We start from the raw sequence: 105,063 nt of genomic DNA, 5'->3' as shown, positions 1-105,063 counted from the left end.
GGGGGGGGGGGGGCGCCGCCGTATTGTCTAGACGTCAACTCCCTTGGCCCTCCGGAGGAGCCCTCATGACCACGCCGGTCGTCCACTCGCTGCGCGAGCAGATCCGCGAGCACATCGTGGAGGGGATCGTCAGCGGCCGCTGGAAGCCGGGTGAGCGGATCGTGGAGCGGCGGATCGCCACCGAGCTGGAGGTCAGCCAGACGCCGGTACGGGAGGCCCTGCGCGAGCTGGAGTCGCTGCGGCTGATCGAGTCGGCGCCCAACAAGGGCGTGCGGGTGCGCAACCTCTCGGCGGCGGACCTGGAGGAGAGCTACCCGGTCCGGGCCGGGCTCGAGGCCATCGCCGCGGAGCTGGCCTGCGAGCGGCTGGCCGAGGACTGCGCCGCCCTCGAGCCGCACGTCGCGGCGCTGTACCGGGCGGACCAGGACGCGGACGGGACCGCGCAGGTGCGGCACACCGTCGGGTTCCACCGGGAGCTGGTGCGGGCCGCGGGCAATTCGGTGTTGCTGCACACGTGGGAGGGGCTCGGGATCGAGGTCTTCACCGCGCTGTCGATCCGGTGGCTGGGGACCGTGCAGCAGTCCTACGCGGAGGAGCACGAGGAGCTTGTCGCGGCGTTCCGGCGGCGGGATCCGGAGATCGCGGCGCTGGTGAAGGCGCATGTTCTCGGGTGTGCGCCCCGCCCGTGATGCCGATGCCGTCTGCCATGTGCGGTGCGTCGCGCCGTGATCGCCGTATGTGGCTGGTCGCGCAGTTCCCCGCGCCCCTGGCGGGGCACGGAGTGCCCCTGCTCGTGGCACCTTGTGCCTACTTTCTCGATCTGAAGAGGTTTTGCCCTTCAACCCTTTGATCGATCATCGATCACGGAGTTATTGTCATTGTCGGGTCTCCACCGGGACCCTCGCCCTGTCCTGCCAAAGACCAAGGGCACCCCCACCCCCTTCGACTCAGGAAGGCGTGCGGCGACTATGACCGACCCCATGCGCATCCAGCCGAGCGAGCTCGACCAGCTCCCGGACCGCGACCCCGAGGAGACCGCCGAATGGCAGGCCTCCCTGGACGCCGTTACCAAGGCGGCCGGGCCGCACCGTGCCGCGCAGCTGATGCGCCGCACGCTGGAGCGCGGCGAGGCCGGCGGCCTGCCGCTGCCCAAGCTCCTGTCGACCGAGTACATCAACTCGATCCCCACCTCCGCCGAGCCGGACTTCCCCGGTGACATGGAGATGGAAGCCAAGATCACCGCGTACAACCGGTGGAACGCGGCGGCGATGGTGACGCGCGGCAGCAAACACGGCGTCGGCGGGCACATCGCCACCTTCGCCTCGGCCGCCTGGCTGTACGAGACCGGCTTCAACCACTTCTTCCGCGGGAAGGAGGGCGACGGCTCCGGCGACCAGCTGTACATCCAGGGCCACGCCTCTCCCGGCATCTACGCCCGCGCCTTCCTCGACGGCCGCCTCTCCGAGGCCCAGCTGGACAACTTCCGCCGCGAGGCCGGGGGCGACGGCCTGCCGTCGTACCCGCACCCGCGACGCCTGCCCTGGCTGTGGGAGTTCCCGACGGTCTCCATGGGCCTCGGCCCGCTGTCCGCCGTCTACCAGGCGCGGTTCAACCGCTACCTGACCGCGCGGAACATCAAGGACACCTCGAACTCCCACGTCTGGGCCTTCCTCGGCGACGGCGAGATGGACGAGCCCGAGTCGACCTCGGCGCTCACCCTCGCGGCCCGCGAGGGTCTCGACAACCTGACGTTCGTCATCAACTGCAACCTGCAGCGCCTGGACGGCCCGGTCCGCCCGAACTTCCGCGTCGTGCAGGAGCTCGAGGCCCAGTTCCGCGGCTCCGGCTGGAACGTCATCAAGTCGATGTGGGGCAACGCCTGGGACGAGCTGTTCCAGCTCGACACCACCGGCGCGCTTCTGGAGCGGCTCCGTGAGGTCCCGGACGCCCAGTTCCAGACGTACCAGACGCGCGACGTCGCCTACATCCGCGAGAACTTCTTCGGTACGAGCCCGGCGCTGACCGAGCTCGCGAAGGTCCTGTCCGACGACAAGATCTCCGAGTGCTTCCACACCTCCCGCGGCGGTCACGAGCCCCGCAAGGTGTACGCGGCGTACAAGGCGGCCGTCGAGCACAAGGGCGCCCCGACGGTCATCCTCACGCAGACCGTCAAGGGCTACACGCTCGGCAAGGGCTTCGAGTCCAAGAACGCCAACCACCAGATGAAGAAGCTGACCATCGACGAGTTCAAGGACATGCGTGACCGCCTTGACCTGCCGATCCCGGACAGCCGCTTCGAGGACGGTGTCGTTCCGTACGCGCGTCCCGCCGAGGACTCCCCCGAGCTGCGCTACCTCGCCGAGCGCCGTGCCGCCCTCGGCGGTCCGGCCCCGGCCCGCCGTACGCAGCCGCTCGCCCCGCTGCCCGCCCCCGCCGACAAGGCGTTCGCGTCGTTCGACAAGGGCTCCGGTACCCAGTCCGTCGCCTCGACGATGGCGCTCGTACGGCTCCTGAAGGACCTCGTACGGGACAAGACGTCCGGCAAGCGCTGGGTGCCGATCATCCCCGACGAGGCGCGCACCTTCGGCATGGAGTCGCTGTTCCCGTCGCTGGGTCTGTACTCGCCCAAGGGGCAGACGTACGACCCGGTCGACCGCGACCAGCTCATGTACTACAAGGAGTCCGAGTCGGGCCAGATCCTCAACGAGGGGATCAACGAGGCGGGCTCGCTCGCCGACTTCATCGCCGCTGCCACGTCCTACTCGACGCACGGCGAGCAGATGATCCCGCTGTACATCTTCTACTCGATGTTCGGCTGGCAGCGCACCGGCGACCAGTTCTGGCAGCTCGCCGACCAGATGGGCCGCGGCTTCGTCGTCGGCGCCACCGCCGGTCGTACGACGCTGACCGGTGAGGGTCTCCAGCACGCGGACGGTCACTCGCCGATGATCGCGGCGACCAACCCGGCGGCCCTGTCGTACGACCCGGCCTTCGCCTACGAGATCGCCACGATCATGAAGGAGGGCCTGCGCCGTATGTACGGCGAGGCCAAGCCGGGCGAGGACCAGGACGTCTTCTACTACCTGACCGTCTACAACGAGCCGATGCCGCAGCCGGCGAAGCCGTCCGTGGCCGGTCTGGACGAGGCCATCATCAAGGGCCTGTACCGCTTCAACACCGCTGAGACCGCCGGGCTCTCGCCGGTGGCGAATGCTCCGCGCATCAACCTCATCGGTTCCGGTACGGCCATCCACTGGACGCTCAAGGCGCAGCAGCTGCTCGCCGAGGAGTGGGGCGTGGCCGCCGACGTGTGGTCGGCCACCTCCTGGACCGAGCTGCGCCGCGACGCCCTGGAGGCCGACGAGGCGCTGCTGAAGGGCGAGGAGCGGATCCCGTACGTGCGTCGGGCGCTCGCCTCCGCGCAGGGCCCGGTCCTGGCCGTCTCCGACTACATGCGCCAGGTCCCGGACCAGATCGCGCAGTGGGTCGAGCAGGACTACACCTCGCTGGGCGCGGACGGCTTCGGCCTCTCCGACACCCGTGAGGACGCGCGCCGGCACTTCGGCGTCGACGCCGAGTCGATCGTCGTCGCGGCGCTCGCCCAGCTCGCCCGGCGCGGCGAGGTCAAGGCGACGGCCGTGAAGGAGGCGCGCGAGCGCTACGGCCTGTAAGCACCGCAGTAAGTACTGCGTGCCCCGTCCCGATTGCCGGGGCGGGGCACGCGTGCGTGAATGGACGCGTCGCCGGGTCGGAAGTGGCCCCAGGGGGGCGTCCGTGGGAGGCATCGCGTGCAGATCTCCAAGACCCCCTCCGCCCCCTGCTGGGCCGACCTGTCCACCACGGACACGGACGGGGCCCGGATTTTTTACGAGGCCCTGTTCGGCTGGCGTTCGCGGCTGGTGGAGGACCAGGCCACCGACGGGTACAGCATGTTCGCCCTGGACGCCGAGGACGGCCAGCTGGTCGCCGGCGTCGGCCCGGTGTCGGATCCGAGGCAGCCCTCGGCCTGGCTGCCGTACTTCCAGTCCAGCGGGGTCGAGGCGGTCACCGCGCGCGTGCGGGGCAATCGCGGCCGGGTCCTCGCGGGCCCGGTGCCGACCTTGGGGCAGGGCAGGCTGGCGGTCTGCCAGGACCCGTCGGGTGCGCAGTTCGGCCTGTGGGAGCCGCTGCGGCACGCCGGCTTCGAGGCGGTGAACGTGCCGAGCAGCTTCTGCTGGTTCGAGCTGCTCACCCGGGACGGTCCGGGCGCGGTGGACTTCTACCAGTCGGTGCTCGGCTGGGGCACGCGGCAGCGGCCCTTCGGGGACGGCGGGCAGGCCACGTACACCGAGTGGACGGTCGCCGACGAGGCGTTCGGCGGGGTCGTCGACATGTCGACCGGACAGTTCCGGCCCGAGGTGCCCTCGCACTGGAATCTCTACGTCGCCGTGGATGCCCCGGACGCGACCGCCGCGCGCTGCGAGGAGCTGGGCGGCCGGGTCCTGGTGGCGCCGACGACGATCCCCACCGGCCGGTTCGCGCTCCTCGCCGACCCGCAGGGCGCGGCGTTCGCGGTCATGCACTTCACCACGGCGGGCTGACTCCTGCGGCCGGCCTGTCGGTGGGACGGTCCATGATGGCGGCATGCGTGCTGCCCGCCTGATCAAGATGGTGCTGCTTCTCCAGTCCCGGCCGTCGATGACCGCGGCCGAGCTCGCACGCGAGCTGGAGGTGAGCGAGCGGACGGTGACGCGGGACGCGCAGGCGCTGTCGGAGGCGGGCGTTCCGGTCTACGCGGACCGGGGCAGGGCCGGCGGCTACCGGCTGATCGGCGGCTACCGGACGCGGCTGACCGGCCTCGCCCGCGGTGAGGCGGAGGCGCTGTTCCTGTCCGGGGTGCCGGGGGCGCTGCGCGAGATGGGCCTGGACGACGCGGCGTCGGCGGCCCGGCTGAAGGTGTCGGCCGCGCTGCTGCCGTCGTTGCGGGACGCGTCGCGGACGGCGGCGCAGCGGTTCCATCTGGACGCGCCGGGCTGGTTCCAGGAGCCGCGGACGCCCGAGCTGCTGCCCGTGATCGCGGAGGCGGTGTGGGACGACCGCGTGATCCGGGTCGCGTACCGGCGTCCGAGGGAGCGGGACGCCCTGGTGGAGCGGGAGCTGGAGCCGTACGGGCTCGTGCTCAAGGCGGGGGTCTGGTACCTGGCGGCGACCGTGCGCGGCGGGGAGGAGACGGTGGCGGACCAGCGGGTGTACCGCGTCGAGCGGTTCACGTCCGTGGCGGCCGGGGACGAGCGGTTCGTCCGGGACGAGCGGTTCGACCTGCCCGCGTTCTGGGACGAGCGGTCGGCGCAGTTCGCCCGGTCGATCCTGCGGGCCGAGGTGGTCGTACGGCTGACGGCCGAGGGCGTACGACAGCTGCCGTACGCCACGGACCGCGCGTCCGCGCGGGAGGCCGTGGAGTCTGCGGGGGCGGCGGACGCCGACGGCCGGGTGACGGTGACGCTGCCGGTGGAGTCGGAGGAGGTCGCGTACACCCAGCTCATGGCGCTCGGACCGGAAGCGGAGGTGGTGGCTCCGGCTCCGCTGCGGGAGCGGTTCGCGCTGGCGGCGCGGCGGATGCGCGGGTGGTACGGCTGAGCGCCCGGGCGCGGGAAGCCGGCCTTTCGCGGGGTGCCCAGGGCATGTGCTCGCGTAACGAAGTGGCGCACGTACGGCGCTCGGCGTGCGCCCCCTGGGCCCAGGGCCGATGCTTGTCCCGTGATGGACGAGACCGAGTTCTGGGAGATCGTGGACAGCACCCGCGAGGCCGCCGAGGGCGACCCCGAGGACCACGCCGAGCTGCTCGTCGACAGACTGCTGCGGTCCGACCCCGACTCGGTGCTCGACTTCGCCCGGCACTTCGAGTCCCGCTACAACCGCGCCTACCGCTGGGACCTGTGGGGCGCCGCGCATGTGCTCCTCGGCGGGGCGAGCGACGACGCGTTCGACTATTTCCGCTGCTGGCTGATCGGGCAGGGCCGGGAGGTCTTCGAGGGCGCGCTGCACGATCCCGACTCGCTGGCGGAGTCGGTCCGCGACTTCGACGAGGACGTGGACGGGGACGGCGAGGAGCTCGGGTTCGCGGCGGACGAGGCGTACGAGGAGCTGACCGGGGCGGTCGCGCCGGATCTGGGGATCCCGCCTCCTCCTGCGGAGCCTGAGGGGACGTTGATCGACTTCGACGATGCGGGGGCGCTGGCGCGGCTTTATCCGCGATTGACGGAGCGGTTCGGCTAGGTGGTCCGGGGCTCCGGTGGGGCGTCGGTCGGGTGCCGGTCCGGTGGGGGCTGGTCGCGCAGTTCCCCGCGCCCCTGCGAGGCGCACTTCGTGCGCCCTCTTGGGGCTGCGGCGAAGCCGCATGCTCCAGGGGCGCGGGGAACTGCGCGGCCCGCCCCCACCGGGCCCGCGGATCGCACTCACGCCGCGCTGATCGCCTGATCCACGCCAGGGAACGCGAACTCGAAGCCCGATTCCAGGAGACGGGTCGGTACCGCGCGGGTGGAGCCGAGTACGTCCCCCGCCATTTCTCCCAGCACGAGGCGGAGCGCGGGCGCCGGGGCGGGGAAGAGGGCCGGCCGGTGCAGGACGCGGGCCATCGCGGCGGTGACCTCGCGGTTCGTCGCGGGGTGCGGCGCCGTCAGGTTGACCGGGCCGGACAGGCTCTCGGTGTCCAGGCAGTGCCGCAGCGCCGCGACGTGGTCGTGCAGCGCGATGTACGACCAGTACTGGCGGCCGTCGCCCAGGCGCCCGCCGAGCCCCGCCTTGAAGAGCGGGAAGAGTTTCGCCCAGGCCCCGCCGGAGCGGGAGACGACCAGTCCGGTGCGGGCCAGGACCGTACGGATCCCGGCCTGGTGGGCGGGGGCGGTGGCGGCCTCCCACTCCACGCACAGGGACGGCAGGAACCCCTCGCCCGCGGGGGCCGACTCGTCGACGGCGCGGCTGCCCGTGGAGCCGTAGTAGCCGACCGCGCTGCCGTTGAGGAGGACGCGGGGCGGGGTGGGAAGGGCGGCGGCCGCCTCGGCGAGGGTGGTGGTGCCGAGGACGCGGCTGTCGTGGATCTCCCGCTTGTAGCTCTCCGTCCACCGGTGGTCGCCGACACCGGCGCCCGCGAGGTTGACGACGGCCTCGCAGCCGGTGAGCCGGTCCGCGTCGATCTGCCTCTTCTTCGGGTCCCAGCGGACCTCGTCCGCCGCGCGCGGGTCCCGGCGGACCAGCCGCAGCACCTCGTGTCCGTCGGCGGTCAGGGAACGGACGAGGGCCGAGCCGATGAGGCCGGAGGCGCCGGCCACCGCGATACGTGTCATGCCTCCATCCTGCCGGTCGTACAGTGGCGCGCATGTCGCTGCCGCAGCCCCTCATACGTTTCGCCGTACCGGACGACGACGAGGCTCTGGGCCGCCTCGACCGGGACACCTGGTCGTATCTGCACGCCGTCAAGCCGCGGGACCGGCCGCCCTACCCGGCGTTCTTCAGCGAGCGGTTCGGCCCGCGCGACCATCTCGTCGCCGAACTCGCCGGGCGTGTCGTGGGCTACGTCCGGCTCGTCCGCCCCACCCCGCTGCCCGCGAACGCGCACGTCCGGCAGATCCAGGGCCTCGCCGTCGCCGACGAGGCGCGCGGCCACGGCGTGGGCCGGACCCTGGTGCGGGCCGCGGTCGAGGAGGCCCGGCGGCTGGGCGCACGCCGGATCACGCTGCGGGTGCTCGGGCACAACACCCCGGCCCGCAAGCTGTACGAGGCCGAGGGTTTCGTCGTCGAGGGCGTGCTGCCCGAGGAGTTCCTGCTCGACGGGGAGTACGTGGACGACGTACTGATGGGGCAGGCGCTGCGCGACGGCGCCCGGCGGAGTGCGCAGGTCCGCGACTCGTAGCAGGGTTGAGCAGTGAGCCCGTCGCGAAGGGAGCCCGCCGGCATGACCTGGCCCATGGCGCGCCGCCGTGACGGGGAGGAGCGCGCGTGGCTGCGCGGGGCGCCGCCGCCGCGCTGGGTGCGCTGGCTGCCGGTCGTGCTGCTTATCGGGCTCGGCGCCCTCCAGGCCGGCACCGAGCAGCACCTTGAGCTGGGTTTTCTGCTCGCCGCCATCCCGCCGCTGGCCGCGCTGTCGTACGGGCCCGCGGCCACGGCGCTGCTGGGGGGCCTGGTCGTCGTGATCCTGGCGCTGCCCCCGACGGGGTTCGGGCATCCGGGCAACAGCGATGTGCTGACCGTGATGTTCGTGTCCGTGCTGAGTGTGCTGATCGCGTGGGTGCGCAGCCGCCGCGACGAGCAGCTGGTCACGGTGCGCACGGTCGCGGAGGCCGCCCAGTTCGCGGTGCTGCCGCCGCTGCCCGAGCGGGTGGGGACGGTGCGTTGCGCGGGGCTGTACCGGGCGGCGCAGCGCGGGGCGCTGGTCGGCGGCGACTTCTTCGACGTGCGGCGCGGGCCGCGCGGGGTGCGGGCGGTCGTCGGCGACGTGCAGGGGCACGGTCTGTCGGCGGTGGGCACGGTGGCGGGGCTGCTCGGCGCGTTCCGGGAGGCGGTGCTCGACCAGCCGGATCTGGAGGGCGTCGCCGCGCGGCTCGACCGCCGGCTCGTGGTGGACGCCGCGCAGGACGAGCATGCGGAGCTGTTCGCGACGGCGGTGCTGCTGGAGTTCCCCGACGACTCCCGCACCGTCCGGATCGTCAGCTGCGGCCACCCGTGTCCGCTGCTGCTGCGCGGCGGGCAGGTGACGGAGCTGCCCGTGCCGTCCGGGTCACCGCTGGGCCTCGGCATCGGCGGGCTCGCCGCGCCGAAGCGGCTGACGGTGGAACTCCGGGCCGGTGACCGGCTGCTCGCCCTGACCGACGGGGTGACGGAGGCGCGGGACGCGTCGGGCCGCTTCTATCCGCTGACGGCACGGCTACCGCACTACGCCGCCGAGGAACCCGCGGCGCTGACGGACGCGGTGTGGCGGGACGTGCTGCGGTTCGCGGGCACCGTACGGGACGATCTGACGCTGCTCGTCTTCGCTCCGGACACCCCGGGCGTGCCGGGCGGAGCGTGAAGTGTGAACGTAGGGCCATGAAATACCAGGGACTCCCGCGCCGCCCGGGGCGTCGCCGTACCGCGACCGCCGTCTCCGTACTGCTGCTTCCGTTGACGCTGTCCTCCTTGGCAGGCTGTTCCGACGACGGCAGCACGGCCGCGCCTCCGGTGGCCTCGCCGGCCGCCACCGCGAGCGGCGCGCGGTGCGTGACGGATCCGCCCGCCTCCGAGGAGGGCGCGGACGCGACACCGGCGGCGACAGGCGCGTACGCGCGGGAGAGCGGTGACAAGGCGGCGCCGCGGAAGAAGTCGTTCAGGGCGAAGAAGCGTGATGTGTCGGCGGTGCTCGTCTCCGGCTCCGGGCAGGTGTCGACCCGCGACTCGAAGATCAGCAAGCGGGGCTCCACGACGTCCGTGGACGCGTCGGGCAACCATGGTCTGAACGCGGCGGCGCTGGCCCGCGACGGCGGCCGCCTTGCGCTGTCCGGTGGCAAGCTCATCACCAAGGGGAAGGGCGCGACCGCCGTGTTCGCGTCGGGTAAGGACGCGCGGGCGACGCTCAGCGGGAACATCATCAAGACCACGGGCGGGTCCGCGCGTGGCGTGTCGGCCTCCTACGGCGGCGAGGTCGGCCTGACGTACGTGGAGGTCGACACGGCCGGCGCGCAGGCCGCCCCGGTCGCGGTCGGCCCGGGCGGCGGGAAGGTGACGGTGTCGGGCGGCACGATGACGTCGGCGGGGTGCGGTTCGCCGGGGGTGCAGACGGCCGGCGACGTGTCGGTCAAGGGGACGCTGTTCGACCTGGCCAACTCGGAGGCGTTCACCGTGGAGTCCGGCGGTTCGCTCAGCCTGAAGGACGTGCGGGCCACCGCGGCCGCGGGCGGCGTGGTGCTGCGGGGCGAGGACACGGCGTCGTTCTCCATGACGGGCGGGTCCGTCCAGGCGGCGGACGGTGACCTCTTCTCGGTCCGGCAGGCCGTGGCGGACATCGAGGTGCGCGGGGGCGCGGAGCTGAAGACGAAGGGCGGGGCGCTGCTGCGCGTCCGCGACAAGGGGATCGCGACGTTCACGGCGGACAACGAGAAGCTGAAGGGTGACGTGCTCGTCTCCAACGGCTCCGCCACGCTGGACCTGACCGGTTCGACCAGGCTGGACGGGGCGGTCGCGGGCGCGTCGCTGACGCTCGACGGGCGCGCGAAGTGGTCGGTGGCCAAGGACTCCTGGGTCAAGGGGCTGGAGCTGAACTCCGGGGCGAGCGTCGCCGACTCGATCGACGGGAACGGGTACTCGGTGACGTACGACCGGAGCTCCAGCCCGGGGCTCGGCGGGAGGACGTACCGGTTGAACGGCGGCGGGACGCTGCGGCCCGCCTAGGGTCAAGGCGCGTCGCGGGGTCTCAGGGGCGGTTCTGGAGGCGGGCGGCCCGGGCGCGGATCGCGGGGAGTTCGGCCATCAGGGCCTCGCCGGGGCAGTAGGTCTCGTAGCCGTCGCGGTGTCCGGAGATCGCGCGGAAGTCGGCGGATGTGCCCTTCTCGAACCGGCTCAGGCTGTTGGTGGACTTCAGCCGCACGGTGGAGCGCGGGTCGACTCCGGACAGGCCGAGCTTCCACGCGGCGAGCGCGGCGATCGAGTCGGCCATCGCCCGCGGCACCTGCACACCCTTGCCGAACGTGCCGATCGCGGCGATGCCGGCCGTCTTCCCGTTGAAGCCCTGGGTGTGCGCGCCGACGACCGCCCGCCCGACGCCGCCGGCCCGGCCCTCGAAGACGGTGCCGCAGCGGTCGACGAGGAAGTTGTAGCCGATGTCGTCCCACTCCTTGCTGCCGGCCTGGCCCGCGTAGATGTAGCGGATGATGCGGGGCGAGTCGGCGCAGTCGTAGCCGTTCGGCGAGTCGGTGTGGTGGATGAAGACGGCGACGACGCGGTCCGCGTACCGGACGGGGTCCCGTTCGTAGGTGTCCATGCCCGCCAGCCACTGCTCGCGGCGCACGATGCGCGGCTGTGCGGCGGTGTGCACCCTGGCGGCGGCCCGGGCCGCGGTGCCGGCGCCCGGGCCGGCGTCCGAGGGTGCGGAGCGGTCGATCAGGACGGCGGCAAGCACCAGGAGCCCGAGGACCAGGGCCCCGGGAACACAGCACCACACCCTCCGCATGACACGCACGCCTCCCACTCTCCGGCGCCCGTGAGCTGTGCGGTCGACCACATGTCTGCCAGTTGGCGGAACCAGTACGGGGCCCGCGGTCGTTTGTTACCGATATGGACCTGCAGATACATGTCCTCGACATCGCGCTGATCGTGCTGGCGCTCGCCTACGCCGTCTCCGGTTACCGGCGCGGGCTGCTCACGGGCTGTGTCTCGCTGGCCGGATTCGTCGGCGGTGCCGTCATCGGCGTATGGCTGCTGCCGTTCGTGATGGACTCCGTCACGCGGGGTACGTCGACGGCCACGGTGGCGGCCGTGCTCACGGTGCTGCTGCCCGCGGTGGCCGGGCAGGCGCTGGCCGGACGGCTCGCGGTGCGGGTGCGCGGCGGGATGGACCGGGCGCCGGGACCGCTGCGGGTGGCGGACGGGATCGGCGGCGCGGCCGCGGGCGCGGTGGCCGTGCTGGTCGTGGCGTGGGTGGCGGGCAGCGTCCTCGCGGCGTCGTCCTCGGTGGCCCTGAACCAGGCGATCCGGGGCTCGGCGGTGCTCGGCGCGGTCCACGACACGATGCCGTCGTCGACCCCGGCCTGGTTCTCGCGGGCCACCGGGGCGCTCACCTCGGCGGGCTTCCCGCAGGTCTTCGACCCGTTCGCGGACGAGCCGTCGGCCGAGGTCGCGAAGCCCTCCGGGGACAATGTGACGGCGGCGGCGACCCGGGCCGCGCAGCGCTCCACCGTCAAGGTGGAGGGCTCCTCGGGCACGCAGGGCCGCGAGGGCAGCGGTTTCGTGTACGCGGCCGAGCACGTCATGACCAACGCCCATGTGGTGGCGGGCATCGACGACCCCTCGGTGCGGGTCGGCGGGGTCGGCCGCGCGTACGCCGCGAAGGTCGTCCTGTTCGACCCGGACAAGGACGTGGCCGTGCTGTACGTGCCGGAGCTGCGGGCGCCGGTCCTCCCCCTCGACGACAGCGCCTCGCGCGGTGACGCGGCGGTCGTGGCGGGCTACCCGCAGAACGGCGGCCTCGACCTCCAGGCGGCCACGGTCGCCGACACCATCCGGGCGGGCGGCCAGGACATCTACGGCTCCGGGAACGTGACGCGCCAGATCTACTCGATCCGCTCCACGGTGCTGCCCGGCAACTCGGGCGGCCCGCTGCTGACGACGGGCGGGAAGGTGTACGGCGTGGTGTTCGCCCGCTCCACGTCGGACGCGGGGACGGGGTACGTCCTGACGGCGGCCGAGGTCTCCCCGGACGCGGAGCGAGCGGCTACGGCGACGACCCCGGTCGACACGGGGGCGCTCGTCTCGTCGTAGAGACCGGGCCGGGGGCGCTCGTCTCGTCGTAGAGACCGGGCCGGGGGCGCTCGTCTCGTCGTAGAGACCGGGCCGGGGGCGCTCGTCTCGTCGTAGGGACCGGGCCCGCGCCGCGAAAGGGGGCGCTCGCCTCGGCGCAGGGACCGCCTCCGCGCCGTGAAAAAGGGCGCTCGCCTCGGCGTAGGAACCGCGCCTGCGCCGCGTAAGGGGGCGCACTTCCGCGCGGTGTGTGCCCCTGTGCCGCCCCGACGCGCGACTGTTTCCGGCCTGACTCCGCCCTAATCTCGACCCGAACAGGGGCATTCCGCGGCCTTGTTGGGGGCATGACGCCTGCGGGAGGAGCCGCCGTCGGCCGCGTAACTCTGGGAGGGGCACGTGCTGGAGCCCGCGCACGCGGAAGCAGAGGTCGTCGTCGTGGGCGCCGGGGTCGCGGGACTCGCGGTGGCCGGGCACCTGACCGGGATGGGCGTTCGGGTCCTGGTCCTGGAGGCCGCGGGCGGGATCGGGGGCCGGATGTCCACCGAGAAGGTCGACGGGTTCCGGCTCGACCGGATCGGCCGGCTGCTGTCCACGTCCTACCCCGAACTGCGCCGGACGCCCGGTCTGGACGGACTGGTGCTGCGCCCGTTCTCCCCCGGCGTGCTGGTGCACAGCGAGGGCCGTCGGTACCGGGCGGGCGAACCGGCCGCTCCCCGGCGCGCGAGAGGCGCGTTCAGCGCTGCACGCGCCCTTGCGACCGCCCCTCGCTCCCCGCGCGGCACACGCCCCCCGCTCGGCGGCCCTCTGGACCACGCGCGGCTCGGCGCGGCCCTCGCGCGGCTCGCCGCCACCGGGCCCGCCCGCCTCCTCGCCCGCCCCGAACTGCCCGCCGGGCGCGCCCTGTCCGTCCGCGGCCTGCCCGCCCGGACCCTGCACGGCTTCGTACGCCCGCTGCTGTCGGCCCTGTTGTGCGATCCGGAGCTGACGACGTCCAGCCGCTGCGCCGATCTCGCGCTGCACGCGTACGCGGCGGGCCGTCTCGCCGTGCCGGAGGGCGGCGCGGACACGCCGCCCGAGCTGCTCGCGGCCGCGCTGCCGCCCGGCACCGTGCACACCGGCGTCCGGGTCACGGCCGTCTCGGCGAACTCCGTGACCACCGCCGAGCACGGCCGGCTGCCGTGCCGCGCCGTGGTCCTCGCGACCGGCGCGACCGCCGCCGCCGAGCTGCTGCCCGGCCTGCACGTGCCCCCCTTCCACCCGGTGACGGTCGTGCACCACGCCGCACCGGAGCCACCGCTCACCGAACCGGCGCTGCTGCTCGACGCCGACCGGCTCGGGCCCGTCGCGCACACCACCGTCATCAGCCAGGTCGACCCGTCGCGGGCCCCGGCCGGGCGGACGCTCGTCTCGTCGACCGTGCTCGGGGCGCCGCCCTCCGACCGCGAGCTGCGGGTCCATCTCGCGGCCCTCTACGGCACGGGGACGAGCGGCTGGGAGACCCTCGCCGTCCATCACGACCCGCACGCCGTGCCCGCGATGCCCGCACCGCACGACCCGTGCCGCCCTGTACGGCTCCTCGACGGCCTGTACGTCTGCGGGGACCACCGGGCCACCAGCACGGTCCAGGGCGCCCTGCACTCGGCCCGCCGGGCGGCCCGCGCGGCCCTGACGGACCTGGGCCTGCCCTCCCCCGCGACACCACCCCGGGCCCGGGGCATGACAGTGGGCGAGGCAGCTTGAGCCGCCCCGCCCACATGTGACACGCCGCAGCGCTGGGGGCACCCCGGGCCGCGGGTGCGGCGGCCCGGGTCCCGCGTCGCGCCGGGTTCAGCCCAGCGCCGCGACCTTCTCCCGGTACCCCCGGACGGGCCCCGCGTCGCGGTACGGCTCCAGGCGCCGCTCGAACTCCCGCACGTACTCGTGCGCCCGCACCGACCGCATGTCCGCCGCGGCGGCAGCCGCCTCCGCACCGAGCGCGCAGGCCGAGTCCAGCTCGCCGAGGCCGAGCCGCGCGGAGGCCAGCACGACCCGGCAGAACAGCCGGCTCCGCGCGAACCCCGGCGCCCGCAACCGCAACGACCGCTCCGCGTGCTGCGCCGCGGTCCGGTACAGCTGAAGGTCCCGGTGGCAGTGCCCGAACTCGTCCGCCAGCTGCGCCTCGTCGAAGAACCGCGCCCAGTGCGGCACGTCCTCCCCGGTCCGCGCCGCCTCGAGCGCCCGCTCGGCCCGCACCAGCGACGACGTACAGGCCCGGACCTCGCCCAGCACCCCGTGCCCGCGCGCCTCCACGGCGTGCAGCAGGGCCTGGAGCACCGCCGGCGCCGAGGACCCGACGCCCTGCTGCGCGACCCGCGCCAGCTGCACCGCCTCCCGGCCGTGACCGAGGTAGACGGCCTGCCGGCTCATGGTGATGAGGACGTACGCGCCGTACATCCGGTCCCCCGCGGCCTGCGAGAGCCGCAGCGCCTGCACGAAGTACCGCTGCGCGAGTCCGTGCGCCGCGATGTCGTACGAGGTCCAGCCCGCGAGCCGGGTGAGATCGGCGACGGCACCGAAGAGCCGCCGCCCGGTCTGTTCGCCGTACGTGCCGCGCAGCATGGGCTCGGCCTCGTGCTCCAGGTACCGCACCAGGGCCTGCCGTGCGTGCCCGCCGCCGTAGGCGTGGTCGAGCGCGCGGAACAGCTCGCTGACCGAGCGCAGCGCCGCGATGTCGCCGGGGGTCACCCGGTGTCCGGGCCCGCGCTCGGTCTGGGTGCGCTGGCGGGGCACGACGGGACGGCCCTGGAGCGGGATGCGCGGCAGGGCCTCGCCCCGGGCGACCCGGTCGTCGGCGCGGCCGATCAGCCAGTCCCGGCTGGGTACGACGAGCCCGGCCGGGGTGAACGCGATCTTGCGGAGTTCGGCGTGGCTGCCGGAGTCCTTGCGCCACAGGCCGCTGACGATGTCGACGGCCTCCTCGGGCGAGCCCGCGAACTCGAGGCCCGCGTACACGGGTGCGCACGCGTCGAGCCCGAGGTCCTGCGCGGACAGGCGCCGCCCGAGCCGTCTGGTGAACACCTCGGCGATCAGCGCGGGGGTCGTCCCGCGCGGCTGCTGCCCGCGCAGCCATCTGGTCACGGACGTCTTGTCGTATCGCAGGTCGAGACCGTGTTCGAGCCCGAGCTGGTCGACGCGGCGTGCGAGGCCCGCGTTGGAGAATCCCGCCTCCGCGATGAGCGCGGCGAGCTGGCGGTTCGGTGTGCGCTGCGGAGGTCGTTCCGTCATCAGTTGTGCGGTCTCCTGCCTTCCGGGCCGGGGTGCAGCCCTCATGGAACGGCGCGAATGTAGCGGCGATATCCACCCCCGCTGGGGCGTTCGAGGCGCCTTCATCCGATCGTGTGACGAATTGCGCGAGGAGTGGACGGAACGGGGCCGGGGCGGGGCGAGGACGGGGCGAGGACGGGGCGGTCCGGAGGCAGCCTCCGCTCAGACATACGATGCTTGTGCGCTACACCCAGAAGTACGGAAGTAAAGACGTACGGAAGTACAGACGTACCGAAGTACAGACGTACCGAAGTACAGACGTACCGAAGTGCACGCGTACCGAAGTGCACGCGTACCGAAGTGCAGGCGTACCGAAGTGCCTGGAAGGTCTGGAAGGTTCTGCCCCGTGCCCCATATCCTCATCGACTACTCCGACGGCCTCGCCGGCACGGTCGACGTCCCCGCCCTCGTGGCGGAACTCCACCCCCTCGTCGTCGAGCACGTGCGCTCGGTCGGCGTCGGCAAGACCTTCGCCCGCCCCAGCACCACATACGTGGACGGCGTCGCGGCCCCCTTCCTGCACGTGGAGGTCGGGCTGCTCCCCGGCCGTCCGCGGTCGCTGCGGGCCTCGCTCTCCGAGGACGTACTGGCCCTGCTGGACAAACACACCTCCGCGGCCCCCGGCATCACCTGCTCGGTCGAGGTCAGGGAGCTCGACGAGTCCTACCGCCTGTTCCCCACCCACTGAGCCCCGCGGCGGGCGCCGTACAGTTGTTCAGGGCGCGATATATGCACGGTGCAGCTGGTCAGCTGGTAAGGGAGGCGCTTGCCGTGAGTGAGTTCCGGTTCGTCCGCATGGGGTTCGGTGCGGACATGGTCGAGTACCAGGTCGCCTGGGACGAGCAGCGCAGTGTGCACGCCGCCCGTTTCGCCGACGAGGTGCCCGACACCTGTCTGCTCCTGGAGCACCCGGCGGTCTACACCGCGGGCCGGCGCACCGCGCCCGAGGAGCGCCCCCTCGACGGCACCCCCGTCATCGACGTGGACCGCGGCGGCAAGATCACCTGGCACGGCCCAGGACAACTGGTCGGTTACCCGATCCAGAAGCTGCCCCGCCCGGTGGACGTGGTCGCGCATCTGCGCCGCCTCGAAGACGCCATGATCGCGGTCTGCGCGGAGTTCGGCATCGAGACGTCGCGCGTGGAGGGCCGGGCCGGCGTCTGGGTCCTCGGCGACCCGGTGGAGCAGCGCCCCGAGCTCGGCGGGCTCACCCTCGACTTCGACCCGCGCGCGGCCGACCCGGAGTTCGACCCGCGGCTCGACGGGCCGCAGTACGCCCCTTCGAACGCGGGCCAGCGGCGCGAGGACCGCAAGATCTGCGCCATGGGCATCCGCGTCGCCAAGGGCGTCACGATGCACGGCTTCGCGCTGAACGTGAACCCGGACACCTCGAAATTCGACAAGATCATCCCCTGCGGCATCCGCGACGCGGGCGTCACCTCGCTCTCGTACGAACTGGGCCGCGAGGTCACCATCGAGGAGGTGCTGCCGGTCGCCGAGAAGCACCTAGCGGCCGTCCTCGGCAACGCCGACCTGCGCCCGCGCGTCGTCGAGAAAGCCCCGGCGTAGCGGCCCCCGGCCACGGGGGCGGGGAATGCACCCCGAAGGCCAGAGGTTGGCCATCCGTAAGGGCCATGAACATCACGGGCGTACCCTGATGTACGCCGAGGAATCGAAGCTTTAGGGAGCCGGTCGTGTCCGCAGTCGCACCCGACGGACGCAAGATGCTGCGCCTGGAGGTCCGTAACGCTCAGACCCCCATCGAGCGCAAGCCCGAGTGGATCAAGACCCGGGCGAAAATGGGCCCCGAATACACGAAGATGCAGAACCTCGTGAAGTCCGAGGGCCTGCACACGGTCTGCCAGGAAGCGGGCTGCCCCAACATCTACGAGTGCTGGGAGGACCGCGAGGCCACGTTCCTCATCGGCGGTGACCAGTGCACGAGGCGCTGCGACTTCTGCCAGATCGACACCGGCAAGCCCGAGGCCCTCGACCGCGACGAGCCCCGCCGCGTCGGCGAGTCCGTCGTCACCATGGACCTGAACTACGCCACGATCACCGGCGTCGCCCGCGACGACCTGGAGGACGGCGGCGCCTGGCTGTACGCGGAGACGGTCCGCCAGATCCACGCGCAGACCGCGGACCGCGCCGAGGGCCGCACCAAGGTCGAACTCCTGGCCCCCGACTTCAACGCGGTCCCCGAGCAGCTGGCCGAGGTCTTCTCGTCCCGCCCCGAGGTCTTCGCGCACAACGTCGAGACGGTGCCGCGCATCTTCAAGCGCATTCGCCCCGGCTTCCGCTACGACCGCTCGCTCAAGGTCATCACCGAGGCCCGCGAGTACGGCCTGGTGACCAAGTCCAACCTCATCCTGGGCATGGGCGAGGAGCGCGCCGAGGTCAGCGAGGCGCTGCGCCAGCTGCACGACGCGGGCTGCGAGCTCATCACCATCACGCAGTACCTGCGGCCGTCCGTGCGCCACCACCCGGTGGAGCGCTGGGTCAAGCCGCACGAGTTCGTGGAGCTGAAGGAGGAGGCCGAGCAGATCGGTTTCTCCGGCGTCATGTCGGGCCCGCTGGTTCGCTCCTCGTACCGTGCGGGGCGTCTGTTCCAGATGGCTGTCGAGAAGCGCGGCGCGTACGTCGCTTCGCAGGCGGTCTGACCCCGACAGGCCCCACCTCGCGTGTGAATTCACGCACAAGTGACTACCGCTCGGTATCGGCCGAGATGACGCGGTCCTGACCGTCCCCGCAGATGAGGGCGACCATCAGGGCCGCGTCAGCGTTTGATGAGCGACCGTCAAGGCTTCACTGGCGTTTGACCGTCCAGTCACGCCCTGGTAACACCAATCAGTGACGCTGTACTCACGCCTCGTACACCTTTCACCAAAGGTGTGTCCGACTTCGAGAGGGACCTCACCCATGCAGGCCGCGCCCGTACGCGCCACCGCGATCCCGACCTTCACCGACGCTCTGCGTGCCGTGGAGTCGCTGCTGATGAGCAGTGGCCAGCGCACCGCACGCCGCAACGCCTGGACCTCCGTCCTGGAGGACCGCCGTCGCGCCAAGGACCGGGTCGAGGCCCAGCGCGTCCTCGAAGCGGTCAGCTCCAGGGGCTGACCCACCGTGGGGCCGGTGCTGCTGTTCATCGGCGGCGCCGGGCCACGTAGACTTCAAACATGGCGAGGAAGGAACCTGCAGCGGACGCTGCAAACACGGGGCGGCTCAAGCAGATCGCTCTGACCTACAAGATGACCCGCAAGGCCGACTCGAAGATCGGTCTTGTACTCGCGGCTGTGGGAATCGTCACCTTCGGTGTCTTCCTCGCGATCGGCTTCTTGATCGGTCACCCCATCTATCTCGGAATTCTCGGCTTCCTGCTCGCCTTCCTCGCGATGGCGATCATCTTCGGGCGCCGTGCCGAGCGAGCGGCCTTCGGGCAGATGGAGGGCCAGCCCGGCGCGGCGGCCGCGGTACTCGACAACATCGGGCGCGGCTGGACGACGACCCCCGCGGTCGCGATGAACCGCAGCCAGGACGTGGTGCACCGCGCGGTCGGCAAGGCCGGCATCGTGCTGGTCGCCGAGGGCAACCCGAACCGGGTGAAGACCCTGCTGGCCGCCGAGAAGAGGAAGATGGCCCGCATCGTCGCGGACGTACCGGTCCACGACCTGCTCGTCGGCAACGGCGAGGGCCAGGTGCCGCTGAAGAAGCTCCGCACCACCATGCTGAAGCTGCCCCGCGTCCTGCCCGGCCCCCAGGTCACCGCGACCAACGACCGGCTGCGGGCGATGGGCGACCTGATGGCGAACATGCCGCTGCCGAAGGGGCCCATGCCGAAGGGGATGCGGATGCCCAAGGGTGGCGGCAAGACGCGCTGACGCTGCCGCTGTGCCTACGTGGTTGAAGGGCGCCCCGGGACTTTCTGTCCTGGGGCGCCCTTCGTCTTGCGATGCGCTGTTCGTCTTGCGATGCGCTGTTCGTCGGCGGCTGCGGGAGCGTCGTGGCTGGTCGCGCAGTTCCCCGCGCCCCCGGGGCATGCGGCTTCGCCGCAGCCCCATGTTTTCGGGGGCGCGGGGAACTGCGCGACCAGCCCCCACCGGGGCCGCACCCTCAAGACGACCGCACCAGGCGGACGCTCAGATGCGGACCTCGACCGACCTGGCCAACCGGTCATGCAGGCCGCGACCGTCCCGGTCCCAGATCAGCGCCGGGATGGCCACACACAGAAGCACCGTACGCACCACGGCCCGCCCGAACCCCAGCCGCCCGCCCGCCTCGGAGACGACCCGCAGGCCGAACAGCCGCTTTCCGGGCGTGCAGCCGATCGTGCCGACCGTCAGAACCCCGAGCGCCAGGAAGATGAGCAGCGCCCAGTTCCCCGTAGCCTGGTTGTAGCCGTGCGTCACCAGGCCGTATGCGATCAGCATGCACAACGCCCAGTCGACGACGAGGGCCCCGATGCGACGGCCGGGGCGGGCGACGGATCCTGGGCCGTTCTCCGGCAGACCGAGCTGCTCTCCGCGGTACCCGAAGTCCGCGCCCGACTGTTCCAGGGCCTCGCGGGGCCCGGACAGCCACGATCCCATTGCTTCCCTGTTGTCCACGCGTCCACGGTACTGCGCCGGACCCCTCGACCCGCCCGGCCCCCCTGGTCCGGTTAACTTCGGCGAAACAAATGGGTCATGCTTGAGAAACCACGTCTGCCTATGGTCAGGTCCAGCGTGTGCCACCGCACTGGCCTCACGACCGAGCTGCAAACCCCGCCCCTCCCCGGGTGGGAGTAGGAGGAGTTGGATGTTCCAGAACGCCGATGACGCCAAGAAGTTCATCGCGGACGAGGACGTCAAGTTCGTAGACGTCCGCTTCTGCGACCTGCCGGGTGTGATGCAGCACTTCACGGTGCCGGCTGCGGCGTTCGACCCGACCGAGGAGCTGGCCTTCGACGGTTCCTCGATCCGCGGCTTCCAGGCCATCCACGAGTCCGACATGGCGCTCCGCGCCGACCTGACCACCGCGCGCGTCGACCCCTTCCGCCGCGACAAGACGGTCAACATCAACTTCTTCATCCACGACCCGATCACGGGCGAGCAGTACTCCCGTGACCCGCGCAACGTGGCGAAGAAGGCCGAGGCCTACCTCGCCTCCACCGGCATCGCCGACACCGCGTACTTCGGCCCCGAGGCCGAGTTCTACGTCTTCGACTCGGTCCGCTTCGAGACCTCCGCGAACCGCTCGCTGTACGAGATCGACTCCGAGGCGGGCGCCTGGAACACCGGCGCCGTCGAGAACAACCGCGGTTACAAGGTCCGCTACAAGGGCGGCTACTTCCCGGCCCCGCCGGTCGACCACTTCGCCGACCTGCGCGCGGAGATCTCCCTGGAGCTGGACAAGAACGGCCTGCAGGTCGAGCGCCAGCACCACGAGGTCGGCACGGCCGGCCAGGCGGAGATCAACTACAAGTTCAACACGCTGCTCGCCGCGGCCGACGACCTGATGCTCTTCAAGTACATCGTGAAGAACGTCGCCTGGCGCAACAACAAGACCGCGACCTTCATGCCGAAGCCGATCTTCGGTGACAACGGTTCGGGCATGCACGTCCACCAGTCGCTGTGGGCCGGCGGCGACCCGCTGTTCTACGACGAGCAGGGCTACGCGGGCCTCTCGGACATGGCGCGCTACTACATCGGCGGCATCCTCAAGCACGCCCCGTCCCTCCTCGCCTTCACGAACCCGACGGTGAACTCGTACCACCGCCTGGTCCCCGGCTTCGAGGCCCCGGTCAACATGGTGTACTCGCAGCGCAACCGCTCCGCGGCCATGCGTATCCCGATCACGGGCTCGAACCCGAAGGCCAAGCGCGTCGAGTTCCGCGCGCCGGACCCGTCCTCGAACCCGTACCTCGCCTTCTCGGCGCTGCTCATGGCGGGCCTCGACGGCGTGAAGAACAAGATCGAGCCGGCCGAGCCGATCGACAAGGACCTCTACGAGCTGGCCCCCGAGGAGCACGCGAACGTCCAGCAGGTCCCGACCTCGCTCCCCGCGGTCCTCGACGCCCTCGAGGCGGACAACGAGTACCTCCAGGCCGGCGGCGTCTTCACGTCCGACCTGATCGAGACCTGGATCGACTACAAGCGCACGAACGAGATCGCCCCGATCCAGCTGCGTCCGCACCCGCACGAGTTCGAGCTGTACTTCGACATCTAAAAACCGCAGGCCAAAAGGCCGCCGGCCGTGCTCCCCGCGAGGGAGGCACGGCCGGCGGCCTTTTGGCGTGGTGGGGCCGGGCCCGGGGAGAGCCTACGGCTCGAGGGGGATGTCGCGGCCCTCGATGATGTCGCGGGCGACCTCCGCGACCTTGCGCTGGTGGGAGCGGGCGTAGCGGCGCAGGCGGGCGAAGGCCTCGTCGAGGGTGAGGCCGTGCAGGGCGGCGAGGATGCCCTTGGCCTGTTCGACGACGACCCGGGAGGTCAGGGCGTGCTCCAGTTGGCCCGCGAGGACCCTGCTCTCGGTCACCTCGCGCTGGAGCGAGAGCGTGTGCGCGGCGGCGTCGGCGAAGGAGCGGGCCAGGGACAGGGCCTTCTCGTCGAGGTTGCAGTCCGGCTGGCCGAACAGGACGAGGGCGCCGCCGGGGCCGTCCTTGGCGGGCAGGGGCAGCGCGGTGACGCGGCCGTGGCCGAGGGCCCTGACGCGGGCGGTCCACCGCGGCCAGCGGGCCCGGGTGGGCTGAGTGGTCACGTCCACGTCGATGAGGGCACAGCCGGTCGTACGGACGTCGTAGCCGGGGCCCTCCCGCCAGTCGACGGCGTCCGAAGCGAGGGCGCGCAGGGCGGCATCCGTGCCGTCGGTGTAGCCGGCCGAGCGGCCCGGTGCGTAATGCACGATCGCGCCGGGTGCGTCGAACAGCCGCCTGCCTCCCTCCACCAGAGTGGCGAGCAGGGTCTGCGTGTCGAGCGGATCCCGGGCAGCCGCCCCCGCCAAATGGGCGAAGACCGCCGCGAGTTCCTGCTCCTGCAGCGTCACGGTGGAAGACCTTTCAGCCGAGTTTCAGTTGTCCGTGGACGATATCCCGGGCCACGTCTCCGATGGGGCGTCCGTCGGAGAACGCCCGGGCTTTGACCAGTTCCAGTGCGTCGGCGACCTGACAGTGCAGATGGACGGCGACCATGCCCGCGGCCTGGTGGACCACGGCCCGGTAGTCGATACCACCGAAGAGGCCGGGTACCGCATCCTGGCCGACCAACACACTGCGGGTCAGCGCATCGGCAATCTGCTCGAACAGCGCCGTGGACGTGCGGTCGGAGCACGGGTCGAAGACCGCGAGAGCTCCTATGCAGTCACCGGACACCTGGAGCGGCACCGCGACCACCTGGCCGATGCCCAGCGCTCTGACGGCCGGCCCGTAGCCGGGCCAGCGGGTGGTCAGTGTGGTGCCCGACGCCTCGACCGGGAGGCCGCCGTGCACCGCGTCCCGCCCCGGACCCTCACCGAGTACGAACTCCAGGTCCTGGGCCGTGCACGAGGGCTGGTCGGACGAGGCGGTAGCGAGCTGGTTGCGCGCGGCGTCGACGAGGGTCATGGCGACACTGTTCGTGCCACAAGCCTCGGCGACGCCCGTCATGAACAGGGGACGCGGTCCGCCGTCCCGGACCCACTGGCCGGTCCGGCGTGCGTGCGCCTCCAGGAGCTTCGCGGCCACCTGGTGGCGGGACGCGGTGGAGCGGTGGATGTCAGCGAGGCGCAGGTAGAGGTCATCGGCGGCGCCTTTCGACATCGACTCGTAGCGGCGCGCGAGCCCCATTGCACGCTCGGCGCGCTCGTGCGCCCGCGCCGCGCGCTGCCAGACGAGCGCGGCCTGCGTCGACGAACCGGCCAAGGGTTCCATGTGTTGAGCCTACGCCCGCCGGGTCAGGCCGCACCGTCGCTTCGGGCTTCTTCCATCGAGAGGACGACACCGCCCCGGTGACCGTCGAACGGGCTGCACTGCACGGTGCAACCAAAGCTACGGCCCAGCCGGTTGACCGCGTCGATCTCCACGGGGGCGGCACGCTTGCCGGTCTTGGCGCACTCCACCACCACGGCGCGCAGCTGCTCGAGGGGCAGCCCGAACTCCAGGCCGAAGAAGGGCTCGTCGACGACCTCGTCCGGGCGCAGACCCCACAGGTCGACGGCGCCCCGGTTCCAGCTCTTCACGGTGAGGTCCTTGTCGAGGACGACGACGGCGGCCGCCACCGAGGTGAGGACGCCCTCCAGAAAGGCGCGGGCCTCGTCCAGCTCCTCACTGCGGATGCGCATCTCCTCGTTCATGGTCTCCAGTTCCTCGTTCCCGGACTGGAGCTCCTCGTTCGTCGTCTCCAGCTCCTCGTTCGTGGACTGGAGCTCCTCGTTCGTCGTCTCCAGCTCCTCGATGGAGGACTGCAGTTCCTCGTTCGTCGTCTCCAACTCCTCGTTCGTGGACTGGAGTTCCTCGTATGCCGTCTCCAGGTCCTCGCGTACGCGCTTGACCTCGGCCTTGAGCTGCGTGGTGACGGTGACGTCGGTGAACGTGATGTGGGTCGCTGTGGGCAGTCCGCCGTCGCCCGCCAGCGGCTGGACGATGATGTCGAAGACCTGGATGTCCTCGCCGACCCTGCGCTGTGCCCCGTTGACCCGCAGGGTGCGGCGCTCGTGGGTGGCCTGGTCGATCAGGGAGCGCAGTTCGACCGGACGGTAGGAGATCTCCAGGTCCTGGAAGGGGCGGCCGATGTCGTTGGCGGTCAGGCCGAACTGGAGTCGCGCGTGGTTGTTGATGAGGACGACGACGCCCTCGGGGTCCACGGCGAGGGCGGCGCCGGGCGCGGCGTCGAGAATCAGATCACGCAATTGCCGGCTGCGGGCCACGCTCTGCAGCTCCCTCCCGAACCCCGCGCGCAGCTTGGGCGGGGCCGGCTGGTAGGGCGCGCTCGCGTCGCCGGGGCGGCGGCGGAAGATGCGCTGGCGCATGCTGACGACGTCGAACCGGTCGGCGTCGTTCAACAGCATCTCGGCCTTGCCGAGGCAGAGGAACCCTCCCTGGCGCAGCGCGAAGTGGAACCGGTCGATGATCTGGGTCTGCGCCTCGACGTTGAAGTACATCAGCGCGTTGCGGCAGAGCAGCAGGTCGAGGCGGGAGATGGGGGCGTCGCGGGTGATGTCGTGACGGCCGAAGATGACGCGGCGGCGCAGGTCCGAACGGAAGGCGTACTGTGCGCCGTTCTGTTCGAAGTACTTGTCTCGCAGCTCGGCCGGGAGCGGCTCGAGGGATTTGGCCGCGTACAGGCCCGAGCGGGCGTCGCGCAGCGCTTCCTCGTCGACGTCGGTGCCGTAGATCTTGACGCGGGCCAGGGCCTCCTCGATGCCGAGGGCCTCCGCGAACATTATGGCCAGCGAGTACGCCTCCTCGCCGCTGGAGCAGCCCGCGCTCCACACCCGGATCTCGTCCTTGGAACCGAGCCGGTCGAGGAGTTCGGGGACCACCTCACGCTGGAGGTATGTCCAGGTGTCGGCGTCGCGGAAGAGGGAGGTGACGTTGATGAGGATGGTGTTGAAGAGGGCGTGGAACTCGTCGGCGTTCGTCTCGAGCTGGTCCCGGTAGTCGGCGTACGCGTTCGTCCCGACGTCGGCCATCCGCTTGCGGATGCGGCGCCCGAGTGACGAGCGTTTGTATCCGGTGAAGTCGAAGCCGCGGGCATCCCGGAGGAAACCGAGGAGGTCCTCCAGCTCCTCGTCCGTCTCCGTCTCGCGGGGCGCCTCGCTCATCGTCGTGTACCTACTGCCTCTTCATCTCGACCAGTCCGCGGACGACCGCGGGGATTTCCTCCAGAGGTAGCACGAAGTCCACTGCTCCCGTACCCATTGCCGCCTCCGGCATGCCTCTGAACTCCGCGCTGTGCGGATCCTGGGCGATCACGGTACCGCCCCGCGACTTCACGGCGTCGACGCCCATGGCGCCGTCGTTCCCGGTCCCGGTGAGGACGATGGCGACGGCGCGCGGCCCGTAGGCCCCGGCGACGGACTCGAAGAGCAGGTCGGCGGAGGGCCGCAGAAAATGGACGAGTTCGCTCCGGGAGAGGGTGAGCGTGCCGTCGACGCCGACGAGCAGATGCCGGTCGGGGGGCGCGACGTAGACGGTGCCGGGGCGGACCTCCTCGTCCTGTTCGGCCAGTTTGACGGTGAGCTCGGTGCGGCGGCCCAGGATCTCGGCGAGGACGGTGCGGTGGCGGGGGTCCAGGTGCTGGACGACGAGCACCGGTACCGGTAGCTCGGCGTCGAGTCCGCCCAGCAGGGTGACCAGACCGTGGATGCCGCCGGCGGACGCGGCGACGGCGATGACGGCGTAGGGCTCGGAGGCTGTTCCGGAGGGCGGTGGCGGCACTCCACCGAGCGTAGTCCTCCCGGGTCCGGCGCACAGGCGGGGAAAGCGCCGCCCTGGTGCGCCGCGCGTGGGGGTCACGCCTGGGGGGCTGCCGTCAGGACGCCCGCCGAGAGCGCGCGGCGCAGTGTCGCGTGGTCCCTGGCGGTCTGGTCGGCGTAGCGCAGTGCGAACGCGGCGGTCGCCCGGTCGAAGGTGTCCGCGCCGCCCAGGTACGCGGCGATGGCGATGCGGTCGCCGGAGCGCGCGTGGGCGCGGGCGAGCGTGGTGCCGCAGAGGCGGACGTAGGTGAGGAGTTCGTCGGGTGGCATGGCCGCGATGTCCGCCGAGCCCTTCATGTCGCGCAGTTGACGCCAGTAGAAGGCGCGGCCCTGGGGGCCCGTCATCCAGCCGAGGAAGATGTCGCCGGCGGCCTGGAGGAGGCGCTGTCCCGAGACGACGCGGTGGCCGGGGTGGAGGTGGGTGCCGTGGTACGGGATGTGCTCCTCGAGGACGGAGCGGCCGGCCTCCTTGATCTGGAGGAAGAGCGGGTCGTCGGCGTCCCGGCCGGTGAGCAGGAGGACGAAGCAGCGGGTGCCGACGCTGCCGACGCCGACGACCTTGCGGGCCGCGTCGACGAACCGGTAGCGGTCGAGCAGGCGGCGGCGCTCCTCGGCGAGCGTGGAGCGGTAGTCGCCGAACATCTTGCGCAGGGCGGCCGCGTCGGAGATGCCCGCGGGTTCCAGGAGGGGCGGGTCGTGGATGATGCGGCGGCGGCCGTCCGGGGTGGTCTCGGTGAGTTTGGCGAGGGCGTGCAGGCTGGTGCGGCGGGTGGCCTGGGCGAGGGTCTGTTCGGCGCGGCGTCGGTGGCGTGCGGAGCGGATCAGCGGCAGGAGTTCGTGGGCGTCGACGCGCTCGTACCAGGCGGCCAGTTCGCCGAGGCGGGCCAGGCGGCGCATGTTCGCGCGGTAGGCGCCGACGCAGGCGAGGGCCGCGAGGTGGGCCTGTTTGTCGGGGTGGCCGTTGTCGCGGGCGGCGACGGCGACGGAGGCCGCGAGGCGTTTGACGTCCCACTCGAAGGGTCCGGGGTACGTCTCGTCGAAGTCGTCGAGGTCGAAGAGGAGGGAGCGCTCGGGCGACGCGAACAGGCCGAAGTTCGACAGGTGGGCGTCGCCGCAGAGCTGGACGGTCAGGCCCGTGTGGGGTATCGCCGCGAGATCGCCCGCCATCACGGCGGCGGCGCCGCGCAGGAACGCGAACGGGCCGGCGGCCATCCGCCCGTACCGGACGGGGAGCAGATCGGGCAGGCGGTCGGCGCCCTGGCGTTCCAGGACCACGACCGGGTCGGGGCGGTCGGCGGCCGGAATCCAGGGGGCGTGCGAGGACCGGGGGGCGTACTTGCGGGCGCGTTTGCCCTGTGCGGCGCGTTCGGCGGGGCTGCTCACGGCGCAGGCCCCGGCGTTCAGTGGCGCAGCGCGCGGAGGATGTCGGCGCTGATGTCGCCGTCGAGGGAGCGGTGGCTGCGGGCGTCCGCCTTCTTGGACTTGCCGCCTTCCACGTCGTTCACGTTGAGGGCGACCGTGTCGAGCCGGTTGCCGCCGCTGTCCTTGAAGGCGACCAGGACGAGGTACGACTTCGCGTCCGAGGCCTTGTTCGTGACCGTGACCGGCACCGTGGCCCGGCCGTCGTCCTTGGTCACGTCGCCGAGGCGTACGTCGCCCTTGGCCTCGGTGCCCGCCTTGAACTCGTCGACCTTCTTCTGGGCCTCGGCCGTCGCGGACGCCAGCAGGCCGCCCGCCTTGGAGGCGGCGTCGGACGGGCTGGTGTCGTTGTCCGAGCAGCCCGCCGCGCCGACGGCCAGGGCCGTCGCGAGCAGGGCCGCAGCGGCGCCTCGTATACCTCGCACGTTCGCCATCCCGAACACCTCCGCTCGACCGCCATGCCGGTCGCTCCAGTCAACGGTGCGCCTGCGGGAGCCCGCATGCCAAGTACGGCAATCAGGTGACTTCTCCCACGGGGTCTCCGGCAGGATGTGCGGCATGAACACGCGGCACATCGGCAACGACGAGCGGCGCGTGCGTCTCGCGCTCGCGCACCGCCTCTCCCCCGCGGCGCGGGCGGCCGGTCCCGAGGAGGTCGCGCGTTCCCTCGTGGCGCTGCACGGCACGGATCCGGCGACGGTGTACCTGGCGGTCGGGGCGCGGCTCGCGGATCCGGCCGGGACGGTCGGGGGTCTGGAGCGCGCCCTGTACGAGGACCGGACGCTGGTGCGGATGCACGGGATGCGTCACACGGTGTTCGTGTTCCCCGCCGAGCTGGCCGCGACGGTGCACGCCTCGACCGGGCTCGCGGTCGCGGCGAAGGCACGGGCGGCGCTGCTCAAGGACATGGTGGTCGGCAGCGACGGGCGGCTGACCCCCGAGTGGCTCGCGGAGGTCGAGGAGTCGGCGCTGGCCGCGCTGGCCCGGCGCGGTGAGGCCACGGTCACCGAACTCGTCGTGGACGAACCCCGGTTGCGCGAGCAGTTCACGTACGGCAAGGGGAGGAGCTACGAGTCGCCGCACACGGTGTCGTCGCGACTGATGCGGGTGCTCGGTGTGGAGGGGCGCGTGGTGCGGGGGCGGCCGCTCGGCTCCTGGACCTCGACGCAGTTCCGCTGGGCGGTCGCGCCGCCGCATCCCGGACTCCCGCCCGCCGAGGCACAGTCCGAGCTGCTGCGTCGCTGGCTCGGGGTGTGCGGGCCCGCCACGGAGGGGGACCTGAAGTGGTGGACGGGGTGGAAGGTGACGGACGTACGCAAGGCGCTGGCCGCGGTGGGGGCGGTGCCCGTCTCCCTGGACGGGGGCGCCACGGGGTACGTCCTCGCGGATCAACTGGAGCCTCCGGCGACCGACTTGGAGCCGTGGGCCGCGCTGCTTCCCGGGCTCGATCCGACCGCGATGGGCTGGCAGGAGCGCGACTGGTACTGCCCGCCGGAGCTGCGGGCCGCGCTGTTCGACGGCAGCGGCAACATCGGGCCGACGGTGTGGTGGAACGGGCGGATCGTGGGCGGGTGGGGTCAGCGGGCCGATGGTGAGGTGGTGTGGCGGCTTCTCGATCCCTCGGGGGGTCGTGCCGTGCGGGAGGGGGTCCCGGCGGAGGCGGCCCGGTTGTCGTCGTGGCTGGGTTCCGTGCGGGTCGCTCCGCGGTTTCGTACGCCGCTGGAGAAGGAGCTGGCTTCATAGGGTTGCCCGGCGATGGGGCGGAGCCCTGGGGCTCCGCCCCGGACCCCGCTGCCTCTCGTCCGCAAAGCGAGGCTGGGGGGTCGGCCGGAGGGGCTGGATGTGGTGGACGGGCTCGTTCAGTCGCTCAGCGGCAGTAGCGCATCAGCGTTCGTACCATGTGGCACGTCGTGTCCGACGGCGGGTGGATTCCTATCAGTTCGGCCGTGGACCGGATCCTCTGATTGTGGGCCTGGTTCGGCAGGTAGACGCCCGAGTCGAGCAGGGCTATCGCGAGGCGCATGGCCTTGAGGCGGCGGTTGTGGGTGATGTACCAGTCACGAGGCCGTCCCGCGGGCAGCGGCCTCTTGGCGAGCGGCGCGTACGGCAGATCCAGCAAGGTCGGTGCGGCAGCCGGCACAGGCATCCTCCTGTCGCGAATCGAGAGCCCCCGTAGCCCTCGAACACTGCTTCTATTCTACTGCGGACCACTGACAAAAGCCGCTGGCCAGACAGCATTTGAGGGAGTCACGGGAAGCCTCTCGCGTACCGTTGGCACCATGGAGATCTGGATCAACCCGGCCTGCTCGAAGTGCCGCAGCGCGCTCACCCTGCTCGACGCGGAGGGCGCCGACTACACGGTGCGCCGCTACCTGGAGGACGTGCCGTCGCCCGACGAGATCCGCGCCGTTCTCGGCCGGCTCGGACTGGAGCCGTGGGACATCACCCGCACCCAGGAGGCGGCCGCCAAGGAGCTCGGCCTCGCGTCGTGGGCGCGCGACGCGGACAGCCGCGAGCAGTGGGTCGAGGCCCTGGCCGCGCACCCGAAGCTGATCCAGCGCCCGATCATCACGGCCGAGGACGGCACGGCCGTGGTGGGCCGCAGCGAGGAGGCCGTACGGGACGCCCTCGGCCGCGGCTGACGGCTGCGTCGCATACGAGTCACGGCTGCGACGCATACGAGTTCACGGGACGTCCGCGGCCCCGGGCGCCTCCGGTAACACGGGGTTCACAAACGGGCAACGGCCGGGAAATCGCCTGTTGACAAGCTGCCCGGCAGAAAGAGACCCGTGACTGAGGATGTGGCCCCCGTGACGTTCAAGGCTGAGTACATCTGGATCGACGGCACCGAGCCGACGGCCAAGCTCCGCTCGAAGACGAAGATAATCGCCGGTGCTTCCGCTCAGGCGGGGACACTGGACGCGCTGCCCATCTGGGGCTTCGACGGATCGTCGACGAACCAGGCCGAGGGCCACGCCTCGGACCGCGTCCTCAAGCCGGTCGCGGTCTACCCGGACCCGATCCGCGGCGGCGGCTCCTCCGGCGACGTGCTCGTCATGTGCGAGGTCCTGAACATCGACATGACGCCGCACGAGTCCAACACGCGGGCCGCGCTCGCCGAGGTCGAGGCCCGGTTCGGCGCGCAGGAGCCGATCTTCGGCATCGAGCAGGAGTACACGTTCTTCGAGGGCGACCGCCCGCTCGGCTTCCCGGTCGGCGGCTTCCCCGCCGCGCAGGGCGGCTACTACTGCGGTGTCGGCACGGACGAGATCCACGGCCGTGACGTCGTCGAGGCCCACCTGGACAACTGCCTCAAGGCCGGTCTCGGCATCTCCGGCATCAACGCCGAGGTCATGCCGGGCCAGTGGGAGTTCCAGGTCGGCCCGCTCGCCCCCCTTGAGGTCTCCGACCAGCTGTGGGTGGCCCGCTGGCTGCTCTACCGCACCGCCGAGGACTTCAAGGTCTCCGCGACCCTCGACCCGAAGCCGGTCAAGGGCGACTGGAACGGCGCGGGCGCGCACACCAACTTCTCGACGAAGGCCATGCGCGAGGGGTACGACGCGATCATCACCGCCGCCGAGTCGCTCGGCGAGGGCTCCAAGCCGATGGACCACGTCAAGCACTACGGCGCCGGCATCGACGACCGCCTGACCGGCCTGCACGAGACCGCCCCGTGGAACGAGTACTCGTACGGCGTCTCCGACCGCGGCGCCTCGGTCCGTATCCCGTGGCAGGTCGAGAAGGACGGCAAGGGCTACATAGAGGACCGCCGTCCGAACGCCAACGTCGACCCGTACGTCGTCACGCGCCTGCTCGTCGACACCTGCTGCTCCGCCCTGGAGAAGGCCGGCCAGGTCTGATTTCGGCCATGGAGCGCATCGGGGCGCCCGCATCTTCTGCGGGCGCCCTCTCCTTTGCGTACTACATCTGCTTCAATATGGGCATGGCCAGTATCCAGAACATCATCGCGCGGGGTCGTCGTCACGACCTCGAGCCGTTCTGGCCTTCCCGCCAGCATCACGACTTCGACCGGGTGTGTTGCCGCGCGACGCACGCGCAGGCCCTCTAAAGCCGGTACTCGAAGTCTCGAGATGCGGCCTTCGGTCCGCGCGCACGACGTACGTCCTTCCTCAGACGACTTCTCGCGCGAAAGAGTTGACCACTCATGGCTAACGCCCGCTCACTCTCCCCCCTCCCCGGCCCCCTGGCCCCCGCCCGCACCCGGCTGCGCGCCGTCGACCGGGACGAAGTGGCGCCCACCGCGCCCACCGCCCTCGTCCCCACCGTCGACGTGGCCGACTTCCTGCCGCCGGGCGCCACGCTGCTGCCCGCGCCGCCGCACACCCTGCCGACGCTGCCGGGCCGGCCGCCGATGATCGGCTACCTGGTGCTCGTGCCGGCCGACCAGCAGCCGGCGCCGCCCACCGCGTCCCTGCCCGCCGCTTCCCACCCTGCCGCTTCCCACCCCGTCGCGAACGCCGCGCCCGCCGGGTCCGGGGCCGACTCCGCGTCCGGTCCGTCCGACGCGCTCATCGGGATCGACGACGCGCAGCGCACCGCCAGCGTCCTCGGGCGTCAACTCGACCTCACCTACCTGGAGTTCGAGCTCCTCGCCCACCTCGTCGCGCATCCGCACCGGGTGCACACCCGCGACGCGCTCGTCACCACCGTGTGGGGGTACGGGCATGTCGGCGACGGCCGCACGGTCGACGTCCACATCGCCCGGCTGCGCCGCAAGCTGGGCGCCGAGCACCGTCAGGCGATCCAGACGGTGCGCCGCGTCGGCTACAAGTACGCGCCGCCGGTAACCGCCCGCTGATCCGCGGCCGGGGTGTACTCAGTGCCACCCCGGTACGGGGGCCGTTCCCACTGACCCGGGCGTCGCCACCGGCCACACTGTGAGGTGTCGGGCAGGTGGGACGGACGGAGTGGGGCATGGGTGCGAGAGCGCGGAGCGCCGTGGTGGCGGGGCTGCGGGGACTGTGGGTCGCCGTGGCCGGGATCGCCGGGTCGATCACCCTGTTCGTCCTGTCGGTCGTGTCGGTCGTGCTGATCGTGGCCGGGGTCGGCGTCATGACCACGCCGTGGGTGCTCGGGCTCGTGCGGCACTGGGCGAACTGGCGGCGGGCCGTCGCGGCCGAATGGTGCGGGGTGCGCATCCCGGCGACGTACCGGCCGTTCCCGGACGGGATCATCGGGCAGGCCGAGCGGTGCCGCCTGCTGCTGAGCGACCCGGCGACCTGGCGGGACCTGCGCTGGCTGCTCGTCGACATGACGGCCGGGTTCGTCACCGCCGTGCTGCCCGCGGCGCTGATCGTCTACCCGGTCGAGGGGTACGCGCTCGCGGCCGGGCTGTGGCGGGTCTTCACGGACGGCACGCACGTCGGCTGGTGGTACGGGTTCGTGCCGGTCAGCGGGCAGGGCACGGCCCTGCTGTCCGCGCTGCTCGCGACGGCGCTGCTCGCCGCCGGCCTGTATCTCACGCCCGTGCTGCTGCGCGGGCACTTCCTGCTGACCCGGTACGTGCTCGCGCCCGCCGCCGGTGAACTGGAGCAGCGCGTACGGGTGTTGACGACGACGCGGCGGGACGCCGTGGACACCTCGGCGGCCGAACTGCGGCGCATCGAGCGTGATCTGCACGACGGGGCGCAGGCCCGGCTCGTCGCGGTCGGCATGGACCTGGGCACGGTCGAGGCGCTGATCGAGAAGAACCCGGCGAAGGCGAAGGCGCTGCTCGCGCAGGCCCGGCAATCGTCGGCGGAGGCGCTGACCGAGCTGCGGGACCTGGTGCGCGGTATCCATCCGCCGGTGCTCGCCGAGCGCGGCCTCGGGGACGCGGTACGGGCGTTGGCGCTGCGCCTTCCGGTGCCGACGGAGGTGGAGGTGGAGCTGGCCGGGCGGGCCGAGGCGCCGGTCGAGTCGGCCGCGTACTTCGCCGTCAGCGAGGCCCTCGCCAACACCGTGAAGCACGCGGACGCCGACCGCATCTGGGTCGACATCACGCACACCGACGGGCATCTGCGGATCGCCGTCACCGACAACGGCAGGGGCGGCGCGGTGATCGAGCCCGGCGGCGGGCTGAGCGGTATCGAGCGCAGGCTCGCTACATTCGACGGTGTCCTCGCCGTCGGCTCCCCCGCCGGCGGTCCGACCATGGTGACCATGGAGATCCCTTGCGTGTTGTCCTAGCCGAAGACCTGTTCCTGCTGCGGGACGGGCTGGTGCGGATGCTCGAGGCGTACGACTTCGAGATCGCCGCCGCCGTCGAGAGCGGACCCGAACTCACCAAAGCGCTGGCGGAGTTGGATCCGGACGTCGCCGTGGTCGATGTGCGGCTGCCGCCCTCGCACACGGACGAGGGGCTCCAGTGCGCGCTCGCGGCGCGGCGGGAGCGGCCCGGACTTCCGGTCCTGGTGCTCTCGCAGCACGTGGAGCAGTTGTACGCGCGGGAGCTGCTCGCCGACGGGGCGGGCGCGGTCGGATATCTGCTGAAGGACCGGGTGTTCGACGCGGACCAGTTCATCGACGCGGTGCGGCGGGTGGCCGCGGGCGGAACCGCGATGGACCCGCAGGTGATCCAGCAGCTGCTGTCCCGGCGGGCCGCGGACGCGCCGCTCGGCGGACTCACCCCGCGCGAACTGGAAGTACTGGAACTGATGGCGCAGGGGCGGTCGAACGCGGCGATCGCGGGGCAATTGGTGGTCACCGAACGGGCCATCGCGAAACACACGTCGAATATCTTCGCCAAGCTGGGGCTTCCGGTTTCCGACGACGACAATCGTCGGGTGCTCGCGGTCATCGCCTATCTGGATCAGGGCCGCTGAGAGCCGGTCTCCTAGAATTCCGGGGAGTCGATTGAACACGGCCGACTCCCGTTGCGTACGTAGTCCCATGGGACGCACCTCACGGAAACGGCGCTCTACGCTGACGACGCGGATGACCATCGCGTCGGCCGCACTTCTCCTGGGCGGAGGTGGGCTGGTCGCGGTCAATGTGTACGCGTCGGCCCAAGAGGACCCGGGACAGGACGCGGGCGGCGGGACGCGGCAGCAAGCGCAACAGCAGGGGCAGCAGCGGCAAGTGGCCACCATCGACTGTCCGGACGTCGGCACCTCCCTGCCCGATGTGCCCGACGGGGCGCGCGGCCGGGTCGACGGTGAACTGGCCACGCTGGACAGCCAGATCACGGAGGCCTATCAGCGGCTCGCCTCGAACCGGACCGCCGCGGCGCAGGACCCGAACTTCGTACAGAACAGCATCCTGGGCCCGCTGAAGGACAAGCGCGGCGCCGTCCTGGACCGGATCGGGCAGGACATCCGGCGCTCCGGCGGCCGCCCGCCGCAAGGGCTCGACGGGATGGCGCCCTGCACCGGGCGGCCTTCGGAGCAGCCGCAGCAGCCGTCGCAGCCACCCTCGCAACAGCCGCCCGGGCAGCCGTCGCAGCAGCCGTCTCAGCAGCCCGGCGACGGGTCCGACGGCGGGGCGGGCGACGGCGCGGGCGGCGACACCGGCAACGGCAACGGCCCCGACGCGAGCGATTTCGTCGACATCAAGTCCGTCCAGCCCAATGTCGCGGTACCCCGCAACCAGCGCGCGGCCTCGCGCGGCACCTTCACGACGGCCTGCGGCCGCAACGAGAACGGCAAGTTCAACCCGGACAATGTCATCGTCGCGCCCGGAGTGAGCAATGGCGCTCACCATATGCACGATTACGTGGGAAATCAGGCGACGGACGCCTTCTCCAGCGACGACGATCTCGCGAACGGGCAGACGAGCTGCCGCAATCAAGGTGACAAGTCGACCTATTACTGGCCGGTCCTGCGGTTGCAGAACGGAAAGGACGAGGCGGACGTCGGCGCGGACGGCGGCGGAAAGGACCAGAACGTCGGAGAGATCCAGACGCCTTCCTCGGTGACCCTGAAATTCGACGGGAATCCGACGAGCAAGGTCGTGGCGATGCCGCGATTCCTGCGGATCATCACGGGCGACGCGAAGGCGTTCACCAATGGCGACGCGAACGCCAACGCCTCGTGGAGCTGCACCGGGTTCGAGAACCGGCAGCTGAAGGACAAGTACCCGATCTGCCCGCAGGGCTCGAAGGTCGTGCGCACCTTCCGCTTCCAGAGCTGCTGGGACGGCGCGAACGCGGACAGCGCCAACCACCGTACGCACGTAGCGTTCGAGGACCCGCGCACCGGCGCCTGCCCGGGCGGCTTCAAGGCGATCCCGCAGCTGGTGCAGCGCATCGTCTACGCCGTACCGCCCGGGCCCGGCTTCGCGGTCGACTCGTTCCCCGAGCAGCTGCACAAGGCCGGCACGGACCACGGTGACTTCATCAACGTCTTCGACGACAAGCTGATGCAGCGCGTCGCCAACTGCATCAACCGGGGCGACCGCTGCACCTGACCGCCCCCTCACGGCTGCTGCGCGGCCTGCTCAGTGGTGACCGGTGTGCCCTCCCGGGGCACCCTCCTCGCGACCCCCACCACCGCTACTCCCCGAGTGGTGCGAGGAGGACCGCTCCACGGTCCCGCCGAGCCGGCCGCGCAGCTGTGTCACGGTCCGGTCCGCGCCGACCACGATCCACTTGCGGCCGACGAGGTACGTGCCGCCGTAGTCGTCGGCCGCGTCCAGCCATTCGGCCTGGCCGCGGTCGGTGGTGAAGGTGGCGAGGACGTAACGCCCTTTCCCCTCGCCGCAGTTGGCCTGGCGCAGTTCGGCCGCGTCGGTCTGGATGTCCGGCCGGCAGCCCGCCGTGCGCGCCAGCTGCTCCAGCGATCCGACGGCCGTCCGGGGGGTCTTCGGGCCGTCGTCGTGCGCTGCGCACCCGGTCATGGCCAGGGCCACCAGGGCCCCTGCCACCAGCAGTTTCCTCATCCCGCACTCCTGTCCGTCCGTCTTCGGTACGTCGACACGTTCCCGCCAGCTCCGCACGCACCGTTGAGCACGGACGTGCGCCCCGGTTAGCGTGCGCGGCACCATCCGCGACACTGGGGGTCCACACGTATGTCCGCGCCAACGCGACGCACGGTTCTCGGCACGGCGGGCGCCATCGGGATCGGCACGGCCCTCGGGGTGGGCGTGCCGGCCGCTCAGGCGGCGCCGCAAGCACTTGATACGGCTCCGGCCCTCGCCGCGCTCAAAAGGCAACTGCCGCACCACGCGGACCAGTTCAGGCTCAGACTTCTCGCCCCGCAGGGCGGCGCGGACCGCTTCCGGGTTTCCGGCCAACGGGGCCGCATCGAGGTGTACGGGACGACCCCGGCGGTACTGCTCGCCGGGGTCCACTGGTATCTGAAGTACGTCTGCGGGGCGCACATCGCCTGGAACGGCAGCCAGCTGGACCTGCCCGCCACCCTCCCGGCGCCCGCCCGCCCCCTGGAGCGGTCCACGTCGCTGCCGCACCGGTTCGCGCTGAACGACACCAACGACGGCTACACGGCGCCGTTCGCCGGCTGGGCGTACTGGGAGCGCATGATCGACGTGCTCGCGCTGCACGGTTGCAACGAGGTACTCGTCATCGCGGGCATGGAGGCCGTGTACCACCGGCTCCTGAAGGACTTCGGGTACAGCGACGAGGAGGCGCGGGCCTGGCTCCCGGCCCCCTCGCACCAGCCGTGGTGGCTGCTGCAGAACCTCTACGGGTACGGCGGCCCGCTCTCCCCCGAGGTCGTCGCCGAACGGGCCGAGCTGGGCCGGAAGATCACCGACCGGCTGCGCGAGCTCGGGATGAAGCCCGTCATGCCGGGCTACTACGGCCATGTGCCCAAGGGCTTCGTGGAGCGCAACGGCGGCGACGCGCACGTGGTGCCGCAGGGCATCTGGCACGGCTTCGAGCGCCCCGACTGGCTCGATCCGCGCACGACGTCGTTCACCGAGGTCGCCGAGTCGTTCTACGGGCACCAGAAGGACCTCTTCGGCGACATCGACGCCTTCAAGATGGACCTGCTGCACGAGGGCGGCACGGCCGGTGACGTGCCGGTACCGGACGCGGCCCGCGGCGTGGAGGCAGCGCTCCAGAAGAACCGGCCGGGCGCCACCTGGGTCATCCTCGGCTGGGAGGCGAACCCGCTGCCCGCCCTCCTCGACGCCATCGACAAGAAGAAGATGCTGATCGTCGACGGGGTCTCCGACCGCTTCACCTCCGTCACCGACCGCGAGAAGGACTGGGGCGGCACCCCGTACGCGTTCGGCACGATCCCGAACTTCGGCGGCCGGACGACCATCGGGGCCCGCGCGCACATCTGGAACGAGAAGTTCTTCGCCTGGCGTGACAAGGCGAACAGCGCTCTCACCGGTACCGCGTTCATGCCGGAGGGCACCGACCGCGACCCGGCCGCCTTCGAGCTGTGGTCCGAACTCGCGTGGACCAAGTCGAAGTTGGACCGGGCCGACTGGTTCGCCGGGTACGCGGACTTCCGCTACGGCCGCCGCGACCGGGGCGCCCGCTCCGCCTGGCAGGCCCTGTACGAGACCGCGTACCAGCAGAGGGCCGTGGAGCGCTCCGACCCGCACGACTCGCTGTTCGCCGCGCGCCCGGACCTCGCGGCCGACCGCGCCGCCTACTACGCACCGCGCGCCCTCACCTACGACCCGGCCCGCTTCGACGCGGCGCTCACCGGTCTCCTGGGCGTCGCCGGGGACCTGCGGCGCAGCCAGGCCTACAAGTACGACCTCGTCGACGTCACCCGTCAGGCGCTCGCGCACCGCAGCCGCCAGCTCCTGCCCCAGCTCAAGGCCGCGTACGCCGACAAGGACCAGGCCCGGTTCAAGGACCTCGCCACGCTGTGGCTGAAGCTGATGCGCCTGTCGGACGACGTCACCGGCACGCAGCAGGCCTTCCTGCTCGGCCCGTGGATCCAGGACGCGCGGGCCATGGCGACGAACGACGCCGAGCGCGCCGAGTTCGAGCGCTGCGCCAAGGTCCTCATCACGGTGTGGGGCGACCGCGCCACCTCCGACCCGGGCAACCTGCACGAGTACGGCAACCGCGAATGGCACGGCCTGATGGCCGACTTCTACCTGCCGCGCTGGCAGAAGTGGCTCGACGAACTCCAGGACGCGCTCGCGGCGGGCCGGGAGCCCACGAAGGTCGACTGGTTCGCGTTCGAGGAGCCCTGGACACGGGAGCGCAAGGACTACCCGCTGCGGCCGTACGGGGACGCGTACCGGACGGCGTCCCGGGTGCGGGACGTGCTCGCGCGGGCCCCCTATCAGGGCGCCCTGACGGTCACGGCCGAGCCGCCCGCGTTCCCGCCGGGCGGGCACGCGCGCGTGGCAGCCACTTTCCACAACGTCAACGGCCTGCGGGCGACGGGCCGCGTCGACTTCACCCTGAAGGGCATCGACGCCACGCCCGAGCACGGCACGTCGCTGCCCAGGGTGGCTCCGGCCGGCGAGGGCACGGTCTCCTGGCGGGCGAGCGCGCCCCGCACCCCGCTCGACGAGCCGCTGCGCCCGCTGCCGTACACGATCGACGTGCGGTACGGGCCCCAGGGCGAGGACCGGGTCACCTACGAGCACAAGGGCACGCTCTTCGAGGCGGGTCCTCTGGACGCGGGCTGGAAGACGTACAGCAACAACGCGGCGGTCTTCGGGCAGTTGGAGGACCGGTTCGCCATCGACGGCGGCGGCTCCGATCTGTGGAAGGGGACGACGGAGTTCGGTACGGCGTACCGCGAGGGCGCTTTCGCGGACGGTTCGTCGGCCGTGCTGCGGGTGGACGCCCAGGCCGTGACGGGCGCGTGGGCGCGGGCGGGCATCATCGTCCGCAATTCCCTCGCCACACCCGGCTCGACGGGCTTCCTCAACCTGTCCGTGACGCCCTCGAACGGCGTCGTGCTCTCCTACGACACGAACGGCGACGGGACGCTCGACACGTACAAGCGGATCACCGGGATCAAGGCGCCGGTGCTGCTGCGGCTGACCCGGGCCGGCGGCTCGTACACCGGCGCCTGCTCCACGGACGGCGGGAGCACCTGGCGGACCGTCGCGACCGTGCCGGTGCCGGGGGCGGCGGCGACACAGGACGTGGGCCTGTTCATGACCGCGACGAACGGCGGGAACGGGGCGCGCGGCACGGTCGGGTTCAGCGGCTGGCAGCTCCGTTAAGACAGCAGGCCCGTAGGAGAGACTGGGCGGGACGCACCGGATCGAACAGAACAACGGGAGTCCCGCCCATGGCCGAACCCATCGCCGCCGCCACCGTCGCCAACCTCCGCGACCTGGGCGGCACCCCGCTGGCCGACGGCGGCCGGGTCCGCCCGGGGCTCGTCTTCCGCTCCGGGCAGCTGGACCGGCTCGACCCGACGGCGGACGACCGGTTCACGGCGCTCGGCATCCGCACGATCCTGGACCTGCGCACCGACCCCGAGCGCGCCGCGCACCCCGACCGGGCCCCGGACGGGGTGCGGCTGCTGACCGCCGACGCGCTCGCCGACAAGCTGGCCGAGTTCGGGGTCGCGCCCGCGGCGGCCCAGCTCAAGGAAGTGCTCGCCGATCCGGTGCGCGCGGAGCGGGAGCTGGGCGGCGGAAAGGCCGAGGCGCTCTTCGAGGAGACCTACCGGGCGCTGGTCTCCACCGCCTCGGCGCAGACCGCCTACCGCACGCTGCTCCTCGAACTGGCGGCGCCCGACGCGGGCCCCCTGCTGTTCCACTGCACCGCGGGCAAGGACCGCACCGGCTGGGGCGCCAGCGTGATCCTCGCACTGCTCGGCGCGGACGACGCCACGATCGAGGCCGAGTACCTGTCGGTGAACACGGCGGTGCGCGCGGCGTTCGCCCCGCTCATCGAGGGCTTCACCGCGCAGGGCGGCAACCCGGATGTGGCGCTCGCCGTGATCGGCGTGGTGCCCGGCTACCTGCATGCGGCGCAGGACGAGGTGGCCACCCGGTACGGCAGCGTCGAAAAGTACGTGCGGGAAGGGCTCGGGGTGCCGGACGAGGCGGTGGCCGTACTGCAAAAGCGGTTGACGTCCACCGGCTGACCTTCGAATGTGGCCCGATGAGCACCGAGAGCAGTGAGTGGGAAGAGCGGATCGCCGCCGCGTGGGCCACGATCGACGACTACGACGAAGCCTCGGCCGGCGAGTTCCGTGCGCTGATCGACGAGCTGGCGGCCGAGTTGCCGGCCGACAGCCCGGTGCGGCCGTTCGAACGGGGCTGCGCGTTCGACTCGACCGGCCACTCCGACAAGGCGGTGCCGCTCTACCAGGAGGCGCTGCGGCTCGGCCTCGGCGGATACCGCGGGCGCCGCGCGAAGATCCAGCTGTCCAGCTCCCTGCGGAACATCGGCCGCGCGGAAGAGGGCGTCGCGCTGCTGGAACCCGAACTGACGGCGCCGAGCGACGAGTTGGACGACGCCGTACGGAGCTGTCTGGCGCTGTGCCTGTCGTCCCTGGGCCGGGACCGGGAGGGCCTGTCGCTGGTGCTGGAGGCGCTGGCCCCGCATCTGCCGCGCTACCAGCGCTCGATGGCCAACTACGCGCGGGCGCTGGTGCAGCCCGGCTGAGCGGGGGCGCCGGGGCGTTGGTCCACTCGGGTGACCATCCCATGATTCGCTCGTTCTGCTGAACGTGCAGTCAAAGGTGCAACAACCCAGCCCCCCGCTCCCCGGCGGAGCCGACGTCATCGACGTGGAGCAGGCCGAGGCGGCCCTGGTCGAGCACTACCCCCGCCTCGTCCGCCTCGCCTACCTGGTGCTGCCGCCGGGCCTCGGCCGCAACCGCCGCGTGCTGACCGCCCACTCCGTGACCCAGCGGGCGCTCCCCCGCGGCCGCACCGCGACCGCGCCGCCGACCCTGCCCGCCCAGCGCGGCACCGCACCGCGCACCGGCGACCCGGGCTACGCCTACGTACGGCTGCGGGTCCTGCGCAGCGCCCTCGAAGCGGGGCTCCCGCTGCGCCGCATGGCCTGGCCGAAGCGGGCCCAGCTGCCCCCGCTGCTGCCCCAGGTGTGGGGCCTGCGGCTGTTCCCCAAGTCCGGCGGCGCCGAAGAACTCGCCCTGGACCAGCGGCTGTCCGCGCTCAGCGGCCCGGCCCGCGCCGCGTACGTCCTGCGTGGCCTGGAGCACCTCGACGGCAGCGCCGTGCGCACCGTCCTGACAGCGGCGGGCTGCTCGGAGGAGGAGGCGACCGCCGCGCTGACCCAGGCGGACGCCGTCGAGAGCCAGTACGCGCTTCTCGAATCCCCCGAGTTCGACCCCTGCTCCCTGCACGCACGCCCCACCGATCTGATGCGCCGCCGCCAGCACGCCAAGGCGGCCGTCGCGGCGCTCGCCGCACTGCTGGTGTGCGGCGCGCTGCTCGGTCTGCCCGGCCGGGGCTGGGGCCCGGACGGCGCGGCGGCGCCCCCGTATGCGCGCAACCCGGCCGGTCAAGCCGCCTTGGACCCGGCCAAGTTGACGCGGGTGGCGCCCGCCGCGTGGCAGACCTCGGCCCGCTCCGACTTCTCCGTGTGGCCCGCGCGCGGCTCCCTCACCGGCGACTCGGCCCTGCTGCGCCGCGCCCTCGCCGTATGGGCACGGCCCGGCGAGTCCGTCCAGGTCTCGGCGACCCCCGGCACCCCGGCCGGAGCCCCGCCCGGCCCCCCGCAGCTGCTCTACGCGGGCGAGATCGACCGGACCCGCATCGTGCTCCTCTACGACGGCCTGCGCATCGTCCGCTACGCCGAACCGGAGCAGGGCACGAGCGGCGCCGCCCTCGACTTCGCCCGCGTCGACGGGGCGAGCGCACCGCAGTCGGGCGCCGTCGTCATGGACCGCGCCGACGGCAACGTCCGCTATCTGACAGCCCCCTGGGTGACCGGCGCGGCCGTCCGCGATCTCCTGAGACCGTCCGCCGCGGCGCAGCGCCTGTCCCGTACGAAGGACGGCGTGACGGCCCCGTTCCCGAGCCCGGCGCTCGCCCCGGCCGGCCGGCCCTGCACGGCGTGGAACGCGCTCGCGCTCACCGACTCCGGCGGCACCCGCTACGCCACCGACCTCGGCGAACTCGTGCCCGCGCACCTCACCTCCGGCTCGCCGGACGCACCGCGCGAGACCGGGCCCGGCGACTGGGAGACCACCGCCTGCTCGCTCGCCGCGGCCCGCTCGCACGGAGTGCGCTCCGTCAACTCCTGGGAGTACGCGCGCCAGAAGCTGCCCGAGTCGAACGGGACGGCCGACTGGGTGTGCACCCGGGCCGAGACATGGCGGGGCGGCGGGCCGCGCACGCTGGTGCTGTTCCGGGCGCCTGGCGCTCGTGCCGCGGTGGTGGCGGCGAAATCCGAGGTGGCGGCGGCTTGTGGGGGGCGGGACCTGCGGGTGCTGGCGGGGGTCCGTTGGAAGTCGCGGGGTGGGAACTGGTACCTGGTTGCCGGGGGCAGCAAGGAGGTTGAGTCGGTCAGCGCGGCGGGGGCTGACGTGGCCGGGCATCTGCTGGCCGTGCGGGTGGCGCGGGGGGCTTCTGTTGAGTTGAGCGGGGTTGCCTCTGGCGGGATGGAGGTGTCGGCCCTGCGGTAGTCGGCCCCCGGGGCTCCGCCCCCGACCCCGCTGCCTCCCGTCCGCAAGGCGGGGCTGTATTTGGGGGGCTGACAGGCCGTCTACTCCTCAGTACATTGACGCCATGTCTAATACGCGCGTTCCGCTGAAGGCACGCCAGGTGTCCTTCGCCTGGGACCGGACGCCCCTGCACTGGCTGCCCGGTGATCCCTTTGCCACGCACACCATCAACGTGCTGCATCTGCTGCTGCCCGCGGGTGAGCGGTGGTTCGTGCACGTCTACAAGCAGGTGCTGCCCCTCATCGAGGACGAGCGGCTGCGGGCGGACGTCATCGGGTTCATCGGGCAGGAGGCCATGCACGCCCAGGCCCATGACGAGGTGCTGCCGCATCTGAAGGAGCTCGGGCTCGACCCGACGCCCTACACCGCCCAGGTCGACTGGTTCTTCGAGAAGCTGCTCGGCGACCGGACACTGCCGCCGGGCAAGGCGCGCCGGTGGTGGCTGATGGAGCGGGTCGCGCTGATCGCGGCGATCGAGCACTACACCGCGTTCCTCGGCAACTGGGTGCTGAACGCGGACGAGCTGGACCGGCGCGGCGCCGACCCGACCATGCTCGATCTGCTGCGCTGGCACGGGGCCGAGGAGGTCGAGCACCGGTCGGTGGCCTTCGAGCTGTTCGAGCACCTCGACGGCGGCTACCGGCGCCGGGTGCGCACCTGGGCCACCGCGTTCACCGCCCTCGTCTTCCTGTGGCAGCGCGGTGCGCGCTTCTTCATGGAGAACGATCCGACGCTGCTCGACGGCAAGGCCACCTTCAAGGAGTTCCACCGGGGCGGCAAACAGGGCGTGCTGCCGTCGACCGGGGCGATGGTGCGGTCCATACCCCGCTATCTGAGCCGCGGTTACCACCCCTCGCAGGAGGGCGACACGGCGCAGGCCGTCGCCTATCTCGCCGCCTCCCCCGCGGCCACCGCCGCCGAAGCCCGTACGGGAGCCGCCCGATGAGCCGGCCGGCCGGGCCGCGCGCTCTGCGCAATGTCGTTCTCGTCGCCGCTGCCGGGCTCGTCGCGCGCCGCGCCATGCGCCGCCGGGTGCGGGAGTCGCCGCTGTGGCCGCTGCCCGCCCTGGAGGAGCCGGTCTCGGGGCGTCCCAGGGCCCGCGCGCTGCGCCTGCTCATCACCCGGCACGAGGAGATAGCCGACGGCGTCGTCCGGCTCCGTCTCGAAGGAGCCCGGCTGCCCGCCTGGGAGCCCGGCGCCCACCTCGATCTCGTCCTGCCCTCCGGCCTCGTACGGCAGTACTCGCTGTGCGGTGATCCGCAGGACACCTCGTCGTACACCGTCGCCACCCGGCTGATCCCGGCGGACGAGGGCGGGCGCGGCGGCTCGCGCGAGGTGCACGAACAGCTGCGGGAGGGCACGGAGGTGGAGGTGCGCGGCCCGCGCAACCGGTTCCCGCTCGCCCCCGACGCGTCGGCCTATCTCTTCATCACCGGCGGCATCGGCATCACCCCGGTCCTGCCGATGCTGTACGAGGCCGAGGCGCGCGGCGCCGACTGGAAGCTGCTCTACGGAGGCCGTACGCGGGCCTCGATGCCGTTCCTGGAGGAGGTCGAGAAGCTCGGCGGAGGGTCCGGGCGGGTGAGCGTCGTCGCCCAGGACACGGACGGGCTGCCGGATCTCGCCGCCGCGCTCGGGGCCACCGCGCCGGGTACGGCCGTGTACTGCTGCGGGCCCGAGGGGCTGATGGCGGCGGTGCGGGAGACGCTGCCCGCGCACCGCACCCTGCACCTGGAGCGGTTCGCGCCGCGCAACTCGGCGGACGGGAAAGGCCCGTTCGAGATCGAGCTGCGGCGCAGCGGCAAAGTCGTGGACGTGCCGGCCGACAGCACGGTCCTGGCGGCGGTCCGCGCCGAACTCCCCAACGTGGCGTACTCCTGCGAGCAGGGCTTCTGCGGGACGTGCCAACAGCGGGTCCTGGAGGGCGAGATCGACCACCGTGACGAGCTGCTCACCGATGCCGAGCGCGACGGCTCGATGCTCATCTGTGTCTCACGGGCCCGCGGTGAGCGCCTGGTCCTGGACCTGTAGGGGCTGGCCAGAGGCCCGGATGTGCTCGGTAGAGTGTTCGGTATGACGACCGGGGTGCGGCGCAGAATGAGTGTCGAGGAGCGGCGGCAGCAGTTGATCGGGGTCGCCCTCGAACTGTTCAGCCACCGCTCCCCCGACGAGGTCTCCATCGACGAGATAGCCGCCGCGGCGGGCATCTCACGGCCGCTGGTCTACCACTACTTCCCGGGCAAACTCAGCCTGTACGAGGCCGCGTTGAAGCGGGCGGCCGAGGATCTGGCGGGGCGGTTCGAGGAGCCGCAGGAGGGGCCGCTCGGGGTGCGGCTGCTGCGGGTGATGAGCCGGTTCTTCGACTTCGTGGACGAGCACGGCCCGGGTTTCTCGGCGCTGATGCGCGGCGGCCCGGCGGTCTCCGCGGGCGGCGCCTGCTCGATGGAGACGGTGTCGGCGACGAACGCGCTGATCGACTCCGTCCGGCAGGCCGCGTACGTCCAGATCCTCGCGCATCTGGACGTGCTGGTGCCGTCGCCGCGTCTGGAGCTGGTGGTCCGCTCGTGGATCTCGCTGGCCGAGTCGACGGCGCTGATCTGGCTGGACGGGCGGCGCATCCCGCGCGAGGAGCTCCAGCTCCAGCTGGTCCACGACTTCGCGGCGCTCGCCGCGGTCAGCGCCGCCTACGACCCGGAGATGGCGGAGCTGCTGCGCCACATCCTCGCGGACGAGCCGGCCGACGGCCCGTTCGCGGACCTGATCCACCGGCTCGCCGCACTCGTGCCCTGAGCCGAGCGCCGGGGTGTCAGCCGCGCGCCGAGCGGTAGGCCGGCTCCAGGTCCCGTACCTCCACGGACAGATGCACGCCCTCCGCCGCCTTGATGTGGCCGGGCAGCAGCGCGAGGACCGCCTCCGTGAGGGCCGTCTTGGCCTCCTCGGTGCGTCCGGCGAGCAGGGCGATCTCGATGTGCACGAGGGCCGCCTCCTCGGCCCCGTCGCCGACGATCGTCTCCTCGGCGCGCCGGAACCGCGTCTTGCAGGCCGGGATCCGGGCGGCGACGAGGTCGACGCAGGCCTGGTGCACGGCGCCGGCGAGCCCGGTCCGGTCGAGGCGGCCGTCGAGGTCCGCTGAGTGGTCGACGGTGATCTGAGGCATGGCTGCTCCGTGGGTGAGGCCTGCGGTACTTGCTGTCAGCAGCCACCTTTACGGTGATCGGCATGAGCGCACAACTCTCGTTCCGCGGAGCGGACACCGACGACCTCGGCACCCTCGTCGCCCTGTACGACGGGGCGGCCCGCTGGATGGTGGAGCAGGGCATCGACCAGTGGCGGCCGGGCGAGAAGGACGAGGAGCACTTCCGGCTGCGGATGAAGGAGGGCGAGGTGTGGCTCGCCGAAACCGGCGGGCAGACCGCGGGCGGGTACGAGCTGTGGTGGACCGATGAACCGGCGTGGGGAGCGCAGCCGCCCGTCGCGGGCTATGTGCACCGGCTGATGGTGCGGCGCGGGGCGGCCGCCGGCACGGGAACGGCGCTGCTCGCGCACGCCGAGCGGCGGATCGCCGGGGCGGGCCGCACGCGCTGCCGCCTCGACTGCGTGTCGACCAACCCGCGGCTGCGCGCGTACTACGAGCGCCGCGGCTATACAGCCGTCGGCGAGCAGCCCTTCAAGTCCGGTACGGACGGCAGCAGTTACGCGGTGACGCTCATGGAGAAACCGTTGGGCTGAGCCGCAGGGCCAGCAGGGCGATGTCGTCGGCGCGGTCGGCGCCGAAGCAGGACAGGAGGGTGTCGCACAGGGCGTCGGGGGCGGCCGGGGCGGCGGTCGCCGCGGCGCCGAGCTGCGCCATCGAGACGGAGAGGTCCGTGCGCCGGGTCTCGATGAGACCGTCGGTGACCATGAGGAGCCGCTCGCCCGGCGCCAGCACCACTTCGGTGGGCTCGGGATGGGGCAGGCCGAGGCCGAGCAGCGGGCCCGCCGCGTCGATGTAGCGGGCCCGGCCCTCGTGCGGCACGCGCAGGGGCGGGATGTGGCCCGCGTTCGCGAGGGAGGTGCGGCCGGTCACCGGGTCGACGAGGGCCAGGCACAGGGTGGCCGAGCTCTCCGGGTGGTAGTGCTGGAACATCCGGTCGAGCCGGGTCACGAGCCGGCCGGGGTGCGGGTCCTCCAGGCTGTACGCGCGCAGGGCGTGCCGGATCTCGACCATGACGGTGGCCGCGTCGAGCGAGTGCCCGACGACGTCGCCGATGCCGACGAGGACCCCCGCGGCCGTCGGCAGCACCGCGTAGAAGTCGCCCCCTATCTCGGTCTGCCGGCTGGCCGGCACATAGCGGAAGGCGACCTCGACGCCGGGCAGCTCGGGCAGTTGGGCGGGCAGGAAGCTCCGCTGGAGCGTGAGGGCGACGTGCCGCTCCTGCTCGTACATGAGGAGGGGTTCGGCGGCGAGAGCGGTGGCGCGGGCGAGCTGTGCGACGAGCGGGCCGATCCGTCCGGCCGGGTCGGAGGCGACGGGGGTGGCCAGGCAGACGGGGAGGTGGCGGGCCCGGGTGCGGGCGAGGACCAGCTTCACGTCACCGGGCCCGAAGTACGCGGAGGGCCACATCGAGCCGGGCACGATCGTGCTGCGCACCCCGCCGGGGGCGCACACCACGCGCCGGGCGATCGCGGCCGCCTGCTCGCGCGCGACGGCGTCGGGCACCTCGGCACGCGCTCCGCGCCGGGACATACCGGCGTGCACCTCACCGTCGTCGCCGAGGACGAACACGGCGGCGCTCTGCCGGGTCAGCCTGGCCGTGGCGTCGGCCGCGGTGGTGGCCAGCTCGACGAGGCAGCGCGCGCCCTGCACGTCGACGACCGTCTCGGACAGCAGCGCGAGCCGGTCGAACTGGCCCTGCGCGTCCGTGAGTTCGCGGGCTCCGCGCAGCGCCGCCCGGACCACGGCCTGGATCTCCTCCGGTTCGGCGGGCACCGTCAGATAGGCCTCGCCGCCCGCGTCGAGCGCGCGGCAGCGGTCGCCGGAACCCGAGGGCCGGGCGGAGAAGTGGACGACGGGGATCCCGGCGAGCAGGGGCAGCGCCTTGACGCGGCGGCACAGCTCGAACCCGCTGAGGTCGGGCAGGCCGACGTCGACCAGCGCCACGTCGGGCAGCGAGCCGGCCCGCAGGCGTGCGTCGAGCTCGACCAGGGCTTCACCGGCGGAGGCGACGGGGACGACGACATGGCCGGCGCGGCTCAGGACCGCGCCCATGGCATAGCGGTTGGCTGCGGTGTCGTCGACCACCAGGACCGTACTGCCGTCGGCTGGCCTGGATTTCTGGACGGTGGCGTTCACGAGGCGGCCCCTCGGGGCTGAGCGGGGCGGGCCCCCTCGGCCCACCGCCCCAAGCTACCGCCGGGCGCGCCCCCCGGGGCCCCGGTCGCCGCAGCTTCACCGTTCCGGGTGGTGTCGTCGGCCGACACCGCGGGGACGCACGGCAGTTCCCGGTCTGTTCCCACTCGGTGTGCAATACGCCATGTGACCGGTAAGGTCCCGTCCCGTGACCGCACGTCTTGCCGACATAGCAGCTCAAGCGGGGGTCAGCGAAGCGACCGTCAGCCGCGTGCTCAACGGCAAGCCCGGGGTCGCCGCGGCCACCCGTCAGTCCGTGCTCGCCGCTCTCGACGTGCTCGGATACGAGCGGCCGGTGCGGCTGCGCCGCCACAGCGCGGGCCTGGTCGGCCTGATCACGCCCGAACTGGAGAACCCGATCTTCCCGGCGCTGGCCCAGGTCGTCGTGCAGGCGCTGACCCGGCAGGGCTACACGCCGATTCTGGCCACGCAGACGCCCGGTGGCTCGACCGAGGACGAGCTGACGGAGATGCTCGTCGACCGCGGCGTCAGCGGCATCATCTACGTCTCGGGGCTGCACGCCGACACGACGGCCGACACCCGCCGCTACGAGCGACTGCGCGGCCAGGGCGTCCCGTTCGTGCTCGTCGACGGTTTCTCGGCGGCGGTGGCGGCGCCCTTCATCTCGCCCGACGACCGGGCCGCGGCCCGGCTCGCGGTGACGCATCTGGTCTCGCTCGGCCACACCCGCATCGGTCTGGCGCTCGGGCCCCTGCGCTTCGTGCCCGTGCAGCGGAAGATCGAGGGTTTCGTCCGCACGATGAAGGAGCTCCTGGCCCTGTCCCCGGACGAGGTGGAGCGGGACTTCGTCCAGCACTCCCTCTACACGCTGGAGGGCGGTCAGGCCGCGGCGTCCGCGCTCCTGGACCGCGGCTGCACGGCGGTGATCTGCGCGAGCGACATGATGGCACTGGGTGCCATCCGCGCGGTGCGGGAGCGGGGCCTCGACGTGCCGACGGACGTCTCGGTGGTGGGGTTCGACGATTCGCCGCTCATCGCCTTCACCGATCCGCCGCTGACCACCATCCGCAAGCCCGTGCACGCGATGGGCCAGGCGGCCGTCCACACGCTGTTGGAGGAGGTCGGCGGCACGCCTGCGCCGCACAGTGAGTTCGTGTTCATGCCCGAGCTGGTGGTCCGGGGTTCAACCGCTTCGTCCCCTGGGGTACGCCCTCGTCCGTAGGACGGAGAGGATGCGGCGCGAACCCGCCCGAGGGATGATCGGACGAGGGCCGATATCTGGCAGACTCTGTGCCTATGGGTGAAACGACCGTGACGACACTGGAAGGCCGACAGGGGCCCACCACCTCACCCATCGCGGACGGCCGCGGCGGGCAGGGTGCGCGTGCCGCGCCGGGGTTCCTGCCCCGCCTTCGTACCCCCCGGCGCCCCCGGCTCTGGTTCGAGATCCTTCTGATCGCGGTGAGTTACTGGACCTACTCCCTGATCCGCAACGCGGTCCCGGAGCAGAGAACCCAGGCACTGCGCAACGCGGACTGGATCTGGAGCGTCGAGCAGCATCTCGGGATCGCCGTCGAGCAGAGCGTCAACACCGCCGTCAATTCGGTGACTTGGCTCATCGTCGGGATGAACTACTACTACGCGACACTGCACTTCGTCATCACACTCGGCGTGCTGGTGTGGTTGTTCCGCCGCCATCCGGGCCGCTACGCGGCCATCCGTATGGCTCTCTTCGCCACCACCGCCGTCGCGCTGGTCGGCTACTACTTCTATCCGCTGGCTCCGCCGCGCCTGATGACCGGCGGCCACTTCATCGACACGGTCGCCGTGCACGAGACCTGGGGCTCCATGGCCTCCGGCAACCTGAAGACGATGTCGAACCAGTACGCGGCGATGCCGTCGATGCACATCGGCTGGTCGCTCTGGTGCGGACTGACGATCTTCGCGCTCGCGTCGGTGCCGTGGGTGCGGGTGCTCGGCCTCCTGTACCCGGTGCTGACCCTCGTCGTCATCGTCTCGACCGCGAACCACTTCTGGCTGGACGCGGTGGGCGGCATGATCTGCCTCGCCTTCGGCTTCCTCGTGGCCCGGCTCTGGTTCGGGGCGCTGCCGTACGCGCTGCCGCGGTCCGTGGCACCGCCCTCGCCGACGCCCCGTGAAAGCGCCTACGCCCCGTAGAAGCGCTGTTCCATCACGGCCCGGGCCCGCCGCGTGGTCCGGCGGTAGTCGTCCAGCATGTCCCCGACGTGCCCCGGGTCGTACCCCAGGTACCGGCCCACGGCGCCGAGTTCGCGCCCGTCGGAGGGGAACGTGTCGCCGGCCCGGCCGCGTACCAGCATCACCGCGTTGCGCACCCGGGTCGCCAGGACCCAGGCCTCGTCGAGGATCCCCGCGTCCTGGGCCGGCAGCAGGCCCGCCGCGCAGGCCGCGGCCAGCGCCTCACGGGTACGGGTCGTGCGCAGCCCCGGTTCCTCCGCGCCGTGCTGGAGCTGAAGCAGCTGGACCGTCCACTCGACGTCGGAGAGGCCGCCGCGGCCCAGCTTCGTGTGCAGGGTGGCGTCGGCTCCGCGGGGCAGCCGCTCGGACTCCATCCGGGCCTTGAGTCGGCGGATCTCGCGCACGGAGTCGTCGCCGAGCCCGTCGGCCGGGTAGCGCAGCGGGTCGACGAGGTCGATGAAGGCGGCGCCGAGCTCGGCGTCGCCCGCGACGTGCTGGGCCCGCAGCAGCGCCTGCGACTCCCAGATCAGCGACCAGCGGCGGTAGTAGGCCTCGTAGGACTTGAGTGTGCGTACGAGCGGGCCGGTCTTGCCCTCGGGACGCAGGTCGGTGTCGACGAGGAGCGGCGGGTCGGCGCTGGGCAGCGCGAGCAGGCGACGCATCTCGGAGACAACCTTGTTCGCGGCCTTGGCCGCCTCCTGGTCGTCGGCGCCGTCCCGCGGCTCGTACACGAAGAGCACGTCGGCGTCGGAGCCGTAGCTCAGCTCGTGACCGCCGAAGCGGCCCATGGCGATCACCGCGAACCGGGCGGGCAGCAGATCGCCCCAGCCGTCCCGGACGACCGCGCGCAGCGTTCCGGCGAGCGTCGCCGCCGTCAGGTCGGAGACCGCCGCGCCGACGCGGTCGACGAGCGCGCCCTGGTCGGCGATGGCCGGGCTCTCCTCGGTGCCGTACGAGGCGATGATGTCGGCCGCCGTGGTGCGGAACAGTTCGCGGCGGCGTACTCCGCGGGCCGCGGCCACCGCCTGTTCGACGTCGTCGGCGCGGCCGACCGCGGCGAGCACCTCCTGCTCCAGCTGGGCGTGCGGGCGCGGGTCGAGGCCATTGGGGCCTCCCCTGCTCGAGGTTGTTCGAGAGCTTGGGGAAGGGTCGCCGAGCAGGGCGACGGCCTCGGGGGCGCGCAGCAGCAGGTCGGGGGCGAGCCGCCCTGCGGACAGGACGCGGGCCAGGTTCTCCGCGGCGGCGCCCTCGTCGCGCAGCAGCCGCAGGTACCAGGGGGTCTTGCCGAGGGCGTCCGAGACCTTGCGGAAGCCGAGGAGGCCCGCGTCCGGGTCGGCCGAGTCGGCGAACCAGCCGAGCAGCACGGGGAGCAGGGTCCGCTGGATGGCCGACTTGCGGGAGACGCCGGAGGCGAGCGCCTCCAGGTGGCGCAGGGCCGCGCTCGGGTCGGCGTACCCGAGGGCGATGAGCCGCTCCCGTGCCGCTTCGGTGCTCAACCGGGTTTCCCCCGGCGCGAGTTGGGCCACGGCGTCGAGGAGCGGGCGGTAGAACAGTTTCTCGTGGAGGCGGCGGACGACGGACGTGTGCCGTTTCCAGGCGCGGCCGAGGTCGGTGAGCGGTTCGGTGCGCATGCCCATCGAGCGGCCGATGCGGCGCAGATCGGCGTCGCTCTCGGGGACGAGGTGGGTGCGGCGCAACTTGTAGAGCTGGATGCGGTGTTCGAGCGTACGCAGGAAGCGGTACGCGTCGTCGAGCTGTACGGCGTCGACCCGGCCCACGTAGCCGCGGTCAGCGAGCGCGGCCAGGGCGTCAAGAGTCGTGCCGCTGCGCAGTGAGGCGTCGGCCCGTCCATGGACCAACTGTAGGAGCTGCACGGCGAATTCGACGTCGCGCAGGCCGCCGGGGCCGAGTTTCAGCTCGCGGTCGACCTCGCCCGCCGGGATGCCCGCGATGACGCGCTTGCGCATCTTCTGCACGTCGGGCACGAAGTTCTCGCGCTCGGCGGCCTGCCACACCATCGGGGACACGGCCTCCACGTAGGCCTCGCCCAGCTCGAGGTCGCCCGCGACGGGCCGGGCCTTGAGCAGCGCCTGGAACTCCCAGGTCTTGGCCCAGCGCTGGTAGTAGGCGAGATGCGAGGAGAGGGTGCGCACCAGGGGGCCGTTGCGCCCTTCCGGGCGGAGGTTGGCGTCGACCGGCCAGATGGTGCCCTCGACGGTGGTCTCCGAGCAGATCCGCATCATGTGGGAGGCGAGCCGGGTCGCGGCCTGGATCGCCTTGCCCTCGTCGGAGCCCTCCGTGTTCGCCGCGTTCTCCGGGGCCTCGGCGACGAAGATGACGTCGACGTCGGACACGTAGTTCAGCTCGTGGCCGCCGCACTTGCCCATCGCGACGACGGCGAGCCGGCACTGCGCGGCGTCGGCGGACGCCGCGGCCCCGGCGATGGCGAGGGCCGCGCGCAGGGTCGCGGTCGCGAGGTCGGCCAGTTCCGCGGCGGTCTGCGCGATGTCGGTGGTGCCGCACACGTCCCGCGCGGCGATGGAGAGCAGGCAGCGACGGTAGGCGACGCGCAGCGAGTCGGGGTCGTCGGCGTCGGCGAGACCGCTCTCGAACTCCTGCACGCCGGGGTGCAGATCGCTGTGCTCGTACGTGACGAGGGCCTGCCAGTCGGCGGGGTGGCGGGCGAGGTGGTCGGCGAGGGCCTCGGAGGCGCCGAGGACGCCGAGGAGCCGGTCGCGCAGCGGCTTGGCCGTGATGAGTGTGTCGAGGAGTTCGCGCCGGGCTGTGTCTCCTTCGGCCCCGTCCGCCCGCTCCTGCGCCTCGACCAGCCTCACCAGGCCGAGCAGCGCCAGATCGGGGTCGGCGGTGGCGCCGAGCGCGTCCAGGAGCAGCGGGTCGGAGCGCACCGAGGACAGGGCGGGGGCGTCGAGCAGCCGCTCGGCGCCGGACGGGTCGGTGAACCCGTGCCGGAGCAGCCGCGTGAAAGTACTGCTCCTGCGCCCTTGCGGCACCGACATCCCGTCCTCCAGTTCGATCACAGGCTGGTCATGAGCGTACTGCTGTCGGTGCGGCATCGACGGGTACCGCCCCGGTGCGCAGCGGTCCTCCTGGCGAGAGGATGCAGTACTCGTCCGGGCACGACGGCACGACTGGAAGGGCAGATCATGGAGTGGACTCTCGAAGTGGTGGCCGTCCCCGTCACCGACGTGGACCGCGCCAAGCGGTTCTACGCGGACAAGGTGGGCTTCAAGGTCGACGTGGACAGCGAGGTCGCCCCCGGCATCCGCGTCGTACAGCTGACGCCGCCCGGCTCGCGCTGCTCGATCGCGCTGACCGAAGGGCTGCCGGGCGCCCCCGGGCAGCCGCCGTTGAAGCCGGGCACGCTGACCGGCCTCCAGGTGTGCGTCACGGACATCGCGGCGGCGCACAAGGAGCTGGTGGCGCGGGGCGTCGAGGTGAGCGCGGTGCGGCACGCGAGCCATGAGGGCTGGACGGACGGCCCCGGCACCGAGGAGTGGAACTCGTTCATGTTCTTCAAGGACCCGGACGGCAACGGGTGGACGGTGCAGGAGGCGCCGGCGCCGCTGTCCGAACGGTGAGCGCTGGGCGCTGGGCGCTGGGCGCTGTACGGGTGTGTGCGGCCCGGGTCACGACCGGGTGGTGGGGCGCGTACGTGGGGTGGCGGGGCGTTACGTCCGTCGTCTGGCGTACGCGTACCGGCCGGTCATGGCGCCGACCTGCACACGGTTTCGGCGGGCGGTACGAGCCGGGCGGCGCCTCCTGACGGCCACCCGGTCCCCCGCCTACCTTTGGGCGATGGACATGACCCTGGAAGTGATCCCGCTGCCGGTCTCGGACATCGACCGGTCCAAGGACTTCTATCTCAACAAGGTCGGCTTCCGCTGCGACGTCGACCGCGAACTGATGCCGGGCTCCCGCATCGTCCAGCTGACCCCGCCGGGCTCGGGCTGCTCGATCATGCTCTCCGTCGGGGTCCCCCTCCAGACGGGAACCCCGGCGCCCGGCACATACCACGGGCTCCAGCTCGTCGTGAGCGACATCAAGGCCGCCCGCGACGAACTGACCGAGCGCGGACTCGATGTGTCCGAGCCCGTCCAGTTCGGCGCGGACGACGGCGGCACGTTCATGTACTTCACGGACCCGGACGGCAATGGCTGGGCGGTCCAGGAGTACCGGAAGCGGGCGACGGTGCCGCTGAGGGACGCGCTCTAGCGTTTCAGCGCTTCAGCGCTTCAGCGTGAAGGTGAAGCCGCTGGAGAGCTTGCCGGTGAGCCGGACGGCCGACACGAGGTTCCCTTCGGTGATCAGCCTCTCGACCCCGGCCCGCGAGAGGCCGAACCCCTCGGCGATCAGCCGCACGGGCCGCACGGGGATCGGCGCGCCGAAGCGGACCTCGACGTCGACCGCCTCGCGGTCCGGGTGGCGGTGACCCCCTCCCCCGGTGTCGAGCCGCCAGGCGCCGTCCCAGTCGAGACCGATGCGATTGCGCCGCCGCACGACCGGGTCCCCGAGCAACTCGGCGGCCAGGGCGGGGTCGTTGTCATGCAGCCGCTCCAACAGCCCGGCCCGCACGGAACGCACGTTCACCCTCTCCAGAACCGCGAGCTTGACGGTGGCCCCACAGTCCGTGCAGAGCACGAGGAGCCAGGCGTCGAGGAGTTTGTGATGGGCGTTGACACGAAACTTGCCGTCCGCCCGGAAGCGCTCGGCCCCACAGGTGTGACACCGGCGGAGAACGACAGGAAGGCAGGTGGGAGTGACCACCCAGTTTTCGAGCACAGAGGTACACCGTTTCCAGTGAGAAGTCCGCAGCAAAAAGCAGCGCGGCGCACCTGCACAAGCAGCGACGCGACGCGCGACCGATCAGCGCTCGGAAAATCTCAAACGGTGTACAACGGCACGTCCTTACCTGGGCGACTCGGTTCGGCAGGAGGGTAGGGGCGGGCGGCGGCCCAGCTCCACTGATTTTCGGGAGGCTGAGCCTTGGGCGGCCGCCGTCCGGCCGTCACCGGGGCCACCTGGACCCCACAAACACATATGGCAACTATGATAGTTGTTATACGCTTCAGGCCATGGAGACGAAGACGTACACAACCATCGACCTTCGCAAGGGGATGGGCGAGATCCTGGACCGGACCCGGATCGCAGGAGAGGCCGCCGCCATCACCCGTAAAGGGAAGACTGTCGCCTACTTGGTTCCGGCCGAGTGGTTCGAGCAGATGGCTTGTCAGCAGCAAGCGCACGAGGCCCGGCACGACGCGGCCTGACCCTTCACATCAAGGAGCCCGAACCATGCCCGCCCACGCGCTCCACTTCGAGGGGTACGAAGAGGAACCCCAGCGGTTGCCTCCGATGCCCGAACACACGCCTCAAGCACTTCGATTGGCCATCCAGGAGCACACTCCGCACCTTCTCCCGGATTTCGAGGCTCACTGGAAACGCGTCATCGGCGACGCCTTCAACATCACCCCGGTGCCGGCCTTCATGCGCCTCTGGTGGACGCAGTACGCCGTCGCGCGAGATCCCGCACTCGACTCGCACCTGCGCGACCTCGAAGCCCGCGCCGCCAAGTCCGAGGATGCAGAAGAATCCACCCGCCTTCTGGAGGAGTACAGCCGCCTCCGGCACGAAGCGGCAGAGAGGAAGCCCGGGGAGTGACGGACGAACCGCCCCGGCCGCCATGGCAGATGGACTGGACGAAGCAGGCGCAGCACGACTTCCAGAACATGCCCGCCGAAGGCAGCGACCTCATCATGAGCGCCCGCGCGGAACTGATCACCGCCGAGGACCCGTACTACCGCGGAATCGACGCCGACGCCTCGCTCCCGCACTGGATGACCGTCCGGCCGCTGAACTCCACCAGCCCCGGTGGCCCGCACATCGTGGACCTCGCGGGTGGACGCGGCTGGCTCATCCACACCTTCATGCGCCGCCACGCCGACCCCCAGATCGTCGTCACCGAGACCTTCTGGGCCTGATGCCCGCGCGACCGCAGCACCCATGCGGACGGAAAGCGCGGCCGGGGCGGAGAGCCTGCGGCTGAAGCCCAGCCCCGGGCGCACGCGGCGGGGCCGCCGGTCGCAGACCAGCGGCCCCAGAGGTCTGGCGCGGCACGAAGCCGCCCTGACCTGCGACTACAGCACCGGCAGGTTCTTCCGCAGCTCGAACGCCGTGACCTCGCTGCGGTACTCCTCCCACTCCTGCTTCTTGTTGCGGAGGAAGAAGTCGTAGACGTGTTCGCCGAGGGTTTCCGCTACCAGTTCTGAGCGTTCCATCAGGGCGATGGCTTCGCCGAGGTTCTGGGGGAGGGGCTCGATGCCCATGGCGCGGCGTTCGGCGTCGGAGAGGGCCCAGACGTCGTCGTCGGCGCCGGGCGGGAGCTCGTAGCCCTCTTCGATGCCCTTGAGGCCGGCGGCGAGGAGGACCGCGTAGGTGAGGTACGGGTTGGCGCCGGAGTCGATGGAGCGGACCTCGACGCGGGCCGAGCCGGTCTTGCCGGGCTTGTACATGGGGACGCGGATGAGGGCGGAGCGGTTGTTGTGGCCCCAGCAGATGTAGGAGGGGGCCTCGCCGCCGGCGCCGGCCGTGCGCTCCGAGCCGCCCCAGATGCGCTTGTAGGAGTTGACCCACTGGTTGGTGACCGCGGAGATCTCGGCCGCGTGCTTCAGCAGGCCCGCGATGAAGGAGCGGCCGACCTTGGAGAGCTGGTACTCGGCGCCCGACTCGTAGAACGCGTTCCGGTCGCCCTCGAAGAGGGAGAGGTGCGTGTGCATGCCCGAGCCGGGGTGCTCGGAGAACGGCTTCGGCATGAAGGTCGCGTTGACCCCCTGCTCGAGCGCGACCTGCTTCATGACCAGGCGGAACGTCATGATGTTGTCGGCCGTGGAGAGCGCGTCGGCGTAGCGCAGGTCGATCTCCTGCTGGCCGGGGGCGCCCTCGTGGTGGCTGAACTCGACCGAGATGCCCATCGATTCGAGCATCGTGATCGCCTGGCGGCGGAAGTCCATCCCGACGTTCTGCGGGGTGTGGTCGAAGTACCCGGAGTTGTCGGCCGGGGTGGGCCGCGAGCCGTCGAGCGGCTTGTCCTTGAGGAGGAAGAACTCGATCTCGGGGTGGGTGTAGAAGGTGAACCCGAGGTCGGAGGTCTTGGCGAGGGCGCGCTTGAGGACGTAGCGCGGGTCCGCGAAGGACGGGGAGCCGTCGGGCATCAGGATGTCGCAGAACATACGGGCGGTGCCGGGGGCCTCCGCGCGCCACGGCAGGACCTGGAACGTGCCCGGGTCCGGCTTGGCGATCATGTCCGACTCGTAGACCCGGGCGAAACCCTCGATGGCAGAGCCGTCGAAGCCGATTCCCTCGTCAAACGCCTGTTCCAGCTCGGCGGGGGCCACGGCCACCGACTTGAGGAAGCCCAGCACATCCGTGAACCACAGACGTACGAACCGGATGTCGCGCTCCTCCAGAGTCCGGAGCACGAATTCCTGCTGCTTGTCCATCTTCCGCTTCCACCCATCCTTGCTGGTCAGGCCGCCTGCTCCGGGGACGTCGAGGGGCCCGGTCACATCCCACCACACGCCCGTTTCGTACACGTTGCCGACCTTGATCATCCTTGATCGGCCGGTGTCGTGTTCATAGTGCCCGCTGCACCCCTCATGGCCATAGTGCCTGCCGTTCGCCGGACGGACGAAAGCACCTCCCGCGAAGCCCGTTCTCCCCACTACGATCAGCAGGCCCGCCCGTCTCATCCTTTTCCCAGAAGGACACTCCATGGGTTCCGCCAAGAAGAGCTCCGCCGCCTCCGCCAAGGACCGCAGGGACCGTATAGAGGAGATGCGCCGTGCCGAGCGCGCTCGCGCCCGTCGCGGCCGGATCGCCGTCATCTCGGTGAGCACGGTCGTCGTGGCCGCCCTGATAGGAGTGGGCGCCTGGGCGGTGACGAAGAGCAAGGACGACGCGGGCAAGGACGACGCGAAGGCGGCCGGTGCCTCGGGGCGCTTCTCGTACGACAAGGAGGGTGTCGGCACCTGGAGCGGGAAGCTCGGCCGCACCCATGTCACGAAGAAGGTCGCCTACCCGATGAACCCGCCGGTCGGCGGCGACCACAACCCGGTGTGGATGAACTGCAACGGCGACGTCTACGACAAGGCGATCCCGAACGAGAACGCGGTGCACGCCCTGGAGCACGGATCCGTCTGGGTGACGTACAACGACAAGGCCGCGGACGCCGACGTGAAGGCCCTCACCGCCAAGGTCAAGCAGACGCCGTACTCGCTGATGAGCCCGGTGCAGGACCAGAAGGACCCGGTCATGCTCAGCGCCTGGGGCCACCAGCGCACGGTCAAGAGCGCCTCGGACCCGGCGGTCGCGAAGTTCTTCGCCACGTACGTGCAGGGCAAGCAGACTCCCGAGCCGGGCGCCGCCTGTACGGGTGGCCTGTCCAAGTGAGGCGCACGACCGGATGGCTGGTCTCCGTGGCCGCGGCGGTGGTCGTGGTCACGGGAGCCGTCACGTACGCCGTCGCCGACGGGGACAGTGGTCCGGCCGATCTGAAGGTGCCGGCGGCCGAGTCCGCGGACGCCGGGTTCGCGCGGGACATGGCCGTGCACCATCAGCAGGCCGTCGAGATGTCGTACATCGTGCGCGACCGCACCAAGGACGTCGAGGTGCGCCGCCTCGCGTACGACATCGCGCAGACCCAGGCCAACCAGCGCGGGATGCTGCTCGGCTGGCTCGATCTGTGGGAGCTGCCGAAGGTGTCGGAGAAGCCGCCCATGGCGTGGATGGGGATGGCGAACGCGCCGGCCGGCGAGGACGGTGCGCTGATGCCCGGCATGGCGACCAATACGCAGCTCGCCGCGCTCGGCAAGGCCAGTGGCAAGCAGGCCGAGATCATGTATCTGCGGCTGATGATCGCCCACCACAAGGGCGGGGTGCACATGGCCGAGGGGTGCGTACGGCGGTGCGCGGTCGGGGCCGAGGTGCGGCTCGCCCGCGGGATGGTGGCCTCGCAGCAGTCCGAGATCGATCTGATGACGGACATGCTGAAGGAGCGCGGCGCGACCGTTTGAAGGAGCGCGGCGCGACCGTTTGAAGGAGCGCGGCGCGACCGTTTGAAGGAGCGCGGCGCGACCGTTTGAAGGAGCGCGGCGCGACCGTCTGATACCGGACAGGACAATCTCTGGGGCTACGGGGTCAAATGGGTTGATTGCGATCGGACTTGAGATGTCTTGACGTTGTCTTGATCGATCCATTCCCCCGGCGTGAACGGTTCCTGGCCAGAGTGAAGCCCTCTGTGTGTGCATTACACGTGTCGCGTGTGCACTGCACGTGCACCTACACCCAGGGGTTCCACGAGACCAGGGGGTTTCATGAGATCCATCCACGGCGCCCGCCGCACCCGGGCCGGCCTGAGCCTGGCGGCGGCGCTGCCGCTGCTTGCCGGCGCGATCGCCCTCGCCGCTCCGGCGGCCCAGGCCGACACCGGCCGAGCCGCCCTCACCGGCACCAAGCCGCTCTGGGCCACCGGCACGGCCGACAAGGGCGCCACGGCCGACGGCAACAAGGTCACCGCCCGCGTCTACCTCGCCGGCCGGGACGCCACCGGTCTCGCCGCCTACGCGAAGGCCGTCTCCGACCCGTCGTCCGCCTCGTACGGCAAGTATCTGAGCGCGAAGCAGGCGCAGGAGCGGTTCGGCGCCACGAAGGCGCAGATAGCCGAGGTCACGAAGTGGCTCGAGTCCTCGGGCCTGACCGTGGCCGGCACCACCGCGCACTACCTGTCCGTGTCGGGTGACGTGGCCGCCGCCGAGAAGGCGTTCGGCACGCAGCTGCACAACTACGCCAAGGGCAAGCACACCTACCGTGCCCCCTCCGGCGCCGCGTCCGTGCCCGCCTCGCTCGACGGCGCCGTGCTGACCGTCACCGGCCTGGACAGCGCCCCGCACAAGGCGGACCACCAGGACGAACTGCCGCCGCCGGACGCGGTGTTCCGCAACTCCGGGCCGTTCTCCTCGTACTTCGGCTCGAACGTCGCCAAGACGCTGCCGTCCGTCGGCGGCAAGAAGGTCCCGTACGCCGTCAAGGGGTACACCGGCAAGCAGCTGCGCTCCGCGTACGGCGCGGGCAAGGCCACCGGCAAGGGCGTGCGGGTCGCGATCACCGACGCGTACGCCTCGCCGACCATCGCGCAGGACGCGAAGAAGTACGCGGCGAAGAACGGGGACGCGGCGTACGCGAAAGGCCAGTTGAAGCAGGTCCTGCCCGCGGAGTACACCAGGACCGAGGAGTGCGGCGCGGCCGGCTGGTACGGCGAGGAGACCCTCGACGTCGAGGCCGTGCACGCGGTCGCCCCCAAGGCCGACATCACCTATGTCGGCGCGGCCTCCTGCTACGACGACGATCTGCTCGACTCGCTGAGCACCGTCGTCGACAAGCACCTCGCCGACATCGTCTCCAACTCCTGGGGCGACATCGAGGCCAACCAGACGCCGCAGCTCGCCGCCGCCTACGACCAGGTCTTCCAGCTCGGCGCGATCGAGGGCATCGGCTTCTACTTCTCCTCCGGCGACAACGGTGACGAGGTCGCCAACACCGGTACGAAGCAGGTCGACACGCCCGCGAACTCTGCGTGGGTCACCGCGGTCGGCGGTACGTCGCTGGCTGTCGGCAAGGGTGACAAGTACCAGTGGGAGACCGGCTGGGGCACCCTGAAGTCGAACCTGTCGGCCGACGGCAAGAGCTGGACCGACTACCCGGGGGCGTACACCTCCGGTGCGGGTGGCGGCACCAGCCGGACCGTCGCGCAGCCCTTCTACCAGAAGGGTGTCGTACCGGACTCGCTGGCGCGGGCCAATGGTGGCGTCAACCGCGTCGTGCCCGACATCTCCGCCATCGCCGACCCCAACACCGGGTTCCTGGTCGGCCAGACGCAGACCCTGCCGGACGGGTCGCTCGGCTACGACGAGTACCGCATCGGTGGTACGTCGCTGGCCGCGCCCGTGATCGCGGGTGTGCAGGCGCTTGCGCAGCAGGTGCGGGGTGGGCGGGCGCTCGGGTTCGCCAACCCGGCGATCTACGACCGGTACGTGTCCGGTGCGCGGGTCTATCACGATGTCACCGATCACCCGGTCAAGGGGGAGCTTGCCGTGGCCCGGGTGGACTTTGCCAACGGTGTTGATGCGGCCGAGGGGTTGCTCACGTCTGTGCGGAGTCTTGGGGATGACGCTTCGCTGGCCGCGGTTCGGGGTTATGACGATGTGACCGGGGTCGGGTCGCCGGCGCCGGGGTATGTCGCGTCGTACGGCCGTCGCTGATTCCCTCCGGGGGGGTTCGGTTCCAGGGGGGCGGGGCGCTTGTGCGGCTGGTTTGCGCAGTTCCCCGCGCCCCTGGAAGGCGGACCCGTCTGCCCGGCTCGGGTGTGACGGCGGGTGCGGCCCGGTGGGGCTTCTCGCGCCGTTCCCCGCGCCCCTTGGCGTCTGCCCAATCCCGTCGTCTTGTGGGGTGCGGTGCCGTCGTGGTTGCTCGCGCCGTTCCCCGCGCCCCTGAGATGCGCACTGCGGGTGTTCGCGGGCGACGACCGGGTGGCCGCCGCCGTGGTCAGGGCGCTCGGGGAGTACGGGCTGCGGGTCCCGGAGGACATCTCGGTGGTCGGTTACAACGACGACCCGGTGGCCGCGGACATGACGCCGGGTCTGACCACGGTCCACATCCCCGGTGAGGAGCTGGGCCGCACCGCGGTCCGCCTCGCCCTCGGCGGGACGGGCAGGACCGGGCAGCGGCGCCGGCTTCTGGGCACGCACATCGTCATCCGCGACAGCGTGCGCCGCCTCACGCCGTGACCTTCCGCAGTCCGGTCACCGCCGGGACGGCTCCCGCTCCCCCGGCATGTGGCCGGCGACCAGGCGCCCCGGGACGGAGGCCGTCGTGCCGCGGCCGCGGTCCACCACGTAGGCGAGCGCGGCCACGCCGAGGCCGAGGACGGCCAGGACCGCGCCGGTGACGGCCGGGGACGTGACGCCGAGGCCCGCGGCGAGGGCGAGGCCGCCGATCCAGGCGCCGCCGGCGTTGGCCAGGTTGAAGGCCGCCTGGTTCGCGGACGAGGCCAGGGACGGTGCGGCGGACGCCTTCTCCATCACCATCAGCTGGAGCGGCGAACCGGTCGTGAAGGCCGCCGTACCGAGGAGCAGCACGGCGAGTGCGGCGCTCCACTCCGCCCGCATGAGCAGCGGGAAGAGGGCCAGGACCGCGACGAGGGACGTCAGGCCGCCGAAGAGGGTGCCGCGCAGCGAGTGGTCGGCGAGGCGGCCGCCGACCAGGTTGCCGACCGTGGCGCCCACGCCGAACAGGGCGAGGAGCAGTGTCACGCTGCCTTCGGCGAAGCCGGCGGCGTCCGTGAGCATCGGTGTGATGTAGCTGTAGGCGGAGAAGAGCGCGCCGAACCCGGCGACGGTCGTACCGAGGGCGAGCCACACCGGGACCGAGCCGAGCGCCTTGAGTTCGCTGCGGACGCCGACCGCCGCGCCGTGTCCGTGGTCGGCGGGGACGAGCGCGGCCAGGGCCGCGATGGCGGCGAGGCCGATGGCGCTGACGGCGAGGAAGGTGGCGCGCCAGCCCAGTTGCTGTCCCATGGCGGTGGCGACGGGGACGCCGACGATGTTGGCGACGGTCAGGCCGAGGAACATCAGCGACACGGAGCGGGCCTTGCGCTCGGGTGCGACGAGCGACGTGGCGACGACGGCGCCGACGCCGAAGAAGGCGCCGTGCGGCAGGCCGCTGACGAAGCGCGCGAGCATCAGGGAGTGGTAGTCGGGGGCCACGGCCGACACCGCGTTGCCGACGACGAAGAGCACCATCAGGCCGATCAGGACCCGGCGGCGCGGCATCCGCGCGGTGACCGCGGCGAGCACGGGGGCGCCGATGACGACGCCGAGCGCGTAGGCGGAGACGAGGTGTCCCGCGGAGGGGATGGAGACGTGCAGGTCGTCGGCGACGTTGGGCAGGAGGCCCATCATCACGAACTCGGTCGTGCCGATGCCGAAGGCGCCCACAGCGAGGGCGAGCAGGGCGAGGGGCATGCAGGATCGTCCAAAGAAAGTGGGGACAGGGAGGCTGAGCCGAACTCATAAGTTTACGTACGGAACAAAGCCTCCCGCACGGAGTATTCCGCGAGGTAACAGCCCCGTGAAAGTCAGGGCCCGTCCTGGGGAACGGGCGTCAGACCGTGACGCGGGCCGCGATCGGCAGATGGTCGCTGCCGGTCTCGGGCAGCGTCCACGACGACTCCGGCTCGACGCCCTTGACCATGATCTGGTCGATCCGGGCCATCGGGAACGCGGCCGGCCAGCTGAACCCGAAGCCGCTGCCCGCCGCGCCCTGGGTGGAGCGCATCTGGGAGGTGACGGCGGTCAGGGCGCGGTCGTTCATGGTGCCGTTCAGGTCGCCGAGCAGGACGATCCTGCCGAGCGGCTCGTCGTCGATCGCCCTGCCCAGCGCGTTCGCGCTCTTGTCGCGCTGGCTGGCGGTGAACCCGGAGTCGAGCTTCACGCGCACCGACGGCATGTGCGCCACGTAGACGGCGACCTTGCCCTGGGGCGTCGCGACGGTGGAGCGCATCGCGCGCGTCCAGCCCAGCTCGATGTTGACGGGCCGGGTGTTCGTCAGCGGGTACTTGCTCCACAGCCCGACGGTGCCCTGCACCGAGTGGTACGGATAGGCCGCCTTGAGCGTCTTCTCGTACGTCGGCACGGCCCTGGCCGTCAGCTCCTCCAGGGCCACGACCTGGGCGCCGGAGGCGGCGACGTCCTTCGCGGTGCCTACCGGGTCGGGGTTGTCGGCGTTGACGTTGTGGGTGACGACGGTGAGGTCGCCGCCACTGCCCTGCTTGTCGGTGAGCAGCCCGCCGAAGACGCTGAACCAGACGATCACCGGGACGAGCAGCGCGACCAGGGCGGTCGCCGACTTCCGTACCAGGCCCAGGATCAGCAGCACCGGGACGAACACGGCCAGCCACGGCAGGAACGTCTCGGTCAGGGAGCCGAGGTTGCCGACGCTGTTGGGGATCTGCGCGTGCAGCAGCATGACGAGTGCGAGCAGCACCGCGAGAACCGCGAGGACGATGCCGCGGCGCCACACTCCGCGGTCGTTGCGGAGCCGGCGCCCCAGGCGTCGGAGCCGGGCACCCGGTCCGGTGTGCCCGGATCCGTCGCCGTCTCCCGTGCTGTGCGCCTGCGCCATACCGTCGTCGCCTCACTGCCGTGCCCGCCGTGCCTGCCCGAAAACCCTAGGCGATGTTCGGCGGCTTTCTGTCCCGTCACGCGCCCGCCCGGCGGGTCTGTGACGACCGTACGGCCACGATGACGAGCGGGGCCGCGTCCGAAGTTCCGAACAGGCCGCCCGAAAGGGCTTCCTGTGACGAAACGCTCACAATCAGTCCCCGCCGCCCGGCCGCAGTCCGGCGAGGGCGAGATCGACGATCCGCTCGGCGAGGTCGTCGGCGAGCGGCATGTCGGTGCGCAGGACGCTGCGCAGCAGCATGGGGCCGGTGACGAGGTCGGCGGCGAGTTCGACGTCGGTGCCGGGCGGCAGTTCCCCTTCGGCGACGCCGCGGCGCAGCACGTCGTGCATGACGCGCCGGCGCGGGTCGATGACGATCTCGTGGTACGCGTCCCAGAGTCTGGGCAGGGTCTTCATCTGTGCGAAGACGTTGTGCAGAAGTGCCGATCTGCGCATGGTCAGTCCGCGCCGCCGCAGGTGCTCCAGGAGGCAGACCAGGTCGTCGCGCAGGCAGGTGCCGGGCAGTTCGGGGTCCGGTACCTCGATGGAGCGCAGGACGTCGACGAACAGTTCCTCCTTGCCGCTCCAGCGCCGGTAGATGGTGGCCTTGCCGACGCCGGCGGTGCGGGCGATCCGTTCGATGGACAGCTCGGCGAGGGGGACGCCCTCCTCCAGGAGCTTGACGACGCCCTCGACGATGGCCTGCTCCACGGCCTCGCTGCGGGGGCGGCCCCGGGCGGGGGGCTCGCTGCCGGGCGGCGGTGCCGGCGTGTCCGGGGCGCCGTGCCGTGGCGCCTGCCGCTCGGCCCGTTCCGTGTCCACGCCCTCCGCCTTCCGCCACAGCCCCGGAACCTGGCGGTCCGCCGGGTCCCGGGGCGATTCTCTCAGCGCTTGTCGTGTGTCTCCGCCGGGGTCAGTGGCCGGCGGGGATCTTCTCGGGTTCGCCCTGCGGTTCGGCGGGCGCGGCCGGTGTCCTGCCGGGCAGGAACAGGGCCGTGACGACGGCGCTGATCACCGCGACGCCCGCGCCCCACAGGGCGGTGACGTGCATGGCGTGCAGGAACGAGTCGTTGGCCGCGTCGACCAGGCCCTGGGCCCGCGGCCCGATCTTCTCGGCGACGCCGAGCGTGGCCTCGATCGAGCCGCCGGCGGTGGAGCGCAGACCGGCGGGCAGCAGGGCGAGCTTGTCCGTGTGCTCTTCGAGTCCGCTGCGGTACGCGGTCGAGAGCACCGAGCCGAGGACGGCGATCCCGAGGGCGCCGCCGACCTGGCGGAACGTGTTGCTGAGCGCGGACGCCGAGCCGGCCTTCTCGCGCGGCAGCGCCTGCATGATCACGACGCTGGTCGGTGTCATGACGTGTGCCATGCCGGTGCCCATGAGGAAGAAGATGACTTCGAGGAGCCAGATCGGGGTGTCCGCGTCGAGCAGGGTGAAGGCGGCGAGCATGGCCGCGAGCAGGACGAGGCCGCCGGTGGTCGTGGCCCGTACGCCGATCCTGTCGACGACGAGCCGGGCGCGCGGCGCGAAGATCAGCTGGGCCACGGCGAGCGGCAGCATCAGGGCGCCGGTCTGCAGCGGCGAGTACCCGCGCACGCTCTGGGTGTAGAAGACCGAGAAGAACGTGACGCCCATCAGCGCGAAGAAGACCAGCGCGATGGCGGCGATCGCGGCCGAGAACACCTTGTTCTTGAAGTAGTCGATGTCGATCGACGGGTGGTCGCTGCGCTTCTCGTGGAGGACGAACCCGACGAGGACGACGAGCCCCGCGATGATCGTGGCGAGGACCTGGGGGCTGGTGAAGTCGCCCTCGTCGCCGCCCTTGATGATCCCGTAGACGAGCAGGACGAGGCCGACGACGGACAGGACGACGCCGACGAGGTCGATCCGGCCCGGCTTGGGGTCCTTCGAGTCGGGCACGAGCGCGATCATCAGCACGACGGCGAGGATCACGATCGGCACGTTGACGAGGAAGACCGAACCCCACCAGAAGTGGTCGAGGAGCAGGCCGCCGGTGATCGGGCCGATCGCGATGGCGAGGCCGACGCCGCCCGCCCAGATGCCGATGGCCTTGGGCTGCTCCTCGCGTTCGAAGACGTTCATGAGCACGGCGAGCGTGGCCGGCATGACGAAGGCGGCGCCGAGGCCCATCAGCGCGCGGAACGCGATGAGCTGGACCGGCGTCCCGGACTCGGCGGCGAGCGCCGAGCCGATGCCGAACACGAGGAGGCCCCCGATGAGGACCTTCTTGCGGCCGAGGCGGTCGCCGAGCAGTCCGGCGGTGAAGAGCAGGCCCGCGAAGACGAGCGTGTAGGAGTTGATGGCCCACTCGAGCTCGCTCTGGGTGGCGCCCAGGCCGGTGGGTGCGGGCGTCGAGATCGTTTTGATCGCGACGTTCAGGATGGAGTTGTCGAGGACGACGATCAGCAGGCTCAGCATGAGCACGCCGAGGAATCGCCCAACGACGGCGATGCACGGCCTCCGGTATCCGGGGAGCCGCGGGGACGGCAGGACTGGTCATACGGAGAACACTAGACTCATTTCGATACGGCACCGTCTCGTATTGAAACTCAAGGGCAAACCCTTGCCGAGGCTTTGCCCGGCAGGGGGCCTGGCGCGAAAGCGGCACGCGGTGCCACCATGGAGACGATCCGGGGACGCCGTCAGGGCGCCTCGAGACGATTTGAAGGAGCCGTTGCGATGACGCAACTTCAGGCTGCCCAGACTTCTGCCACCGACAGCAGCAACCCCAAGGCGCTGTACGGAGGCAAGGGCACTCGCCGCATCACCGTCCGCGACATCACCCTCGCCAAGGAGCGGGGCGAGAAGTGGCCGATGCTGACCGCGTACGACGCGATGACGGCCTCGGTCTTCGACGAGGCCGGCATCCCCGTCATGCTCGTCGGCGACTCGGCGGGCAACTGTCATCTCGGATACGACACCACGGTCCCGGTCACCCTGGACCAGCTCACCATGCTCTCGGCCGCGGTCGTCCGCGGCACGAGCCGCGCGCTGATCGTCGGCGACCTGCCCTTCGGCTCCTACCAGGAGGGCCCGGTCCAGGCGCTGCGCTCGGCGATGCGGCTGGTGAAGGAGGCGGGCGTCGGCGCGGTCAAGCTGGAGGGCGGCGAGCGCTCGCACGAGCAGATCAAGCTGCTCGTCGACGCCGGCATCCCGGTCATGGCCCACATCGGCCTGACCCCGCAGTCCGTCAACACGATGGGCTACCGGGTGCAGGGGCGCGGCGAGGAGGCGGCGCAGCAGCTGCTGCGCGACGCGAAGGCGGTGCAGGACGCGGGCGCGTTCGCCGTCGTCCTCGAACTGGTACCGGCGGAGCTGGCCGCGGAGGTCACGCGCGTCCTGCACATCCCGACGGTCGGCATCGGCGCGGGCCCCGAGACGGACGCGCAGGTCCTGGTCTGGACGGACGCGCTCGGACTGACCGGCGGCAAGATGCCGCGCTTCGTCAAGCAGTACGCCGACCTGCGCTCCGTCATGTCCGACGCGGCGAAGGCGTTTGCGGAGGACGTGACCGGCGGAACGTTCCCTCAGGAGGAGCACTCCGTGCACTGACCCACCCGTGAGCCATAGCGGCACCAACGCGGCCCGTCGATCTTCCCCCGTCGACGGGCCGCGGCCTTTTCCCGCGGCCGCTTCCGGGACCGCCCCCGCGGCCGCCGATCCAATCTGTCGCCGATATATCGGCGTACGCTCGATTCTGTCGGTCGGCTGTCGGTGGGATGTCGGTGGCGACTGGCACCTTGAGGGGCATGACGCGAATCGACAAGAAACCCGGCAACAGCGCGGCCGGCCGCCCGGTGGCCGTGTCCGTGCGGGGACTGGTCAAGCACTACGGCTCGACCAAGGCCCTCGACGGCGTGGACCTCGACGTCCACGAAGGCACCGTGATGGGTGTCCTCGGCCCGAACGGGGCCGGCAAGACGACCCTCGTCCGCTGCCTGTCCACCCTCATCACCCCCGACTCCGGCACGGCCGTCGTGGCCGGCTACGACGCGGTGAAGCAGCCCCGGCAGCTGCGCCGCGTGATAGGGCTCACCGGCCAGTACGCCTCGGTCGACGAGAAGCTCTCCGGCCGCGAGAACCTGCACATGATCGGGCGGCTGCTCGACCTGTCCAGGAAGGACGCCCGCTCCCGCGCCGACGCGCTCCTCGAGCGGTTCTCGCTCACCGACGCCGCGACCCGGCCCGCGAAGACGTACTCCGGCGGTATGCGCCGCCGCCTCGACCTCGCGGCGTCGATGATCGGCCGCCCGCACGTCCTCTACCTGGACGAGCCGACGACCGGCCTCGACCCCCGGACCCGTAACGAGGTGTGGGACGAGGTCCAGCGGATGGTGCGGGACGGCGTGACCGTGCTGCTCACCACCCAGTACATGGAGGAGGCCGAGCGGCTGGCCTCCGAGCTCACCGTCATCGACCGCGGCCAGGTCATCGCGGGCGGCGGCATCGAGGAGCTGAAGGCCAAGGTCGGCGGGCGCACCCTGCGCATCCGTCCGGCCGACCCACTGGAGCTGCGCCCGCTCGCGGCCGCCCTCGACGACATGGGCCTGACCGGCCTCGCCAGCTCCACCGTCGACCCTTCGACCGACACCGTGCTTGTGCCGATCCTCAGCGACGAGCAGCTCACCGCCGTCGTCGGCGCGGTCACCGCGCGCGGCATCACGATCGGCTCGATCGCCACCGAACTGCCCAGCCTGGACGAGGTGTTCCTCTCCATCACCGGCGAGAAGGCGTCCGCCCCGCAGGACGCCCGCCCCGAACTCGAGGAGGTCGCCGTATGAGCACCACCCTCTCCCCCGCGGCCGTCCCCACCATCACGGTCGACGCCGATCCCCGGATCGGGCTCCGCGGCCACGTGCGCCACACCGGCGCCCTCGTCCGCCGCAATCTGCTGTGGATCAAGCAGGACCCGGAGTCGATGTTCGACGCCGTGCTGATGCCGGTCGTCTTCACGCTGCTGTTCGTGTACGTCTTCGGCGGCTCGATCGGCCAGTCGCTCGGCGGCGGTCAGGACGCCTACGTCCAGTACGTGATCCCCGGCATGGTCGCGATGATGAGCATGAACATCGCGCAGGGCGTCGGCACCGGCTTCAACGAGGACTTCCACAAGGGGATCATGGACCGCTTCCGGTCCCTGCCCATCGGACGGGCCTCGGTCCTGATCGCCAAGATCTCGGTGGAGCTGCTGCGCCTGCTGACCGCCACCACGGTCCTGATGATCGTCGCGGTCCTCGTCGGGTTCGACATCGACAACTGGGCCGGTCTGTTCGGAGCGGTCGGTCTGGCCGCGCTGTTCGGCTCCGGCATCATGTGGATCTTCCTGGTCCTCGGTGTGACCATGAAGAACGCCCAGTCCGTGCAGGCCATGGGCTTCCTGGTGATGATGCCGCTGCAGTTCGGCTCGTCGATCTTCGCGCCGACCCAGTCGATGCCGGGCTGGCTGCAGAACTTCACCGAGTACAACCCGATGTCCGGCCTCGCGGACGCGGCCCGCGGCCTGATGGTCGGCGGTCCCGTCGCCCACGGCTTGTGGGTCACGCTCGCCTGGACGGCCGGCCTGACGGTCGTCATGGCGCCGATCGCCATCCGCAAGTTCACGAAGAAGAGCTGAGAGCCTGCTCTCGAACGCCCGTCGTTCGCGTCACAGCAGGGCGGCGGCCTCCACCACGGAGAGGCTGCCGCCCTCGGCGTGTGCCCGGGCGTACGCGCCGTCGTCGAGCAGCGCCCGCACCGCGGCCACGGCGTCCTGGCGCCACTCGCGCTCCATCCGCGAGGCGTGGTGCCCGGCGGGCAGCGAGGCGTCGGACGCGCCGATCAGCCGTGCGGCGAGCTCCGCGTCCCCGGGGCCGTCGCGCAGGGCGAGCGCGCGGGCCGCGGTGAGCAGGTGCAGCGCCGAGAGGTTCGGCGCGATCACGGCGGCCAGCGGGTCGCCCGCGAGTTCCACGGCCTCCGCCGCGCCCTCCAGTGCCTTGTCGGCATGGCCGTCGATGGCGTCGAGCATGGCCTCCATGCCGGTGCTCATCCCGTGGAAGAAGACGATGTCCGCGACCTTGAACTCGCCTCGCAGTGCCTCCAGTTGCTCACGCGCCTCGGCGGTGCGGCCGGTGCCCGCCAGGCGGCCGACGAGCATCATCCGGGCGGCGGGCCGCGCCTCGTTCGTGTGCCGGCGGCTGGTGTCGAGGGTCTCGCGCAGCATCTGTTCGCCGCGCTCGCCGTCGCCCTGCTCGATGACGACCTGGCCGAGCCGGACCTGGAGGATCGTGGCCTGCGCGTGCGCGCCCATGCTCTCCGCGAGGCCCCGGGCGCGCGTGTAGTCCGCGGCGGCCTCCGTGTACCGGCCGAGCTTCTCGTGGGTCTCGCCGCGCGCGGACAGTGCCTCGGCGACGCCCCACTGGTCGCCGAGCCGGGTGAACAGGGCGATCGCCTCGTCGGCGTCCGCGAGTCCGGCGGCGGCCGTGTCGCTCCGGTTGGCCAGGATGTTGGCGCGCAACTGGAGGACGAGCGCGAGTTCCCACTCGTAGCCGAGTTCGCGGCAGGTGCGGACGGTCGTGTCGGCCAGGTCCCGCATCCGGTCCAGCTGGCCGGTCATCAGGACCGCGAAGTACCAGATGTTGCCCGGCGTGCGGCAGGCCTGCGGCAGGTCGGCACGGTAGGTCTCGCGGATGACACGCAGCCTGGCCTGCCCCTCCTCGGACTGCCAGGTGTCCATCTCCATGTCCATGTAGCCGAGGCGGCACAGGTGGACCTGGCGGCGGGCCTCTTCGAGCAGCTCGCCGGTGAGCGGCGGCGGGACGTCGGTGCAGCGCTGCCGCACCGGCGGGGCCAGTTGCGCAGGCCCTGCGAACGGGTCGGGGCCGAGCGCCGCCGCCTCCCCCGCCCACAGGCGGGCCTCGCTGCGCAGGTCCCGCATCTGCCAGAACCAGGCCATGGACAGGACGAGGCTGAGCGCCTCCTGTTCGTCGCGGGCCGCGACGGCGCGCCGCAGGGCCGAGCGCAGGTTCTCGTAGTCCCGCTCGATACGGGCGACGGCCGCGCGCTGGCCATGGCCGCGCAGCAGAGGGTCGGTGGTGCGCACGAGTTCACGGAAGTACGTGAGGTGGGCGCGCTCGGCGCCGGCGCGGTCACCGGCCTCGTCGAGCCGCCGGCCGGCGTACTCCGCGACGGTCTCCAGGAGCCGGTAGCGCATCGCCCCGTCGTCGCCGTCGGGCGCGGCGACGACGAGCGACTTGTCGACGAGGGAGGCCAGCGCCTCCAGGGTGTCCGGGCCGCACACCGCCTCCGCGGCGGGCAGGTCGCAGCCGCCGCTGAAGACGGAGAGCCGGGCGAGGACGGCGCGCTCGGGCTCGTCCAGCAAATCCCAGGACCAGTCGACGACGGCGCGCAGCGTCTGCTGGCGGGGCAGCGCGGTCCGGGCGCCGGAGGTCAGCAGCCGGAACCGGTCGTCGAGCCGGTCGGCGATCTGGCGGGGGGTGAGTATCCGCAGCCGGGCGGCGGCCAGCTCGATGGCGAGCGGCAGCCCGTCGAGGCGCCGGCAGATCTCCTCGGCCGCGGCCGTGACCTCGGCGGACTGCCCGACGGTGAACCCGGGCCGCACGGCGGCGCCCCGCTCACCGAACAGCCGCAGCGCGTACGGCTCGGGCAGCGGCTCTACGGGGTACAGCAACTCCCCCGGTACGCCCAGGGGTTCGCGGCTCGTGGCGAGGACGGTGACGCCGGGGCAGCGGGCCAGCAGGTGCTCGGCGAGGGCGGCGGCGGCGCCGATGACGTGCTCACAGTTGTCGAGGATGAGCAGCATCCGGCGGTCCGCGCAGTGCTCAACAAGGCGGACGAGCGGGTCGTCGCCGTGCCGCTCGCTCGCCGCGCGCAGCTCCTCGGCGCCGGCGCCGCGCAGCACCGTCTCGCGGGCCCCGAGCGCGCTGACGACGGCTTCCGGCACGGCGTCCGGATCGCCGACCGGGGCGAGCTCGGCCAGCCAGACACCGTCCGGCGCGGCGCCCGTCAGCCCCTCGGCCGCCTCCTGCGACAGCCGGGTCTTGCCCGCCCCGCCGGGTCCGAGCAGCGTCACCAGGCGTACGCGGGTGAGGTCGGCCCGGATGGCGTCGATGTCGCCGCTGCGGCCCACGAAGGAGGTCAGGCGGGCGCGGAGGTTGCCCGGGGGCGGGGTGCCGGGGCGCGCGGCGGCGGGGGCCTCGACCGTCGACGGCGCGCCGGGGTCCAGCAACTCCTCGTACAGGGCGCGCAGTTCGGGGCCCGGGTCCGCGCCGAGGCGGTCCGCGAGTCCGCGCCGTACCTCCTCGTACGCGGCCAGCGCCTCGGCCGCCCGGCCCGCGTCGCGCAGCGCCCGCAGCCGCAGCGCCTGGAGCGGTTCGTCCAGCGGGTGGGCGTCGCACAGGGAGGTCAGCTCGGGCAGCGTCTCCTCGGCCCGGCCGAGCGCGAGCCGGGCGGCGAGCAGGGTGCGGCGCGCGTCGAGGCGGCGGGCGTCCCAGCGGGCGGCGTCGGCGGTGCGGTCGGGCAGGTCGGCCAGGGCGGGCCCGCGCCACAGGCCGAGGGCCTCCTCGAGCACCTCGGCGGCCTTGGCCGGGTTGCCGTCGGCGAAGGCGCGGGCGCCGTCGGCGGTGAGCCGCTCGAAGCGGTACAGGTCGACGGCGTCGGGGCCCGCCACGAGCCGGTAGCCGCCCTCTTCGGAGGCGATCGTGCCGGGGCCGAGGGCCCGGCGCAACCGCCCGACCAGGGCCTGCAGCGCGCCCGGCGCGTCGGCGGGCGGCTCGACGCCCCACACCTCGTCGACGAGAACGGCGGCGGGCACGGTCCGCCCGGGCCGCAGGGCGACCACCGTGAGCAGGGCACGCAGCCGCGCCCCGCCGACCGGGACGGGGGTGCCGTCGTCGTGGAGTGCCTGGGTGGTGCCGAGGATGCGGTAGCGCACGGGGACATTGTCCCCGTTGGCGGGGGGAGGTGGGGCACGGGGCGGGCGCCCCCGGAGCATGTGCGGGTTCCGTCGGGGCTGGGCGTCCCTCGCCGCGCTCCCGAGGAGAGTGGGCACGTGCGGGTTCGTCGTGGCTGGTCGCGCCCCGCGGCGGAGCCGCACATCGATACAGCCTCGCGCCCCTGTGGGGCGCACTTCGTGCGGCCCCGGAGCGGAACTCCCCTCGTACCCCGGGACGTTCTTCGCCCAGGGCGGGTACGTTCAGTGACACCACCGCATCGGACCAGCGACCCCGGGAGCTCCACCCCATGACCATCGCCACATCGCGTCGCGGCGACAGCAGGATCAGCGCCGTCTTCCTCGGCATCGTCGCCGTCGCCGCCGTGTCCGGCTGGGCGGTCTGGACGGACTTCGCCGCGGCGCCGGGCGTCGCCGTGTTCCTGTTCGTGACGGCGGCGTGGATCGTCTCGCTGTGCCTGCACGAGTACGCGCACGCGCGCACGGCCCTGCACAGCGGCGACATCTCGATCGGCGCGAAGGGCTATCTGACCCTGAACCCGCTGAAGTACACCCACGCCCTGCTTAGCATCGTGCTGCCGGTCCTCTTCGTGATCATGGGCGGGATCGGTCTGCCCGGTGGCGCGGTCTTCATCGAGCGGGGCCGCATCAGGGGCCGCTGGAGGCACAGCCTGATCTCGGCGGCGGGCCCGCTGACGAACGTGCTGTTCGCGATCGTCTGCACGGCCCCGTTCTGGCTGCACGCGCTGGACGGAGTGCCGGACACGTTCCGCTACGCGCTCGGGTTCCTGGCGCTGCTCCAGGTCACGGCGGCGATCCTGAACTTCCTGCCGATCCCGGGGCTGGACGGGTACGGGGTGCTCGAGCCCTGGCTGTCGTACAAGATCAAGCGGCAGGTGGAGCCGTTCGCACCGTTCGGCCTGATCGCGGTCTTCGCCATCCTGTGGATCCCCGAGGTCAACCAGTACTTCTTCGACGCCGTCGACGCGCTCCTGCGCGCGCTCGGCGTGACCGACTGGGACACGTACTGGGGGCGCCAGTTCTACCAGTTCTGGAAGGGCACCCCGGAGATCCCGACCTTCACACAGTCGTAGTCGAACCCGACTCCGACTCCGAGCGCTGCGCCTTCTCCATCTTGGCCTTGCGGACGTAGAACCACGTCATGTTGGACGTGATGCCCGCGATGAGGACCCACACGATCCCGAGGAAGCTGCCCTCGACGAAGGACACCACCGCCGCAGCGACGGCGAGGACGCAGACGACGAAGGCGAAGAGTGCGATGCGGGGCATGGGGTCGGCTCCAATACGGCACGGCTCGGTATTCGCCGACCAGTGTCCCCCATGCCCCGCTGACGCATGAAGGCGCCCTGAACGTACGGAAAAGATAAGGATTCGGCGTTATACGTCCGTGACGCGCAGGCCCGCGTGCGCCTTGTAGCGGCGGTTGGTGGAGATGAGGTTGGCGACCAGGGACTCGACCTGGTGGGCGTTGCGCAGGCGGCCCGCGAAGACACCCCGCATGCCGGGGATGCGGGCGGCCAGCGCCTGGACGAGGTCGGTGTCGGCGCGGGCCTCGCCGAGCACCATCACGTCCGTGTCGATCTCCGCGATCTCCGGGTCGGCGAGCAGCACGGCCGACAGGTGGTGGAAGGCGGCGGTGACGCGGGAGTCCGGCAGCAGGGCGGCGGCCTGCTCCGCGGCGCTGCCCTCCTCGGGCTTGAGGGCGTACGCGCCCTTCCTGTCGAAGCCGAGCGGGTTGACGCAGTCGACGACGACCTTGCCGGCGAGCTCCTCGCGCAGCGCCTCCAGGGTCGCGCCGTGGCCCTCCCACGGCACGGCGACGATCACGATGTCGCTGCGCCGCGCGCACTCCGCGTTGTCGGCGCCCTCGATGCCCTCGCCGAGCTCCTCGGCGGCGGCCGTCGCGCGCTCGGCGGCCCGGGAGCCGATGATCACCTTCTGGCCCGCGCGGGCGAACCGGTAGGCGAGGCCCTTGCCCTGGGGCCCGGTGCCGCCGAGTACGCCGACGACGAGCCCGGACACGTCGGGCAGGTCCCAGGGGTCCTTGGCCGGAGCCTTCGGGGCGTTCTCCGCACCGCTCTGCCCGCTGTTCTGCCCGCTGTTCTGTGCACTGTCACTGGAAGTCATGGGCCGACCTTACTCAGCGGTCCGTACTCAGCGGTCCGTCCCGGTGAGCGCGGCCACGGGGATGCGCCGGAAGGTGATCGTCTCGTACGCGGAGAAGTCGCCGGTCTCATACAGCAGGCCGACGGTGGTGTCGTCGACGCGGACGAGGTCGCTGTATGCGGCGGGCAGCCCGTCGATGGTGCGGGCGGGCTGCCAGGTGACGCCGCCGTCGAGGCTGCGGCGCACGGTCAGCAGGGCGCGGAAGCCCGGATCGGCGGGCCCGGCGAACAGCAGCACGTCCGGGTCGCCGAGGTGCAGGAGGCTGCCCTCGACCACCGGGCCGACGAGCCCCGCCTGCGGCCGGAAGGGTTTCACCAGCCGCTCGCCGCCGTCGAGGGAGTACGCGTCGGCGCGGGTGCCGGGGGCGGGCGAGTCGTTGCGGGTGTTGAAGTAGAGCCTGCCGTCCGGGAGTTGGGCGGCGGTGGTCTCGTTGACGTTGATGAGGCCGTCGGTGTTGTCGTCGACGTAGCCGAGGCGCCAGGTCGCGCCGTCGTCGTCGCTGAGCAGGCAGTGGCCCCCGTTGTACTTGCCCTCGGTCCCGGTGTCGGAGCCGGAGGGCGGCAGCGAGTGGTTGGCGGGGACGACCACGCGGCCCTCCCGGGTGAGGACGGCGTGCCCGGGGGTGGTCGCGTACCAGCGCCAGTCCGTTCTCTTCACCTGTCCGGTGATCTCCCGGCCGCGCGTCCAGGTGCGGCCCGTGTCGTCGCTGTACGTGATCCAGACGCGGCGTCCGTCGGCGGCGGTGACCCGGCCGCGGCGGATGGCGTCCTCGGTGGCGGCGGCCGCGTTGCGCACGTGGACGAGCAGGACGCGGCCTGAGGCGAGCACGACGGGGGCCGGATTGCCCGCCAGGTCACGGCCGTTGGCGACGACGACCTGGAGCGGGCCCCATGCGCGGCCGCCGTCCGTGGAGCGGCGCAGCACGAGGTCGATGTCGCCGTGGTCCGCGGCGGAGGCCCGTCGGCCCTCGCAGAAGGCGAGGAGGGTGCCGTCGTGCGCGGCCACGACGGCCGGGATACGGAAGCTCGCGTATCCGTCCTGTCCGGCGCGGAACGGCGCGGAAGTTTCCGGCCCGGGACTTGCTGTCCCGGGACTCTCCGGTACCGGACTCTCTGCGGGCTGTGCTCCTGTGGCGGGCATGACCGTCATGCTCCCCGCCGAAGATAACTTCGGGTGAACTCCGGCTGTCCTGCGCCTCTCGCGCGCGACGCCACCCGTACGGGCAGTCCTGGAGCGAACGCCCCGTACGCAGAGCCGGGTTGAGGCACCATGCCACCCCATGGACGCCGTACGAGTAGCCCTGCTGCGTGAGGTCCTCGCCGGGACCGAGTGGCCCGCCGCCACCCGCCGTTTCGCCGGGGGGCTGCGCTCCTCGGTGGCGGCGCACGGCGGCGGCCTGCTGCTGGTGGGGTCCGCGGCGTACGAGCCGTGGCATCTGGCGGCGCATCTGGTGGACGAGGCGGCCTGGTCGGGCACGCCCGAGCTGACGCCGACCCTCGTGCGGCACGCGGCGCGGCCCGAGGACCCGGCCCATCTGGCTGTCGGGCTCGGCCGGCTGGCGGCGGCCAGGCGCGGTGAGACGCTGCTGGTGGTGGCGCCGGACGCGGTGGGCGCGCCGCTCCTGGAGCGGGTGCACGACGCCCGGCGGGCCGGCGCGACGGTCCTCGCGCTCGACGCCGAACCCGCGGGGAACGGGGATCTGCACGCCATGGCGCACGACGCGCTGACCGTCCCGGGCTCCACCGACCTCGACCTCGACACGGTGCAGCACCTGGTCAGCGCGGCGGCCGGGGAGAACGGCGGGCACACCGCGCGCGGCCGGCGCGGTTTCCGTGACCGGCTCTCCCGGCTCGCGGACCATCTGACGGCGCCGCCACCGGCCCGCTGGTGACGGCGCCCGCGCCCGGGGCGGCCTATTTCCCGTCGTCCTCCCCGCGCGTCGTCGCGTCGTGCCACTTCGGGTCGTTCTCCCACTGGAGGTTCTTCTCCCGGGCGGTGGCCATCGCGCGCTCCGCCTCCCCTCGGGTCGGGTACGGCCCGAACCGGTCCTTGGCGGGGCAGTCGGGCCCCTCCTCGACCCTCTGGTGCTCCAGGCAGTAGAACCACTCGCCCGGCTTTCCGACGGTCCGCTTCTTGAACAGGGCCACGCCGACTCCTCTCCTCAGGACACTCAGGGCCATGGTCCCCCACGGCCGCTCGTTACACTCGCTGGCATGTCTGGCCAGTCGACGCAGTCGTCACCCACCGTTCTCGTACCGGGGGAGCAGTCCCCCATCCGTTCCGTACCCGGGAACATCCGGCGCCCCGAGTACGTCGGCAAGCCCGCGCCGACGCCGTACCAGGGTCCGGAGGTCCAGACCCCCGAGACGGTCGAGGCGATGCGCGTCGCGGGCCGGATCGCCGCCCGGGCGATGGCCGAGGCCGCGAAGGCGATCGCGCCGGGCGTCACCACGGACGAGCTGGACCGGATCGCGCACGAGTACATGTGCGATCACGGTGCCTACCCCTCGACGCTCGGATATCGCGGATTCCCCAAATCGCTGTGCACAAGCGTCAACGAGGTCATCTGCCACGGCATCCCCGACTCCACGGTGCTGCGCGACGGCGACATCATCAACCTCGACGTGACCGCGTACATCGGCGGTGTACACGGTGACAACAACGCCACGTACCTGGTGGGCGATGTCGACGACGAGTCGCGGCTGCTCGTCGAGCGCACCCGTGAGTCCCTGACCCGCGCCATCAAGGCCGTGAAGCCGGGCCGCCAGATCAACATCATCGGCCGGGTCATCGAGTCGTACGCCAAGCGCTTCGGCTACGGCGTCGTGCGCGACTTCACCGGGCACGGCATCAACTCGTCGTTCCACTCGGGCCTCATCGTCCCGCACTACGACAGCCCGCACGCGACGACCGTGATCCAGCCAGGCATGACGTTCACGATCGAGCCGATGCTGACGCTCGGCACGTACGACTACGACATGTGGGACGACGGCTGGACGGTCGTCACCAAGGACCGCAAGCGCACGGCCCAGTTCGAGCACACGCTGGTGGTCACGGAGACGGGCACGGAGATTCTGACGCTGCCATAGCCGTAGCTGTAGTCGTAGCCATAGCCGTCCTCGGTCTCGTCTGTCGCAGGAGCCCGCCCCCTTGTCCGGGGCGGGCTCCTCGCTTTCGTCGTCCTGCCGTTCGGTGGCGTGAAATCGGGTACGTTTTTACCGACAGGATGTCGGGAAGGCTGCTATGTTAGGTAAGCCTAACCTACCTAGAACCCGTCGGCGGAGGCCTCATGGACACCCCGTTCTCCACTCTGATCCGCACCGCGTCGCACGAGCAGCACACGGAGGCGGAGACCTCGACGTTCATGAGCGACCTGCTCGGTGGCGGCCTCGGCGTGGACGCGTACGCGCGCTACACGGAGCAGCTCTGGTTCGTCTACGCGGCACTCGAGGACGGCATAGACCGGCTGGCGGACGACCCGGTGGCGGGTCCCTTCATCCAGCGGGAGCTGCTGCGACTGCCCGAACTGGAGCGCGACCTCACACATCTGCTGGGCCCGGACTGGCGCGCGAAGGCTTCCGCGCTGCCGGCGACCGAGGCGTATGCGGCCCGGGTCGCCGAATGCGCGAGGACCTGGTCGGCCGGATATGTGGCCCATCACTACACGCGCTATCTGGGCGATCTCTCGGGCGGCCAGATCATCCGTGACAAGGCGGAGCGGATGTGGGGGTTCGCGCGCAAGGGGGACGGGGTGCGGTTCTATGTGTTCGAGGAGGTCGGGAATCCGGCGGCGTTCAAGCGGGGGTATCGCGAGTTGCTCGACGCGATTGCTGTGGACGAGTTGGAGAAGCAGCGGGTCGTTGCCGAATGCAAGGCCGCTTTCGCTTTGAATACCGGGGTTTTTCGTGCTCTGGGTGAGGAGTTCTCGGCGGCCGCGTAGGGGGCACCGACACGGGGCTCCGCCCCGGAACCCCGCTCCTCAATCGCCGGAGGGGCTTGAGTTGGCCGGAGTTGCGCTTCACGCGGCCTAGAAGTGGGCGCGTACTCTGCCGCCCACCTCGATGTAGCCGTTCGGCTGGGGGGCCGTGAGGATTTGGGAGCCCCTGCCCTGGCGGATGTTCAGGGCGCGGTCCAGGTGGGCCGTCAGGAGGAGCGCCGAGGCTCCCGTCGCCTCGTCCTCCGTGATCCCGTCGCCGCGGCCGGGGAATCCGCGGGTCCTGACGCGGCCCGCGGCCTCGTCCTCCCAGGCCCAGGCGTAGATCCACTCCCCCGGCGGCGGCACCGGCAGCGCGTCCACCTCGGCCACCGAGCCGAACTGCCGCATCGTGCGCGGCGTCGACCACTCGGGGCGCGCCTCGACCCAGCTGAACTCCCCGTCCATCCGGGCCGCCACGACACCGGCGGGCACGACCAGTTCGGGTACGTCCAGCAGCCAGGCGGTGCCGACGCAGGGGTGGCCGGCGAAGGGCAGCCGCACGGACGGTGTGTAGATGTCGATGACGCCGCGCTCCGGGTCGTCGACGAAGACGGTCTCGCTGAAGCCCAACTTGCCCGCGAACGCCTGGCGTTCCTCCCGGCCGGGCAGGAGGGCGCCGTCGCGCACGACTCCGAGCGCGTTGCCGTGGCCGCCGTCGGGGCCGCAGAAGACGTTCAGTACGTCGTAATCCAAGTGCTCCACCGGGAAAGTGAAGCATGCGCCGGGCGTCGTTTGACCGGCCTTTGACCATTCCCTGGGTCGCCCGAGGGTCGCTTGTATCCGGGCCGCGACCAGGGCGTTTTTGTGAGAGGTGAATCACGGGACGAGCGGGTAACACTTAGGCAAGCCTCATATAAGTTAGGGCCGCCTTAGCAGCAGCTGTGCACTTCCTTTGGAGCCCGCATGCGAGCCGTCCGTCTCTCCGTCGCCACCGCCGTCGCCACGGTGGCGGCCCTGACCGCCGTCACGGGCTGCACCGAGAAGAGTGACGCCAAGGGCGGTTCCGGTGCCATCGGGGTGACCGCCACCGACGACGGCTGCAAGGTGTCGAAGACCGAGTTCCCCTCCGGGCACGTCGAGTTGGCCGTCGAGAACAAGGGCTCGCGCGTCACCGAGGTCGAGATCCTCTTTCCCGACGACCGCATCGTCTCCGAGCGCGAGAACATCGGCCCCGGCACCAGGCACACCCTGACCGCCGAGGTGAAGAGCGGCGCCTACCGCATCGCCTGCATCCCCGGCATGAAGGGCAAGGGGCACCGCCAGGACGTGACGGCGACCGGCGGCAAGGCCGTCAAGCGCGACCCGCGCCTGGACGCCGCCGTCGCCGCGTACCGCCAGTACGCCCAGGAGCAGGCCGACGAGACGCTGCCCAAGGTGAAGACCTTCACGGACGCGGTCCGCGCGGGCGACCTGGAGGGCGCCAAGAAGGCGTACGCCCCCTCCCGTATCGGCTGGGAGCGGACCGAGCCGGTCGCCGAGTCGTTCGGCACCATCGACCCGAAGGTCGACGTGCGCGAGGACGGGCTCGAGGAGGGCCAGGACCCGAAGACGGACTGGACCGGCTGGCACCGCCTGGAGAAGGCGCTGTGGCAGGACAAGAAGATCGGCTCGCGGGAGAAGGAGCTGGCCACTCTGCTCGACAAGGACCTGAAGGACTGGCAGCGGCGCGTCGGCAAGGCCGAGATCACCCCGACCTCGATGGCCAACGGCGCCAAGGAACTGCTCGACGAGGTCGCCACCGGCAAGGTCACCGGCGAGGAGGAGCGCTACTCGCACACCGACCTCGTCGACTTCAAGGCCAACGTCGAGGGCGCCGAGAAGGCGTACGACCTGCTCGAGCCGGTCGCCGCGGAGAACGACGCGGCGCTGACCAAGGACCTCGACAAGCAGTTCGCCGCGCTCGACAAGCTCCTCGACACCTACCGCAAGGACAAGAACTCGTACGTCTTCACCTCCTACGACAAGGTCGGCAAGGCGGACCAGAAGGAGCTGTCCGACGCGGTCAACGCGCTCGCGGAGCCGCTGTCGAAGCTGGCCGCCGCGGTCGTCAAGTAGGCATCACGTGAGCAGCGAACAGCACAGCGAACAGCACAGCGTAGAGAACAGCGGAGAGAGCACGGAGGGATCCGCCATGACGGACAACTCCCCCGCCCCGTCCCGGCGTTCACTGCTCGCCGTCGGCGGCGCCGGCCTTGCGCTCGGCGCGGCGGCCGCGGGCGGTGCCGTCGCGCTGGCCCGCTCCGACGGCGACGACATGCGGCCTGCCGCCGCCGAGTCGGGCACGGCGGTGCCGTTCCACGGCGCGCATCAGGCCGGTATCGCCACCGCGGTGCAGGACCGGCTGCACTTCGCCGCGTTCGACGTGAAGACGGACGACCGCGAGGAGTTCGTCCAGCTCCTCAAGGACTGGACGAAGGCCGCCGCCCTGATGACGCAGGGGCGCACGGTCGGCGAGGGCGCGTACGGCGGACTCGCCGAGGCGCCGCCGGACGACACCGGTGAGGCGCTCGGCCTCAAGCCGTCCCGGCTCACGCTGACGATCGGCTTCGGGCCCTCGCTCTTCGCTACGTACGGGAAGGCGTTCGGGATCGCCGGGCGGCGGCCCGAGGCCTTGGTGGAGCTGCCGAAGTTCCCCGGCGACAACCTGGACAGGACCCGCAGCGGCGGCGATCTGTGCGTGCAGGCCTGCGCGGACGATCCGCAGGTCGCCGTGCACGCGATCCGCAACCTGGCCAGGATCGGCTTCGGCAAGGTCGCCATCCGCTGGTCGCAGCTGGGTTTCGGCAAGACGTCGTCGACGACGCCGGACGCGCAGACGCCCCGTAACCTCATGGGCTTCAAGGACGGCACGCGCAACATCGCGGGCACGGAGACGAAGCGGCTCGACGAGCACGTGTGGGCCGGCGGCGACGACTGGATGGCGGGCGGCTCGTATCTCGTCGCCCGGCGCATCCGCATGAACATCGAGACGTGGGACCGTACGTCGCTCCAGGAGCAGGAGGACCTGTTCGGGCGCGACAAGGGCGAGGGCGCACCGGTCGGCAAGGCGAAGGAGCGCGACGAGCCGTTCCTGAAAGCGATGAAGCCCGACGCGCATGTGCGGCTCGCGCACCCCGACTCCAACCACGGCGCGACGATCCTGCGCCGCGGCTACTCGTTCACCGACGGCACGGACGGCCTGGGCCGCCTGGACGCCGGGCTGTTCTTCCTCGCCTACCAGAAGGACGTCCGTACGGGGTTCATCCCGGTGCAGCGGAGCCTTGCGGCGAAGGACGCGCTCAACGAGTACATCCAGCACGTGGGTTCGGCGGTGTTCGCCGTCCCGCCGGGCGTGCGGGACGGCAAGGACTGGTGGGGCCGCGGCCTCTTCGAGAACGCCGCAGATGCCGAGAACGCCGAGAACGGGGCCTGAGGAATGTTCGCGAACTATCTGATCGGGCTGCGGGAGGGGCTGGAAGCCAGCCTCATCGTCTGCATCCTCATCGCGTACCTGGTGAAAACGGACCGCAGGGACGCGCTGCGGCCGGTGTGGCTGGGTGTCGGCGCGGCCGTGGTCCTGGCGCTCGGGTTCGGCGCGGCCCTGGAGTTCGGCTCGCAGGAGATGACGTTCAAGGCGCAGGAGGCGCTCGGCGGTTCCCTGTCGATCGTCGCCGTGGGCCTGGTGACGTGGATGGTGTTCTGGATGCGGCGCACCGCCCGGCACCTCAAGGCCGAGCTGCACGGGAAGCTGGACACGGCGCTGCGCACGGGCACGGTCGCCCTCGTCGTCACCGCGTTCCTCGCCGTCGGCCGGGAGGGTCTGGAGACGTCGCTGTTCGTGTGGACGGCGGTGCACGCCACCGGCAACGGCACGGTCGAACCGGTGGCCGGCGCACTCCTCGGCCTGGCCACGGCGGTGCTGCTCGGCTGGCTGTTCTACCGGGGTGCCCTGCGGATCAACCTGGCGAAGTTCTTCACGTGGACCGGCGCCATGCTGGTCGTCGTGGCCGCGGGCGTCCTCGCGTACGGCTTCCACGACCTCCAGGAAGCCGATTTCGTCGGCGGTCTGAACACCCTCGCCTTCGACATCAGCTCCACGATCGCCCCCGACGGCTGGCTGGGCACGCTCCTGAAGGGCGTCCTCAACTTCCAGCCGGATCCGACGGTCCTCCAAGTCGTCGTCTGGCTCGTGTACTTGGTGCCGACGCTGGCCCTGTTCTTCGCACCCCCGGGACTGTTCTCCCGCAGGGGCGAGGCACTGGGCGCTTCTTCTTCCCGGTAGGGTTCGGCCCCGGGAAGGGGAAGGTGAGAACAACGTCATGAGCGACTTCAGGATCGGGCTCGGCAGGCCCGCCGCGGCAGCGGCAGCGGCGGTCGTGCTGTCCCTCACGGCGAGCGGCTGCGTGACCGTGCACGGCGAGCTCGAGGTCATGCCCACGACCACGAAGACGCAGGCCGCACGCGCCCTGGACACTTTCGTCACCGCCTACAACAAGGCGGACAAGACGTACGACCGGGCCGCCGACGCGAAGTACGTCTCCGGGGCGCTCGCCGCGATCGACGCGGCGAAGCTGAAGGCGGGCCGCGCGGTGAGCCCCGAGGGCAACACGAACCACAAGCCGCTGAAACTCAGCGACACGAACATCACCGTCCCGAAGAAGGCCGGCTGGCCGCGCTGGTTCGTCACGGACAGCGCCAACAGCCGCATCCCGAGCTCCCGCTGGGTCATGGTCTTCACCCGTGACGCCGTCGAGGAACCGTGGGCGGTCTCGTATCTGACCGTGTTCCGCGGCGACACCCTTCCCGAGTTCAAGAAGGACGCGGACGGCTGGGGCGAGGCCGTCGCCGCCGACGCCGGGGGGCTGGCGGTGCGGCCGGGCGACCTGGGCGAGAAGTACGCCACGTATCTGAAGGACGGCGGGGACGGGTTCGCGGACGGGGCGTACACCTCCGAGTGGCGGGCGTCGCGCAAGAAGAACGAGTCGCGGCCGGGTCTGACCACGCAGTTCATCGACGAACCGCTCAAGGATGGCGACTACGCGCCCATCGCGCTGCGTACCGAGGACGGTGGGGCGCTCGTCTTCTTCGCCACGCGGCGCTTCGAGAAGCAGACGGCGTTCTCGGGGAGTGATCTGCCGGCGATCAGTCCGAGTGTGAAGGCGTTGATGTCGGGGGACGCGAAGCAGTCGGCCACGTACGGGTTTGTGTCCAACCAGGCGGCGGTGATCCCGGGCGGTGGCTCCGCTGGGGGTGCGGTTCAGGTGTTGAACCGGGTTGAGGGGATCACTACCGCTGAAGGGTCGTGAGCCTTACCGATTCGGGGCTCTGCCCCGGACCCCGCTCCTCAATCGCCGGAGGGGCTGAGGGGTGCCGGAAGGGTTGAGGGTTACCGGAAGGGTTGAGGGGTGCCGGAAGGGTTGAGGGTTACCGGAGGGGCTACCACTATTTACGGCCACGCCGTCGTGTAGTCCGGTTCCGCTCCTGCGTGGCGGGCGCAGGCGTCGGTGAGCGCCTCCAGCAGTGTGAGGGGGTCCGGGAGCGGGTGCTCGGGGCCGCGTAGCCAGTCCACCGAGCGGTCGGCGGGGAGGCGGGCCGGGGGGACCAGGACGTACGAGCCGCGGCAGTGCCAGCGCATACCGGGGTGCTCGTCCATGGTCTCGGGATGGCAGTCCAGCTCGCAGGGCCACCACTCGTCCTCGTCCTCGGGCGTACCGCGGGTCGCCGTGAAGAAGAGCATGCGGTCGCCGCCGGACTCGGCGACGGGGCCGACGTCGACGCCGGTCGACAGCAGGCGCTCCAGCGCTTCGCGGCCCGCCTCCAGCGGTACGTCCAGGACGTCGTGGACCATGCCGGTCGCGGTGATGAAGTTGGCCTGGGGCTGGTGGCGCGCCCAGCGCTCGATCTGTCCGCGGTCCGTCGTGGACTGGGTCTGCCAGGCGAAGGAGACGGGGTGCCGGCCGGGGGTCGGACAGCCGATGCGGTTGCACGAACACCGGTAGTCGGCGGGGTGGGCGGCGGGGGCGAGCGGCAGTCCGGCGGCGGCAGCGGCGAGCAGCAGGGACTCACGGTCCTCGTCGGTGCGGGTCTCCTTCGGGGCCCTGGCCGACTTCAGCCACTGGGCGAACCTGCCCAGCCCCGAACGTGCGCTGTCACCGTGCTCCGCGCCCATCTATCCCCTTACCACACCATCGCTGTCGGGCCGGGTGCCGGACGAGCCCCGGACCCCCATGGTCCCACCATCCTGCTCCCGGAGGGGCCACAGGGTGTCATTGCCTGATTTGCACCTAATTGCGGGCCTACCGTGTTGGCCATGGTCACCCTTGCCGCCAGGACCGTGCCGGTCGTCGGCCTCGCCGGCGCCCTCTCCCTGACCATCCTCGCCTTCGCGCCACCACTGCCGGGCGGGCGCCCGCTCTCCGTGGACTCCCTGCCGCCCATCGTGTACACCGCGCACCGCGGCGGCGCCCTGGAGGTGCCGGAGAACAGCATGTCGGGACTGACGGCGGCCTTCGCGCGAGGCACCGCGCAGATCCTCGACTTCGATACGCGGATGCTGCGCGACGGCACTCTCGTGGTCATGCACGACGCGACCCTGGACCGGACGACGTACTCGCGCGGTCCGGTCGGCGCGCTGGACCGGGTGCACTGGCTGGGCGTGCGGCTGCGGCCGGTGCCGTCACTGCCCGGCCTCTGGCTGCCGGAGCGGCCGCCGACGGTCGCGGAGGTCCTTGACCGGTTCGGCGGCCGGACCGTGCTGATGCTGGAGGCCAAGGATCCCCCGAGTCTCGACGGGCTCGCGCGGCTGATCCGTGCCCGCGGCCTGACCCGCTCGGTGCTGGTCAACTCCAACAGCCCGGCCGTCGCCGCGCGCGCCCACCGGCTCGGCCTGGTCACCCAACTGTGGCGCTCCGCACGGCAGATGAGGACCGACCGGCCCGAGCTCTGGGCCGGTCACGTCGACGTGCTGGACATGGACCACGCGGCGCGCGACACGGATCTTCTGCGGGCGGTCCGCTCGGGTGTGCCGCGTGTGTGGGCGCACACCGTGAACACGCCGTACGACCGGGAGCGGGTGCTGCGGCTCGGCTGCGACGGGGTCATCACCAACGCGCCGGGGCTGCTCGCGACTACGCCTGCGGCTTCTTCGGGCGGGCGCTGATCCCGTAGAGGGCGTACTCGACGAGCTTGTCGGCGTACGCGTGGTCGAGCGGGCCGGTGAACTGCAGCCAGCGCTGGGCGAGCGGCGAGACGAAGAGGTCGCGGGCGATCTCGGGGTCGACGTCGGCGCGGATCTCCCCCGTGTCCTTGGCGGCGGAGAGGCGGGCGGCGTACAGGTCGAGCCCGGGCATGAGGAGCCGGGCGATGAACTCCTCGGCGAACTCGCGGTTGGCGACGCCCTCGGCGGCGAGCGCGCGGGCCGGGGCCTCGAAGCGGGGGTCCTTGAGCTCGTCGATCGTGGCGCGCAGCACCAGTTTGAGGTCGGCCTCGAGGTCGCCGCTGTCGGGGAGTCCGCCCCCGTCGACGGGCACTCCGGCGTACTTCTCGGCGGCCGCGTGCGCGTTCTGCTCGTTGAGGTCGATGAAGGCCTCCATCAGCACCTGCGCCTTCGATCCCCACCAGCGGTAGATCGTCTGCTTGCCGACGCCGGCGCGGGCGGCGATGCCCTCGATGGTCGTCCGGGCGTAGCCGATCTCGCCGACCAGGGCGAGGGCGGCGTCGTAGATCGCGCGGCGCGAGCGCTCGCTGCGACGGGCGGAGTCGGGGGCCGTCTTCTTCGGGGCGCGGCTGGGCGTGGTCGACATGGTTCGAATGTAGCAGCGAACGAGGCGAGACGTGCCGTCTCGTAAAGGGTTGACAAGACGGTGCGTCTCGTTGAGAGTGGTGGCTGTCGGCACGGCGAGACGGTGCGTCTCGCCTGGTGAGTAGGATCCGGACAAAGGAGTACGTCATGACCCGAGGTGGAGCAGGCGGCATGCTGGGCGTCGGCGGTACCCGTCGCACCCTCTCCCGCAAGGCGCTGCGAGGCGGCGGCCGGAGCGGTCGGGTGGGCGGCGGAGGCACCGATCCCGTGGCGCAGAAGCGGGAGTTGCTGCGCAAGTTGCAGGAGAGGCGCGGCAGTACCGACGCGTCGTGATCCGGCTCCGTGAACCACCCGTTCGGTTCACAGCCGCGAGGGCTCCTCCGACCGCACCATGGGCGCAACAGACCCTGCGGTTGTGAGGAGCCCTCATTGCGTAATCCGCACTCCGTCGAGCGCCGCGCCACACCCCGGCGCTATCTCATGTGCCCACCGGCGCACTTCAAGGTGACCTACTCGATCAATCCGTGGATGGACCCGGCGAAACCCGTCGACGTCCCGCTCGCCGTCGCGCAGTGGGAGGACCTGCGCGACCGGTACCGCGCACTCGGCCACACCGTGGAGGTGCTCGACCCGCGGCCCGGACTGCCCGACATGGTCTTCGCGGCCAACGGGGCGACCGTGGTCGACGGGCGGGTGCTCGGGGCGCGCTTCGCCTACCCGGAGCGGGAGTTGGAGGCCGCCGCCCATCTGGACTGGTTCCGTGCGCACGGCTACCCCGACGTGCATGAGCCCGTGCACGTCAACGAGGGCGAGGGGGACTTCGCCGTCACCGCCTCCTACGTGCTCGCGGGGCGCGGGTTCCGGGCGTCGCCGCTGTCCCACGGGGAAGCCCAGGAGGTCTTCGGGCGACCCGTCATCGGGCTGGATCTGGTGAACCCGCGCTTCTACCACCTGGACACGGCGCTCGCCGTCCTGGACGACAACGCGGACGACGTCATGTACTACCCCGCGGCGTTCTCGGCCGGCAGCCAGGACGTGCTGCGGCGGCTGTTCCCCGACGCGCTGATCGCCGACGAGGCAGACGCGGTCGCCTTCGGCCTGAACTCGGTGTCGGACGGGCGGCACGTGGTGCTGCCGCAGGGGGCCGTCGGGTTGTTCGGGCCGCTCCGGGAGCGGGGGTTCGTGCCGGTGGCGATAGATCTGTCGGAGCTGCTGAAGGGGGGCGGGAGTGTGAAGTGCTGCACGCTTGAGCTCCGCTGAGGCGGATCGTTTCATCGCCGCCGGATGCGAGGTGCGTCGACCAGCTGCGGTACGTCGTGGCTGGTCGCGCAGTTCCCCCCTGCCCCTGTCGATGCGCACTTCGTGCGCGATCTCCATCGCCATGTGGGGCGTGGGGAACCGCGCGACCGGCCCCCACCGGCCCGCGGACGAGAAACCTCAGACCGGCGGAGGCCAGGCGTCACCCCAGTCCGCGTCCCGGGCCCCCCGGTACGCGGCCCCGTGCTTCTTCGTCACCGTCGTTCTCGTCAGGGCGCCCTCCGGTTCGCACAGGTCCAGGAGTACCTGGCCCTTGCGGATCTGGGGGCGCCGGACGATCCGGGACGGGGCCGGGGTCACAAGGAAGCGGGTCGCGGCGACGTAGGAGAACTTCTCGTCCTCGTACGCCAGCGAACCGCCCTTGACCTGGCGGTGCAGGGAGGAGCGGCTGACCCGGGCCGAGAAGTGGCACCAGTCCTCGCCGGGGACGATCGGGCAGCGGCCGCTGTGCGGACAGGGCGCCGCTACGTGGAAGCCCGCGGCGATCAGCCGGTCGCGGGCCTCGATGATCCGGGTGTAGCCGTCGGGGGTGCCGGGTTCGATGACGACGACGGCGCCGGTGGCGGCCTGTGCCGCCGCGTCGACGACGGCCGCGCGGTCGGCGTCCGTCAGCTCCTTGAGGACGTACGAGATCGTCACCAGGTCGGTGGCGTCGAGCGGCGGGTTGGCGCCGATGCGCGCGCGTTCCCAGCGGACCGAATCCTTCAGCCCGGTGTCCGCCGCGGCCAGTTCGCGGCCGAGCGCCAGCGCCGGTTCCGACCAGTCGAGGACCGTCGTCGGGCGCCGCGCCGGCCACACCGCGCGGGCCGCCCAGACCGCCGCGCCGGTGCCGCCGCCGATGTCCAGGTGCCCGGCCGGCGTCCAGTCGGCGGGCGCCGCGGCGGCGAGGGCGTCCAGCGAGGAGGCGACGGCCTCGAACGTGGCGGGCATCCGGTACGCCGCGTACGCCGCGACGTCCGCCCGGTCGCGCAGGATCGGCGCGTCGGTCGGGGTGGTGCCCCGGTAGTTCGCGATGAGCCGGTCCACGGCGCGGGCCGCCTGCGTGGGCGGCAGCCCGGCGAGCAGCCCGGCGAGGGCCGAGCGGAGGGTGTCGGCGGGCTCGGCGGAGTACGCGGCGGAAGAGGGGTCGGTCGGGGCGTTCACGCCGACGATTTTAGGGTGTGGCGGGCTATGGGCCCGGCGGGCCGGTCACCGCGCGGGCCAGGTGGGTCGCCGCGGCTGCCCGGGGGCCGTTGTCGGCGGGGCGGCGGCGCGGGTGGACGGTGTTGGCGAGGAGTACCAGGAACGTGTCCGTCGCCGGGTCCAGGACGAGGGACGTACCCGTGAACCCGGTGTGCCCGGCCGCCCCGGTGCCCGCCAGCTCGCCCATGAACCACGGCTGGTCGATCCGGAAGCCGAGCCCGGGGTCCGTCAGCATCAGGTCGACGAAGTCGGGGCCGAGGATGCGGGCGGTGCCGTACGAGCCGCCGTTGAGCAGGGTGCGGCAGAGCACCGCCAGGTCGTACGCGGTCGAGAAGAGGCCCGCGTGGCCCGCGACGCCGCCGAGCGCCCAGGCGTTCTCGTCGTGCACCTCGCCCCGCAGCATGCCGCGGTCGGCCTTTGCCCAGGGGCGGCCCTGGTCCTCGGTGGCGGCGGCGCCGGGCCGCGGCCCGTACGAGGTGGCGGTCATGCCGAGGGGGCGGGTGATGCCGTCGCGGACGAGCGCGTCCAGCGGCCGGCCGGTGAGCCGTTCCAGGAGGTGCTGGAGCAGCAGCATGTTCAGGTCGGAGTAGCGGTACTCCCCCGGCTTCGACGAGGGTGCCTCGGCGCGCAGCAGTGCGAGCCGGGTGGCCGCGTCCGGGGCGTCGTACAGCGGGAGTTCGGGGCGCAGGCCCGAGGTGTGGGTGAGGAGTCCGCGGACGGTGATGTCGTGCCGGGACGCGGCCGTGAACTCGGGGAGGTACGCGCCGACCCGCGCGTCGATGCCGAGCGTGCCGCGCTCGATCTGCTGCACCGTGGCGATCGTGGTGAACAGTTTGGTCAGCGAGGCGAGGTCGAAGGGCGTGTCCAGGGTCATGGGGACGCGGGCGGCGGACGGGAGTTCGACGCCCCGGTCGTTCACCTCGTCGTACGCCGCGTACCGCACCGCCCAGCCGCAGGCGGTCTCGGCGGCGATCACCGGGCCGCGCCCGGCGAGCAGCACGGCGCCCGCGCACCAGGGGCGCGGGCCGTCCGGGAGCGTGCGCACGTCGCGGACGAGGCGGGCGATCCGCTCGGGGTCGAGGCCGGCCCGCTCGGGGGTGCCGTGCCGCAGTCGTGGGGAGCTCAGCGCTCCGTCACCTCCCTCGTCGCCCGGGCCGCGTGCTGCCAGGGGCGGCACAGTGCCATGAAGGCGACGGCCGCCGCCAGGCCGCAGACGAGCTGCACCAGGGCCATCGGCACGGCCGTGTGCTCGCCCGCGATGCCGACGAGCGGCGAGGCGACCGCCCCGATCAGGAAGGACGAGGTGCCGAGCAGCGCGGACGCGGAGCCGGCGGCGTGCGGGGTGCGCAGCAGCGCGAGCGCGTTCGTGTTGGGGGTCGCGAGGCCCATCGACGCCATGAGCACGAAAAGTCCCGCGGCGACGGGCACGATGCCGAGGTCCTCCGGGTCGCCGAACACGCCCGTGGCGACGAGGAGCAGGAACGCGGCGGACAGCACGATCAGGGCGAGGCCGATCATGAGGACCTTGTCGAGGCTGACGCGGCCGACGAGCACCTTGCCGTTGAGCTGGCCGACGGCGATCAGCCCGATCGAGTTGAGCCCGAAGAGCAGGCTGAAGGTCTGGGGCGAGGCCCCGTAGATCTCCTGGATCACGAACGGCGAGGCGCTGATGTAGGCGAACAGCGCGGCGAACGCGAAGCCGCCCGCGATCATGTAGCCGGTGAAGACGCGGTCGGCGAGCAGGGACCGCATGGTGCGCAGCGCGTCGACGGTGCCGCCGGAGTGGCGCCGCTCGGGCGGCAGCGTCTCGGGCAGGAACTTGCCGACGATGGCGGTGAGCGCGATGCCGATGAAGGTGAGGACGACGAAGACGCCGCGCCAGTCCGTGACGCGCAGGATCTGGCCGCCGATGAGGGGCGCGACGATCGGGGCGACGCCGGATATCAGCATCAGGGTGGAGAAGAAGCGGGCCATCGCGACGCCGTCGTAGAGGTCGCGCACGACAGCGCGGGCGATCACGATCCCCGCGGCGCCCGCCAGTCCCTGGAGCAGGCGGAACGCGACGAGCAGCGCGGCGTTCGGCGCGAAGGCGCAGATCGCGGTGGCGACGACGTACACGACCAGGCCGATCATGAGCGGCCTGCGCCGCCCCCACTTGTCGCTCATCGGGCCGACGACGAGCTGGCCGAGCGCCATGCCGGTCAGGCACGCGGTGAGGGTGAGCTGCGCGGTGGCGGCCGAGGTGTGCAGGGCGCCGGTGACCTCGGGCAGGGCCGGGAGGTACATGTCCATGGACAGCGGCGGGACCGCGGTCAGCCCGCCGAGGACGAGGGTGACGAGGAGGCCGGTGCGAACGGCCGCTGTGCGTACGGGAGTTGGGCTGTCCTGCCGGGTGATCCGCGGCTGCTCCCCGGCGTCCTTGGTGCTCCCCGTACTTCCGCTCTCCGCCATCCCGTTGCCCCTCGTTCCCTTTCGTCTCTCCCGGCCGTACGTGCGATTACCTATGCTCTCAGCTCGGCGGAGTGACCGGGACCAACTACTGAGGTGGGCAGGGATGGCAGCGGAACGCGTGCGGTGGGGGATTCTCGCGACGGGAGGGATCGCGGCGTCGTTCACGGCGGATCTGCTGGATCTGCCCGACGCCGAGGTGGTGGCGGTGGCCTCGCGGACCGAGGCGTCGGCGAAGACCTTCGCCGAGCGGTTCGGGATCGAGCGGGCCTACGGCGACTGGGCCTCGCTCGCCGAGGACGACTCCATCGACGTGGTGTACGTGGCCACCCCGCACTCGGCGCACCGGGAGGCGGCCGGGCTCTGCCTGGAGGCGGGGCGTGCGGTGCTGGTCGAGAAGGCGTTCACGCTGAACTCGCGCGAGGCCGAGGAGCTGGTGACGCTGGCGCGTTCGCGCGGCCTCTTCCTGATGGAGGCCATGTGGATGTACTGCAATCCGCTGATCCGCCGCCTGAAGGCGCTGGTCGACGAGGGCGCGATCGGCGAGATCCGGACCGTGCAGGCCGATTTCGGCCTCGCCGGCCCGTTCCCGCCCGCGCACCGGCTACGGGACCCGGCCCAGGGGGGCGGTGCGACCCTGGACCTCGGGGTGTATCCGGTGTCGTTCGCTCATCTGCTGCTCGGGGAGCCGTCCGAGGTGACGGCCCGCGCCGCGCTCTCCCCGGAGGGCGTGGACCTGCAGACCGGGATGCTCCTTTCGTACGCGAGCGGGGCCCAGGCGCTGCTGCACTGTGCGATCAATTCCGGTACGGGGGTGACGGCCTCCGTGACGGGGTCTGCGGGCCGGATCGATGTGCCCGGCGGGTTCTTCTATCCGGAGCGGTTCGTGGTGCACCGGGACGGGCGTGACCCCGAGGAGTTCGTGGCGGCGCCGGAGGACGGCCCGCGGGATTCGCTCCGGCACGAGGCGGTCGAGGTCATGCGGAGGCTGCGGGCGGGCGATACGGAGTCTCCGTTGGTGCCGCTGGATTCTTCGCTCGGGGTCATGCGGACGCTGGACGCTGTGCGCTCGGCGGTGGGGGTGCGGTACCCCGGGGAGTGACGGTTCCCGTGTGCGGGGTCGCTGTCGCGTTCCCGTGTGCGGGGTCGCTGTCGCGTTGCCGGGTGCGGGTGCGTCGTGGCTGGTCGCGCAGTTCCCCGCGCCCCTGAGGCATGCGGCTTCGCCGCAGCCCCAGGAGAGCGGTGTTTCGCGCGGCCCCTTGAGATGGCGCACGTAGTGCGCATCTCAGGGGCGCGGGGAACTGCGCGACCAGCCCCCACCGGCCCGCACCCGGCGTCATACCCGATCAGGCCGGATCAGGCCGGCCGCAGGCCCTGGTTACCGACCTCCGTGACGAACGACGCCGCCGTACTGAGCGGAGCGCCCGTCGCAGAGACGAACGGCACCGTCTTGAAGTCGGCCCGTGCCTCGGACTCCCCGAGACCCACGGTGACGTAACCCCGCCGCCCGTTGAAGAACTTCATGTGCGGGTTGGCCTTGGTGTACGTCTCCCACGTGGCCGGCTTCTCCGCCCCGTCCTTGCCGGAGGCGATGGACGTGGCGACGATCTCGGTGCCGAGGGTGCGCGACGCCGGGTCGGCGAAGTTCTCCTTGATGTCGAAGGCGTACCCGACGTGCACGTCACCGGTGAGGACCATGAGGTTCTCGACGCGGGCGGCCCTGGCCCCGGCGAGCACGCGCTTGCGCGAGGCGCGGTAGCCGTCCCAGGAGTCCATGGACAGCTTCGCGTTCGCGGTCAGGTCCAGCTTCCGCTCGGAGAAGGTGACCTGTTGCGGCACGACGTTCCACAGGGCGCGCGAGCGACGCCAGCCGTCGATGAGCCAGCGCTCCTGCGTGGCACCGGTGATGGTGCGCGCCGGGTCGTCCGACTCGGGGCCGGGCGCGTGGGCGGTGTCGCCGTAGGCCTGGTTGGAGCGGTACTGGCGGGTGTCGAGGATGTCGAACTGGGCGAGTCGGCCCCAGACCAGACGCCGGTAGAGCTGGGCGTCGGGCCCGGTCGGCAGCTGGGGGCGGCGCAGCGGCTGGTTCTCCCAGTACGCGCGGTACGCGGAGGCGCGGCGCAGCAGGAACTCGGCCGGCGGGTCGTCGTTCTCGGAGATGTCGTCGGCGTAGTTGTTCTCGGTCTCGTGGTCGTCCCAGGTGACGACGAAGGGGTGCGCGGCGTGCGCGGCCCGCAGGTCGGGGTCGGACTTGTAGAGGGCGTAGCGCAGCCGGTAGTCCTCCAGGGTCACGGTCTCCCGGTTGAAGACGTCGGGCAGTACGCGGTCGGTGTACTTGCGGTTGCCGCCGACGGAGTTGACCGCGTACTCGTAGAGGTAGTCACCGAGGTGGAAGACGACGTCGACATCGTCCTCGGCCAGGTGCTTGTACGCGGTGAAGTAGCCGTCGTGGTACGCCTGGCAGGAGACGGCGGCCAGCGTCAGCTCCGAGGGGCGGCCGGCGGCGGCGGGCGCGGTGCGCGTGCGGCCGGTCTCGCTGATCCAGCTGCCCACGCGGAAGCGGTAGTAGTAGATGCGGCCCGGGGCGAGGCGTCCGACCTCGACGTGGACCGAGTGGTTGAACTCGGGGTGCGCGGTCTCGGTGCCGCGTCTGGCGATGCGCCGGAAGCGCTCGTCGTGGGCGAGCTCCCACTGCACGGCGACGCGCTGTGCGGGCAGTCCGCCGCCGGCCTCGAAGGGTTTCGGGGCGAGTCGCGTCCACAGCAGCACGGACTCGGGCAGCGGGTCGCCGGAGGCGACGCCCAGGGTGAACGGGTCGCTGGCGACCTTGGCGGTGTCCAGCTCGGCGGCGGCCGCGGTGCCCGCGGCGGGCAGGTTCACACTGAAGGCTAGCGCCGTTGCGGCGCCCGCGACAGTGAGGAAGCGGCGTCGGCCCAAGTGCTGGGCGGCTACGCGAAGTTCGGGCTTGTGCTGCGGTACGTGTGACATGGAGCCCCTCCCCTGACTGCTGATGTCGTCTGCTGTCAGGGGAATTCGACTGGGCCGGAAAGGCGCTCGACTGTCGCGTACACAACAGCCACATGGCGGATCGGTGATCTCCGGGTGGCGGCACCGCCCGTACGCTGCGGCCCCATGGACGATCAGCGCACCTCAGAGACGAGAACCGCCGTGGTCACCGGCGCCGGCTCCGGCATCGGCCGGGCCGTCGCCCTGGAACTGCTGCGGGCCGGCTGGCGCGTGGCCCTCGCCGGCCGCCGCACCGAGACCCTGGAGGAGACGGCGGCGCTCGCTCCGGGCGCGGGCTCCCTCGCCGTTCGCACCGATGTGTCGCGCCCGGAGGACGTGGCGGCGCTCTTCACCGCCGTGCGTGACGGGTTCGGCCGCCTCGATCTGCTCTTCAACAACGCGGGGACGTTCGGGCCCGGCGGCGTGCCCGTCGAGGAGCTGGCGTACGACGCGTGGCGGCATGTCGTCGACACCAACCTCAACGGGGCGTTCCTGTGTGCGCAGGCGGCGTTCCGGCAGATGAAGGAGCAGGACCCCCAAGGCGGCCGGATCATCAACAACGGGTCGATCTCCGCACACACGCCGCGCCCGCGCTCGATCGCGTACACGGCGACCAAGCACGCCCTGACGGGCCTCACCAAGTCCCTCTCCCTGGAGGGCCGCCCGTACCGGATCGCCTGCGGGCAGATCGACATCGGCAACGCGGCGACCGACATGACCGAGCGCATGCAGTCCGGAATCCTCCAGGCCAACGGGGAGCTGGCGGCGGAGCCGGTGATGGATGTGGCCGACGTGGCCCGCACGGTGCGGCACATGGCAGAGCTGCCGCTGGAGGCCAATGTGCAGTTCGCGACGGTGCTGGCCACGAACATGCCGTTCATCGGCCGGGGTTGAGCCTCCGCACCCCTTCGCCACCCCACTTGCTTGAGATGTAAATCTCCACAAGCGGAATAGCACCTACCGCCTCATTACCGGACACCGCACCCCGTATGCTCAGCTCCTCTCCACGAGAACTTCACATTTGGAGTGCATCTTGCGCATACGTTCCGCGGCTCCGGCCGCCCTCGCCGCGGCCGCCCTGGCGGGTTCGCTGCTCGCCGCGTCCCCGGCCTCCGCCGCCGCGCACCAGGGCGGACTGCACCTCGGTTACATCCAGTACGACAGCCCGGGCTCGGACCGCGGCAGCAACGGCTCGCTGAACGCGGAGTGGGTGAACATCCACAACAACTCCCGCTCCGCGATCCAGCTCAAGGGCTACAAGCTGAAGGACAAGACCGGCTACACGTACACCTTCGGCAGCTACAAGATCGGCGCGGGCAAGACCGTCAAGGTCCGCACCGGCAAGGGCACGAACGCGGCGGGCGTCCGGTACTGGGGACGCAGCTGGTACGTCTGGAACAACACGGGCGACAAGGCCCGGCTGATCAAGCCGAACGGCACGCAGCTCGACTCCTGCTCCTGGAGCCGGGTCGGCTCCGGCGGGGTCAGCTGCCACTGACCGTCTGCCACTGACCGCCTGCCACTGACCGCCTGCCTCTGAACCATCGCGAGGGGGGGAAGACGGAGAGGGCGCCTGCACAGCGGGGACAGGCGCCCTCTCCTGCGGGCGGGGCGGATTCGCCCTGCGGGCGGCGCAAAATCCGCCCTGTGGACTGGGCCGACTTGCTTTGATGTCTCCATGACAGACGACGTGCTGCGCTACACCGCCTTCGCCACCACCCCCGCCGGAGGCAACCCCGCCGGGATCGTCCTCGACGCCTCCGCCCTCGGCGACGGGGACATGCTCAAGATCGCCGCCGACCTCGGCTACAGCGAATCGGCGTTCGTGACCCCCGGGCCCGCCGGAAGCGGCGAACGGGCGTACACCGTGCGTTACTTCAGTCCCAAGGCCGAGGTCTCCTTCTGCGGCCACGCCACCGTGGCCACCGCTGTCGCCCTCGCGGAGCGCGACGGCACCGGCGACTACCTGTTCCACACCCCGGCCGGCGAGGTCCCGGTCACCGTGGACCGGGCCGGGGGCACCCTGCGCGCGACCCTCACCAGCGTCGAGCCGCACGTCGAGGACGTGAGCGGTGACGATCTCGCCGAGGCGCTGGCCGCGCTCGACTGGCCGGCCGCCGACCTCGACGCCGCCCTGCCGCCCCGGATCGCCTACGCGGGCGCCCGCCACCTCGTCCTGGCGGCGGCCACCCGGCAGCGGCTCGCCGACCTCGACTACGACTTCGAGCGGCTCGAGACGCTGATGCACCGTCTCGACCTGACGACGGTACAACTGGCTTGGCGAGAGGCCGAGTTCACGTTCCACGTGCGCGACCCGTTCCCCGTGGGCGGCGTCGTCGAGGACCCCGCCACCGGAGCGGCCGCCGCGGCGTTCGGGGCGTACCTGCGGGAGCTGGGCCTGGTGCCGCGGGCCGCCGGTGTCACCCTCTTCCAGGGCGCCGACATGGGCCGCCCCGGCGAGCTGACGGTGACACTGACGGAGGGCGACCCGCGGGTGCGGGTGAGCGGGACGGCCGTCCCTGTCCCGTAGTCCCGCCGAGTGAGCGGGACAACCGTCCCTGTCCCGTAGTTCCCGTAGTTCCCGTAGCTTCCGTAGCCCTTCAGGACCGGCGCGGGATGTGCACGGGCTGCGCGCCCACACCCGGGCGGGCGGGGCGCGTGTTGAAGCGCACACGAGGTCAACCCCGGTGCCGACCCGGGGTTGTTGCGGGTCAGGCCTGGCCGGTCTCGAAGCGGGTGACCTTGCCGTCGGCCACGTCGAACGTCCACCGGGTGCGCATCTCGCCCCAGGTGTCGTTGCGGTAGCTGGCGACGAGCGCCCGGCCCTCCGCCGTCTCCTTCTCGATCTCCATGTGGCCGTGCGAGTCGAAGATCTCGCGGGCCGTCCAGTCGGCCAGGTCCCGGTCGGAACCGTCGTCGGCCATGGTCGCGCCGGGCGCGAGCGCGGCCCGGAAGGCTTCTTCGTCGTGGGCGTTGAGCGCCGAGACGAAAGCGCGGACGGCCGGGTCGCTGAGCTTTGCGGTCTGCATGGGCATGCGCCCAGGCTTGCACCGCGGCCGGGACCCCGCCACCCGAATGGGCCCGCGCGCGAGGTGCGCGGGCCACGGCTGCCGGACGGTGGTGACATGACCTGCACACGTTCACGTATCTCCCGCGTCTCCCGCTCCTGCCGTTCCGCCCGCGCCACCTGTCACTCCCGTCGCGACCTGGGCCTTCTCGCGTTGCGCCTGGGCACCGGCGGGGTGCTCGCCGCGCACGGCGCCCAGAAGCTGCTCGGCTGGTTCGGCGGCGGCGGTGTGTCCGGTACGGCCGCCGCCATGGACGCCATGGGGTACGCCCCCGCCAAGGCGAGCGCCCTCGCGGCCGGGCTCGGCGAGGCGGGCGGCGGGGCGCTCCTCGCGCTCGGCCTCGCCACTCCGCTGGGCGGCGCGGCCGCGGCCGGCACCATGGCGGGTGCGGCGGCCGTGCACGCCCCGAACGGCTTCTTCGCGATGGAGGGCGGCTACGAGTACCCGGCGTTCCTCGGCTTCGTCGCGGCGGGCCTCGCGGTGACCGGCGCGGGCCGCTACTCCCTCGACCACGCGCTGGGCCATGCGCTCGACCGGCACTGGATGGTGCCGGCCGCGCTCGTGGGGGCCGCGGCGGCGACGCTGGCGGTGGTCGGCTCACGCACCAAGCGGGTACGGGAGGCGGAGACCGCCGAGTGAACCGGGGCGCCTAGGCTCGTCCCTCGTGACGACGAACAACGACGAAACGGCCGACGGCGCGACGGTCGGCGGCGAGACGGCTGGCGGCGCAACGGTCGGCGGCGAGACGCACGATGGTGCAGCGCACAGCGACGAGCTGTGGGCGACCATCGACCGGCTGCGCGCCTGGCTCGACGAGAACAACCAGCGCCCTCCCCAAGAGGCCCTTCTTCTGCGGATGTTGAAGCTCTCGGAGGAGGTGGGCGAGGCGGCCCAGGCGGTCATCGGCGCGATCGGCCAGAACCCGCGCAAGGGCGTCAGCCACACCTGGCAGGACGTCGAGTCGGAGCTGTGCGACGTGGCGGTCACGGCTCTGGTCGCGCTCAGCACGCTGTCATCGGACGCCCGCGGAACGTTCTCCGCACATGTGGCGAAGGTGTCGCAGCGCTCGCTCGGAGGCTGAACGGATTCCTGGACGCACCACGGCTAGGCTCGCGGTGATTCAGCGTTCACCATTCACCACGCGCAGGGGGTCACGATGGGCGAATTCGACGGCGGTGTCGTCACGGCGGTCAGCAGCAACGGCACCTACTCCTTCACCAAGCCGAACCGGGACAGCGTCACGCTGCTCGCGGGGCTCGGCGTCGAAGGGGACGTGCACGCGGGCGTCACCGTCAAACACCGCTCGCGCGTCGCCCAGGACCCGACGCAACCCAATCTGCGTCAAGTGCACCTGATGCAGGAGGAGTTGTTCGCCGAGGTCGCCGAGGACGGCCATCACGTGCTGCCCGGCCAGCTCGGCGAGAACGTCACCACCCGCGGCATCGACCTGCTCGCGCTGCCCACCGGCACGCTCCTGCGCCTCGGCGACGGCGGCGCGACCGTCGAGATCACCGGGCTGCGCAACCCGTGTCAGCAGATCAACCACTTCCAGGACGGCCTCCTCAAGCACGTCGTGGGCCGCTCCCCGGCGACCGGCGCGATCATCCGCAAGGCGGGGATCATGAGCGTCGTACGGGAGGGCGGGACCGTCCGCCCCGGCGACCTCATCCGCGTAGAGCTGCCCGCCGAGCCGCACCGGCCGCTGGAGAAGGTCTGATGCCGCCGCACGAGAAGCCCGTCGTCGTCCCGCACGACCCGGACTGGGCCGCGAACGGAGCCGCGCTCTGTTCTCGACTGGGCTCCGTCCTGGGCCCGTCGGCGCTGTACGTCGACCACATCGGGTCGACGTCCGTACCGGGTATGGCCGCCAAGGACGTCTACGACGTGCAGGTGAGCGTCGCCGATCTGGACGCCGCCGCTGCGGCGTTCGACGCGCCACTGGCCGCGCTCGGGTTCGTCCGGGCGCCGTATCTGCGTGATCACGTGCCCGCCGGGCGGGAGGGCGACGAGGATCCCGCCGACTGGGCGAAGCGCTACTGGTCGCGGCGCACGGCGGACGCCGCGCCGGTCAACCTGCATGTGCGCAGGGCCGGTTCACCGAACGAGCGCCTCGCGCTGCTGTTCCGGGACTGGCTGCGCGCGACGCCGGACGCGGTCCCCGCCTACGCCCGCTTCAAGTACGTACTCGCGGACGCCGTCGCGGACACCGGTACGTACGCGGAGGTGAAGGACCCCGTCGTCGATCTCGTCGGCGTCGTCGCCGAGCGGTGGGCCGCGGAGACGGGCTGGCGGCCCCACGGCTGACGCGCTTCGAGAACCGCGCAGGTGAACGACTACCATCGCCGCCATGACAGACAGGCGCCGAACCACCGAACTCCCCCGCTTGGGCGTGGCCATCGTCACCATGGGCAACCGGCCCAAGGACGTGGACGCGCTCCTGGAGTCGGTGGCCAAGCAGGACGCGCCGCCGGCCCGCGTCGTCATGATCGGCAACGGCACGCCGCTGCCCGAGTTCACCGGCCTGCCCTTCGAGGTCACCACCGTCGAACTGGACGACAACCTCGGCTGTCCCGGCGGCCGGAACGTGGCGCTGGCCAGGCTCCGCGAGTTCGGTGACGTGGACGTGGCGGTCGAGTTGGACGACGACGGGCTCCTCGTCGACGCCGATGTCTTCTCCACGATCCAGAGCCTGTACGCATCCGATCCCCGCCTGGGCATCGTCGGGTTCCGCATCGCCGACGAACTCGGCGAGACACAGCGCCGGCACGTGCCGCGGCTGCGGGCCAAGGACCCGATGCGGCGCGGCCTCGTGACCGCGTTCCTCGGCGGCGGCCACGCCTTCTCCATGGACATGCTGGCCGAGACCGGCGACTGGCCCGCCGACTTCTTCTTCACGCACGAGGAGACGGACCTCGCCTGGCGCGCGCTCGACGCCGGCTGGAAGGTCCTCTACGAGCCGTCGCTGCTGCTCCAGCACCCGAAGACGTCCCCGGCGCGGCACGCGGTCTACTACCGGATGACCGCCCGCAACCGCGTCTGGCTGGCCCGCCGCCGCCTCCCGCTCCCGCTGGTCCCGCTGTACCTCGGCGTCTGGACGCTGCTGACCCTGCTGCGTACGCGCTCGGTGGGCGGTCTGCGCGCCTGGGCGGGCGGCTTCGTGGAGGGCGTGCGCGCGCCCGCCGGTGAACGGCGCCCCATGCGCTGGCGGACCGTGTGGCGCATGACGCGGCTGGGCCGCCCGCCACTGATCTGAGGTGACGGACGACCGATAGCGCGGGGCTCAGCTCTCCAGCCCGGCGCGCGCGGGATTCAGCTCTCCGGCGCCGGGCGCGCGGGGCCCGAGGCTCCTGCCCGGCGCGCGCAGGGCTCACCTCTCCGGCCCCGCGCGCGGGGCTCAGCTCTCCTGCGTCGGGCGCGAGGGACCCAGAGCTCCTGCCCGGCGCGCGCAGGGCTCACCTCTCCGGCCCGGCGCGCGCAGGGCTCAGCTCTCCTGCGTCGGGCGCGAGGGGCCCAGAGCTCCTGCCCGGCGCGCGCCGGGCTCAGCTCTCCTGCGAGCGCCGCCTGCGGGTGGCGTACACCGTGCCCGCGCCCGCGGCGACGACCAGCGCGGCGGCCGCGGCGAGCGGGCCCGCGGGCACATCGGCGCCGGTCGCGGCGAGGGAGCCGCCGGTGGTCGAGCCGGTGCCGCCGTTGGTCGACCCGGTCGTGCCCGCACCTCCCGTGGTGCCGCCCGAAGTACCGCCGGACGTACCGCCGTCGGAGCCGCTGCCCGAAGGGAGCGTGGCGTCCTCGTCGAGGGAGACGGCCACCTCGACGGGGTCGAGCGCGGCACCGGCCTGGTAGAACCCGCCGAACGCCTTGGCGCCGTCGGCGGTGAGGGTGGCCGCGGCGCCGTCGAGCTCGACGACGTCGTCCTTGGCGGTCAGATCACCGGAGCCGACCTTGAGGGTGGCGACGGTCAGGTCCGCGTACGTCGTGACCTTGCCGCTCTCCTGGTCCTTGCTGGAGACGTCGGCGACGAGCTTGCCGCTGCCGCCCTTCGCCGTCACGTGCAGATCGCTGAACTGCAGGTCGAGCACGTACGTCCCGGCCTCCTCGTGGCCGAGGAAGCGGAGCTTGCCCGCGAACTTCGCGTCGAGGGACTTCGCGGCGGCGTCGTAGCTGCCGCTCGCGTCGCCGAACCGGTACACTGAGCCGTTCTTCGCGGCGCCGCCGGTCAGTTCGACCTTGCCCTTCGCGATCGGGCCCGTGATGTACGTACGGAAGGACTCCTTGACGCCCCAGTCCAGGTTGCCGTCGGCGATCGCGCCGGAGGCGGCGTTCCCGAACGGAGCCACGCCGGGCTTCGGGGACGTCGAGGCGGTCGCGGTCGGCCTGCCGGTGGGGGTCGCGGTCGGCTTGGACGTGACGGGCGGCGTGGTGGGCGGCGTCGTTGAGGGGTCCGGGTTCGGGGACGAGGTGGCCGCGGTCACGGTGAGCGTCGCCGCGTCGAGGGCGGTGCCCGCCTCGTACATGCCGTTGAACGCCTCGGCGCCATCGGCGGTCAGCGTCGCGGGGATGTCCTTGAAGGTCATCGCGCCGCCCGCGCCCTGGCCCGGCTTCACGGCGGACAGGTCGAGGGCTGCGAACTCGATGTCGTTCTGCACCTCGCCGTTGAGCGAGACATCGGCGTCGATGTGCCCGCTCGTGCCCGAGGTCACGACCTGCACGTCGCTGATCTTGATGTCGAACATGTGGGCCGTGGAGACGAACCGGACGGCGCCCTTGAACGCGGTGTCCGTGCCATGGGTCGTCGTGTCGTACGTGCCCGCGCCGTCGGAGAAGGTGAACACCCCGTTCTCGGCGGCCTGCGTCGCCCCGTCCGTCGCCTCGATCTTCCCGGCGGCGATGCCGGTGACGTACTTACGGAACGAGTCCTTCACGCCCCAGTCGAGCGTGCCGTTCTTCAGCTCGACGGCGGGGGCCTTCTCCGCGGCGAACGCGGGCAACGCGAGGGCCCCGGCGCCGAGCGCGACGGCGGTGGCGGCGGCGAGGGCCATGGGGTGTCGGATGAGGGACATGGGAACTCCTACAACTTGGCTGGGGGAGGCGCCCCTTCAGGGGCGCGGGGCTGTATCGATGTGCGGCTCCGCCGCGTGGGCGCGAGCAACCACGACGGAGCGGCGCCCGGCAACGAAACGTGTGAGGGCAGACGCCTAGCCGTCGGCGGAACTCCGCTTGCGCATGCGAACAACGGCCAATCCGGCCCCGGCCACAAGAAGCACACCCCCACCGGCGATCGCGGCAACCGCGCCTCCGCTCAGCCCCGAACTCCCGCCCTGGGCAGCAGGCTTGGCGGCAGCGGCACGGGGGCTCGGGTCGGCCGGGCCCGTGGACCCGGCGCTGCCAAGATCCGGCAAGGCCGGCAGCGCCACATCCCCCTCGACCGCGACGGCCAGCGAAACCGGATCCATCGCGACCCCGGCCCGATACATCCCGCCGAACGCCTCCGCGCCGGAGGCGGTCAGCACGGCCGGCGCCTCGTCGACCCGCACGAGCCCGTCCTTCGCCGCGAGGGACCGCACGGCGAAGGTGACGAGCGCGGTGTCCTTGGTGGTCTTCTTCCCGCTGGTCACGTCGGCGCGCAGCGTGCCCTTGCCGTCGGCGACGGTGACGGTCGGGCGCGCGAGCGTCAGGTCGAGCCCGTGCTCGCCGGTGAAGTGCACGGACCCGGTGAACTCGCCGTCCAGGGTCTGCTTCTTCTTGTCGTACGAGCCCTCGCCGTCGGGGAAGCGGAACAGCGCGCCGCCGTCCTGCGCCCCGTCGCCGAGCTTCCATTCGCCCTGGGCGATATCGCCGGTGACGTACTCGCGGAAGGTGCGCCGCACACCCCAGTCGACCGCACCGTCCTGAAGCTTCCCGGAGGAGCCCTTCTCGTCCTCGTCCTTCTTGTCCTTGCCCTTCTCGTCCTTCGCCTCGGCCTTCTTCGTGGCGGACGCGGACGGTTGCGCGGCGGCCTTCTTCGGCGCGACGTCCACCGACAGGCTCAGGGGGTCGAGCGCGGTCCCGGCGGTGTAGTACCCGGCGAAGGACGTGGCGCCCTGGGCGGTGAGCGTGGCGGGAACGTTGTTGAGGGTGACGGCGTTC

General features: G+C 71.7%; 101 protein-coding genes and 1 pseudogene (1 of these 102 running past the window's edge). 66 read left to right on the top strand and 36 right to left on the bottom strand.

Annotation, left to right across the window (positions count from 1 at the left end; all coding sequences use genetic code 11):
• Positions 1-65 precede the first annotated feature (65 nt).
• The 5 genes from ABD366_RS18220 to ABD366_RS18200 all read left to right on the top strand — a co-directional run bounded on the left by ABD366_RS18220 (position 66) and on the right by ABD366_RS18200 (position 6,255).
• Positions 66-689, top strand: a complete 624-nt coding sequence (locus ABD366_RS18220; protein WP_324768558.1) for a GntR family transcriptional regulator — start codon at positions 66-68, stop codon at positions 687-689.
• Positions 690-968: 279 nt separating this feature from the next.
• Positions 969-3,671 carry a pyruvate dehydrogenase (acetyl-transferring), homodimeric type gene (gene aceE, locus ABD366_RS18215; protein WP_324768559.1) on the top strand — a complete coding sequence of 901 codons (2,703 nt, stop codon included), beginning with the start codon at positions 969-971 and terminating at the stop codon, positions 3,669-3,671.
• 117 nt (positions 3,672-3,788) lie between these two features.
• On the top strand, positions 3,789-4,580 hold the full coding sequence (locus ABD366_RS18210) for a VOC family protein (RefSeq protein WP_324768560.1): 792 nt from the start codon (positions 3,789-3,791) through the stop codon (positions 4,578-4,580).
• 43 nt (positions 4,581-4,623) lie between these two features.
• Positions 4,624-5,616 (top strand): helix-turn-helix transcriptional regulator, encoded by a 993-nt coding sequence (locus ABD366_RS18205; RefSeq protein ID WP_324768562.1) that lies wholly within the window; start codon positions 4,624-4,626, stop codon positions 5,614-5,616.
• A gap of 123 nt (positions 5,617-5,739) precedes the next feature.
• Positions 5,740-6,255 carry a DUF4240 domain-containing protein gene (locus tag ABD366_RS18200; protein ID WP_324768570.1) on the top strand — a complete coding sequence of 172 codons (516 nt, stop codon included), beginning with the start codon at positions 5,740-5,742 and terminating at the stop codon, positions 6,253-6,255.
• Positions 6,256-6,434: 179 nt separating this feature from the next.
• Here the strand turns inward: ABD366_RS18200 and ABD366_RS18195 are convergent, their stop codons facing one another.
• A complete protein-coding gene (locus tag ABD366_RS18195) occupies positions 6,435-7,322 on the bottom strand; it encodes a TIGR01777 family oxidoreductase (protein ID WP_324768563.1) in 888 nt (295 codons plus the stop codon).
• Positions 7,323-7,354: 32 nt separating this feature from the next.
• Between ABD366_RS18195 and ABD366_RS18190 the strand changes: the two genes are divergently transcribed.
• Genes ABD366_RS18190 through ABD366_RS18180 form a run of 3 tightly spaced genes read left to right on the top strand, consistent with a single transcriptional unit; the run spans position 7,355 to position 10,398 of the window.
• Positions 7,355-7,888 carry a GNAT family N-acetyltransferase gene (locus ABD366_RS18190; RefSeq protein ID WP_324768564.1) on the top strand — a complete coding sequence of 178 codons (534 nt, stop codon included), beginning with the start codon at positions 7,355-7,357 and terminating at the stop codon, positions 7,886-7,888.
• Between the two features lie 42 nt (positions 7,889-7,930).
• Positions 7,931-9,043: a PP2C family protein-serine/threonine phosphatase gene (locus tag ABD366_RS18185; protein ID WP_324768565.1), complete on the top strand. Its 1,113-nt coding sequence runs from the start codon at positions 7,931-7,933 to the stop codon at positions 9,041-9,043.
• 17 nt (positions 9,044-9,060) lie between these two features.
• The gene (locus tag ABD366_RS18180) at positions 9,061-10,398 is read left to right on the top strand and encodes a hypothetical protein (protein WP_324768567.1); all 1,338 of its coding nucleotides are present in this window, start codon (positions 9,061-9,063) and stop codon (positions 10,396-10,398) included.
• 22 nt (positions 10,399-10,420) lie between these two features.
• On the opposite strand, the gene ABD366_RS18175 is transcribed toward ABD366_RS18180, so the two are convergent.
• A complete protein-coding gene (locus ABD366_RS18175) occupies positions 10,421-11,176 on the bottom strand; it encodes a peptidoglycan recognition protein family protein (RefSeq protein ID WP_324768571.1) in 756 nt (251 codons plus the stop codon).
• Positions 11,177-11,280: 104 nt separating this feature from the next.
• Here ABD366_RS18175 and ABD366_RS18170 point away from each other — a divergent pair, with 104 nt between their 5' ends.
• Together ABD366_RS18170 and ABD366_RS18165 are read left to right on the top strand one after the other, a co-directional pair.
• Positions 11,281-12,483 (top strand): MarP family serine protease, encoded by a 1,203-nt coding sequence (locus ABD366_RS18170; RefSeq protein WP_411293688.1) that lies wholly within the window; start codon positions 11,281-11,283, stop codon positions 12,481-12,483.
• A gap of 375 nt (positions 12,484-12,858) precedes the next feature.
• Positions 12,859-14,202: an NAD(P)/FAD-dependent oxidoreductase gene (locus ABD366_RS18165; protein WP_344442080.1), complete on the top strand. Its 1,344-nt coding sequence runs from the start codon at positions 12,859-12,861 to the stop codon at positions 14,200-14,202.
• A gap of 87 nt (positions 14,203-14,289) precedes the next feature.
• On the opposite strand, the gene ABD366_RS18160 is transcribed toward ABD366_RS18165, so the two are convergent.
• Positions 14,290-15,726, bottom strand: coding sequence for an NsdA family TPR-like regulatory protein (locus ABD366_RS18160; RefSeq protein WP_324766482.1), 1,437 nt, complete (start codon positions 15,724-15,726; stop codon positions 14,290-14,292).
• Between the two features lie 385 nt (positions 15,727-16,111).
• Between ABD366_RS18160 and ABD366_RS18155 the strand changes: the two genes are divergently transcribed.
• The 5 genes from ABD366_RS18155 (at position 16,112) to ABD366_RS18135 (ending at position 19,643) form a co-directional block, all read left to right on the top strand.
• Positions 16,112-16,453 carry a 5-carboxymethyl-2-hydroxymuconate Delta-isomerase gene (locus ABD366_RS18155; protein ID WP_324766483.1) on the top strand — a complete coding sequence of 114 codons (342 nt, stop codon included), beginning with the start codon at positions 16,112-16,114 and terminating at the stop codon, positions 16,451-16,453.
• A gap of 83 nt (positions 16,454-16,536) precedes the next feature.
• Positions 16,537-17,334, top strand: a complete 798-nt coding sequence (gene lipB, locus ABD366_RS18150) for a lipoyl(octanoyl) transferase LipB (RefSeq protein WP_324766484.1) — start codon at positions 16,537-16,539, stop codon at positions 17,332-17,334.
• Positions 17,335-17,459: 125 nt separating this feature from the next.
• On the top strand, positions 17,460-18,425 hold the full coding sequence (gene lipA, locus ABD366_RS18145) for a lipoyl synthase (protein ID WP_324766485.1): 966 nt from the start codon (positions 17,460-17,462) through the stop codon (positions 18,423-18,425).
• 259 nt (positions 18,426-18,684) lie between these two features.
• Positions 18,685-18,882 carry an SCO2195 family GlnR-regulated protein gene (locus ABD366_RS18140; protein ID WP_324766486.1) on the top strand — a complete coding sequence of 66 codons (198 nt, stop codon included), beginning with the start codon at positions 18,685-18,687 and terminating at the stop codon, positions 18,880-18,882.
• Positions 18,883-18,941: 59 nt separating this feature from the next.
• Positions 18,942-19,643 (top strand): DUF4191 domain-containing protein, encoded by a 702-nt coding sequence (locus ABD366_RS18135; protein ID WP_324766487.1) that lies wholly within the window; start codon positions 18,942-18,944, stop codon positions 19,641-19,643.
• 258 nt (positions 19,644-19,901) lie between these two features.
• Here ABD366_RS18135 and ABD366_RS18130 read toward each other — a convergent pair whose 3' ends face one another.
• Positions 19,902-20,369 (bottom strand): RDD family protein, encoded by a 468-nt coding sequence (locus tag ABD366_RS18130; protein ID WP_324766488.1) that lies wholly within the window; start codon positions 20,367-20,369, stop codon positions 19,902-19,904.
• 190 nt (positions 20,370-20,559) lie between these two features.
• On the opposite strand from ABD366_RS18130, the gene glnA reads away from it, so the two are divergent.
• Positions 20,560-21,969: a type I glutamate--ammonia ligase gene (gene glnA / locus ABD366_RS18125; RefSeq protein WP_324766489.1), complete on the top strand. Its 1,410-nt coding sequence runs from the start codon at positions 20,560-20,562 to the stop codon at positions 21,967-21,969.
• A 93-nt stretch (positions 21,970-22,062) separates the two neighbouring features.
• Here the strand turns inward: glnA and ABD366_RS18120 are convergent, their stop codons facing one another.
• From ABD366_RS18120 to ABD366_RS18095, 6 genes are all read right to left on the bottom strand, one after another.
• Positions 22,063-22,785 (bottom strand): ANTAR domain-containing protein, encoded by a 723-nt coding sequence (locus tag ABD366_RS18120; RefSeq protein ID WP_344442076.1) that lies wholly within the window; start codon positions 22,783-22,785, stop codon positions 22,063-22,065.
• A gap of 13 nt (positions 22,786-22,798) precedes the next feature.
• Positions 22,799-23,647, bottom strand: a complete 849-nt coding sequence (locus ABD366_RS18115; protein ID WP_324766491.1) for a GAF and ANTAR domain-containing protein — start codon at positions 23,645-23,647, stop codon at positions 22,799-22,801.
• Positions 23,648-23,670: 23 nt separating this feature from the next.
• The gene (locus tag ABD366_RS18110) at positions 23,671-25,539 is read right to left on the bottom strand and encodes a CheR family methyltransferase (protein ID WP_324766492.1); all 1,869 of its coding nucleotides are present in this window, start codon (positions 25,537-25,539) and stop codon (positions 23,671-23,673) included.
• 10 nt (positions 25,540-25,549) lie between these two features.
• Positions 25,550-26,155: a chemotaxis protein CheB gene (locus tag ABD366_RS18105; RefSeq protein WP_324766493.1), complete on the bottom strand. Its 606-nt coding sequence runs from the start codon at positions 26,153-26,155 to the stop codon at positions 25,550-25,552.
• A gap of 74 nt (positions 26,156-26,229) precedes the next feature.
• Positions 26,230-27,576: a DUF2252 domain-containing protein gene (locus tag ABD366_RS18100; RefSeq protein WP_324766494.1), complete on the bottom strand. Its 1,347-nt coding sequence runs from the start codon at positions 27,574-27,576 to the stop codon at positions 26,230-26,232.
• Between the two features lie 17 nt (positions 27,577-27,593).
• A complete protein-coding gene (locus ABD366_RS18095; protein WP_324766495.1) occupies positions 27,594-28,046 on the bottom strand; it encodes a hypothetical protein in 453 nt (150 codons plus the stop codon).
• 124 nt (positions 28,047-28,170) lie between these two features.
• Between ABD366_RS18095 and ABD366_RS18090 the strand changes: the two genes are divergently transcribed.
• A complete protein-coding gene (locus ABD366_RS18090; protein WP_324766496.1) occupies positions 28,171-29,355 on the top strand; it encodes a winged helix DNA-binding domain-containing protein in 1,185 nt (394 codons plus the stop codon).
• A gap of 124 nt (positions 29,356-29,479) precedes the next feature.
• Here ABD366_RS18090 and ABD366_RS18085 read toward each other — a convergent pair whose 3' ends face one another.
• Positions 29,480-29,758, bottom strand: a complete 279-nt coding sequence (locus ABD366_RS18085; protein WP_324766497.1) for a hypothetical protein — start codon at positions 29,756-29,758, stop codon at positions 29,480-29,482.
• A 133-nt stretch (positions 29,759-29,891) separates the two neighbouring features.
• Here ABD366_RS18085 and ABD366_RS18080 point away from each other — a divergent pair, with 133 nt between their 5' ends.
• The 7 genes from ABD366_RS18080 (at position 29,892) to ABD366_RS18050 (ending at position 36,018) form a co-directional block, all read left to right on the top strand.
• On the top strand, positions 29,892-30,254 hold the full coding sequence (locus ABD366_RS18080; protein WP_324766498.1) for an arsenate reductase family protein: 363 nt from the start codon (positions 29,892-29,894) through the stop codon (positions 30,252-30,254).
• Between the two features lie 168 nt (positions 30,255-30,422).
• A complete protein-coding gene (glnII, locus tag ABD366_RS18075; protein ID WP_324766499.1) occupies positions 30,423-31,472 on the top strand; it encodes a glutamine synthetase in 1,050 nt (349 codons plus the stop codon).
• Between the two features lie 8 nt (positions 31,473-31,480).
• Complete coding sequence (locus ABD366_RS18070) at positions 31,481-31,681, top strand: hypothetical protein (RefSeq protein ID WP_324766508.1); 201 nt, start codon at positions 31,481-31,483, stop codon at positions 31,679-31,681.
• Between the two features lie 96 nt (positions 31,682-31,777).
• Complete coding sequence (locus ABD366_RS18065; protein ID WP_324766500.1) at positions 31,778-32,431, top strand: winged helix-turn-helix domain-containing protein; 654 nt, start codon at positions 31,778-31,780, stop codon at positions 32,429-32,431.
• 116 nt (positions 32,432-32,547) lie between these two features.
• Positions 32,548-33,801: a sensor histidine kinase gene (locus ABD366_RS18060; protein WP_324766501.1), complete on the top strand. Its 1,254-nt coding sequence runs from the start codon at positions 32,548-32,550 to the stop codon at positions 33,799-33,801.
• Positions 33,786-34,436 carry a response regulator transcription factor gene (locus ABD366_RS18055; RefSeq protein WP_324766502.1) on the top strand — a complete coding sequence of 217 codons (651 nt, stop codon included), beginning with the start codon at positions 33,786-33,788 and terminating at the stop codon, positions 34,434-34,436. Before ABD366_RS18060 ends, ABD366_RS18055 begins: the two co-directional genes overlap by 16 nt.
• A gap of 67 nt (positions 34,437-34,503) precedes the next feature.
• Positions 34,504-36,018 (top strand): DUF1996 domain-containing protein, encoded by a 1,515-nt coding sequence (locus ABD366_RS18050; RefSeq protein WP_324766503.1) that lies wholly within the window; start codon positions 34,504-34,506, stop codon positions 36,016-36,018.
• 30 nt (positions 36,019-36,048) lie between these two features.
• On the opposite strand, the gene ABD366_RS18045 is transcribed toward ABD366_RS18050, so the two are convergent.
• Positions 36,049-36,489: a hypothetical protein gene (locus ABD366_RS18045; protein ID WP_324766504.1), complete on the bottom strand. Its 441-nt coding sequence runs from the start codon at positions 36,487-36,489 to the stop codon at positions 36,049-36,051.
• Positions 36,490-36,618: 129 nt separating this feature from the next.
• Between ABD366_RS18045 and ABD366_RS18040 the strand changes: the two genes are divergently transcribed.
• From ABD366_RS18040 to ABD366_RS18010, 7 genes are all read left to right on the top strand, one after another.
• Complete coding sequence (locus ABD366_RS18040; protein ID WP_324766505.1) at positions 36,619-39,723, top strand: alpha-N-acetylglucosaminidase; 3,105 nt, start codon at positions 36,619-36,621, stop codon at positions 39,721-39,723.
• A gap of 68 nt (positions 39,724-39,791) precedes the next feature.
• Positions 39,792-40,598 (top strand): tyrosine-protein phosphatase, encoded by an 807-nt coding sequence (locus ABD366_RS18035; protein ID WP_324766506.1) that lies wholly within the window; start codon positions 39,792-39,794, stop codon positions 40,596-40,598.
• Positions 40,599-40,615: 17 nt separating this feature from the next.
• Entirely contained in the window at positions 40,616-41,122 is a 507-nt protein-coding gene (locus ABD366_RS18030) for a tetratricopeptide repeat protein (protein ID WP_324766507.1), read from the top strand.
• Positions 41,123-41,198: 76 nt separating this feature from the next.
• Entirely contained in the window at positions 41,199-43,112 is a 1,914-nt protein-coding gene (locus ABD366_RS18025) for a hypothetical protein (RefSeq protein WP_344442068.1), read from the top strand.
• A gap of 103 nt (positions 43,113-43,215) precedes the next feature.
• Complete coding sequence (locus tag ABD366_RS18020) at positions 43,216-44,097, top strand: metal-dependent hydrolase (RefSeq protein ID WP_324766047.1); 882 nt, start codon at positions 43,216-43,218, stop codon at positions 44,095-44,097.
• Positions 44,094-45,182 (top strand): PDR/VanB family oxidoreductase, encoded by a 1,089-nt coding sequence (locus ABD366_RS18015; RefSeq protein WP_324766048.1) that lies wholly within the window; start codon positions 44,094-44,096, stop codon positions 45,180-45,182. Before ABD366_RS18020 ends, ABD366_RS18015 begins: the two co-directional genes overlap by 4 nt.
• A gap of 42 nt (positions 45,183-45,224) precedes the next feature.
• Positions 45,225-45,941 carry a TetR/AcrR family transcriptional regulator gene (locus tag ABD366_RS18010; protein WP_324766049.1) on the top strand — a complete coding sequence of 239 codons (717 nt, stop codon included), beginning with the start codon at positions 45,225-45,227 and terminating at the stop codon, positions 45,939-45,941.
• A gap of 16 nt (positions 45,942-45,957) precedes the next feature.
• On the opposite strand, the gene ABD366_RS18005 is transcribed toward ABD366_RS18010, so the two are convergent.
• Positions 45,958-46,308, bottom strand: a complete 351-nt coding sequence (locus ABD366_RS18005) for a 5-carboxymethyl-2-hydroxymuconate Delta-isomerase (RefSeq protein WP_324766050.1) — start codon at positions 46,306-46,308, stop codon at positions 45,958-45,960.
• 62 nt (positions 46,309-46,370) lie between these two features.
• Between ABD366_RS18005 and ABD366_RS18000 the strand changes: the two genes are divergently transcribed.
• Positions 46,371-46,880: a GNAT family N-acetyltransferase gene (locus ABD366_RS18000; protein WP_324766051.1), complete on the top strand. Its 510-nt coding sequence runs from the start codon at positions 46,371-46,373 to the stop codon at positions 46,878-46,880.
• On the opposite strand, the gene ABD366_RS17995 is transcribed toward ABD366_RS18000, so the two are convergent.
• The gene (locus ABD366_RS17995; RefSeq protein WP_324766052.1) at positions 46,858-48,483 is read right to left on the bottom strand and encodes a fused response regulator/phosphatase; all 1,626 of its coding nucleotides are present in this window, start codon (positions 48,481-48,483) and stop codon (positions 46,858-46,860) included. The genes ABD366_RS18000 and ABD366_RS17995 overlap by 23 nt on opposite strands.
• Positions 48,484-48,688: 205 nt before the next feature.
• On the opposite strand from ABD366_RS17995, the gene ABD366_RS17990 reads away from it, so the two are divergent.
• The gene (locus ABD366_RS17990) at positions 48,689-49,723 is read left to right on the top strand and encodes a LacI family DNA-binding transcriptional regulator (RefSeq protein ID WP_324766053.1); all 1,035 of its coding nucleotides are present in this window, start codon (positions 48,689-48,691) and stop codon (positions 49,721-49,723) included.
• Between the two features lie 74 nt (positions 49,724-49,797).
• Positions 49,798-50,679 carry a phosphatase PAP2 family protein gene (locus tag ABD366_RS17985; protein ID WP_324766054.1) on the top strand — a complete coding sequence of 294 codons (882 nt, stop codon included), beginning with the start codon at positions 49,798-49,800 and terminating at the stop codon, positions 50,677-50,679.
• On the opposite strand, the gene ABD366_RS17980 is transcribed toward ABD366_RS17985, so the two are convergent.
• Positions 50,667-53,735 carry a bifunctional [glutamine synthetase] adenylyltransferase/[glutamine synthetase]-adenylyl-L-tyrosine phosphorylase gene (locus ABD366_RS17980; protein WP_324766072.1) on the bottom strand — a complete coding sequence of 1,023 codons (3,069 nt, stop codon included), beginning with the start codon at positions 53,733-53,735 and terminating at the stop codon, positions 50,667-50,669. The genes ABD366_RS17985 and ABD366_RS17980 overlap by 13 nt on opposite strands.
• A gap of 147 nt (positions 53,736-53,882) precedes the next feature.
• Between ABD366_RS17980 and ABD366_RS17975 the strand changes: the two genes are divergently transcribed.
• Both ABD366_RS17975 and ABD366_RS17970 read left to right on the top strand, forming a co-directional pair.
• Positions 53,883-54,317, top strand: coding sequence for a VOC family protein (locus ABD366_RS17975; RefSeq protein WP_324766055.1), 435 nt, complete (start codon positions 53,883-53,885; stop codon positions 54,315-54,317).
• Between the two features lie 217 nt (positions 54,318-54,534).
• Positions 54,535-54,951: a VOC family protein gene (locus ABD366_RS17970; RefSeq protein WP_324766056.1), complete on the top strand. Its 417-nt coding sequence runs from the start codon at positions 54,535-54,537 to the stop codon at positions 54,949-54,951.
• Positions 54,952-54,963: 12 nt separating this feature from the next.
• Here ABD366_RS17970 and ABD366_RS17965 read toward each other — a convergent pair whose 3' ends face one another.
• Positions 54,964-55,518 carry a DUF1062 domain-containing protein gene (locus ABD366_RS17965; RefSeq protein ID WP_324766057.1) on the bottom strand — a complete coding sequence of 185 codons (555 nt, stop codon included), beginning with the start codon at positions 55,516-55,518 and terminating at the stop codon, positions 54,964-54,966.
• 293 nt (positions 55,519-55,811) lie between these two features.
• Between ABD366_RS17965 and ABD366_RS17960 the strand changes: the two genes are divergently transcribed.
• The 3 genes from ABD366_RS17960 to ABD366_RS17950 are packed head-to-tail and all read left to right on the top strand — an operon-like array spanning position 55,812 to position 56,717.
• The gene (locus ABD366_RS17960) at positions 55,812-56,006 is read left to right on the top strand and encodes a type II toxin-antitoxin system Phd/YefM family antitoxin (protein ID WP_324766058.1); all 195 of its coding nucleotides are present in this window, start codon (positions 55,812-55,814) and stop codon (positions 56,004-56,006) included.
• Positions 56,007-56,031: 25 nt separating this feature from the next.
• Positions 56,032-56,397 (top strand): hypothetical protein, encoded by a 366-nt coding sequence (locus ABD366_RS17955; RefSeq protein WP_324766059.1) that lies wholly within the window; start codon positions 56,032-56,034, stop codon positions 56,395-56,397.
• On the top strand, positions 56,394-56,717 hold the full coding sequence (locus ABD366_RS17950) for a hypothetical protein (RefSeq protein WP_324766060.1): 324 nt from the start codon (positions 56,394-56,396) through the stop codon (positions 56,715-56,717). The genes ABD366_RS17955 and ABD366_RS17950 overlap by 4 nt, the downstream gene beginning before the upstream one ends.
• A 156-nt stretch (positions 56,718-56,873) precedes the next feature.
• Here ABD366_RS17950 and ABD366_RS17945 read toward each other — a convergent pair whose 3' ends face one another.
• Positions 56,874-58,235 (bottom strand): glutamine synthetase family protein, encoded by a 1,362-nt coding sequence (locus ABD366_RS17945; RefSeq protein WP_324766073.1) that lies wholly within the window; start codon positions 58,233-58,235, stop codon positions 56,874-56,876.
• Positions 58,236-58,506: 271 nt separating this feature from the next.
• On the opposite strand from ABD366_RS17945, the gene ABD366_RS17940 reads away from it, so the two are divergent.
• From ABD366_RS17940 to ABD366_RS17925, 4 genes are all read left to right on the top strand, one after another.
• The gene (locus ABD366_RS17940) at positions 58,507-59,184 is read left to right on the top strand and encodes a thioredoxin-like domain-containing protein (RefSeq protein WP_324766061.1); all 678 of its coding nucleotides are present in this window, start codon (positions 58,507-58,509) and stop codon (positions 59,182-59,184) included.
• The gene (locus tag ABD366_RS17935) at positions 59,181-59,807 is read left to right on the top strand and encodes a DUF305 domain-containing protein (protein WP_324766062.1); all 627 of its coding nucleotides are present in this window, start codon (positions 59,181-59,183) and stop codon (positions 59,805-59,807) included. Before ABD366_RS17940 ends, ABD366_RS17935 begins: the two co-directional genes overlap by 4 nt.
• A 300-nt stretch (positions 59,808-60,107) precedes the next feature.
• Positions 60,108-62,051, top strand: coding sequence for a S53 family peptidase (locus tag ABD366_RS17930; protein WP_324766063.1), 1,944 nt, complete (start codon positions 60,108-60,110; stop codon positions 62,049-62,051).
• A gap of 192 nt (positions 62,052-62,243) precedes the next feature.
• A complete protein-coding gene (locus ABD366_RS17925) occupies positions 62,244-62,576 on the top strand; it encodes a substrate-binding domain-containing protein (RefSeq protein ID WP_324766064.1) in 333 nt (110 codons plus the stop codon).
• A 15-nt stretch (positions 62,577-62,591) separates the two neighbouring features.
• Here ABD366_RS17925 and ABD366_RS17920 read toward each other — a convergent pair whose 3' ends face one another.
• The 4 genes and pseudogenes from ABD366_RS17920 to ABD366_RS17905 form a co-directional block, all read right to left on the bottom strand.
• A complete protein-coding gene (locus ABD366_RS17920; protein ID WP_324766065.1) occupies positions 62,592-63,812 on the bottom strand; it encodes an MFS transporter in 1,221 nt (406 codons plus the stop codon).
• A gap of 139 nt (positions 63,813-63,951) precedes the next feature.
• Complete coding sequence (locus tag ABD366_RS17915; RefSeq protein WP_324766066.1) at positions 63,952-64,971, bottom strand: endonuclease/exonuclease/phosphatase family protein; 1,020 nt, start codon at positions 64,969-64,971, stop codon at positions 63,952-63,954.
• A gap of 192 nt (positions 64,972-65,163) precedes the next feature.
• Complete coding sequence (locus tag ABD366_RS17910) at positions 65,164-65,832, bottom strand: TetR/AcrR family transcriptional regulator (RefSeq protein ID WP_324766067.1); 669 nt, start codon at positions 65,830-65,832, stop codon at positions 65,164-65,166.
• Positions 65,833-65,923: 91 nt separating this feature from the next.
• A pseudogene (locus tag ABD366_RS17905) lies at positions 65,924-67,529 on the bottom strand (MFS transporter).
• 179 nt (positions 67,530-67,708) lie between these two features.
• Here ABD366_RS17905 and panB point away from each other — a divergent pair.
• The 3 genes from panB to ABD366_RS17890 all read left to right on the top strand — a co-directional run bounded on the left by panB (position 67,709) and on the right by ABD366_RS17890 (position 70,640).
• Positions 67,709-68,581, top strand: a complete 873-nt coding sequence (panB, locus tag ABD366_RS17900) for a 3-methyl-2-oxobutanoate hydroxymethyltransferase (RefSeq protein WP_324766068.1) — start codon at positions 67,709-67,711, stop codon at positions 68,579-68,581.
• A gap of 197 nt (positions 68,582-68,778) precedes the next feature.
• Entirely contained in the window at positions 68,779-69,810 is a 1,032-nt protein-coding gene (locus ABD366_RS17895) for an ATP-binding cassette domain-containing protein (protein ID WP_324766069.1), read from the top strand.
• On the top strand, positions 69,807-70,640 hold the full coding sequence (locus ABD366_RS17890; protein ID WP_324766070.1) for an ABC transporter permease: 834 nt from the start codon (positions 69,807-69,809) through the stop codon (positions 70,638-70,640). Before ABD366_RS17895 ends, ABD366_RS17890 begins: the two co-directional genes overlap by 4 nt.
• Positions 70,641-70,670: 30 nt before the next feature.
• Here the strand turns inward: ABD366_RS17890 and ABD366_RS17885 are convergent, their stop codons facing one another.
• A complete protein-coding gene (locus ABD366_RS17885) occupies positions 70,671-74,015 on the bottom strand; it encodes an ATP-binding protein (RefSeq protein ID WP_344442061.1) in 3,345 nt (1,114 codons plus the stop codon).
• A 248-nt stretch (positions 74,016-74,263) separates the two neighbouring features.
• Between ABD366_RS17885 and ABD366_RS17880 the strand changes: the two genes are divergently transcribed.
• Positions 74,264-75,067 (top strand): site-2 protease family protein, encoded by an 804-nt coding sequence (locus tag ABD366_RS17880; protein WP_324768262.1) that lies wholly within the window; start codon positions 74,264-74,266, stop codon positions 75,065-75,067.
• On the opposite strand, the gene ABD366_RS17875 is transcribed toward ABD366_RS17880, so the two are convergent.
• The 3 genes from ABD366_RS17875 to ABD366_RS17865 all read right to left on the bottom strand — a co-directional run bounded on the left by ABD366_RS17875 (position 75,054) and on the right by ABD366_RS17865 (position 77,300).
• Positions 75,054-75,263 carry a hypothetical protein gene (locus ABD366_RS17875; RefSeq protein WP_324768261.1) on the bottom strand — a complete coding sequence of 70 codons (210 nt, stop codon included), beginning with the start codon at positions 75,261-75,263 and terminating at the stop codon, positions 75,054-75,056. The genes ABD366_RS17880 and ABD366_RS17875 overlap by 14 nt on opposite strands.
• A 108-nt stretch (positions 75,264-75,371) precedes the next feature.
• Complete coding sequence (npdG, locus tag ABD366_RS17870; protein ID WP_324768260.1) at positions 75,372-76,121, bottom strand: NADPH-dependent F420 reductase; 750 nt, start codon at positions 76,119-76,121, stop codon at positions 75,372-75,374.
• Positions 76,122-76,148: 27 nt separating this feature from the next.
• Positions 76,149-77,300: a sialidase family protein gene (locus ABD366_RS17865; RefSeq protein WP_411293677.1), complete on the bottom strand. Its 1,152-nt coding sequence runs from the start codon at positions 77,298-77,300 to the stop codon at positions 76,149-76,151.
• 139 nt (positions 77,301-77,439) lie between these two features.
• Here ABD366_RS17865 and ABD366_RS17860 point away from each other — a divergent pair, with 139 nt between their 5' ends.
• Entirely contained in the window at positions 77,440-78,051 is a 612-nt protein-coding gene (locus ABD366_RS17860; RefSeq protein WP_324768258.1) for a hypothetical protein, read from the top strand.
• Positions 78,052-78,073: 22 nt separating this feature from the next.
• On the opposite strand, the gene ABD366_RS17855 is transcribed toward ABD366_RS17860, so the two are convergent.
• Entirely contained in the window at positions 78,074-78,307 is a 234-nt protein-coding gene (locus ABD366_RS17855) for a hypothetical protein (RefSeq protein ID WP_324768257.1), read from the bottom strand.
• Between the two features lie 66 nt (positions 78,308-78,373).
• On the opposite strand from ABD366_RS17855, the gene map reads away from it, so the two are divergent.
• Both map and ABD366_RS17845 read left to right on the top strand, forming a co-directional pair.
• Positions 78,374-79,249 carry a type I methionyl aminopeptidase gene (gene map, locus ABD366_RS17850; RefSeq protein ID WP_324768256.1) on the top strand — a complete coding sequence of 292 codons (876 nt, stop codon included), beginning with the start codon at positions 78,374-78,376 and terminating at the stop codon, positions 79,247-79,249.
• A gap of 200 nt (positions 79,250-79,449) precedes the next feature.
• On the top strand, positions 79,450-80,100 hold the full coding sequence (locus tag ABD366_RS17845; RefSeq protein WP_324768255.1) for a biliverdin-producing heme oxygenase: 651 nt from the start codon (positions 79,450-79,452) through the stop codon (positions 80,098-80,100).
• Between the two features lie 87 nt (positions 80,101-80,187).
• Here the strand turns inward: ABD366_RS17845 and ABD366_RS17840 are convergent, their stop codons facing one another.
• On the bottom strand, positions 80,188-80,829 hold the full coding sequence (locus tag ABD366_RS17840) for a PhzF family phenazine biosynthesis protein (protein WP_324768265.1): 642 nt from the start codon (positions 80,827-80,829) through the stop codon (positions 80,188-80,190).
• 210 nt (positions 80,830-81,039) lie between these two features.
• On the opposite strand from ABD366_RS17840, the gene efeO reads away from it, so the two are divergent.
• The 4 genes from efeO (at position 81,040) to ABD366_RS17820 (ending at position 85,421) form a co-directional block, all read left to right on the top strand.
• Positions 81,040-82,191: an iron uptake system protein EfeO gene (gene efeO, locus ABD366_RS17835; RefSeq protein ID WP_324768253.1), complete on the top strand. Its 1,152-nt coding sequence runs from the start codon at positions 81,040-81,042 to the stop codon at positions 82,189-82,191.
• A 76-nt stretch (positions 82,192-82,267) separates the two neighbouring features.
• Entirely contained in the window at positions 82,268-83,548 is a 1,281-nt protein-coding gene (gene efeB / locus ABD366_RS17830) for an iron uptake transporter deferrochelatase/peroxidase subunit (RefSeq protein ID WP_324768252.1), read from the top strand.
• A gap of 3 nt (positions 83,549-83,551) precedes the next feature.
• The gene (gene efeU, locus ABD366_RS17825) at positions 83,552-84,397 is read left to right on the top strand and encodes an iron uptake transporter permease EfeU (protein ID WP_324768251.1); all 846 of its coding nucleotides are present in this window, start codon (positions 83,552-83,554) and stop codon (positions 84,395-84,397) included.
• Between the two features lie 37 nt (positions 84,398-84,434).
• On the top strand, positions 84,435-85,421 hold the full coding sequence (locus tag ABD366_RS17820) for an SCO2278 family lipoprotein (protein ID WP_324768249.1): 987 nt from the start codon (positions 84,435-84,437) through the stop codon (positions 85,419-85,421).
• Between the two features lie 140 nt (positions 85,422-85,561).
• Here ABD366_RS17820 and ABD366_RS17815 read toward each other — a convergent pair whose 3' ends face one another.
• Positions 85,562-86,284 carry a bifunctional DNA primase/polymerase gene (locus ABD366_RS17815; RefSeq protein WP_324768248.1) on the bottom strand — a complete coding sequence of 241 codons (723 nt, stop codon included), beginning with the start codon at positions 86,282-86,284 and terminating at the stop codon, positions 85,562-85,564.
• Positions 86,285-86,425: 141 nt separating this feature from the next.
• Between ABD366_RS17815 and ABD366_RS17810 the strand changes: the two genes are divergently transcribed.
• The gene (locus ABD366_RS17810; RefSeq protein WP_324768247.1) at positions 86,426-87,274 is read left to right on the top strand and encodes a glycerophosphodiester phosphodiesterase; all 849 of its coding nucleotides are present in this window, start codon (positions 86,426-86,428) and stop codon (positions 87,272-87,274) included.
• Here the strand turns inward: ABD366_RS17810 and ABD366_RS17805 are convergent.
• Complete coding sequence (locus tag ABD366_RS17805; protein WP_324768246.1) at positions 87,243-87,917, bottom strand: TetR/AcrR family transcriptional regulator; 675 nt, start codon at positions 87,915-87,917, stop codon at positions 87,243-87,245. The two genes, ABD366_RS17810 and ABD366_RS17805, sit on opposite strands and share 32 nt — an antisense overlap.
• 146 nt (positions 87,918-88,063) lie before the next feature.
• On the opposite strand from ABD366_RS17805, the gene ABD366_RS17800 reads away from it, so the two are divergent.
• Both ABD366_RS17800 and ddaH read left to right on the top strand, forming a co-directional pair.
• The gene (locus ABD366_RS17800; protein ID WP_324768245.1) at positions 88,064-88,249 is read left to right on the top strand and encodes a DUF6243 family protein; all 186 of its coding nucleotides are present in this window, start codon (positions 88,064-88,066) and stop codon (positions 88,247-88,249) included.
• A gap of 96 nt (positions 88,250-88,345) precedes the next feature.
• Entirely contained in the window at positions 88,346-89,176 is an 831-nt protein-coding gene (gene ddaH, locus ABD366_RS17795) for a dimethylargininase (RefSeq protein WP_344442056.1), read from the top strand.
• A 177-nt stretch (positions 89,177-89,353) separates the two neighbouring features.
• Here ddaH and ABD366_RS17790 read toward each other — a convergent pair whose 3' ends face one another.
• Genes ABD366_RS17790 through ABD366_RS17780 form a run of 3 tightly spaced genes read right to left on the bottom strand, consistent with a single transcriptional unit; the run spans position 89,354 to position 92,866 of the window.
• Positions 89,354-90,376 (bottom strand): small ribosomal subunit Rsm22 family protein, encoded by a 1,023-nt coding sequence (locus ABD366_RS17790; protein ID WP_344442054.1) that lies wholly within the window; start codon positions 90,374-90,376, stop codon positions 89,354-89,356.
• 25 nt (positions 90,377-90,401) lie between these two features.
• Positions 90,402-91,592, bottom strand: coding sequence for a serine hydrolase domain-containing protein (locus ABD366_RS17785; protein WP_411293631.1), 1,191 nt, complete (start codon positions 91,590-91,592; stop codon positions 90,402-90,404).
• Complete coding sequence (locus tag ABD366_RS17780) at positions 91,538-92,866, bottom strand: multidrug effflux MFS transporter (protein ID WP_324766648.1); 1,329 nt, start codon at positions 92,864-92,866, stop codon at positions 91,538-91,540. Before ABD366_RS17780 ends, ABD366_RS17785 begins: the two co-directional genes overlap by 55 nt.
• Before the next feature lie 103 nt (positions 92,867-92,969).
• Here ABD366_RS17780 and ABD366_RS17775 point away from each other — a divergent pair, with 103 nt between their 5' ends.
• The gene (locus tag ABD366_RS17775; RefSeq protein WP_324766649.1) at positions 92,970-93,965 is read left to right on the top strand and encodes a Gfo/Idh/MocA family protein; all 996 of its coding nucleotides are present in this window, start codon (positions 92,970-92,972) and stop codon (positions 93,963-93,965) included.
• 254 nt (positions 93,966-94,219) lie between these two features.
• Here the strand turns inward: ABD366_RS17775 and ABD366_RS17770 are convergent, their stop codons facing one another.
• Positions 94,220-95,851, bottom strand: coding sequence for an alkaline phosphatase D family protein (locus ABD366_RS17770; RefSeq protein WP_324766650.1), 1,632 nt, complete (start codon positions 95,849-95,851; stop codon positions 94,220-94,222).
• 144 nt (positions 95,852-95,995) lie between these two features.
• Here ABD366_RS17770 and ABD366_RS17765 point away from each other — a divergent pair, with 144 nt between their 5' ends.
• The 3 genes from ABD366_RS17765 to ABD366_RS17755 all read left to right on the top strand — a co-directional run bounded on the left by ABD366_RS17765 (position 95,996) and on the right by ABD366_RS17755 (position 98,399).
• Positions 95,996-96,763, top strand: coding sequence for an SDR family oxidoreductase (locus tag ABD366_RS17765; protein ID WP_324766651.1), 768 nt, complete (start codon positions 95,996-95,998; stop codon positions 96,761-96,763).
• Positions 96,764-96,902: 139 nt separating this feature from the next.
• Positions 96,903-97,367 carry a lamin tail domain-containing protein gene (locus ABD366_RS17760; RefSeq protein ID WP_324766652.1) on the top strand — a complete coding sequence of 155 codons (465 nt, stop codon included), beginning with the start codon at positions 96,903-96,905 and terminating at the stop codon, positions 97,365-97,367.
• A 180-nt stretch (positions 97,368-97,547) separates the two neighbouring features.
• The gene (locus ABD366_RS17755; RefSeq protein ID WP_324766653.1) at positions 97,548-98,399 is read left to right on the top strand and encodes a PhzF family phenazine biosynthesis protein; all 852 of its coding nucleotides are present in this window, start codon (positions 97,548-97,550) and stop codon (positions 98,397-98,399) included.
• A gap of 181 nt (positions 98,400-98,580) precedes the next feature.
• On the opposite strand, the gene ABD366_RS17750 is transcribed toward ABD366_RS17755, so the two are convergent.
• Entirely contained in the window at positions 98,581-98,904 is a 324-nt protein-coding gene (locus ABD366_RS17750; protein WP_324766654.1) for a nuclear transport factor 2 family protein, read from the bottom strand.
• A gap of 90 nt (positions 98,905-98,994) precedes the next feature.
• On the opposite strand from ABD366_RS17750, the gene ABD366_RS17745 reads away from it, so the two are divergent.
• From ABD366_RS17745 to ABD366_RS17725, 5 genes are all read left to right on the top strand, one after another.
• Complete coding sequence (locus ABD366_RS17745) at positions 98,995-99,576, top strand: DoxX family protein (RefSeq protein ID WP_324766655.1); 582 nt, start codon at positions 98,995-98,997, stop codon at positions 99,574-99,576.
• A gap of 136 nt (positions 99,577-99,712) precedes the next feature.
• On the top strand, positions 99,713-100,018 hold the full coding sequence (locus tag ABD366_RS17740; protein ID WP_324766745.1) for a MazG-like family protein: 306 nt from the start codon (positions 99,713-99,715) through the stop codon (positions 100,016-100,018).
• 75 nt (positions 100,019-100,093) lie between these two features.
• A complete protein-coding gene (locus tag ABD366_RS17735) occupies positions 100,094-100,654 on the top strand; it encodes an MOSC domain-containing protein (RefSeq protein ID WP_324766656.1) in 561 nt (186 codons plus the stop codon).
• The gene (locus ABD366_RS17730) at positions 100,654-101,241 is read left to right on the top strand and encodes a GrpB family protein (protein ID WP_324766657.1); all 588 of its coding nucleotides are present in this window, start codon (positions 100,654-100,656) and stop codon (positions 101,239-101,241) included. The genes ABD366_RS17735 and ABD366_RS17730 overlap by 1 nt, the downstream gene beginning before the upstream one ends.
• Positions 101,242-101,284: 43 nt before the next feature.
• Positions 101,285-102,190: a glycosyltransferase family 2 protein gene (locus ABD366_RS17725; protein WP_324766658.1), complete on the top strand. Its 906-nt coding sequence runs from the start codon at positions 101,285-101,287 to the stop codon at positions 102,188-102,190.
• A 286-nt stretch (positions 102,191-102,476) separates the two neighbouring features.
• Here ABD366_RS17725 and ABD366_RS17720 read toward each other — a convergent pair whose 3' ends face one another.
• Together ABD366_RS17720 and ABD366_RS17715 are read right to left on the bottom strand one after the other, a co-directional pair.
• Entirely contained in the window at positions 102,477-103,997 is a 1,521-nt protein-coding gene (locus ABD366_RS17720) for an HtaA domain-containing protein (RefSeq protein WP_324766659.1), read from the bottom strand.
• 135 nt (positions 103,998-104,132) lie between these two features.
• On the bottom strand, positions 104,133-105,063 hold the 3' portion of the coding sequence (locus tag ABD366_RS17715) for an HtaA domain-containing protein (RefSeq protein WP_324766660.1). It continues 500 nt past the right edge of the window; only the last 931 of its 1,431 coding nucleotides appear in the window; its start codon lies beyond the right edge, outside the window — the gene reads right to left on this strand; its stop codon occupies positions 104,133-104,135.

The sequence above is a fragment of the Streptomyces kunmingensis genome (genome assembly GCF_039533535.1).
Taxonomy (GTDB): Bacteria; Actinomycetota; Actinomycetes; order Streptomycetales; family Streptomycetaceae; genus Streptomyces; species Streptomyces kunmingensis.
The sequence above is the reverse complement of the archived record's forward strand: the minus strand, read 5'-3'. Positions and strand labels throughout refer to the sequence as shown.

Excerpts from the sequence above, each read along its gene's own strand:
- ABD366_RS18085 (WP_324766497.1), bottom strand. The coding sequence starts at position 29,758 with ATGCCTGTGCCGGCTGCCGCACCGACCTTGCTGGATCTGCCGTACGCG.
- ABD366_RS17770 (WP_324766650.1), bottom strand. The coding sequence starts at position 95,851 with ATGTCACACGTACCGCAGCACAAGCCCGAACTTCGCGTAGCCGCCCAG.
- ABD366_RS17885 (WP_344442061.1), bottom strand. The coding sequence starts at position 74,015 with ATGCTCCGGGGGCGCCCGCCCCGTGCCCCACCTCCCCCCGCCAACGGG.
- ABD366_RS17735 (WP_324766656.1), top strand. The coding sequence starts at position 100,094 with ATGGGCGAATTCGACGGCGGTGTCGTCACGGCGGTCAGCAGCAACGGC.
- ABD366_RS17890 (WP_324766070.1), top strand. The coding sequence starts at position 69,807 with ATGAGCACCACCCTCTCCCCCGCGGCCGTCCCCACCATCACGGTCGAC.
- ABD366_RS17755 (WP_324766653.1), top strand. The coding sequence starts at position 97,548 with ATGACAGACGACGTGCTGCGCTACACCGCCTTCGCCACCACCCCCGCC.
- ABD366_RS17880 (WP_324768262.1), top strand. The coding sequence starts at position 74,264 with ATGACCATCGCCACATCGCGTCGCGGCGACAGCAGGATCAGCGCCGTC.
- ABD366_RS18110 (WP_324766492.1), bottom strand. The coding sequence starts at position 25,539 with ATGAGCGAGGCGCCCCGCGAGACGGAGACGGACGAGGAGCTGGAGGAC.
- ABD366_RS18095 (WP_324766495.1), bottom strand. The coding sequence starts at position 28,046 with ATGGCGAACGTGCGAGGTATACGAGGCGCCGCTGCGGCCCTGCTCGCG.
- aceE (WP_324768559.1), top strand. The coding sequence starts at position 969 with ATGACCGACCCCATGCGCATCCAGCCGAGCGAGCTCGACCAGCTCCCG.
- ABD366_RS17945 (WP_324766073.1), bottom strand. The coding sequence starts at position 58,235 with ATGGACAAGCAGCAGGAATTCGTGCTCCGGACTCTGGAGGAGCGCGAC.
- ABD366_RS18000 (WP_324766051.1), top strand. The coding sequence starts at position 46,371 with ATGAGCGCACAACTCTCGTTCCGCGGAGCGGACACCGACGACCTCGGC.
- ABD366_RS17765 (WP_324766651.1), top strand. The coding sequence starts at position 95,996 with ATGGACGATCAGCGCACCTCAGAGACGAGAACCGCCGTGGTCACCGGC.
- ABD366_RS18065 (WP_324766500.1), top strand. The coding sequence starts at position 31,778 with ATGGCTAACGCCCGCTCACTCTCCCCCCTCCCCGGCCCCCTGGCCCCC.
- ABD366_RS17895 (WP_324766069.1), top strand. The coding sequence starts at position 68,779 with ATGACGCGAATCGACAAGAAACCCGGCAACAGCGCGGCCGGCCGCCCG.
- ABD366_RS17725 (WP_324766658.1), top strand. The coding sequence starts at position 101,285 with ATGACAGACAGGCGCCGAACCACCGAACTCCCCCGCTTGGGCGTGGCC.
- ABD366_RS18135 (WP_324766487.1), top strand. The coding sequence starts at position 18,942 with ATGGCGAGGAAGGAACCTGCAGCGGACGCTGCAAACACGGGGCGGCTC.
- ABD366_RS17800 (WP_324768245.1), top strand. The coding sequence starts at position 88,064 with ATGACCCGAGGTGGAGCAGGCGGCATGCTGGGCGTCGGCGGTACCCGT.
- ABD366_RS17985 (WP_324766054.1), top strand. The coding sequence starts at position 49,798 with ATGGGTGAAACGACCGTGACGACACTGGAAGGCCGACAGGGGCCCACC.
- npdG (WP_324768260.1), bottom strand. The coding sequence starts at position 76,121 with ATGACTTCCAGTGACAGTGCACAGAACAGCGGGCAGAACAGCGGGCAG.
- ABD366_RS18050 (WP_324766503.1), top strand. The coding sequence starts at position 34,504 with ATGGGACGCACCTCACGGAAACGGCGCTCTACGCTGACGACGCGGATG.
- ABD366_RS18040 (WP_324766505.1), top strand. The coding sequence starts at position 36,619 with ATGTCCGCGCCAACGCGACGCACGGTTCTCGGCACGGCGGGCGCCATC.
- ABD366_RS17845 (WP_324768255.1), top strand. The coding sequence starts at position 79,450 with ATGGACACCCCGTTCTCCACTCTGATCCGCACCGCGTCGCACGAGCAG.
- ABD366_RS17730 (WP_324766657.1), top strand. The coding sequence starts at position 100,654 with ATGCCGCCGCACGAGAAGCCCGTCGTCGTCCCGCACGACCCGGACTGG.
- ABD366_RS18190 (WP_324768564.1), top strand. The coding sequence starts at position 7,355 with ATGTCGCTGCCGCAGCCCCTCATACGTTTCGCCGTACCGGACGACGAC.
- ABD366_RS18060 (WP_324766501.1), top strand. The coding sequence starts at position 32,548 with ATGGGTGCGAGAGCGCGGAGCGCCGTGGTGGCGGGGCTGCGGGGACTG.
- ABD366_RS17805 (WP_324768246.1), bottom strand. The coding sequence starts at position 87,917 with ATGTCGACCACGCCCAGCCGCGCCCCGAAGAAGACGGCCCCCGACTCC.
- ABD366_RS17750 (WP_324766654.1), bottom strand. The coding sequence starts at position 98,904 with ATGCCCATGCAGACCGCAAAGCTCAGCGACCCGGCCGTCCGCGCTTTC.
- ABD366_RS17775 (WP_324766649.1), top strand. The coding sequence starts at position 92,970 with ATGGCAGCGGAACGCGTGCGGTGGGGGATTCTCGCGACGGGAGGGATC.
- ABD366_RS18200 (WP_324768570.1), top strand. The coding sequence starts at position 5,740 with ATGGACGAGACCGAGTTCTGGGAGATCGTGGACAGCACCCGCGAGGCC.
- ABD366_RS18180 (WP_324768567.1), top strand. The coding sequence starts at position 9,061 with ATGAAATACCAGGGACTCCCGCGCCGCCCGGGGCGTCGCCGTACCGCG.
- ABD366_RS18220 (WP_324768558.1), top strand. The coding sequence starts at position 66 with ATGACCACGCCGGTCGTCCACTCGCTGCGCGAGCAGATCCGCGAGCAC.
- ABD366_RS17875 (WP_324768261.1), bottom strand. The coding sequence starts at position 75,263 with ATGCCCCGCATCGCACTCTTCGCCTTCGTCGTCTGCGTCCTCGCCGTC.
- ABD366_RS17860 (WP_324768258.1), top strand. The coding sequence starts at position 77,440 with ATGGACGCCGTACGAGTAGCCCTGCTGCGTGAGGTCCTCGCCGGGACC.
- ABD366_RS17975 (WP_324766055.1), top strand. The coding sequence starts at position 53,883 with ATGGAGTGGACTCTCGAAGTGGTGGCCGTCCCCGTCACCGACGTGGAC.
- ABD366_RS17955 (WP_324766059.1), top strand. The coding sequence starts at position 56,032 with ATGCCCGCCCACGCGCTCCACTTCGAGGGGTACGAAGAGGAACCCCAG.
- efeU (WP_324768251.1), top strand. The coding sequence starts at position 83,552 with ATGTTCGCGAACTATCTGATCGGGCTGCGGGAGGGGCTGGAAGCCAGC.
- ABD366_RS17820 (WP_324768249.1), top strand. The coding sequence starts at position 84,435 with ATGAGCGACTTCAGGATCGGGCTCGGCAGGCCCGCCGCGGCAGCGGCA.
- ABD366_RS17810 (WP_324768247.1), top strand. The coding sequence starts at position 86,426 with ATGGTCACCCTTGCCGCCAGGACCGTGCCGGTCGTCGGCCTCGCCGGC.
- ABD366_RS17930 (WP_324766063.1), top strand. The coding sequence starts at position 60,108 with ATGAGATCCATCCACGGCGCCCGCCGCACCCGGGCCGGCCTGAGCCTG.
- ABD366_RS17980 (WP_324766072.1), bottom strand. The coding sequence starts at position 53,735 with ATGTCGGTGCCGCAAGGGCGCAGGAGCAGTACTTTCACGCGGCTGCTC.
- ABD366_RS18045 (WP_324766504.1), bottom strand. The coding sequence starts at position 36,489 with ATGAGGAAACTGCTGGTGGCAGGGGCCCTGGTGGCCCTGGCCATGACC.
- ABD366_RS18020 (WP_324766047.1), top strand. The coding sequence starts at position 43,216 with ATGTCTAATACGCGCGTTCCGCTGAAGGCACGCCAGGTGTCCTTCGCC.
- glnA (WP_324766489.1), top strand. The coding sequence starts at position 20,560 with ATGTTCCAGAACGCCGATGACGCCAAGAAGTTCATCGCGGACGAGGAC.
- ABD366_RS18140 (WP_324766486.1), top strand. The coding sequence starts at position 18,685 with ATGCAGGCCGCGCCCGTACGCGCCACCGCGATCCCGACCTTCACCGAC.
- ABD366_RS17865 (WP_411293677.1), bottom strand. The coding sequence starts at position 77,300 with ATGCCCGCCACAGGAGCACAGCCCGCAGAGAGTCCGGTACCGGAGAGT.
- ABD366_RS17915 (WP_324766066.1), bottom strand. The coding sequence starts at position 64,971 with ATGGCGCAGGCGCACAGCACGGGAGACGGCGACGGATCCGGGCACACC.
- ABD366_RS18195 (WP_324768563.1), bottom strand. The coding sequence starts at position 7,322 with ATGACACGTATCGCGGTGGCCGGCGCCTCCGGCCTCATCGGCTCGGCC.
- ABD366_RS17815 (WP_324768248.1), bottom strand. The coding sequence starts at position 86,284 with ATGGGCGCGGAGCACGGTGACAGCGCACGTTCGGGGCTGGGCAGGTTC.
- ABD366_RS18010 (WP_324766049.1), top strand. The coding sequence starts at position 45,225 with ATGACGACCGGGGTGCGGCGCAGAATGAGTGTCGAGGAGCGGCGGCAG.
- efeB (WP_324768252.1), top strand. The coding sequence starts at position 82,268 with ATGACGGACAACTCCCCCGCCCCGTCCCGGCGTTCACTGCTCGCCGTC.
- ABD366_RS18205 (WP_324768562.1), top strand. The coding sequence starts at position 4,624 with ATGCGTGCTGCCCGCCTGATCAAGATGGTGCTGCTTCTCCAGTCCCGG.
- ABD366_RS17745 (WP_324766655.1), top strand. The coding sequence starts at position 98,995 with ATGACCTGCACACGTTCACGTATCTCCCGCGTCTCCCGCTCCTGCCGT.
- ABD366_RS18070 (WP_324766508.1), top strand. The coding sequence starts at position 31,481 with ATGGAGCGCATCGGGGCGCCCGCATCTTCTGCGGGCGCCCTCTCCTTT.
- ABD366_RS18005 (WP_324766050.1), bottom strand. The coding sequence starts at position 46,308 with ATGCCTCAGATCACCGTCGACCACTCAGCGGACCTCGACGGCCGCCTC.
- ABD366_RS18185 (WP_324768565.1), top strand. The coding sequence starts at position 7,931 with ATGACCTGGCCCATGGCGCGCCGCCGTGACGGGGAGGAGCGCGCGTGG.
- ABD366_RS17920 (WP_324766065.1), bottom strand. The coding sequence starts at position 63,812 with ATGCCCCTCGCCCTGCTCGCCCTCGCTGTGGGCGCCTTCGGCATCGGC.
- ABD366_RS18030 (WP_324766507.1), top strand. The coding sequence starts at position 40,616 with ATGAGCACCGAGAGCAGTGAGTGGGAAGAGCGGATCGCCGCCGCGTGG.
- ABD366_RS18090 (WP_324766496.1), top strand. The coding sequence starts at position 28,171 with ATGAACACGCGGCACATCGGCAACGACGAGCGGCGCGTGCGTCTCGCG.
- ABD366_RS17780 (WP_324766648.1), bottom strand. The coding sequence starts at position 92,866 with ATGGCGGAGAGCGGAAGTACGGGGAGCACCAAGGACGCCGGGGAGCAG.
- panB (WP_324766068.1), top strand. The coding sequence starts at position 67,709 with ATGACGCAACTTCAGGCTGCCCAGACTTCTGCCACCGACAGCAGCAAC.
- ABD366_RS17960 (WP_324766058.1), top strand. The coding sequence starts at position 55,812 with ATGGAGACGAAGACGTACACAACCATCGACCTTCGCAAGGGGATGGGC.
- ABD366_RS18160 (WP_324766482.1), bottom strand. The coding sequence starts at position 15,726 with ATGACGGAACGACCTCCGCAGCGCACACCGAACCGCCAGCTCGCCGCG.
- map (WP_324768256.1), top strand. The coding sequence starts at position 78,374 with ATGTCTGGCCAGTCGACGCAGTCGTCACCCACCGTTCTCGTACCGGGG.
- ABD366_RS17940 (WP_324766061.1), top strand. The coding sequence starts at position 58,507 with ATGGGTTCCGCCAAGAAGAGCTCCGCCGCCTCCGCCAAGGACCGCAGG.
- ABD366_RS17720 (WP_324766659.1), bottom strand. The coding sequence starts at position 103,997 with ATGTCCCTCATCCGACACCCCATGGCCCTCGCCGCCGCCACCGCCGTC.
- ABD366_RS18175 (WP_324768571.1), bottom strand. The coding sequence starts at position 11,176 with ATGCGGAGGGTGTGGTGCTGTGTTCCCGGGGCCCTGGTCCTCGGGCTC.
- ABD366_RS18015 (WP_324766048.1), top strand. The coding sequence starts at position 44,094 with ATGAGCCGGCCGGCCGGGCCGCGCGCTCTGCGCAATGTCGTTCTCGTC.
- ABD366_RS18115 (WP_324766491.1), bottom strand. The coding sequence starts at position 23,647 with ATGGAACCCTTGGCCGGTTCGTCGACGCAGGCCGCGCTCGTCTGGCAG.
- efeO (WP_324768253.1), top strand. The coding sequence starts at position 81,040 with ATGCGAGCCGTCCGTCTCTCCGTCGCCACCGCCGTCGCCACGGTGGCG.
- ABD366_RS18080 (WP_324766498.1), top strand. The coding sequence starts at position 29,892 with ATGGAGATCTGGATCAACCCGGCCTGCTCGAAGTGCCGCAGCGCGCTC.
- ABD366_RS18035 (WP_324766506.1), top strand. The coding sequence starts at position 39,792 with ATGGCCGAACCCATCGCCGCCGCCACCGTCGCCAACCTCCGCGACCTG.
- ABD366_RS17970 (WP_324766056.1), top strand. The coding sequence starts at position 54,535 with ATGGACATGACCCTGGAAGTGATCCCGCTGCCGGTCTCGGACATCGAC.
- ABD366_RS18170 (WP_411293688.1), top strand. The coding sequence starts at position 11,281 with ATGGACCTGCAGATACATGTCCTCGACATCGCGCTGATCGTGCTGGCG.